This window comes from Allobosea thiooxidans (assembly GCF_900168195.1).
In the GTDB taxonomy this organism is placed as follows: domain Bacteria; phylum Pseudomonadota; class Alphaproteobacteria; order Rhizobiales; family Beijerinckiaceae; genus Allobosea; species Allobosea thiooxidans.
Window position 1 is genome coordinate 108795 of the sequence record NZ_FUYX01000010.1, and the last position, 85347, is coordinate 194141.

Genomic DNA, 85347 nt, shown 5'->3' on the forward strand with positions numbered 1-85347 from the left:
AGGCTCAGCGAGAAGAGCTTCATCGCCGGGCTGGGCCTGCCCGTCGCGCCCTTCCGCGCCGTCGACAGCCTCGCCGACCTCGAGGCTGCCGTCGCCGAGCTCGGCCGGCCCTCGGTGCTGAAGACCCGCCGCTTCGGCTATGACGGCAAGGGCCAGGTCAAGATCGCCGCCGGCAGCGACCTCGCCGAGGCGCATGAGGCGATCGGCCGGTTCCCGGCGATCCTCGAAGGCTTCGTACCCTTCGTCCGGGAAGTCTCGGTCGTCGCCGCGCGCGGGATCGACGGTGCCTTCGCCGCCTTCGACGTCTGCGAGAACGAGCACCGCGACCATATCCTCGCCTTCACCCACGTCCCGGCGAATCTGCCGGCAGCCGCCGCCGACGCCGCCATCGACGCCGCGCGGCAGATCGGCGAGGCGCTCGGTTATGTCGGTGTCTTCGCGGTCGAGATGTTCGTGCTGGAAGGCAAGAGCGGCACCAACGCGCGCATCGTCATCAACGAGATCGCCCCGCGCGTGCACAATTCCGGTCACTGGACCAGCGAAGGCGCGCTGACCTCCCAGTTCCACCAGCATGTCCGCGCCGTCTGCGGCTTCCCCCTCGGGGCCACCGCCCGGCGCGGCCGAATCGAGATGGAGAACCTGATCGGCGACGCCGCCCTGCGCTGGCGCGAGATCCTGGCCGAACCCGGCGCGCATCTGCATCTCTACGGCAAGCGCGACGCCCGCCCCGGCCGCAAGATGGGCCATGTCACGCGCCTCGTCGGCGAGGACAAATGAGCGTTTCGCGGAGGCAGGTGGAAAACCGCGCCGGGCCCCTGTTTTTCATGGCCTTGTGGCGTGGACAGCCGAAATGAATTCTGCTATCGGCACGAACCTTCGAGCGATGCGTCCTGCGCTATCGCCGGCCCTCAATTTTGGATCAACCCGCTAAGGACGGACGTTTCACGTGCAGGTTCTCGTTCGCGACAACAATGTCGACCAGGCTCTCCGCGCTCTCAAGAAGAAGATGCAGCGCGAAGGTATCTTCCGTGAGATGAAGCTCCGCGGTCATTACGAGAAGCCCTCCGAGAAGAAGGCGCGCGAGAAGGCCGAGGCCGTCCGCCGCGCCCGCAAGCTCGTGCGCAAGAAGCTGCAGCGCGAAGGCCTGCTGCCCGCGCCGGCGAAGGCCAAGCGCCCCTGATCCATGCCGGGCGGCCTCTGGGCCGCCCTGGATGGGGCCGATACCGAAAGGCGCCTGGAGTCCGCTCCGGGCGCTCTTGTTTTTCGGCGGCGTTAACCAAGTTTTGGCGGGTTTGAGGCGTTCTCTCGCGAGGCGCTGTCGGTTGGGGAGCGCGATCACGCCGCGGCCGGCCGCTCGGGCCGGAGCCTGCCCCCCGGGGACGGCGCGGCAGGCGAAGCACGAAACCAAAGAGGCAGAGCATGATCCGAGGCAGTAACTGGCTGGTCGCAGCCGGCATGGCATTGGCGCTCGCAGGCTGCGACACCGTCTCCAACCTCTCCTCCCAGCCAGCCGTCGCCGAACTCGACACCCGCGACCAGGCCGACGCCAGCGTCAACATCGCCTCGCTCAGCGACGTCGTCAGCCGCAATCCCAACGACCCGGGCGCCTACAATACGCGCGGCGCTGCCTATGCCCGCACCGGGCGCTTCTCGGACGCCATCGCCGATTTCACCAAGGCGGTCCAGCTCGATCCCAACCTGGCCTCGGCCTATACGAATCGCGGCCTGGCGCTGCGCCAGAGCGGCCGCAACGACTCCGCGCTCGCCGACTTCAACCGCGCCACCACGGCCAACGCGAACTACGCGCCGGCCTATATCGCCCGCGCCAACCTGCTGCGCCAGCAGGGCAACAGCCAGCAGGCGATCGCCGACCTCAACACCGCGATCCGCCTCAACCCCGAATCCGCCGAGGCCTTCCACGCCCGCGGGCTCGTCTACCAGAAGGAAGGCCAGCACCAGCACGCCGTCACCGATTTCGATTCGGTGATCGACCGGAACCCCTACACCGCCCCGCCCTACATCGCGCGCGGCCAGAGCCTGAATGCGCTCGGCAAATACGACGCCGCGCTGGAGGATTTCACCGCCGCGCTCAACGTCGACAACCGCAACGCCGATGCCTGGGCCGGCCGCGGCTTCGCCTTCGAGAAGCTCGGCAAGAAGACCGAGGCCTCGGAAGCCTATCAGCGTGCGCTGAGCCTCGACGGCAACAACGCCCAGGCCCGTTCCGGCCAGTCCCGGCTGGGCGGTGGTGGCGGCGGCCTGTTCCGCTGATCCCTCGGCCGGTCCGGCCGGTGAACGCTCCTGAGCGGAGCCTCCCTCTCCCGCTTTGAGGCAGATGAAAGCGGCGTCAGGGCGATGTGTCCGGCGCCGCGGCTCCAGCCGCCACGGCCCGGCTCTCGGCGCCGGTGAAGGTACCGGCCGAGACCTCCCGCAGGAAGCGCCTGACCTCGGCCAGCGAGCCGTATTGCGGCAGGTCCTCATGCCGTCCCTCGGGAAAGCGCACCAGTCGCTTGGGCGGGTTCGCGAGGCCGTAAAGGGCTTCGCCCTGCGCGAAGGGTATGATGTGGTCGCGCTCGCCATGCAGGACGAGCAACGGCACCTTCACCCGCCCGATGATCTCGTCGGAGCGGAACTGGTCCTTCATCAGCAGGCCCACCGGCACATAGGGATAGGCCTCCTGCGCCACCGCCGCGGTCGAGAGATAGGGCGCCTCCAGCACCACGGCCTGCAGCGGCGCCTCGACCGCCAGCTTGAGCACCACGCCGGTTCCAAGCGATTCGCCATAGCCGACCAGCCGCCCGGCGCCGAAGCGGTCGGCGGCCGCGCCATAGGCGGCGCGCGCGTCCTGCAGCAGCCCCAGCTCGGTGGGGCTGCCGGTCGAGCCGCCATAGCCGCGATAGCTGATCGCAAAGAGGCCGGTGCCGTCCTCCGTCAGGGCCCGGAAACGGCCGGTCCGGCCGGCTCGCGCGAGATTGCCGGCATTGCCGTGGAAATAGAGCAGGACGGGCTTGTCGGCCCGCGGCGGCACGATCCAGGCGACGAGCCGCTCGCCATCGGCGGTGACGACGGTCGCCTCCTGCGCCGCGACCAGGCCGGCAGTTGCGATATCGGCCTTCGCCGGATCGCGTGGATACATCAGGGCGCGCTGCCGCAGATAGAGCGCGCCGAGCATGCCGAGATAGCCGACGAGGCCGAGGACGACGAACAGCTTCAGAAGGCGCAGGATCATCACGGCGGCCGGCCCGGAAAGCGAAAGGGCCGGCGATCAAGCCGGCCCTTTGCAGCAATCCGATGACGATGGGTTCCGGAGCCTGTCCCTGGCGGAAGCGGAAGCGCTTCCGTGGGACGCCTCAGTGCGCCATCGCCTTGACGATCTCGTCGGTGACCTTCTTGGCGTCGCCGAACAGCATCATCGTGTTGGGCATGAAGAACAGCTCGTTCTCGACGCCGGCATAGCCCGAGCCCATGCCGCGCTTGATGAACAGCACGGTCTTGGCCTTCTCGACGTCGAGGATCGGCATGCCGTAGATCGGCGAGGCCGGATCGGTCTTGGCCGAGGGGTTGGTGACGTCGTTGGCGCCGATGACGAAGGCGACGTCGGCCTGGCCGAATTCCGAGTTGATGTCCTCGAGTTCGAAGACCTCGTCATAGGGCACGTTGGCCTCGGCCAGCAGCACGTTCATATGGCCCGGCATGCGGCCTGCGACCGGATGGATGGCGTACTTGACCTCGACGCCCTCCTTCTTGAGCAGGTCGGCCATCTCACGCAGGGCGTGCTGCGCCTGCGCCACCGCCATGCCGTAGCCCGGCACGATGATGACCTTGCCGGCGTTCTTCATGATGTAGGCGGCGTCGTCCGGCGAGCCCTGCTTCACCGGCCGCGCCTCGACCTCCCCGCCCCCGGCCGCGGCGGTTTCCCCGCCGAAGCCGCCGAGGATGACGGAGATGAAGGAGCGGTTCATGCCTTTGCACATGATGTAGGACAGGATCGCGCCCGAGGAGCCGACCAGCGCGCCGGTGATGATCAGCGCCATGTTGCCCAGCGTGAAGCCGATGCCTGCGGCGGCCCAGCCGGAATAGGAGTTCAGCATCGAGACGACGACCGGCATGTCGGCGCCGCCGATCGGAACGATCAGCAGCACGCCGAGCCCCAGCGAGACCAGCACGATCAGCCAGAAGACGGTGTGGCTCTCGCTCTTGATGAAGATCGCCAGCAGGACGAGGAGCGCGATGCCCAGGCCGATATTGATGCCATGGCGCTGCGGCAGCAGGATCGGCTTGCCGCTCATCCGCCCGTCGAGCTTGAGGAAGGCGATGATCGAGCCGGTGAAGGTGATCGCGCCGATGGCGACGCCGAGCGCCATCTCGAACAGGCTCGCGCCCTTGATCGAGCCGGCATGGCCGATGCCGAAGGCCTCTGGCGCGTAGAGCGCCGCCGCCGCCACCAGCACGGCGGCGAGGCCGACCAGCGAATGGAAGAAGGCGACGAGCTGCGGCATCTGCGTCATCTGCACGCGCTTGGCCATCACGGCGCCGATGCCGCCGCCGATGGCGATGCCGATGATGACCAGCAGCCAGCCGGAGAAGCCGGCAGGCGGGAAGAACACCACCGTCGTGACGATGGCGATCGCCATGCCGATCATGCCGTAGCGGTTGCCCTGTCGCGAGGTCGTGGGATGCGACAGGCCGCGCAGGGCCATGATGAAGAGGACGCCCGAGACGACGTAGAGCAGGGCTGAGAGGTTCGCGGCCATGCCGATCAGCCCTTCTTCTTGTACATCGCGAGCATCCGCTCGGTGACGAGGAAGCCGCCGAAGATGTTCACCGAGGCCAGGATGAGCGCGAGGAAGCCGAAGACCTTGGCCCAGATCGGCCCGTCGCCGAGCGCAGGCAGGGTTTCGACGCCGACCGCCAGCAGCGCGCCGACGACGATGACCGAGGAGATGGCGTTGGTGACCGACATCAGCGGCGTGTGCAGCGCCGGGGTCACCGACCAGACGACGTAGTAGCCGACGAAGACGGCGAGCACGAAGATGGCGAGGCGGAACACCGTCGGGTCGACGCCGCCGGTCGCGATGCTGGCCGCGGCCGCCGCTTGGTCGGCATAGCGCTCGGCGAGCTCGGCTGCCTGCTTGGCCAGCGCGGCGGCGTTGCGCGCCTGTTCCAGAGCCTGTTCGGGAGAGGGATTTGCCATGGTCGGAATTCCTTCGCTCAGGCCTTCGGCGCGAAATTCGGATGGATGACGGCACCGTCCTTCGTCAGGGCGGTCGCCTTGACCAGCTCGTCGTCCCAGTTCACCGCGAGCTTCTTCTCGGCCTTGTCGATCAGCGTCTCGACGAAGGCGTAGAGGTTCTTGGCGTAGAGGGAGGAGGAGGTCGCGGGCAGCCGGCCGGGCACGTTGAGATGGCCGACGATCTTGACGCCGTTATCGGTCGTCACGACCTCGCCCGCCTTGGCCAACTCGCAATTGCCGCCGCGTTCGACCGCGAGGTCGACGATGACGGAGCCGGGCTTCATGCTCTCGACCATCGCCGCCGAGATCAGCTTCGGCGCCGGGCGGCCCGGGATCAGGGCGGTGGTGATGACGATGTCCTGCTTGGCGATGTGGCTGGCGGTCAGCTCGGCCTGCTTCGCCTGGTATTCCTTGGACATCTCCTTGGCGTAGCCGCCGGCGGTCTGCGCCTGCTTGAACTCCTCGTCCTCGACGGCGAGGAATTTTGCGCCGAGCGATTCGACCTGCTCCTTGGTGGCGGGGCGCACATCGGTCGCGGTCACGATCGCGCCGAGGCGGCGCGCGGTCGCGATCGCCTGCAGGCCGGCGACGCCGACGCCCATCACGAAGATCTTGGCCGCCGGCACCGTGCCGGCCGCGGTCATCATCATCGGCAGCGCCCGGCCATACTCGGCCGCTGCGTCGATCACGGCGCGATAGCCGGCGAGGTTGGCCTGCGAGGAGAGCACGTCCATCACCTGCGCGCGGGTGATGCGCGGCATGAACTCCATGGCGAAGGCCGCGACATTGGCCTTCGCCAGCGCCTCGACCTGAGCCTCGTTGCCATAGGGGTCCATCGTCGCGACGACGAGGGCCCCGGCCGGCAGGCCGGCGATCTCGCCCTCGCCCGGGCGGCGCACCTTCAGCACGATCGCGGCACCGGCGAGCGCTTCCGCCGCGGTTTTCGCGATGGTCGCGCCTGCTCCCTCATACTCCGCATCGGTGATGCCGGAGGCTTTGCCGGCCCCCGTCTCGATCACGACCTCGGCGCCGAGGCCCTTGAACTTGCGGACGGTCTCCGGCGTCGCGGCGACGCGGGTTTCCGCCCCTTGCGTTTCGGCTGGGACAGCAATGCGCATGGCGGGGGCAGGCCTTTCCGGCGTTATGGGGAGACTGTCAGAGCAGCAGCAGGGCGAGCAGCATCAGGACGAGCGAAACGGCCGGCGCCCGCCAGGAGATCGAGGTCGAGGCGATGCCGACGCCGGTGCCGACGACGGCGAGCAGCGTGCCGATCAGCGCCGTGCCCCAGGCATGCTTGGTGCCGCCGACGGCGAGCGCCGCCACGATGGCGAGCGAAGCGACCGTCGCGACCTCGGCGAAATGCACGAAGCCGGTATAGGTCCGTTCATGCTCCTGATAGTCCATCGCGGGGGTATCGGCATGCTGGGCGTGGTCGGCCATGGTCTCGATCCTGAAAAAGACACAGTCTCTTTAAGCCTGTAGCGCACCGGCGAGGCACGGGCAACGCGGCAGCTTGCTGCAACCGTGGAGCGCAACGCCAAGACATCTCAGAGCCATTCCCTAGCCGGCGCGCGTCATCATTTCAATCGATTTAAAACAGGAAATATTCTCCTCCCTCCCGTCGTTCAGGAGGGCATTAACGTCGCCGGGCATCGATGGGAGCCGGCCCGGCAGATTCGGCTATTTTCAGCGCCGTCGCGAGGAAGCCTCCATGGATGACCGGATCAAGCGAGCCGCGAAGGACGATCTCCTGGATCTCGACCCTGCGCTGCGCGAGAAGGCCAAGCTCTGGTTCGCCGAAGCGCGCGAGCAGACGCGGCGCGACGACGAGGAGGTCGCAGCATGGCGCCGCGCGCCCGGCGGTGGGGATGGCGGAAGCGGCGGCTTCGCCGACGACGGAGGCGATTGCGGCGGAGGTGACTGACCCGGCGGGAGCTAGGCCTTCAGGCCCGCCCCGGCCAGCGCCGCAGCCTGCCGCTCAGCGACACCCTGCACCGAGAACCCGTCGATCTCCGCCTCGAACAGCCGGTGGAAGTTCAGCTCGGCGTCGAGATGCAGGAAGACGCCGCCGAGCCCGATGGCGGCACGGTCCATGAAGACGAATTCGCGCGGCACGGTGACCGGCCCCCGTTTCTTCAGCTCCTGATGCACCTGGAAGGCTTGCTTGCGGCCGTATTCTGACGGGCTGACACCCTCGGCGATGCGCCGGGTCCGATCTTCGAGCAGCGGCCCGTAGATGAAGCGCGCCCAGATGTTGAGCGTATCGACGAGATCCTTGGTCAGCCCCTTGAAGCCCCAGGTCTCGTAGGCATGGACGACGCGCGCCTCCTCGCCGTCGCGCAGGCCGCGATAGAGATCGACCACCCCGCCGACGAAGGAGGGCGGGAAGATGCGGATGCAGCCATAGTCGAGCAGGTTGATGCCCTGCGGCTCGCCTCCCTCCGAGAACACCGTGTAGTTGCCGAGATGCGGATCGCCATGGATGACGCCGTGATGGCTGAAGGGGCGCCACCAGGCCTTGAACATCGCGGTCGAGATGCGGTCGCGAGCCTCCTGCCCGTCCTGCTTGTAGGACAGGATCGGGGCGCCCTCGAGCCAGTGCATGGTCAGCAGGCGCCGGGTCGAGAGCCCCGCCTCCACGGCCGGCACGCGCACCTCCGGCGTATCCGCCAGGATGGCCTGATAGAGCGCGATGTGCCGGGCCTCGCGGCGATAGTCGAGTTCCTCGCGCACCCGTGCGCCGATCTCCTTGGCGATCTCGCTGGTGTCGATCACCGCGCCCATGCGCCGGTGCAGCGCGAACAGCACCTCGAGCTGAGCGATATCGGCCTCCACCGCCGATTCCATGTCGGGATATTGCAGCTTGCAGGCGAGCGGCGCGCCCTCCGGGGTCGTCGCGCGGTGCACCTGGCCGAGCGAGGCCGCCGCCGCCGGCTTGAGGTCGAATTCGCCGAAGCGCTCGCGCCAGCCCGCACCGAGCTCCGCCATCATACGCCGCTTGACGAAGGCCGCGCCCATCGGCGGCGCCTGCGACTGCAGCTTCTGCAGCTCGGCCGCATATTCGGGCGGCACGACATCGGGAATCGTGGCGATCAGCTGCGCCACCTTCATGATCGGCCCCTTCAGGCCGCCGAGCGCCCTGGCCAGCGCCTCGGCATTGGAGGCGTCGCGCCCCTCGACACCGAAGAGCCGCGCCCCGGCGATGCGGGCGGCAACACCGCCGACATTGGCACCGACGCGGGCATAGCGCGCCGCTCGGGCGGAGAATCGGTTGGCTTCGGTGTCGCGCTCGGACATGTCGCTCATGGCTGGATCGAAGGACCTGCCCCTCATGTAGGGCCGAACGCCCCTTTCTCCAACGCTGCCGCGTGTCGAGGCGCGCGCCCGCGCGCTCCCGAATCCGGCCTCAGGCCGGTTCGGCCGCACGCAGGCAGATCCGCCGCGCCACCTCATAGGCGGTCTCGAAGGCCGGAACCGGCAGGAACTCGAAGCGCGAGTGGAAATTGTGGGCGCCGGTGAAGAAGTTCGGCGTCGGCAGGCCCCGCGCCGAGAGCGCCGCGCCGTCGGTGCCGCCCCGCATCGGAATCACCTTCGGCGCGATCCGGAGCTCCGCCAGCGCCGTCATCAGCAGATCGACCGAGCGCCGGTCCTCGCCCAGGCTGTCGCTGATGTTGCCATAGACGTCGTTCACCTCCGACGTCACCTTGCCGGTCGGATAGCGGTGCGCGACCGCCGCGGCGACCTCGCCGATCTTGCGCTTGCGCGCCTCGAAGGAGGCGCGGTCGAAATCACGGATATTGGCCCTGAGCACCGCCTGCGAGGCATTCGCATCGAGGCCGACGAACCAGACATAGCCCTCCCGGCCCTCGGTGTTCTCCGGCGTCTCGGCCCGGTCGAAGGCCGCCATGAAGTCCTGCGCCATCAGCAGCGGGTTGACCAGCACACCCTTGGCCGACATCGGATGGGCGGTCACGCCGGTGAAGACGATCTCGGCCATGGCGGCGTTGAAGTTCTCCCAGACGACCTCGCCGACCTCGCAGCTGTCGATCGTGTAGGCGAAGTCGCAGGGGAAGCGGGCGAGGTCGAGCGCCTTGGCGCCGCGCAGGCCGATTTCCTCATCCGGCACGAAGGCGACATGAATGTCGCCATGCGCGTCCTTGGCCTTGAGCCGCGCCAGCAGCGTCATGACGATCGCGATCGCGGCCTTGTTGTCAGCGCCGAGCACGCTGGTGCCGTCGCCGAAGACGACATCGCTGCCCTTGTAGGGTGTGATCTCCGGATGCTCGGCGACGCGCAGCCAGATGTTCTGCTCGCTGTTGAGGCAGAGATCCTTGCCCTCGAAACGCAGCAGCTGCGGCTTGATGATGGGGGACAGGCCGACATCGACCGTGTCGAGATGGGCGATGAAGCCGATCCGCGGCGCGCCCGGCCGGGTGCCGCGCTTGAGAGCGGTCACGGTGGCGTGGTCGTCAATCACCACCTGCTCCAATCCGAGCTCGCGCAGCTCCGCGGCGAGCAGCTCCGCCAGGGCCTGCTGACCCGGCGTGCTCGGCAGCACCGTCGCCGCCATGTCGCTCTGGCTCTCCACCGCGACATAGCGGAAGAAGCGCTCGAGCAATTCTTCGCGCAGGCTCATCGAATATCCCCCTTGGCCGGCTGCGACAGCCGGCTCCTCACTTCGTCCGGGCTCGCGGGCCGGCAGCACAGACGCTCCTCGCCCCGCCCCTTGCGGCTTTGCGCAGACCGTAAGCCGCATCGCCCGGGCTTGTCAGCCCGCCCGGCCGCTGGGCAGGATCGGCCGGAACGCATGGAATAGCGGAGCGGACCCGTGCTCGAACGCGGCATCACCTATGACGACACGCTGCGCCGCTTCGCCTGGCGCATCCCCGAGCGCTTCAATATCGGCACCGCCTGCTCGGACGCCCATGCCGACGGCACCGGCCGCCCCGCCCTGATCTTCGAGGAGGAGGGCGGCCGGGTCGCCACGCTCTCCTTCGACGATCTCGCCCGCGCCTCGAACCGCTTCGCCAACCTGCTCGTCCATCACGGCATCGGGCCGGGCGAGCGCGTCGGCATCCTGCTGCCGCAATCGCCGCAGACCGCGATCGCCCATCTCGGCGCCTACAAGCTCGGCGCCATCGCCCTGCCGCTCTTTATCCAGTTCGGGCCCGAGGCTTTGGAGCATCGCCTCGGCCATAGCGGCGCCAGCGTGCTCGTCACCGATGCGGAGAACATCGGCAAGGTCGAGGCGATCCGCGATGCGCTGCCGAACCTTCGCAAGATCTTTGTCGTCGGCGGCGCCGGCCATCTCGATTTCGAGGCGGAGATGGCCAAGGCTTCCGACCGCTTCCAGGCCGCCGACACCCGCGCCGACGATCCGGCCGTGATCATCTACACCTCCGGAACCACCGGAAAGCCGAAGGGCGCGCTGCATGCGCACCGCGTCCTGCTAGGCCATCTGCCCGGCGTGCAGATGCCGCAGGAATTCTTCCCGCAGGCGCATGACCTGTTCTGGACACCAGCCGACTGGGCCTGGATCGGCGGCCTGCTCGACGTGCTCCTGCCCAGCCTCTATTGCGGCGTGCCGGTGCTGGCCTCGCGCGCCCGCAAATTCGACCCCGAGGCCGCCTTCGCGTTGATGGCGCGCCATAAGGTGCGCAACGCCTTCCTGCCGCCGACGGCACTCAAGCTGATGCGGCAGGTCGGCAATCCCCAGCGCTTCGGCTATGCGATGCGCTCGATCGGCACCGGCGGCGAGACGCTCGGCGCCGACATGCTCGACTGGAGCCGCGAGACCTTCGGCTTCCCGGTCAACGAGTTCTACGGCCAGACCGAGGCGAACCTGCTCGTCTCGAATTGCGCGGGCCTCTATCCCGTGAAGCCGGGCTCGATGGGCTGCGCCGTGCCGGGCCACCGCGTCGCGGTGATCTCGCCAGAGGGTCGCGAACTGCCGGATGGCGAGCAAGGGCTGATCGCGGTCGCGAGGCCCGATCCGGTGATGATGCTGGAATACTGGAACCAGCCCGAAGCCACGGCGGCAAAGTTCATCGGCGACTGGCTCGTCACCGGCGACAGCGGCGCGCGCGACGAGGAGGGCTATTTCTGGTTCCAGGGCCGCGACGACGACCTCATCTCCTCAGGCTCCTACCGCATCGGGCCGGGCGATATCGAGGACTGCATCATCCGCCATCCGGCGGTACTGATGGTCGCGGTCGTCGGCGTGCCCGACCCCGTCCGCACCGAGATCGTCAAGGCTTTCGTCCTGCCGAAACCCAATGTGACGCCAACGGCGGAGCTGGCGGCCGAGATCCAGGCCTTCGTGCGCGACCGTCTGGCGGCCTATCAGTATCCGCGCGAGGTCGAGTTCGTGACCGAGCTGCCTATGACAGCCACCGGCAAGATCATGCGCAAGGATCTGCGCACCCGGGAGATCGCGAAGCGGCGGGACGGTTGACGCCTGCCGTCATGCTCGGGCTTGGCCCGAGAATGACGAGGTGGTTAGCGCGCCTCCAGCACGAGCTCGAAGGTCATCAGCACCGGATTGTCGCCGCGCTTCAGCCGCCCGCTCGCCAACGCTCCGCTGTAGTCGACCAGAGCGACATCGATCGTCGCCTCAAGCCCACCGGCGCCGGCCACGATCCGCCCCTCCGTAATCGCAACCTCCGTCGCGAAGTTCTCGACAACCCCGCCGTCGACGAACCGCGCCCCGATGGTCGAGCCGACGCCGCCATGGATCACCGCCTCGCGGATACCGTGCTCGGCGCCGAACGCTTCGAGCACCCCGCAGAAATCGACATTCGGCTTCACCCTGAGCGCGAAGAACCGCCCCTCCTGCGCAGCCTTCGACGGCGCCGCCGGTTTCGGTCCGAACAGCTTGAAATTCGTCTCGCCATCCGGCTCGGCTGTGTAGATCGCACCATCGAGCCCGACCGCCTGCAGCGTGATCGTCTCGGCCACAGTCGTCTCGTCCGGCAGGATATGCCCGCCGCTGCGCTTGCCATCGCCCTCCGTCCACAGCGCATGAGCGTGGAAGAAAGGCGCACCGTCGCGCTCGCCGAAGGTCATCGCGCCGAGTTCGATCCGTGCCCCGCCCTCCGGCCGGAAGGTTTCGCTGTAGAAGGCGGCATGTTCCGGCGTCTTGGACAGCGCCGGCATCACATAGGCGAAGGGCGAAAGCTTCAGCCCGTCGAGCTTCACCACGCCGGAGCCGAACCCCTCCGCCGCAAATCCACTTCTGACCGCCTCCAGGAGCGGCTCCCCGGCCGGCAACGTCAGCGAGAAGGGCCGCCCGCCGCACTCCACCCACTGGATGCGCTCAGGGCTACCGGTGCCGGGCTGCTCGATGCGCCTCGAAGGAATGTCCATCATATCAGCCCTCATCCTGAGGAGCCGCGCAGCGGCGTCTCGAAGGATGTTCCAGATGGTTCCGGAGCCTCCTGAAACATCCTTCGAGACGCGGGCCATGCCCGCTCCTCAGGATGAGGGCTGCGGATCGGTTGAAAGGGCATGTCACGATGCCTTCCCCTTCAGGAAGTCGAGCTCGCCGCGCTTCTCCAGCTCGTCCTTGACGAGGCGCTTCGGCACCTTGCCATAGCCCGATTTCGGCAGCGCCTCCCAGAACAGGAAGCGCTTCGGCATCTTGTAGCGCGCGATCTTCGGGCCGAGGAAATCGGCGATCTCGGCCTCGGTCGCGTTCTGGCCCGGCCGGTTCACGCAGACCGCGATGCCGATCTCGCCCCAGACCGGATCGGGCACGCCGAGCACGGCAACCTCGGCGATCGCCGGATGGGTCAGGATCTTCTCCTCGATCTCGCGCGGATAGATGTTCGAACCGCCGGAGATGTACATGTCCGAGGCCCGGCCGGTGATGTAGACGAAGCCCTGCGCGTCCATATGGCCGAGATCGCCGGTGCGGAACCAGCCGTCGCGGAAGGACTTCGCGTTGGCTTCCGGGTTGTCGTAATAGCCCGCGAAGACGGCCGGGCCGATCACGCAGATCTCGCCCTGAACGCCCGGCTCGACTTCCTTGCCCTCGTCGTCCTGAATCTGCACCTGCATGCCCGTGCGCTCGAAGCCGCAGGTGCCGATGCGCGCCTGCGGGCCGTCCTCCGGCTCGTGCAGGGCCGGCGGCAGGACGGTGATGTTGCCGGTGACCTCGCCCAGCCCGAAATACTGCACGATCACCTTGCCGAGCTTTTTCAGCGCCGCCTTCTGGTCCTCGCGATACATCGGCGCGCCCGCATAGATGATGTAGCGCAGGCTGGAATGGTCGTGCTGGTCGGCGGCGGGATGCTCGACCAGCATCTTCAGGATCGTCGGCACGGTGAAGATGTTGGAGATGCGGTGCTTCGCGATCAGCCGGTAGGCCTCGTCGATGTCGAAGCGCTCGGTCGAGAGCAGGATCGAGGTCGCGCCGCGCGCCGACATCATCAGCTGGTGCACGCCCGCGCCATGCGAGAGCGGTGCGACCACCAGCGAAGCATCCTTCTCGGTCGAGCCGGGCACGAGATCGCAGAGATGGTTGGTGATGACGAAGCCCATCTGGCCATGGGTCAGCACCGCGGCCTTCGAGCGCCCGGTCGTGCCGGAGGTGAAGAAGAACCAGCAGGGGTCGTCATGCTCGACCGCGGCATTCTCGACCCTTTCGCCACGATGGCGCGCAATCACGGCCCCGACCTCGGCCTCGCCGAAGGCCCCCTCGCCGATCCGCCAGGTGAATTCCGGCGCCGGGGCGGCAGCCGCGACGGCCGCCGCATGCTCCGGGAAATCGCCATGGCAGAGGAAGCCCTTCGCACCTGAAGCCGTGGCGAGATAGGCGACCTCGTCCGGCAGCAGGCGGAAATTCGTCGGCACCCAGACGGCGCCAAGCCGGAAGGTCGCGAACATCGAGACGAACATCGCGTCGCAGTTCTTGGAATGGACGAGCACGCGGTCGCCCTTGCCGATGCCGCGCGCGCTCAGGCCCGCCGCCAGCGCCGAGACCTGAGTCTCCATCTCCGCCCAGTCGAGCGTCTTCTCGCCCCAGATGAAGGCGGGATGCGCCGGCAGCCGGCGCGCGTTCTGAGTCACGATATGGGCAAGGTTCATCACCCGCCGCGTCATCGGCACGACGCCCCCGGCCGGGGCTGCGGTTGCGGAGCTCATCTTGCGGCTCTCCCTGTCTCGATTGGTGCGGGCGCGGCAGCGGCCATGGCCTCTTTGCCTTGCTTCGATACGAACATCTGTGCCAGCAGCGCTTCCATCCGGGCGGCCTCGCGCGCCAGGAGCGCGGAGAGTTCCGCCTGACGCGCCGGCAGCATGCGGCTGTCGATCGCCGCGAGCGACAAGGCCCCCGCGACGCGCCCGTCCGGATAGCGGAACGCCCGACCGATGCCCCAGGAACTGGCGACCAGCCGGCCGGGATTGAGCGAGAAGCCGCGCTCGCGCGTGACGGCGATATCGGCGCGCATTGGCTCCGGCGCGAAACCGGGATAGCGCGCCAGCAGCACCGGCTCATTGGCGGCGATGATGCGGTCCACATCCTCGTCCGGCAGCGCCGCCATGATCGCGAGCGAGCCCGCACCGACTCCGAGCGGATGCTGGTCCCCGGTCTGCAACGCATGGGTCCGCACCGGATAGGTGCCCTCCTCGCGATGCAGGCAGATCGCGTAGTTCTCGCGTCGCACGGTGAGGAAGCTCGTATCCTGGGTCTGCGCCGAGAGTCGGCGCAGGCCGTCCATCGCCAGTTCGAGCAGGCCGTGGCGGCGCGCCGCCAGCACGCCCAGCACGAAGGCCTCCTCGCCCAGGCAATAGCGGCGCGTCTGCGGTTCCTGCTCGACCAGCCCGGCTCGCATCAGCGCCAGCAGCAGGCGCCGGGCCGTCGGCTTGTTGAGGCCGCTTCCCGAGACGATCTCGCCGAGCGGCAGCCCCTCGGCGGGCTCCCGCCCGATCAGCGAGAGCAGCCCCAGAGCGCGGTCGACGCTCTGCGAGCCGGACAGCCCGGCTCCCGGCACGGAATTTTGCGGCAAGCGCTCCTCCAAATGGTCCATGATATGGACCTTGTTCTTATGCCCCAACCGTAGATTGGCGCTTTCCGGATTGCAATGCCGTCCTCCTCGTGTAATCTGCCCGCCGCCCCGCTGTATGGCTATTCACAGTGTGGACCACAATCGACGCCGACCATCAGACAAGATCGGCGCGGAGGGAGGAACGGAACGATGGCCCTCGAGGCAACCTGCGTAGCGGGCGCGTCGCGCCCGTCGACCGGCGTCTGAGGTCGCCTATGGTCGATGTCGTCGATACGCTGCACATCCCGGAGAATCTGAGCGAGAACGAGGACGCCCGCCCCGGCTCGGCGATCATGCGACCGGTCGAGATCGTCGCCGCCGCGCTGGTCGCCTTCATCATCGGCGTGCTGCTGCTCGGCGTCGTCTCGCGCTATGTCTTCTCGCTGCCCTTCGTCTGGGTCGACGAGGTCGCATCGATCGCCTTCATCTGGCTCGCCATGCTCGGCGCCGCCATCGCCGTGGACCGCAACGAGCATCTGCGGCTGACGCTCTTCGTCGGCATGATGTCGGCCCGGCTGCGCGAATTCGTCGAAACGCTGGCTCTGCTCGCGGTCGCCGCCTTCCTGGGCGCGATGGTCGCCCCGGCCATCGAATACGCGGTGGAAGAGAGCTACGTCACCTCGGCCGCCCTCAACATCCCCGTCAGCTGGCGTGTCTCGGCGATCGCCGTCGGCATCGTGCTGATGCTGCTGCTCACCCTGCGCTATGTCTTCAAGACCGGGCGGCTCGTCGACATCGCCGCCGCGGCACTGGTCGTCGGCGGCCTCGGTCTCGCCTTCTGGCTGCTCGGGCCGACGCTGAAGGGGCTCGGCTACTACAACATCCTGATCTTTCTGATCGGGATCGTCGCCGTCTGCCTCGTCGCAGGCGTTCCCATCGCCTTCTGCTTCGGGCTCGGCACGCTCGCCTTCCTCGTCTTCTCGACCAGCGTGCCGACCGTGGTGATGATCGGGCGCATGGACGAGGGCATGTCGAGCCTCATCCTGCTCTCCGTGCCGATCTTCGTGCTGCTCGGCTGCATCCTCGACGCCACCGGAATGGGCAAGGCGATCGTCGATTTCCTCGCCTCCCTGCTTGGCCATGTCCGCGCCGGCATGTCCTATGTCCTGCTCGGCTCGCTCTACCTGGTCTCGGGCATCTCGGGCTCCAAGGTCTCGGACATGGCGACCGTCGCTCCGGCGCTCTTCCCGGAGATGAAACGGCGCGGCTACAAGCCCAAGGACCTGATCGCGCTGCTCTCCACCGGCGCAGCCATGGCCGACACCGTGCCGCCTTCGATCGTGCTGATCGTGCTCGGCTCGGTCGCCGGCGTCTCGATCGCGGGCCTGTTCAATGCGGGCTTCGTCATCGCCGGCGTGCTGCTCGTCGCGCTCGCGGGTCTCGCCCGCTGGAAGGCGGCAGCGGAGGACATGAAGGGCGTTCGCCGCGCCCCGCTCGCCGTGATCGGCAAGGTCGCGATCGTCGCGGCGCCGGCGCTGGTCCTGCCCTTCATCATTCGCGCGGCGGTGGGCGGCGGCGTCGCCACCGCGACCGAGGTCTCGACCATCGCGGTGCTCTATGCGCTCGTGATCGGCATCGTGCTCTATGGCGGCATCGGCCTGCGCAAATTCTACCAGATGCTGGTCGAGACGGCCGCGCTCTCCGGCGCGATCCTGGTGATCCTCGGCACCGCGCTCGCCATGGCCTGGGCCCTGACCCAGACCGGTTTCGCCCGCGATCTCGCCGTCTTCATGGCGAATCTGCCTGGCGGCTGGCTCACCTTCATGGCGGTGACCATCGTCGTCTTCATGATCCTCGGCTGCGTGCTGGAGGGGCTGCCGGCGATCGTGCTGATGGCGCCGCTGATGTTCCCGATCGCCAAGAATCTCGGCATCAACGACGTGCACTATTCGATGGTCGTCGTCACCGCGATGAACATCGGCCTGATGGCGCCGCCGATCGGCATCGGCTTCTACATCGCCTGCAAGATCGGCAACGTCTCGCCCGACGAGGCGATGGGCGCGATCTGGCCCTATCTCATCGCGCTGATCGTCGGCCTTGTCGTCATTGCCCTCGTCCCCGGCCTCTCGACCTGGGTGCTGTGAAGCTCAACGCCAACCACAAGAAACCAGCAAGAAAACAGACGCTCTCAAGGAGAAAACGCCCATGACCATCTCGCGCCGCACCCTGCTCCAGGCGACAGCCGCCGCCTCCGCAATCGGCACCTTCCATATCGGCCGCGCCAACGCCCAGGCCGCCGAGTTCACCTATAAATACGCCAACAACCTGCCCGTCGCGCACCCGATGAACACGCGCGCCAACGAGGCCGTGGCCAAGATCAAGGAAGAGACGAAGGGTCGGGTCGACATCCAGATCTTCCCGAACAACCAGCTCGGCTCCGACACCGACATGCTGAGCCAGGTCCGCTCCGGCGGCGTCGAGTTCTTCACGCTGTCGCCGCTGATCCTGTCGACGCTGGTCGCCAACGCCTCGCTCTCCGGCATCGGCTTCGCCTTCCCGAACTACGACGCCGTCTGGAAGGCGATGGACGGCGAGCTCGGCGCCTATGTCCGCGGCCAGATCAACAAGGCCAACCTCGTCGTCATGGACAAGATCTGGGACAACGGCTTCCGCCAGATCACCTCGTCCAGGGGCCCGGTCGCCACGCCCGACGACCTGAAGGGCTTCAAGATCCGCGTTCCGGTCTCGCCGCTCTGGACCTCGATGTTCACCGCCTTCCAGTCGGCCCCGGCCTCGATCAACTTCGCCGAGGTCTACACCGCGCTGCAGACCAAGATCGTCGACGGCCAGGAGAACCCGCTCGCCATCATCGCGACGGCCAAGCTCTTCGAGGTGCAGAAGTACCTCTCGCTGACCAACCACATGTGGGACGGCTTCTGGTTCCTGGCCAACCGCCGCGCCTGGGAGAAGCTGCCGGAGGACCTGCGCGCCATCGTCGCCAAGAACATCAACGCCGCCGCGGTGCTGGAGCGCGAGGACGTCGCCAAGCTCAATGCCGGCCTGCAGGGCGAGCTGGTCTCGAAGGGCATGGTCGTCAACGAGGCCAAGGCCGACGCCTTCCGCGACGCGCTGCGCAAGGCCGGCTTCTACGCCGAGTGGAAGAAGAAGTACGGCGACGAGGCCTGGGGCATCCTGGAAAAGGCGGTCGGCAGCTCGCTGAGCTGACAACGCCATAATTCCCTCAGCCCTCATCCTGAGGAGCGGGCACGAGCCCGCGTCTCGAAAGCTGTTTCAGCGTGCACTGGAGCATCCTTCGAGACGCCGCTTTGCGGCTCCTCAGGATGAGGGCTGAGGTTTTCTGTTCTGGTGATATCGGAGTTTCCCGCCATGGCCGACCGGCTGAAGGGCAAGACCGCCATCGTCTTCGGCGCCGGCTCCTCCGGCCCCGGCTGGGGCAACGGCAAGGCCGCGGCCGTGGCCTATGCCCGTGAGGGCGCGGGCGTCGCCTGCATCGACCTGAACCGGGCGGCCGCCGAGGAAACCGCCGCGATCATCGCCGGCGAGGGCGGCAAGGCACTGGCGCTCGCTGCCGACGTCACGAATCTCGCCTCGGTCGAGGCCTGCATCGCCGAGACCGCGGCGCATTTCGGCCGGCTCGACATCCTGCACAACAATGTCGGCGTCACCCATATGGGCGGGCCGGTCGAGCTCTCCGAGGCGCAGTTCGAGGCCTCGCTCCAGCTCAATCTCGGCTCGGTCTATCGCTGCGCCAAGGCCGCGATCCCGGAGATGCTGAAGGGCGGCGGCGGCGCCATCGTCAACATCTCCTCGCTCGCCGCCATCCGCTGGACCGGCTACCCCTATTTCGCTTACTACGCCACCAAGGCGGCGGTGAACCAGGCGACGGTCGCGCTCGCGATGCAATATGCGAAGGCCGGCATCCGCGCCAACTGCATCATGCCCGGCCTGATCGACACGCCGCTGATCTACAAGCAGATCTCGACGCAATACGCTTCCGTCGAGGAGATGGTCGCCGCCCGCGACGCGCAGGTGCCGATGGGCAAGATGGGCACGGCCTGGGACATCGCCAACGCCGCCGTCTTCCTGGCTTCCGACGAGGCCAAATTCATCACCGGCGTCTGCCTGCCCGTCGATGGCGGCCAGAGCTGCACCGCCAGCCTGCCAGGCTGAGCGCATCCGTCATTCTCGGGCGAAGCGAGGCGGAGACCCGAGAATCTCCGACAGGAGACGCGCCGGGAGCCTCCATCGGCATGAGATGCTCGGGTCAAGCCCGAGCATGACGCCTCTCCTCCATCATCGAGCGTTCATTCCTCCTTTGGAACGCTTGCTCCATTTCCGCTTCGCTGCCAGAACTGTCGCAACAGGGACGGCAACGGAAATCCAGAATGAGCGAAACCGCCGTTGCGGAGCTGCCGCGCGATTTCGATGGCCTGCGCGCCCTCATTCTCGGCCAGCGCGAGAGCTTGCCGAAGCGCATCGCCCAGATCGCGGCCTATGCGCTCGACAACCCCGACGAGATCGCCTTCGGCACGGCCGCGAGCATCGCCATCTCGGCCGGCGTCCAGCCCTCGACGCTGATCCGCTTCGCCCAGCATCTCGGCTTCGACGGCTTCACCAGCCTGCAAGGCGTGTTCCGCGAGCGCCTGCGCGAGCGCAATTCCAGCTATGAGGAACGACTCAACACCTTGCGGGCCGACGAGGGCACCGCCGGCAACCACCGCATCCTCGACGGCTTCCTCACCGCCTCGCGCAAATCGCTCGACGTGATGGGCCGCAGCCTGGACGAAGGCACGCTCGACCGCGCGATCGAGATGCTCGCCGGTGCCGAGACCCTCTACATCCTCGCCCGCCGCCGCTCCTATCCGGTGGCGAGCTATCTCGCCTATGCGCTGGGCAAGCTCGGCGTGCGCTACCAGCTCGTCGAATCGGCGGCCGGCCTCGACCCCGAGATGATCGCCTTCGCCACGCCGAAGGACGCAGCCCTGGTCATCAGCTTCTCGCCCTACGCGGCCGCGACGATCGAGGATGCACGAGGCCTGGCCGAGCGCGGCGTCCCCGTCATCGCCATCACCGACAGCGCCTTCTCGCCCCTGGCGAGCACCGCCAGGCTCTGGTTCGAGGTCGCGGAGGCCGATTTCGGCGGCTTCCGCACGCTCTCCTCGACCATGGCGCTCGCAATGGCGCTGGCCGTCGGCATCGGCGAGGCCCGACGGGCGCCGCGCGGGCGACGGCGCCGCTCGCGCGAATAGGAACAGGTATTCCGCATTGACGGAATAATGGAATTATTATTTCATAACCGCCGAGGCGGAGCCGTTCGGCCGACCGCACCTCACGAAAAGCGGCAGGGCCGGGAGGAGCATATGACGGAACCGCGCGGCAGCTCGGCGCAGGCGCTCGACGTCATCACCATCGGCCGGGCCTCGGTCGATCTCTACGGCCAGCAGATCGGCTCACGGCTCGAAGACGTCACCTCCTTCGCCAAATCGGTCGGCGGCTGCCCGGCCAATATCGCCATCGGCACGGCCCGTCTCGGCCTGCGCTCGGCCCTGCTGACCCGCGTCGGCAACGAGCAGTTCGGCCGTTTCCTGCGCGAGCAGCTCGCCCGCGAGGGGGTGAATCTCGACGGCCTCAAGACCGATCCGGAGCGGCTGACCGCGCTCGCCATCCTCTCGGTCGAGAGCGACAAGTCCTTCCCGCTGCTGTTCTACCGCGAGAACTGCGCCGACATGGCGCTGGAGGAAGGCGACATCGATCCCGCCTTCATCGCGAAGGCTCGCGCCGTCGTCGTCACCGGCACGCATTTCGCCCGCCCCGGCCCGGAGGCCGCACAGCGCAAGGCGATGAAGCTGATGCGCGCGAACTGCGGCAAGGTCGTGCTCGACATCGATTACCGCCCCAATCTCTGGGGTCTCGCCGGGCACGATGCCGGCGACAACCGCTACATCGCCTCGCAGGCTGTCTCCGAACGAATGAAGACGGTCCTGCCGGGCTGCGACCTGATCATCGGCACGGAAGAGGAAGTCCTGATCGCCTCGGGCGAAAGCGAATTGCTGCCGGCACTCAAGACGATCCGTTCGCTGACTCCCGCCACCATCGTCCTCAAGCGCGGCCCGATGGGTTGCATCGTCTACGAGGGCGCGATTCCCAACGATCTCGAGGACGGCATCGTCGGCAAGGGCTTCCCGATCGAGGTCTACAACGTGCTCGGCGCCGGCGACGCCTTCATGTCCGGCTTCCTGCGCGGCTGGCTCGGCGGCGAGAGTCTCGCCACCGCCGCGACCTGGGCCAATGCCTGCGGCGCCTTCGCCGTCTCGCGTCTGCTCTGCTCGCCGGAAAGCCCGACCTTCGAGGAGCTGCAATACTTCCTCAAGAGCGGCAGCCCGCACCGCGCCCTGCGCAAGGACGAGGCCATCAACCATATCCACTGGGCGACGACGCGCCGCCGCGACATCCCCTCGCTGATGGCGCTGGCCTGCGATCATCGCTCGCAATTGGAAGAGCTCGCTGCCAGGCTCGGCGCCGATCCGGCCCGCATCCGCGATTTCAAGGTGCTCGCCGTCAGGGCTGCCGCCCGCGTCGCCAATGGCCGGCCGGGCTACGGCATGCTGCTCGACGAGAAGCACGGCCGCGAGGCGATGTTCGAATTCGCCCGCCATCCCTTCGCCTGGCTCGGCCGCCCGGTCGAGCTGCCGGGCTCGCGCCCCCTGCGCTTCGAGACCAGCCAGGATATCGGCTCCCTCCTGCCGGAATGGCCGGTCGATCATTGCATCAAGTGCCTGTGCTTCTATCACCCGGACGATCCCGCAGCACTGAAACGCGAGCAGCAGGAGAAGCTGCGCGGCCTGTTCGAGGCGGCCCGCAAGGTCGGCCGCGAACTGCTGGTCGAGATCATCGCCTCCAAGAACGGCCCGCTCGGCCCCGACACGATCGCCTGCGCGCTGGAGGAGATCTACGCGCTCGGCATCAAGCCCGACTGGTGGAAGCTGGAGCCGCAATCCTCCCCCGCCGCCTGGGTAGCGATCGAAAAGACCATCGCGAAGCATGATCCCTGGTGCCGCGGCGTGCTGCTGCTCGGGCTCGATGCCCCCGCCGAGGAGCTGGAAGCCGGTTTCGCCGCGACCGCCGGCGCCCCCGTCGTCAAGGGCTTCGCCGTCGGCCGCACCATCTTCATGACGGCCGCAGAAGGCTGGCTTGCGGGCAAGCTCGACGACGAAGCGGCCATCGCCGACATGGCGCGACGTTTCGAGGCGCTGACCGGCCTCTGGCTTGCCACGCGCGGCCGCAAGGCGGCATAGCTTCCGTCTCGGAGACAGATCATGAGCACCGTCCGCCTCACCATGGCGCAGGCGCTGACGCGCTTCCTCAGCCGCCAGATGACCGAGATCGACGGAAAGCGCCTGCCGATCTTCGGCGGCGTCTGGGCGATCTTCGGCCATGGCAATGTCGCCGGCCTCGGCGAGGCGCTCTGGCACGAACGCGAGACCCTTCCGACCTTCCGCGCCCATAACGAGCAGGCCATGGCCCATGCCGCGATCGCCTATGCCAAGGCCAATATGCGCCGCCGCTTCATGGCCGCGACGACCTCGATCGGCCCCGGCGCGACCAATCTCGTCACCGCCGCGGCGCTCGCCCATGTCAACCGCCTGCCGGTGCTGCTGCTGCCGGGCGATGTCTTCGCCAACCGCATCCCCGATCCCGTCCTGCAGCAGGTCGAGGATTTCGGCGACGGCACTGTCTCCGCGAATGACTGCTTCCGGCCGGTCTCGCGCTATTTCGACCGCATCACCCGGCCCGAGCAGATCATCCCGGCTCTGACCCGCGCCATGCAGGTGCTGACCGACCCGGCCGAATGCGGGCCGGTCACGCTCGCGCTCTGTCAGGACGTGCAGGCCGAGGCCTACGACTATCCTGAGAGCTTCTTCGCTGAGCGGCTCTGGGCGCCGCGCCGTCCCCGCGCCGACCGCGACGAGCTCAAGGCCGCAGCCGCGGCGCTCAAGGCTGCGAGGAAGCCGCTGATCGTCGCCGGCGGCGGCGTGCTCTATTCCGGTGCCAGCGACGCGCTCGCCCGGTTCTCGGCCGCGACCGGCATCCCCGTTTGCGAGACGCAAGGCGGCAAATCCGCCCTGCCCGATGACGAGGCGCTCAACATGGCGGCCGTCGGCGTCACCGGCACGGCCGCGGCCAATCGCCTTGCCGCCGAGGCCGATCTCGTCCTGGCGGTGGGCACGCGCCTGCAGGATTTCACCACCGGTTCCTGGGCGCTGTTCGGCGCGGCCGGCAAGACGATCATCGGCCTCAACGTCCAGCCCTTCGACGCCGGCAAGCACCGCGCCTTGCCACTGGTTGCCGATGCCCGCGAGGGACTGGCCGAGCTGTCCGAGGCCATCGGCAGCTGGAAGGCACCGGAGAGCTGGACCGCCAATGCCAAGGCCGGCAAGGCCGATTGGCGCAAGGAAGCGGGCCAGGCCACCGCCGCCACCAACGCCGCCCTGCCCTCGGATGCGCAGGTCATCGGCGCGGTCCAGCGCACGCTGGGCTCGGATGTCATCCTGCTTCATGCGGCCGGCGGCCTGCCCGGCGAATTGCACAAGCTCTGGCAGGCCGGCGCGCCCGGCTCCTACCATGCCGAATACGGCTATTCCTGCATGGGCTACGAGATCGCCGGCGGGCTCGGCGCCAAGATGGCTCGGCCCGACAAGGAGGTCGTCGTCATGGTCGGCGACGGCTCCTATCTGATGCTCAATTCCGAGATCGCAACCTCGGTGATGCTGGGCCTGAAGCTCACCATCGTGCTGCTCGACAATCGCGGCTTCGGCTGCATCAACCGGCTGCAGAACGCGACCGGCGGCCAGAGCTTCAACAACCTGCTCAAGGACAGCAGGCACGAGACCCTGCCGGAGATCGACTTCGTGCAGCACGCCGCCAGCATGGGGGCGATCGCGACGAAGGCCGCCTCGATCGCCGAGCTGGAGACGGCGCTGGCTGAGGCGAAGACCAATGCCCGCACCACGGTCGTCGTCATCGACACCGACCCGCTGGTCTCGACCGGCGCCGGGGGCGCCTGGTGGGATGTCGCGGTGCCCGAGGTGAGCGCGCGCGAGCAGGTGCGCACGGCGCGGGCGAATTACGACGAACGACGCAAGCAGCAGCGCGTCGGTGAATAGAACCATGGCCGTCATTGCGAGGAGCGTGAGCTCCGAAGCTGCGCTCGCAATGACGGCAGAGGCCATCATCAGGAAAGACTCATATGATCCGCATCGGCGCGAACCCCATCGGCTGGTCGAATGACGACATGCTGGAGATCGGCGGCGACATCCCGCTCGAAACCTGCCTGAAGGAGGCGCGCGAGGCCGGCTTCACCGGCATGGAGCTCGGCAACAAGTTCCCGCGCGAGGCGAGCAAGCTGAAGCCGATCCTCGAAGCCCATGGCCATGCCCTGGTCTCGGGCTGGTACTCCACCGAACTCCTGGTCCGCGACGTTGCCGCCGAAATGGATGCGGTGAAGGCCCATGCGACGCTGCTGCGCGACATGGGCTGCTCGGTCCTGATCGCGGCCGAGACCTCGAACGCGATCCATTCGGACATCACCAAGCCGCTCTCGGCCCGGCCCGTCCTGCCGAAGAACCGCTGGGACGAATTCGGCGCGCGCTACACCAATTTCGCGGAAGCGGTGAAGGCGGAATACGGGCTGCAGCTCGTCTACCACCACCATATGGGTACGGTGGTGCAGACCGAGGCCGAGATCGACCGGTTCATGGGCGTCACCGGCGCCGCGGTCGGCCTGCTGCTCGACACCGGCCACGCCACCTGGGGCGGTGGCGACCCGGCCCGCATCGCCCGCCACTGGAAGGAGCGCATCCATCACGTCCACTGCAAGGACATCCGCGAGGTGGTGATGTGGCGCTCCAACCGCGAGGACTGGTCCTTCCTCGAATCCGTGCTCGCCGGGGTCTATACCGTGCCCGGCGACGGCCTGATCGACTATGTCCGGGTGCTCAGCGAACTGCAGGGCTATTCCGGCTGGATCGTGGTCGAGGCCGAGCAGGATCCGAAGAAGGCCGAACCCGCGCGCTACGCCAGGCTCGGACATGCCAATCTGTCGCGCTTCATCAAGGAAGCCGGGCTGATTTGATTGCTGCCGTCATTCTCGGGCGGAGCGGAGCTCCGACCCGGGAATCTCGATCGGGAGAGGTTCGGGTCAGGCCCGAACATGACGAGTCTACCAGGTAGGAACCCCTCGATGTCCCATCTCAAGGTCAAACCCGCCGGCAGCCATGGCCGCGTCACCCATGTCACGCCGGAAAGCGCCGGCTGGACCTATGTCGGCTTTGACCTGCACCGCCTGAAGCCGGGCGAAACCGTCTCGGCCAGGACCGGCGACCGCGAAGCCTGCCTCGTCTTCGTCACCGGCAAGGGCAAGACCGCGGCCGGCGGCGCGGCGCTGGGCGAGCTCGGGAGCCGCATGAGCCCCTTCGAGGGCAAGCCGTGGTCGGTCTATATCCCGCAGGGCTCGGACTGGTCCGTCACCGCCACCACCGAACTCGAGCTCGCCGTCTGCACGGCTCCCGGCCTCGGCGGCGGCCTGCCGGTGCGCGTCATCGAGCCCGATGATCTCGGCCAGGAGATTCGCGGCAAGGGCTCGAACACCCGCCACGTCACCAACATCCTGCCTGAGAGCGAGCCTGCGGATTCGCTGCTAGTCGTCGAGGTCATCACGCCGGCCGGCAACACCTCGAGCTACCCGCCGCACAAGCACGACCGGGACGACCTGCCGCGCGAATCCCATCTGGAAGAGACCTATTATCACCGTCTCAACCCGCCGCAGGGCTTCGGTTTCCAGCGCGTCTATACCGACGACCGCAGCCTCGATGAGGCAATGGCGATCGAAGACGGCGACGTCGTGCTGGTGCCGAAGGGCTATCACCCCTGCGCCACCTGCCACGGCTACGATCTCTATTATCTCAACGTCATGGCCGGCCCGAAGCGGACCTGGAAATTCCACAACGCCACCGAACACGAGTGGCTGTTGAAGGGCTGAAGCCCCGCGACGCAGGGCAGATCCCGGAATCCATCAGGGGCGCCGACGCTCCATGATGGTTCCGGGGCGGCCCCGGAATGACGGCGGCCTTCGTTGCGGGTGAGGAAGCCCTGCCCGGCTCAGGGGTTACATTTATAGATGGTGCCCTTGCTGTCGGGCCCCTTCCACTTGATGTCGGCAACGCTGGCGAGGACATGGGTGCCGCCCTGCTCGGCAGCGGCAATCTTCAGGCGCGTGATCACCGAATCGCGCGTCTTGTCGAGGGGCATGATCGCATGAGCCTGCGACTGGCCGTCGATTTCGCCGATCTTCTGGCAGTTCTCCACAACGCCCTTCGCGTCGGTGACCACGACGACGCTGCTGCGCGAGGTGTGATAGGCGCAGGCGCCGAGCAGAAGCGCAGGCAAAAGGATGAAAAAGCGCGTCATTGTCACGGTCCGGGCAGCCTTGATCGATCGAACTCCATGTTCCGCCGCTTTGCCGCAAAAGCAAGTCCGGGATGCAGGCGATCCGGCATCAACGACACCCGCCCCTGCGGAAATCGATCGATTAGCCGGTAATTTCGACGATTTCTCACGAATTTCCCCCGTGAACTTTACCGTAACGCCAGTGCCATTCTTGACCTCGGCCAAAGGCTGCTCTTAAGTCCCCGACGGGCCAATGGGAGGCTGAAAAAGGATAGATTATGCGTAGCATTTTGATCGTTGGGGCCATGGCGGCGCTGCTGGCCGGTTGCCAGACCGCCCAGGAATCGATGGCCGACGCCGAAGTCACCTGCGAGGCTCAGGGCTTCCGCCCCGGCACCCGCGCCTATCAGCAGTGCCGCTCGGCCAACTATGTCGAGAACCGTCGCGCCTCGAACGAGGCTGGCAGCGCTGTCGCCGCTGGCGTCGCGGCCGGCGTCGTCGGTGGCGCGATCGCCGCTGGCGCCAGCCGCCACTACTATGGCGGCTACTACGGCCCGCGCCGCTACTGGTGGTGAGCTAGCGGGGCCCACTCCCTCGGAAGGCCCCTCGAAACAACAAGCCCTGCGGCGCCTCACGCCGCAGGGCTTTTCGGCTGAAAGCCGTCAGCGTCGCGCCGCTCGCTTGCGCGGCGGCGAAGTCGCCGGCTGCTCCTTGGCCGAAGCCGAGGTCAGGAGCGAGCCGATGACATAGACGGCGAGCCCGAGCCCCACCAGCGCCGCCATCGGCTCCCGCTCCGCCCGCTTCGCCAGCATGCGCCCGCCCCGATCGGCATAGTCGCGGGCCAACGCCGCATAGTCGCCGGCGCGGTCGGCATAGTCCTCGGCGGCCTCGCGCCGGGCGCCGAGCCAGTTGCTGCCCATCTTGACGGCGCGCTGGCCGGCCTCCGCCGCCTCGGAGCCGTGATCGCTCAGCCAGCCGCGCAGGCGCCCGTAATCGGGCTGGTAGCGTTCCCAGCGCGAAGTCGGCCGGCTCCGCAGCGTGGCCCAGGCGATCAGCCCGACGCTCAGCGCGCCGAGCCCGAAGGCCATCAGCGGGTGCCGTTCGACAGAGCCCGCGACGGCCTGCCCGCCCTCGCGCACGGTCTCGAGCGGATCGGCCTCATCCCAGGCCTCCTTCGCCCGGCCATAACCCTCCTTCACCGTCTCGCTTGCCTTGTCGGCCATCTCCGCTGCCTTGCCGCGCAGGGTGCGCACCGTGCCGGCGGCACCGTCGCCGGTCGTCTCGGCATCCCCCGGCATGTCGGGCGGAAAGCTGTTGGTGATCGCCATAGCGGTCTCTCCGTTTCTGAAACTCACGCCCAGTCAACCGCGGAGGCCGGCCGGTGTTCCGGCGCAGAACCGAAAACGGATATGCGCAGCTGGGTCGGCTTTCTTCATCTGTCGGCCATGCCGCCGTCATGATTGCATGCGATCCACCGCGGAACAGGGGCAGTCAACGAGAAGGAGACGCGCATGCACGTTCAGCACCTCCAGATCGCTCATCCCTCGGTTCTCTCGGATCCCGAATGGATCGCGCTGGAAAGCATCGAAGAAGAGACCCGGCATTTCATCTTCGACGAGACGATGCTCTACGCCCTCAAGGATCGCGGCCTCGTCGAGTCGGACGGAGCCATCTGGCGTGTGACCCAGATCGGCCAGCGGCGGCTCAGCGAACGCGTCTGAGCCCGGCCGGTTGCCGGAAATACCTGTCATCATTGCCGAAATCACGCCCGCCGCATGGCGGGCTTTTCGACGGCGCTGGACAATCTCCGGCGCCGTCGCCATGTCGGGGCTTCGTTTCCGACATGCCGCCGAGGTGCCATGGCCAAGCCTGTTTCGATCACCATCTCACATGACCTCGGCCGCGACGGCGCACTGAACCGCCTGCGCAGCGGCCTCGACCGCATCCGCGACAAGCTCGGCATGGTCAGGATGCAGCTCGTCGAGGAGAACTGGCAGGGCGACAGCCTGCATTTCGGTGTGGCGGCGCTCGGCCACACCGTCCGCGGCCGGGTCGATGTCGAGGAGGCCCTGGTGCGGGTGGAGGTGACGCTGCCCTGGATGCTCGCCGTCTTCGCCGAGAAGCTCAAGATCGGCGTCGAGAAGCAGGGCCAGATCCTGCTGGAGAAGCCGAAGGCCTGAGAGCCCGCGCCGGTTCGGGGAAACGGAACTTGCCGCGGCGGCATCCCGCCGCCGGGCAGCGGCGCGAATTGCGGCAGCCCGCGCCCAAAAAGACGTACGTCCTTCGGTTGAAATCCCGCCCCCCAGTCCCCATGCTCCGAACGTTCCAGCATTTTCCATTGCCTGACGTTTCGGATTCGGGAGACCCATGCATCACGGCCCGCTGATCGCCATTATCGTCGCGGGCCTCGGCCTGGCTTTCGTCTTCGGGGCCATCGCCCAAAGACTGCGGATTTCTCCCCTCGTCGGCTATCTCGTCGCGGGCGTCGCCGTCGGCCCCTTCACGCCGGGATTCGTCGCCGACCAGGGCCTCGCCAACCAGCTGGCCGAGATCGGCGTCATCCTGCTGATGTTCGGCGTCGGCCTGCACTTCTCCCTGAAGGACCTCCTGTCGGTGAAGACGATCGCCGTGCCCGGCGCCGTCGTCCAGATCGGCATCGCGACCCTGCTCGGGCTCGGCCTCGGCACGCTGCTCGGCTGGAGCCCGTTCTCCGGCGCCGTCTTCGGCCTCGCCCTCTCCACCGCCTCCACCGTGGTGCTGCTGCGCGCCCTGCAGGAGCGGCGCCTGGTCCAGACCGAACGGGGCCGGATCGCCGTCGGCTGGCTGATCGTCGAGGACATCGCCATGGTGCTGGCGCTCGTCCTGCTGCCGGTCCTGGCCGAGGTGCTCAACGGCACGCCATCCGGTGGCAGCGCCCCGCTGGCGACCCGCTTCGACCTCGGCGTCTGGGGCGTGCTGGGGCTGACCTTCGCCAAGCTCGTCGGCTTCCTCGCCTTCATGCTCGTGGTCGGCCGGCGCGTCATCCCCTGGGTGCTGCACTGGGTCGCCCATACCGGCTCGCGCGAGCTCTTCCGCCTGGCGGTGCTCGCGGTCGCGCTGGGCGTCGCCTATTCGGCGGCAACCCTGTTCGGCGTCTCCTTCGCGCTCGGTGCCTTCTTCGCCGGCATGATCCTGTCCGAATCCCCGCTGTCCCAGCGCGCGGCGGAAGAGACGTTGCCGCTGCGCGATGCCTTCGCCGTGCTGTTCTTCGTTTCGGTCGGCATGCTGTTCGACCCGGGAATCCTTGTGCGGGCGCCATGGGCGCTCATCGGCACGCTCGCCATCATCCTGATCGGAAAATCCGTCGCGGCCTGGCTGATCGTGCGTGCCTTCGGCCGGTCGAACGCGGTGGCGCTGACGATCTCCGGCTCGCTCGCGCAGATCGGCGAATTCTCCTTCATCCTCGCCGGCCTCGGCACCGCGCTCGGCATCCTGCCGCCGCAGGGGCGCGACCTCATCCTGGCCGGCGCCATCCTCTCGATCCTGTTCAACCCGGTGATGTTCGCGCTCGTCGACCGCTTTGCGGCCGAGGCCCCGGCGGCGAAGCCCAAGCCGGCGGTGCCGGCCGCGGAAGCCGGAGACGCCGATGAGAGCCCGGCGCCCGAGCCTCAGCCGGACGCACCGCCCGAGCGCGACCTTACGCCGACCGCCCTCACCGACCACATCGTCGTCGTCGGCTATGGCCGCGTCGGCAGCCTGCTCGGCGCCGGCCTGCTCGCGCAGGGCACGAAGCTGCTGGTGATCGAGGACAATCCGAACGCCGTCGAGACGGCGAAGCGCGATGGCGCCGAGCTGCTCATCGGCAATGCCGCTGATCCGGAGGTACTCTCGGCAGCCGGCCTCGGCCGGGCGGTGAGGCTCTTCGTCGCCATTCCCGGCAGCTTCGAGGCCGGACAGGTCTGCGAGCAGGCCCGCCGCGAGAATCCGGCCCTGCCGATCATCGCCCGCGCCCATTCGGACCCCGAGGTCGCGCATCTGACCAAATGCGGCGCGACCCTGACCATCATGGGCGAGGCCGAGATCGCGCGGGCGATGCTGGGCCTGTGCCGGAACCTCGCCTGCACGGCGAAGCCGGAGGCGGAGACGGACGCAAAGCCGGAAACTGAGGTTGAGGCTGAGGCGGACGCTGAGGCCAAGCCGGAAGCGGCCACAGAAGCGACGGAGCCGGCGGCCAACCTGGAGGCGGGCGCTCCGGTCAAGCCCGGCGAGCCTCGCAGGCTGAAGCCGCGCACCTCCGCGCGGGGCCCCGCATCCGAGGACCCGCCGGCCGCGGCCTGAACGCGAAAGGGCGGGACGTCGCGCCCCGCCCTCGCCTTTCCGGCGTCGTGATCGAGCCGTTTGCGGCTCAGTCGACCAGATCGAAGCGGATGTCCTGCGCGCCCTCGTAGAGCGTCTTGCGGCCGAGCGTGTAGAGGTTCTCCAGCCCCGAGGTCAGGGTGATGAAGTGGTTGCCGGAGAGCACGCCCGCCTTGCTGGCGAACTGGACGCCGCCATAGGCGAGCAGGATCTCGGTCTCGCTCACGCCGCCCGGATAGAGGATGATATGGCCCGGCGCCGGATAGGCGGTATTGTTCTCGTAGCCGACGCCGAAATCGAGATCGCCAAGCGGCATCCAGACACCCTCGCCGCTCCAGCGCACATGCACGATCTTGCTGATGAACGGCATCTGCTTCTTGAAGGCGGCGCAGGTCTTCGGGGCGGCCTCCAGCTCGAACTTCGCGTCGAATTTGTAAGGGCCGGCGGTGACGATCAGCTTGCTCATGAAATCCCCGTCTTTCTTGAAATGGGCCTGGCCCCGGTGAATGGCACTGCGCCGCCCTGCCGCACAAGAGCGTTGCCGGAACAACTGCGGCGCCGGAACGTGAACGATCCCGGTGCGCCGCTCAGGAGATCGCGTCCTTCAGGTCGAGCGTGCTCGCCTTGCCGATCGCGGCATAGTTGCGCTTCAGCCAGCGCTTCGCTGCCGCCCGCCCCATGTCGCGCAACCTGAGCAGGAAGGACCACTCGGCATTCATCCGTGACGAGGAGGTCAGCTCCGCCAAGGGCGGGCCACCGTCGATCCGGTGCATCAGGACGCGCTTGTATTCGTCAACAGGCAGCTTGCCGGCGTCGATCAGCCGGTTGACGAAATCGATCGCGCGCAATTCGCGCAGGGTTGAGCCGTTGAAGGTGATCTCGTTGAGCCGATCCTGGATCTCGCGCGCCTTCATCGGCAGTTCCTTGCGCAGGATCGGATTGATCTGGACCAGCAGGATATCGTCGCAATTCGCCTGGTAGAACAACGGGAACAGGGCCGGATTGCCCATATAGCCGCCGTCCCAATAGGCCTCCCGGCCGATCTCGACCGCCTGGAACACCATCGGCAGGCAGGCCGATGCCATGACATGGTCGGGCGTCAGCTCGGCGCGCTCGAACACCGCGATCTTGCCGGTGCGGACATTGGTGGCGGCGATGAAGAGCTTCACCGCGTCACAGGCCCGGACCTTCTCGAAATCGATCAGATCGGCGATCACGCCGCGCAGCGGGTTGATGTTGAGCGGGTTGACGTCGTAGGGGCTCGCCACCTTCGAGAACATCTCGAAGAACAGCAGGCCGGGCGGCGTGCCGTTGCGCCCCCAGGCGCCGAGCATGGTGTCGAGCAGCGAGCGCTCCGAGCCGCCATATTTGCCGTCGACGCTGATCGCGCGCCAGAAGGCCTCGAGCTTGGTACGCGCCCCGTCGGCGCCGCCGTCGATCCAGCCCTCGGCCAGCACGACCGCATTCATCGCGCCGGCGCTGGTGCCCGTCAGCGCCTCGATGCCGAGGCGGCCGTCCTCGAGGATCACGTCGAGCACGCCCCAGGTGAAGGCGCCATGCGCGCCTCCGCCCTGCAGCGCCAGCGAGACCGTCTTCTCGGCCTTCGGTCCCAGCAATCCCTTGACCGGCTCGGCCTTGCGGGAAGGACGTCCGCTCACGCGGCGGTCCAGCCGCCATCCATCGGCAGCGTCGTCCCGGTGATCGACTTGGCCGAATCCGTGCACAGGAAGACGGCGAGCGCCGCGACCTGCTCGACGGTGACGAAGTCCTTGGTCGGCTGGGCGGCGAGCAGGACGTCGTTGATCACCTGCTCCTTGCTGAGCCCGCGCGCCTTCATCGTATCGGGGATCTGCTTCTCGACCAGCGGCGTCCAGACATAGCCGGGCGCGATGGCGTTGACGGTGATGCCCTTGGTCGCGACCTCGAGCGCCACCGTCTTGGTCAGCCCGGCAATGCCGTGCTTGGCGGCGACATAGGCCGACTTGAACGGCGAGGCGACGAAGGCATGGGCGGAAGCCGTGTTGATGATGCGGCCCCAGCCCTTCTCCTTCATCTTCGGCAGCGCCGCGCGGATGGTGTGGAAGGCCGAGGACAGGTTGATCGCGATGATCTGATCCCACTTCTCCAGCGGGAATTCGTCGATCGGCGCGACATGCTGGATGCCGGCATTGTTGATCAGGATATCGATGGCGCCGAAGGCTTTCTCGCCCTCGGCGATGAAACCGGCGATCTCGGCCGGCTTGGTCATGTCGGCGGCCGAAAACACCACCTTGACGCCGAATTCCTGCTCCAGATCGGTGCGCAGCTTCTCGGCGTCGGCCGGGGGCAGGATGCCGTTGATGACGAGGTTCGCGCCTTCCTTGGCCAGCGCGCGAGCATAGGCCAGGCCGATGCCCGAGGTCGAGCCGGTGATGGCGGCAGTACGGTCTTTGAGGAACATGAGCGTCAAGGCTCCTGACAATCGAGGAGAAAATGCTTAGGTTCGGCCCGAACGAGGCAATGCCGCAACGACAGGATACTGCACGTTGCCCGATGACCCTTCGCAACGCAACATGACGAAAATGCAGCCAGCCGCGCATCCGCATGACGACCATGTGCACCACACGCATGGTGAGGATTGTCGTCACGCCGAGGACCACCGCCGTCACGCCGCCGAGGCCCTCGCCCGCGCCGAGCGGATCTGCCGCGAGCGCGGCCTGCGCCTGACGCCGATCCGGCGCCAGGCGCTCGAGGCGCTCCACGCCGATCACCGCCCGGTCGGCGCCTATGACCTCGCGGACCGGATCTCGCCGGCCGGCGGCCGGCGCCTCGCCCCGATCTCGATCTATCGCGCGCTCGACTTCCTGGTCGAGCAGGGCTTCGTCCACCGCCTCTCCTCGAAGAACGCCTACATCGCCTGCCTGCACGGCCATGGCGCGAACGAGGTCGTCGCCTTCCTGATCTGCGAGGCCTGCGGCGGCGTCGACGAGGATTCCTCGCCCGCGATGAAGAAAGCGGTGGCGGCCATCGCCGAAAACCGGCAATTCTCGCCCTCGCACCAGATGGTCGAGATCGTCGGCCGCTGCGAGCATTGCCGGAGCGCCGGTTCGTGATAGAGCAGCCCGCATGAACGAGCGTGCCTTCTCCTACCTGACGCCCGAGCGGGCTGGCCCGCTGGGCCGTCAGCTCACCGTCCCGGTCAAGGTCGGCCACGTCACCGTCGGCGGCGGCGCCCCGATCGTCGTCCAGTCGATGACCAACACCGACACGGCCGATATCGGCGCAACCGTCGCGCAGGTGGCCGCGCTCGCCCGGCAGGGCTCGGAGCTCGTCCGCATCACCGTCGATCGTGACGAGGCGGCCGCCGCCGTGCCGAAGATCCGCGAGCGGCTCGACCGCATCGGCGTCGACGTGCCGCTGGTCGGGGACTTTCACTATATCGGCCACAAGCTGCTCGCCGATCATCCCGCCTGTGCCGAGGCGCTGGCGAAGTACCGGATCAATCCCGGCAATGTCGGCTTCAAGGACAAGAAGGACAAGCAGTTCAGCCAGATCATCGAGCTGGCGATCAAGCATCGCAAGCCGGTCCGCATCGGCGCCAACTGGGGCTCGCTCGACCAGGAGCTGCTGACGGCGCTGATGGACGAGAACGCCCGCGCCGTGCGCCCGCTCGACGCCCGCGCCATCATGCGCGAGGCCATGGTCCAGTCGGCCCTGCTCTCGGCCGAGCGTGCCGAGGAGCTCGGCCTCGCCCGCGAATACATCATCCTTTCCGCCAAGGTCTCGGGCGTGCAGGACCTGATCACGGTCTATCGCATGCTGGCGAGCCGGGCGGACTATGCCATCCATCTCGGCCTGACCGAGGCGGGCATGGGCTCCAAGGGCATCGTCGCCTCATCCGCAGCCCTCGGCATCCTGCTCCAGGAAGGCATCGGCGACACGATCCGCTATTCGCTGACGCCGGAGCCCGGTGGCGACCGCACGCTCGAGGTCCGGACGGCGCAGGAACTGCTCCAGACCATGGGCTTCCGCGCCTTCGTGCCGCTGGTCGCCGCCTGCCCCGGCTGCGGCCGCACCACCTCGACCGTGTTCCAGGAGCTGGCGCAGGATATCCAGGGCTGGATTTCCCGCTCCATGCCCGAATGGAAGACGCGCTATCCCGGCGTCGAGAATCTCAACGTCGCCGTGATGGGCTGCATCGTCAACGGTCCCGGCGAGTCGAAGCATGCCGATATCGGCATCTCGCTGCCCGGCACCGGCGAGGCGCCCACCGCCCCGGTCTTCGTCGACGGCAAGAAGGTCGCGACCCTGCGCGGCGCCGGCATCGCCGAGGAGTTCAAGGCCATGGTCGCAAGCTATGTCGAGCGACGCTTCGGCGCCGGGCTCGGCGCCGGCGGCTGACCCCTGCCTTTGCGCGCCGTTCGCATTATGCTAGAGGCCCCGGCCTTTCGCTGCGCCGCAGCATCCGCGGAGATCCCTGATGGGGCATGAGAACCCGAATCCTGCGACCATCCGGCCGGAGGATTCCCGTTTCGGGCTCGACGACGGCCACGGCCATGCCGGCGGCCAGAGCCACCCCAAGGCCGGCTATGCCGCATTGGCGCTGGGTGCGCTCGGCGTCGTCTATGGCGACATCGGCACGAGCCCGCTCTATGCGCTGCGCGAGACGATCCTCGCCGCGACCGGCGGCGAGGAGAACGCGACCGTCCCGCCAACCGTCGTCATCGGCGTGCTCTCGCTGATCCTCTGGTCGCTCGTCGTCGTGGTGACGCTGAAATATGTCGTGCTGCTGATGCGGGCCGACAACAACGGCGAAGGTGGCATCCTGACGCTCGTCGCGCTGGCCCAGCGCAGCCTCGGCCGGGCGCGCAGCCATGTCGCCCTGCTGCTCGGCATGATCGGCGCCGGCCTGTTCTACGGCGACACCGTCATCACCCCCGCGATCTCGGTGCTCTCGGCCATCGAGGGCGTGAAGCTGATCACGCCGGCGCTCAACGACTACATCCTGTGGATCGCCTCGGTAATCCTGATCGGCCTGTTCCTGATGCAGAGCCACGGCACCCACCGCGTCGCGACCTTTTTCGGGCCGGTCATGCTGGTCTGGTTCCTGACGCTGGCCGGGCTCGGCATCTATCACATCGCCGACGACCTCAGCGTCTTCCGCTCGATCAACCCGTATTATGCGCTGCTGTTCTTCCGCGACCATGCGGGCGTGGCGCTCGCCGTGCTCGGCTCGGTCTGTCTGGCCGTGACGGGCGCCGAGGCGCTCTATGCCGATATGGGCCATTTCGGCCGCGGGCCGATCCGCGGCGCCTGGCTCTACGTGGTCTTCCCGGCGCTGTGGCTCAACTATCTCGGCCAGGGCGCACTGATCCTCGCCGACCCGACGGCGATCGACAATCCGTTCTACCGGCTCGCCCCCGAGGGCCTGCTGCTGCCCTTCGTCATCATGGCGACGGTCGCGACCATCATCGCCAGCCAGTCCGTCATCACCGGCGCCTTCTCGCTCACCCGGCAGGCGATCCAGCTCGGCCTGCTGCCGCGCATGGAGATCCGCCACACCTCCGAGCAGACCTCGGGCCAGATCTACGTCCCGCGCGTCAACCTGCTGCTGCTCGTCGTCGTGCTGATCCTGGTCTGGTCCTTCCGCACCTCGTCGAGCCTGTCGCATGCCTATGGCATCTCGGTCTTCGGCACGATGGTGGTCTCCTCGCTGCTCGCCTCGATCGTCATCCGCCGCCACTGGGGCTGGAGCCTGCCGGCGACCGCCGCGATCATCCTGCCCTTCTTCCTGGTCGACGTGTCCTTCTTCTCCGCCAACATGCTGAAGCTCTTCCATGGCGGCTATGTCCCGGTGCTGCTCGCCATGGCGCTGACCCTGGTGATGTGGACCTGGATGCGCGGCACCAAGATCCTGTTCGACAAGACCCGCAAGACCGACGTGCCCCTGCTCGAACTGGTCAGCATGCTCTCGAAGAGCCCGCCCGCCCGGGTGAAGGGCATGGCCGTGTTCCTGACCAGCGACCCGGAGACCGCCCCGGCCTCGCTGCTGCACAACCTCAAGCACAACAAGGTCCTGCACGAGCGCAACGTCGTCCTGACCGTGCGTTCCGCCGACACGCCGCGCGTCCCCGAGGAGGAGCGCGTGCGCCTCGCCCGCATCACCGACGATTTCTGGCGGGTCGAGATGGTCTATGGCTACATGGAGAGCCCGAACGTGCCCAAGGGGCTGGCCATGCTGCGCAAGCAGGGCTTCAAGTTCGACATCATGTCGACCTCGTTCTTCCTGTCGCGCCGCTCGATCAAGCCCTCGCCGCAATCGGGCATGCCGGTCTGGCAGGACAATCTCTTCATCGGCCTGACCAAGAGCGCGACCGACGCGACGAACTTCTTCCAGATCCCGACCGGCCGCGTCGTCGAGGTCGGGACCCAGGTCACGGTCTAAAGAAGCCCGGCACCCGCAAGGGCGTCATGCTCGGGCTCGACCCGACGAGCATGACGCGCCTTCTGCCGGTTCAGTCCAGCCGCGCCGAGGCCGCTTCCTGCGGCACGTGCCGCACCCGCTCGCGATAGAGCAGGTAGAGCCCCGAGGCGATGACGATGCCGGCGCCGGCAAAGGTCCAGCGGTCCGGCAGCTGGCCGAAGACGAGCCAGCCGAGCAGCAGCATCCAGACGATCTGCGAATAGATGAAGGGCGCGAGCACCGTCGCCGGCGCCAGCCTATGGGCCAGGATCAGCAGCCAATGGCCGAAGCCGCCGAGCGCGCCGACCAGCAGCATCAGCACCCAGGACAGTGGCGTCTGCGGCGTCTCCCAGATCCAGGGCAGCAGCGGGATGGTGGCGAGCGTCCCCGCCGCCCCCGAATAGATCATCGTCGTCTCCGATGAATCATGGCCGGAGAGCACGCGCGTCGAGAGTGCATAGAAGGCGTAGCAGAAGCAGCCCAGCACGCTGAGCAGCGCCGCCGGATGCATGCCTCCGATGCCCGGCCGCGTCACCACCAGCACGCCGATGAAGCCGACACCGATCGCCGCCAGCCGGCGCGGCCCGGGCCATTCGCCGAGCAGAGGCCCGGAGGCAAGCGCCACCAGCAGCGGCGTGGCGAACATGATCGAAACCGACTCGGCAAGCTGGAGATAGCGCAGGGCGACGAAGTTGAGCGCCGTCGAGCCGAGCAGCAGCAGCGAACGCCCCCATTGCAGCCAGGGCCGCTTGGTCCGCAGCACGCCGGGGTGGCTCCACGGATTGATCAGCACAAGCACCAGGATCATGCTGCCGGCATAGCGCGCGAACACCACCTGCAGCGGGTTCATCGACTGGCCGAGCCATTTCGCGCTCGCATCCAGCATCGAGAACAGCAGCACGGCGGCGCACATCAATCCGATCGCAACGAGCCGCTTTCGCCCCGCCTCGGAAGACGCCTCGGTTGGGAGAGACACGTCCAGCTTCGCCATGCTCTGGAGGAATGACGAAGGCAGATTGAACCGATTTAAGAGCCTTCGCCAGTGCGCCTCTGCATGCGTTCCATGCAGAAATCAGGCGTCGCTATCGGCCTCGTCGAGATCCGCGTCGGCATCCGCATCATCCGTCTCGGCCCCCGCCTTGGAGAGACCCTTCGACGCTTTGCGCAGGAGCTTGCGCAGTTGCTTGCGTTCCTTGCCGTCGAGCTTGTCGAGAAGTTCCTCCTCGACATCGTTCCAGACTGCGTCGAGCTCGGCCGCGGTCTTGTGCCCGGCCTCGGTCAGCGCGACCTGAACCAGCCTGCCGTCGCGATTGCCGCCTTCGCGCGTCACCAGCCCCTGCAGCGAGAGCCGTCCGATCGTCTTCGAGACGGTCGGCGGCTTCACCCTGAGCAGGGCGGCGAGTTCGCCCATCGTCATCGGCGCCGGCTGCAGGGCCTTCAGCGCCTGCTCCTGGCCGGGGAACAGGCCGAGCCCGTTCAGCCTCTCACCCATCCGCGATCGATGGAGCCGGGCGGTGACGAGCAGGGCGCGCCCGACGCTTTTCTCGAGTGCCTTGGTCATGGGTCGATCCTTCGGGCCGATGCTTGGACGGATAAGGAAGACGCTTCGCCGGCTGCGTATTCGCGCGCGAACATGACAGACGCATGACAATCGGATGTCGGAGTTAAAAGACCGCGAGTTTTGTCTCGACTTTCTGCAGGAAGGCAGCTCGGCTCGCCGGTGTCGAGAGATTCATGTCGTAATGGGCGAGATAGGTCGTGCGGGCGAGCGGGTGGCAGACCGCCCGCAATGCCCGGCAGACGGCCTTGCGCGGCGGGTTCCCCATCAGGAAGGCGCGCCAGCGCGACCCGCCATAGCTCGTCACCGCGGCAAGCCGGCGAATATTATGCAGCGCCGGCTGAGCCTTGCCATCGACCATCTTGAACGACACGCCCGGCAGGAAGACCCGATCGAGGAAGCCTTTCAGGATCGCGGGATAGCCGAAATTCCAGACGGGGAAACAGAGCACCAGCGCTTCCGCCGCCTTCACCCGCTCGACGTAAGCAGCAACCGGCTGCGCATTGGCGTCGGTGTCGTGATAGCCGCGCCGCTCGTCCGGGCTCAGCACCGGATCGAAGCCTTCCGCATAGAGGTCGCAATCGTCGACCTCGTGCCCCGCCGCCTTCAGGCTGGCGACCACTGTCTCGTGGATGGCGGCTCCGAAGCTTTCCGGCACCGGATGGGCGTAGAGGACGAGAACGCGCATCGTCAGATCCTTAGCCGACCCCGGCTTCGGCCAGGCTGCGGAACAGGAAGGTCTTGCCCGAGCGGTAATCGTAGCTCGGATCCTCCCAGGCGATCATCTTGCCGGGATTGAGCAGGCCCTGCGGATCGGCCTCGCGCTTGAAGGCGAGCTGCGTCTCGTCGGTCTGCTTCATGCCGCCCTCCTCCAGCGTGTAGCGGTGGGGATTGAAGATCGGCGCGCCCATCTCCTCATGGATCGCCATGATCTCCTCCAGCCGCTCCTCGCTGGTGAAGCGCACCAGCGGCAGGCCGAAGCAGGTGATCTTGCCGTCGAAGCGGACGAATTCGAGATGGCAGGTCACCTCGTCGCCGAAGCGGGCATGGATCTTGTCGACCAGCTCGACCTGGTTCGGGAAGGGGTAGAGCACCTGCAGATAGGTGATCGACGGGTCGACGCGCAGCGCCCTGAGCGTGGTGTGGTTCCAGCCGAGCTCATAGGCCGGCGGCAGGCCCTTGGCATCCTCGGGCGCGAGCTTGTCGGTGCGCAGCAAGAGCTCCGCCCCCTTGAAGCGGCGCGCATAGGCGCAAAGCGCGTCGACGGCGAAATCGGCCGCCATGACGATGACGAGATGGCTGTCGCGCGGCAGGAACTTGCGGTGGCGCAGGAAGTAGTCGTGCGGTGCCGGCGCGGCGACGACGCAGAGGTTCTTGAGCGCGAGCCCATCCTGCTCGCCGACCGCATTGGCGAACTCGGTCGCCGCCCGCAGATCCTCGAAGCCGATGATGACGTCGGTCCAATTGTAGGCCGGCCCGAGCGGCATCTCGACTTCGGTGATGATCCCGTTGGTGCCGTAGGCATGGGCGACCTTGTGCAGGTCCTCGCCCGAGAATTCGAGGATGCGCGGGCTCTTCTCCATCGTCGCGACCTTGAGCCGGATGATGTTGCCCCAGTCGCGCAGGCCGCCCCATTTGATCGAGCCGACGCCGCCCGAACCGCCGGCGATGAAGCCGCCGACCGAGGCGGTCTGGTAGGTGGAGGGATGCAGCCGCAGCTCCTGCCGGGAATGCGCGCGCGTCTCGTCGTCGATGCGGGCCATGATCGCGCCCGGCTCGGCGACATAGCGGCCAGCGGCGATCTCCTTGACCTTGTTGAAGCCCGAGAGGTCAAGCAGCACGCCGCCCGAGAGCGGCATCGCCTGGCCGTAATTGCCCGTGCCCGTGCCGCGCGGCGTCACCGGAATGCCGAGCTCATGGCAGGCGGCGAGAACCTGCACGACCTCCGCCTCGCTCGTCGGCGAGACCACGATATCGGCCACGACATGATCGAGCTGGCGCTTCAGGATCGGCGAGTACCAGAAGAAGTCGCGGCTCTTCTGCTTCACCAGCGCCGGGTTCTCCTCGGTACGGATGCCGCCCAGGCGGGTCTTCAGCGTGGCGATGTCGTAGCGTGCGGTCATGATGCTCTGCCCATCAGATGGTCGAGTTCGCGGTAATCCGGCAATGTCCGGTCGATCGCCTTGCCGGAAACCAGCACGGTGCGGTCGGCCTGCGGCCGGGAGAAGAGTTCGGTCCAGTCGCGGGCCCGGGTCAGGACGAGGTCGGCCGGCGCGCCGGCGGCGATGGTGCCGGTGTCACGCAGCCCCATCGCGGCCGCTGGCGTACGCGCCACCGCACTGGCCCAGTCCGGGCCGGAATGATCGAGCTGGAGGATGCGCGCGCCCTCGCGCAGCACCTCGACGAGATCGAGGTCGCCATAGGCGTAGAACGGGTCGCGCGTGTTGTCGGAGGCGATCATCACCGGCACGCCGGCCGCCTTCAGCTCATGCAGGGCGGTGACGCCGCGCCAGCGCGGCGTGCGGCCCGGCTGCCGGTCCTGCAGGTACATGTTGCAGAGCGGCAGCGAGACGATGGCGATGCCGGCCTCGCGGACCTTGGCGATGATGCGCGCCTCGTCCTCCGGCGCCTGCAGGCTGAGCGAGCAGCAATGCCCGCACAGGATGCGCCCGGTGAAACGGTGGCGTAGCGCCGCATCGGCGATGTGCTCCAGCGAGCGCGCCGCCGGGTCGTTGGTCTCGTCGACATGGAAATCGAGGTCGAAGCCATGCTCGATCGCCGCCCGGAACAGGATGTCGAGCGCCCGGTCGAGCTCCGGGATCATGTAGGTGACGCAGCCGAGCAGGCGGTCGCCATGCGCCTTCACCGCCGCGACCACCGCCGCCATATGCGCCGGATCGAGCGCCGCATCAGCACCGAAGAGCGGCGAGGCCTGCAGCGCGATGCGCCCGGCCCATTCCGCCCGGATCTCGGCATAGACCGGCCAGGAGATGCCGATCTGCCGGCCGAGCGAGTCGATATGGGTGCGCAGCGCCGCCGTGCCATGCGCGAAGGCGGTGCGCAGCGAGAAATCCATCCGCGCCCGGACATCCGCAGCCGACCAGTTCGCCTCGCGGTCGGCGGCGACCGTCGTCAGGGCGCCGGGAAAGGTACCGTCCGGATTGGGGCTGCGCGGCCAGATATGGCCCTTGTCGATATGGGTGTGGCAGTCGACCAGCCGCGGCAGCACGATGCCGCCGTCGAGGCTGTAGCTCGGGACGGTCCCGGCAACGGCCGCCCCCGCCGGCTCGATCGCCGCGACGCGGCCCTCGGCGATGGCGAGGTCGACCCGCGCCAGCCCGTTGCGGTCGGCCGCGACATCATCGGCGACCAGGCAGGCGGGCACGCGCAGATTGGCAAGGCGGAAGGCCGGAGTATCGGGCAGGCGGGCAAAACCGGTCGTCACGTTGTCCTGGCCTCTCCTGCCGCGCCTGTCTCGGTCCGTCGATACCGGGCAGGCCGCGAGCCCGCAAGCCGCACCGCCCGCTCCTCCCCTGCGGATGGCGCCTGCGGCCATATCGGCGTCGCATTCGGGCTTGTCCGGGCCGGCCGGATCGCGCATGACGGCGCATCATCATCCAGCACGAGGGCGGACCATGGCCGGTGCAGCGCGCATCATCGACGGCAAGGCGACGGCAGCGGAGCTCAGGGCCGAGATCGGCCGCGAGGTCGCCGCGATCAAGGCCACGCGCGGGCTGGTGCCGGGCCTGCACGTCGTCCTCGTCGGCGACGATCCGGCGAGCAAGGTCTATGTCGCCTCGAAGGAGAAGCTCGCCGTCGAGGTCGGCATGAACTCGGTCGCCCACCGGCTGCCGGCCGAGACGACCGAGGCGGAGCTGCTCGCCAAGCTGGCCGAGCTCAACGCCGACGACGGCGTCGACGGCATCCTCGTCCAGCTGCCGCTGCCCAAGCATATCGACACCGGCCGCATCATCGACGCCATCGACCCGGCCAAGGATGTCGACGGGCTGCATCCGATCAATGCCGGCCTGCTCGCCGGCGGCAAGAACGGGCTGGTGCCCTGCACGCCGCTGGGCTGCATGCTGCTGCTGAAGCAGGCGTTGCCCTCGCTCTCCGGGCTGGACGCCGTCGTCGTCGGCCGCTCCGAGCTGGTCGGCCGCCCGGTCGCGCAGCTCCTGCTCCAGGCCGACTGCACCGTCACCATCGCCCATTCGCGCACGCGCGACCTGGCGGACGTCGTGCGCCGCGCCGACATCGTCGTCGCGGCCGTCGGCCGCCCGCGCATGGTCAAGGGCGAGTGGATCAAGCCGGGCGCCACCGTGATCGATGTCGGCATCAACCGCCTGCCCGACGGCAAGCTGACCGGCGACGTCGATTTTGCGGAAGCCGTGAAGGTCGCCGGCGCGATCACACCCGTTCCGGGCGGCGTCGGCCCGATGACCATCGCCTGCCTGCTCAAGAACACGCTGACGGCGTTCCACGCCCGGCGGGGGTGAGGCGAGAGATCGCTTCAAAGCAAAACGAGCCCTCATCCTGAGGAGCCGCGAAAGCGGCGTCTCGAAGGATGGTCCAGCACGCTCTGGAGCATCCCTCGAGACGCAAGCCTTCGGCTGCTCCTCAGGATGAGGGCTCGCATGTGAAGCGCGCTCCGCACGGGAGCGCGCTCCGGAAGCCGATCACATATGGATCGGGCGCTTGTCGACGGCGAGCGCGGCTTCCTTCACCGCCTCGGCCAGCGTCGGATGCGCGTGGCAGGTGCGGGCGAGATCCTCGGCCGAGCCGCCGAACTCCATCAGCACCGTGACCTCGGCGATCAGGTCGCCGGCATGCGGGCCGATGATGTGGCAGCCGAGCACGCGGTCGGTCTTGGCATCGGCGAGGACCTTCACGAAGCCGTCGGTGTGGCGCATGGCGCGGGCGCGGCCATTGGCCGTGAACGGGAACTTGCCGACCCGGTACTCGATGCCGGCCGCCTTCAGCTCCTCCTCGGTCTTGCCGATCGCGGCGACCTCGGGGGCGGTGTAGACGATGCCCGGAATGGCGTCGTAGTTCACATGGCCGTGCTTGCCGGCGATGATCTCGGCGACCGCAACGCCCTCGTCCTCGGCCTTGTGCGCCAGCATCGGCCCGCGCACCACGTCGCCGATCGCGTAGATGCCGGCGACATTGGTCTTGAAGTGATCGTCGATGACGACGCGGCCCTTCTCGGTGGCGACGCCGGCCTTGTCGAGGCCGAGGCCGTCGGTGTTCGGGCGGCGGCCGATCGCGACCAGCACGACGTCGGCGTTGAGCGTGCGGGCCTCGCCGCCGGCGGCGGGCTCGACGGTGACGGTCGCGCCGCCCTTCTTGGCCACGTCGACCTTGGTCACCTTGGAGCCGAGCTGGAAGCTAAAGCCCTGCTTCTCGAGCATGCGCTGGAACTGCTTGGCGACCTCGCCGTCCATGCCGGGCAGGATGCGGTCGAGGAACTCGACCACGGTCACCTTGGCGCCGAGCCGGCTCCAGACCGAGCCGATCTCGAGGCCGATCACGCCGGCGCCGACCACGACGAGCTCCTTCGGCACGGAGCCGATCTCGAGCGCGCCGGTCGAGGTCACGACCGTCTTCTCATCGGTCTCGACGCCCGGCAGCGGAGCCGATTCAGAACCCGTCGCGATGACGATGTTCTTCGTCTCCAGCTCCTGCGTCTTGCCGTCCTCGGCGGTGACGACGACCTTGCCGGCGGCCGGGATCGAGGCCGTGCCGTGGAAGGGGTCAATCTTGTTCTTCTTCAGCAGGAAGCCGACGCCATTGACGTTGGCGTCGATTGTCTCCTGCTTGTGGGCCATCATCGCCTTGAGGTCGAGCTTCGGCTTGCCGACGACGACGCCGAGCTTCTCGAAGGTGTGGCCGGCCTCCTCGAACATCTCGGAAGCGTGGAGCAGCGCCTTGGACGGAATGCACCCGACGTTCAGGCAGGTGCCGCCATGGGTCTTGCGCTTCTCGACGACGGCGACCTTGAGGCCGAGCTGGGCGGCGCGGATGGCGCAGACATAGCCGCCGGGGCCGGTTCCGATGACGACGAGATCGTAGGCCGCAGCCATGGTGACTTCCTTTCTTGTGTTCGGGTGCGGCGGCGCCTTCAGCGCCCGCCGGTCACGTTCAAGACGGTTCCGTTGGTGTAGGAGGCCTCATCCGAGAGCAGCCAGGCGATCGCCTGCGCCACCTCGCGCGCCGTGCCCTCGCGCTTCATCGGAAGCTGCTCGCGCAGCTGCGCGATGCGATCTGGCATGCCGCCGCTGGCATGGATCTCCGTATCGATGATGCCGGGCCGGACCGCATTGACCCGGATGCCCTCCGCCGCGACCTCGCGGGCGAGGCCGAGGGTGAAGATGTCGATGCCCGCCTTCGTGGCGGCGTAGTCGAGATACTGGCCGGCACCCGCAAGCACCGCCGCGGCCGAGGACAGGTTGACGATGCCGCCGCCCGACCCGCCATGGCGGGTGGACATCCGCTTCACCGCCTCGCGGGCGCAGAGGAAGCTGCCGGTCAGGTTGATCCGGAACATCCGTTCGAGCCGCGCGAGGCTCATCTCGTCGAGGCGTTCCGGGGCGTCGATCACCCCGGCATTGTTGACCAGCGCGGTCAGGCGCCCGAGCCGGTCGGCCGCCGCGAAGATCGCGGCGACGTCGGCCTCGCTGCCGACATCGCCCTGGACCGCCACGGCCTGCCTGCCCAGCCCTTGCACGGCTGCGACCGTCTCGGCCGCAGCCTGTGCATTGGCCTGGTAGTTGACGACGAGATCGTAGCCGCGCTCCGCGAGCAGGATCGCTGTCGCCCGGCCGATACCCCGGCTTCCGCCGGTGACGATCGCAACGCCTGCCACGAGGCTCTCTCCGGTCCGCTCGCTCAGAGGTCGAGGACGAGGCGCGCCGGGTCCTCCAGGCCTTCCTTGATGCGCACGAGGAAGGTCACGGCCTCCTTGCCGTCGATGATGCGGTGGTCGTAGCTGACCGCCAGATACATCATCGGGCGGATCTCGATCTTGCCGCCGACCACGACCGGGCGCTCCTGGATCTTGTGCATGCCCAGGATCGCCGACTGCGGAGCGTTCAGGATCGGGGTCGACATCAGCGAGCCGTAAACGCCGCCGTTCGAGATCGTGAAGGTACCGCCCTGCATCTCCTCGATGGAGAGCTTGCCGTCACGAGCCTTCCGGCCGAACTCGCCGATCTTCTTCTCGACGCCGGCGATGGAGAGCGCATCGGCATCGCGCACCACCGGAACCACCAGGCCCTTGTCGGTGCCGACCGCGACGCCGATGTGGTAGTAGTTCTTGTAGATGATGTCGGTGCCGTCGATCTCGGCATTGACCGCCGGGATCTCCTTCAGCGCCTGCACGCAGGCCTTCACGAAGAAGCCCATGAAGCCGAGCTTCACGCCGTGCTTCTTCTCGAAGACGTCCTTGTACTGGTTGCGCAGCGCCATGACGTTCGTCATGTCGACCTCGTTGAAGGTCGTCAGCATCGCGGCGTTGGACTGGGCTTCCTTGAGGCGGCGCGCGATGGTCTGGCGCAGCTTCGTCATCTTGACGCGCTCTTCGCGGGCGCCGTCATCCGGCGCCGACGGGGCGCGGACCGCGACCGGAGCAGGCGCCGCAGCCGGAGCGGCAGCGCCGCCGGTCGCGATCGCGGCGAGCATGTCGCCCTTGGTGACGCGGCCGTCTTTGCCCGAGGCCGGGACAGACGCGGCGTCGATGCCGCTCTCGGCGGCGAGACGGGCCACGGCCGGGCCGGAATCGGTGGCCTTGGTCGCGGCAGCCTTCGGCGCCTCGGCCGCAGCCGGAGCGGCGGCGGGCTTCGCCTCGGCCTTCGGTGCGGGCGCGGCTGCGGCGGCTGCGCCACCCTCGCTGATCGAACCGAGCAGCGCGTTGACGCCGACCGTCTCGCCTTCCTTGGCGACGATCTCGCCGAGCACGCCGGCTGCCGGGGCGTTGACCTCCAGCGTCACCTTGTCGGTCTCGAGCTCGACGAGGGGCTCGTCGGCCTTGACCGCCTCTCCCGGCTTCTTGAACCACTTGCCGATCGTGGCCTCGGAGACGGATTCGCCGAGGGTGGGTACGCGGATTTCGGTCGCCATGTCAGGCCTCTGTTGTGTCGTTCTCTGGCGGTCGGGACGGCATCGGCCTCCGAGACCGGCAACGGTCTTCGAAGACGCCGATACGGCATCAAAGTCCGGCGACACCGCGAGGATGCCGCCGGACGACTAAATCAGGCCGCGAAGGCCTCGTCGAGGAAGGCGGCGAGCTGCGCGGCGTGCTTCGACATCAGGCCGGTCGCGGTCGCGGCCGAAGCCGGACGGCCGACATAGCGCGGCCGCTTCGACTTCGAGCCGGCATGGCCCAGCACCCATTCGAGATAGGGCTCGACGAAGGTCCAGGAGCCCATGTTCTTCGGCTCCTCCTGGCACCAGACCACGTCCGCGGCCTTGAAGCGCGCCAGTTCCTGCGCGAGCGTCTTCAGCGGGAACGGATAGAGCTGCTCGACACGCATCAGGTAGACGTCGTCCACCCCGCGCTTCTCGCGCTCCTCCAGCAGGTCGAAATAGACCTTGCCCGAGCAGAGCACGACGCGGCGGATCTTCGAGTCCTTGACCAGCTTGGTGGTCGACTTGCCGCGCTCGGCGTCATCAGCCAGCACGCGGTGGAAGGTCGAGCCCTCGGCCAGCTCGCTGAGGTCGGAGACGCAGCGCTTGTGGCGCAGCAGCGACTTCGGCGTCATCAGGATCAACGGCTTGCGGAAGTCGCGCTTCAGCTGCCGGCGCAGGATGTGGAAGTAGCTCGCAGGCGTCGAGCAGTTCGCCACCTGCATGTTGTCCTCGGCGCACATCTGCAGGAAGCGCTCGAGGCGGGCGGAGGAGTGCTCCGGGCCCTGGCCCTCATAGCCATGCGGCAACAGGCAGACGAGGCCGGACATGCGCAGCCACTTGCGCTCGCCGGACGAGATGAACTGGTCGAACACGACCTGCGCGCCGTTGGCGAAGTCGCCGAACTGCGCCTCCCACATCGTCAGCGCGTTCGGCTCCGACAGCGAGTATCCATATTCGAAGCCGAGCACCGCCTCTTCCGAGAGCATCGAATTGATGACCTCGTAGCGGCCCTGCTCCTCGCGGATGTTGTTCAGCGAGGTGTGGCGCGCCTCGGTCTCCTGGTCGATCAGGACGGAGTGGCGCTGCGAGAAGGTGCCGCGCTCGCAATCCTGGCCGGAGAGACGGACCGGGTTGCCGTCGAGCAGCAGCGAGCCGAAGGCCAGCGCCTCGGCCGTCGCCCAGTCGATGCCCTCGCCCGCCTCGACCGCCTTCTTGCGGTTGTCGAGGAAGCGCTGGATCGTGCGGTGGACGTTGAAGCCGGCCGGGACAGAGGTGATCTTGTCGGTGATCTCCTTAAGCACCGCCTCCGGCACACCGGTGGCGCCGCGACGCGGATCGTCCTCGTCGGCACGGATCGCCTTCATGCCGGCCCAGCGGCCGTCGAGCCAATCGGCCTTGTTCGGCTTGAAAGCCTGGCCAGCGTCGAACTCGATCTCGAGCTTGGCCTTCCAGGCCGCGCGCGCCTCGTCGAGCTCGCCGGCGGCGAGCACGCCCTCGGCCTCGAGCTTGGCGGCATAGAGCTCCAGCGTCGTCTTGTGGCCGCGGATCTTGCGGTACATCAGCGGCTGGGTGAAGCCCGGCTCGTCGCCCTCGTTATGGCCGAAGCGGCGATAGCAGAACATGTCGATCACGACCGGCTTGTGGAACTTCTGCCGGAACTCGATCGCGACCTTGGCGGCGAAGACCACCGCTTCCGGATCGTCGCCGTTCACATGGAAGACCGGCGCCTCGACCATCTTCGCCACGTCGGACGGATAGGGCGAGGAGCGCGAATAGCGCGGATAGGTGGTGAAGCCGATCTGGTTGTTGATGATGAAGTGCAGCGAGCCGCCGGTGCGGTGGCCCTTCAACCCGGAAAGGCCGAGGCACTCCGCCACGACGCCCTGGCCGGCGAAGGCGGCATCGCCATGGATCAGCAGCGGCAGCACCTTCGAGCGCTCGACGATGTCGCCGAACTGGTCCTGCTTGGCGCGGACCTTGCCGAGCACGACGGGGTCGACGATCTCGAGATGCGAGGGGTTCGCGGTCAGCGAGATATGGACGTTGTTGCCGTCGAACTCGCGGTCGCTGGACGCACCGAGATGGTACTTCACGTCGCCCGAGCCTTCGACGTCGTCGGGCGCGAAGGAGCCGCCCTTGAACTCGTGGAACAGCGCGCGGTGCGGCTTGCCGAGCACCTGCGTCAGCACGTTGAGGCGGCCGCGATGGGCCATGCCGAAGACGATGTCGCGCACGCCGAGCGCGCCGCCGCGCTTGATGATCTGCTCCAGCGCCGGAACCAGCGCCTCGCCGCCATCGAGACCGAAGCGCTTGGTGCCGGTGTATTTCAGGTCGAGGAACTTCTCGAAGCCCTCGGCCTCGATGAGCTTGTTCAGGATGGCCTTCTTGCCTTCCTTGGTGAAGGCGATTTCCTTGTCCGGCCCCTCGATCCGCTCCTGCAGCCAGGCCTTCTGCTCCGGGTCGGAGATGTGCATGAACTCGATGCCGACGGTGCCGCAATAGGTCCGCTGCAGGATCGCGACCATCTCGCGGATCGTGGCGAACTCCATGCCGAGCACGTTGTCGATGAAGATCTTGCGGTCGAGATCGGCGTCGCCGAAGCCGAAGGCGGCCGGCGACAATTCCTCATGGTCGGTGCGGCTCTCGATGCCGAGCGGATCGAGCTTGGCGTGGAGATGGCCGCGCATCCGGTAGGCGCGGATCAGCATGATGGCGCGCACGGAATCGCGCGTCGCCTGCTGGACGTCGGAGGCGGAAAGCGCCGTGCCGGCAGCCTTGGCCTTGGCGCCGAGCTTGTCGGAAATCACCTTCTCGACCACGGCCCAGTTGCCGTCGAGCGCCGAGACCAGCTCGCCATTGGCGGCGACCGGCCAGTTCGGCTTCTTCCAGGAGGCGCCCTTGGCATTCTTCAGGACGGCTTCCTTGTCGTCCTTCAACGCTCCGAAGAAGCTCTGCCACTGCTCGTCCACCGACTTGGGGTCGGCCTCGTAGCGGGCATAGAGATCCTCGATATAGGCCGCGTTGCCGCCGTAGAGGAACCCGGTCTGCGCGAGAGCCTCGTTGATGTCCTGGCGAGCCATGATGCTCCTGCCTTCCTTCACCGCTTGCGTCATGCCCGAACCCTTGCCCGGACATCCTTTATGTTCCGTCATGTCCGGGATCGACCCGGACACGTCGTCGAATATGCCGCAGGTCGCGGCCGGCGCGGGCCGGCTGCGACCTGCTGCGAAGCTCAGCCCTTCAGGACCTCGACCAGGGTCTTGCCCAGGCGCGCCGGCGAGGGCGAGACCTTGATGCCGGCCGCTTCCATCGCCGCGATCTTGTCCTCGGCGCCGCCCTTGCCGCCCGAGATGATCGCGCCGGCATGGCCCATGCGACGGCCGGGAGGAGCCGTGCGGCCGGCGATGAAGCCGACCATCGGCTTCTTGCGGCCGCGCTTGGCCTCGTCCTTGATGAACTGGGCGGCGTCCTCTTCGGCCGAGCCGCCGATCTCGCCGATCATGACGATCGAGTGGGTCTTGTCGTCGGCCAGGAACATCTCGAGCATGTCGATGAACTCGGTGCCCTTGACCGGGTCGCCGCCGATGCCGACGGCCGTGGTCTGGCCGAGGCCCTCATTGGTGGTCTGGAACACCGCCTCATAGGTCAGCGTGCCCGACCGGGAGACGATGCCGACCGAACCCGGCTTGAAGATGTTGGCCGGCATGATGCCGATCTTCGACTCGCCGGCGGTGACGACGCCCGGGCAGTTCGGCCCGATCAGGCGGGTCTTGGAGCCGATCAGCGAGCGCTTGACGCGCACCATGTCGAGCACCGGGATGCCCTCGGTGATGCAGATCACCAGCGGGATCTCGGCGTCGATCGCCTCGCAGATCGCGTCCGCCGCGCCCGGAGGCGGCACGTAGACGACCGAAGCGGTGGCGCCGGTCTTGTCGCGGGCCTCGGCGACGGTGTCGAAGACGGGCAGGCCGAGATGGAGCGAGCCGCCCTTCCCCGGCGAGGTGCCGCCGACCATCTGCGTGCCATAGGCGATCGCCTGCTCGGAGTGGAAGGTGCCGTTCTTGCCGGTGAAGCCCTGGCAGATGACCTTGGTGTTCTTGTCGATCAGGATGGACATGACTGCTCCTCAGGCCTTCTTGACCGCGGCGACGATCTTCTGCGCCGCATCGTCGAGGTCGTCGGCGGGGATGACGTTGAGGCCGGATTCGCGGATGATCTGCTTGCCTTCCTCGACATTGGTGCCTTCGAGGCGCACCACCAGCGGAACCTTGAGGCCGACCGCCTTCACCGCCGCGATCACGCCGCGGGCGATGACGTCGCACTTCATGATGCCGCCGAAGATGTTGACGAGGATGCCCTTCACCTTCGGGTCGGCGGTGATGATCTTGAACGCCGCCGTCACCTTCTCTTCCGAGGCACCGCCGCCGACGTCCAGGAAGTTCGCCGGGCTTTCGCCGTAGAGCTGGATGATGTCGAGCGTCGCCATGGCGAGGCCGGCGCCGTTGACCATGCAGCCGATCGTGCCGTCGAGCGCGATATAGGCGAGGTCGTACTTCGAGGCCTCGATCTCCTTGGCGTCCTCCTCGGTCTCGTCGCGCAGGGCGACGACGTCCGGGTGCCGGTAGAGCGAGTTGGAGTCGAAGTTCACCTTGGCATCGAGGCACTTGATCTGACCCTGCGTGGTCACGATCAGCGGGTTGATCTCGAGCATCGCCATGTCCTTGGCGACGAAGGCGTTGTAGATCTGGGTCAGGACCGTGCCGGCCTGCTTGGCGAGGTCGCCGGTCAGGCCCAGCGCCTTGGCGACGGTGCGGCCGTGATGCGGCATGATGCCGGTCGCGGGATCGACCGAGAAGGTCAGGATCTTCTCGGGCGTGTCATGGGCGACGGCCTCGATGTCCATGCCGCCCTCGGTCGAGACGACGAAGGCGATGCGCGAGGTCTCGCGGTCGACCAGCGCCGAGAGGTAGAACTCCTTCTCGATGTCCGAGCCGTCCTCGATATAGAGGCGGTTGACCTGCTTGCCGGCCGGGCCGGTCTGCACGGTGACGAGGGTGTTGCCGAGCATCTCCTTGGCGAAGGCCTCGACCTCGGCCACCGACTTGGCAAGGCGAACGCCGCCCTTCGCGTCAGGGCCGAGTTCCTTGAACTTGCCCTTGCCGCGCCCGCCGGCGTGGATCTGCGACTTCACGACGTAAAGCGGCCCCGGCAGCTTCTTGGCGGCCTCGACCGCCTCCGCCACCGTCAGTGCCGGGAAACCGGCCGAAACGGGCGCGCCGAATTCCTTGAGGATGGCTTTGCCCTGGTATTCGTGGATGTTCATGTGCTCGGTTTCCCTGACAGCGACCGAAAATTGACGAAAGGGCGGCCGCGCCTGTCCGCGCCGCCGCCCTCGCTTAACTTACGCGAGTGACGAGTCGATGTTCTTGCAGGCGTCGATCAGGCCCTGCACCGAAGCCACCGACTTCGCCAGCATCTCCTTCTCCGCGCCGTTGAGGCGGATCTTGACGACGCGCTCGACGCCCTTGGCGCCGATCACCACCGGCACGCCGACGAACATGTCGCGCACGCCGTACTGGCCCTTGAGCGCGGCCGCCGCCGGCAGGACGCGCTTCTGATCCTTGAGATAGCTCTCGGCCATCGCGATGGCGGAAGCCGCCGGGGCGTAGAAGGCCGAGCCGGTCTTGAGCAGGTTGACGATCTCGCCGCCGCCCTTGCGGGTGCGCTCGACGATGGCGTCCAGCTTCTCCTGGGTGGTCCACTTCATCTTGACGAGGTCCGGCAGCGGAATGCCGGCGACGCCCGAATAGCGGACGAGCGGCACCATGTCGTCGCCATGGCCGCCGAGCACGAAGGCCGAGACGTCCTTGACCGAGACCTGGAACTCCTCGGCGAGGAAGTGGCGGAAGCGGGCGGAGTCGAGCACGCCGGCCATGCCGCAGATCATGTTGGGCTTCAGGCCCGAGAACTTCTGCAGCGCCCAGACCATCGCATCGAGCGGGTTGGTGATGCAGATCACGAAGGCCTTGGGGGCGTACTGCTTGATGCCCTCGCCGACCGACTTCATCACCTTGAGGTTGATGCCGATCAGGTCGTCGCGGCTCATGCCGGGCTTACGCGGCACGCCGGCGGTGACGATGATCACGTCGGCGCCCTTGATGTCCTCGTAGGAATTCGTGCCCTTGTAGCCGGCGTCGAAGCCGTCGACGGGAGCGGACTCGGCGATGTCGAGGCCCTTGCCCTGCGGGATGCCCTCGGCGATGTCGAACAGCACGACGTCACCGAGCTCTTTCAGGCCGGCGAGGTGGGCGAGGGTGCCGCCGATCTGGCCGGAGCCGATGAGGGCGATCTTCTTACGGGCCATTGCCTAGTCCTTTTGTCCTGGCGCTGCGAAATGCCGGCTCTCGATTCAGGAGTGAGGGCAGGACTGACGCGAAAAACCGGTTCCCACTTTTTCGCATCCTGCCCCAGCCGGCCAAACCGTGCGTTCCTTTGGCCCAAACCGGGCTTTTGCCGCAACCCTTGCCCGAAAAGCGGCTTTTCCGGGGCGCTCGCCCTGCCCTCGCGCGCAAGAGCGAGACAGGCCCAATTGTTTCAATGACTTGCGCGAACGACTTTCTGATACCCCGATCCGAGGGCGGTGGATTCAAGCAGTTACAACTTACAGATAATGTAATTAGTCACCGGATTTTTTACACGATGCCGCTGCCGAGCACGCGCAGGATCACCCGGATCAGCGTCGCGAGCCTCGTGTCCACGGAGGCCTGCGGCACGTCGGCCTCCAGCGCCAGCGAGGCCGGGTGGATGAAGCGGTTCGTGGCGTCGATGACGAAGGCGATCGCCCGGTCGCGGTCGCGCGGCTCGAACACCCCGGTCGCGATGCCCTCGTCGACCACGCGCTCGAACAGGGCGCGCACGCGGGTCCGGTTGCGCCGGCTGATGGCATGGCGCTTGGCCACCGCCAGCGACAGCGCCGCGAAGAGATGCGGATCCTCCTGCAGCAGGTCGCGATTGGCCTTGGCCAGCGCCAGGATCAGCCGCTCGAGCTTGTCGTCGGCCGGGTCTGGGCCGTCGGCGATGTCGGCGAGCCTGCGCTCGGTCGCCTTCAGCCAGACATCGACCACCGCATCGATCAGCGCCACCCGCGAGGGGAAGTAGCGATAGACATTGGCATGGGTCATGCCCGCCTCTTCCGCCACGGCGACGACGGTGAAGCGCTTCAGCCCGAACTTGCGCAGATGCTCGGAGGCGACCGTGAGGATGCGGGTCTCGCTCGGCTCGCGCTGGGGCATGGGTCAGCGGCTCCCCACCTCGGATGGCACCGCCGTCGTTCCGGGGCGCCCCGCAAGGGCGAGCCCGGAACCCAGAACCGATGCCCTCCCCGTCATGGTCGGGCTTGTCCCGGCCATCCACGTCTTCGCTGGTCGAAGGTCGTGGTCAAGACCTGGATGCCCGCCACAACGGCGAGCATGACGGCTCTGGAATACCCGCATCGTTTCTGGGTTCCGGGCTCGCCCCTGCGGGGCGCCCCGGAATGACGGGGTGAGGTTCCGGCGGCCAGTCGTCATCACGTCTCCACCAGCCCCGTCGTGTCGCCGCTCGCCGCCGAATCCGGCCGTCCATGCGGCAGGGCGAGATAATCCTCCGAGCGCATCTCGATCAGCCGCGAGACGGTGCGGTCGAACTCGAAGGCCTCGCGCCCCTTCTTCGCATGGTAGAGTTCATGCGGCTCCGCCGCCGCCGAGGCGACGAGCTTGACGTGGTGCTCGTAGAGCGTGTCGATCAGGATGATGAAGCGCTTGGCCTCGTTGCGGTGGTCGAAATCGAGGATCGGGATGCCGTCGAGCACCAGCGTGTGGAAGCGCTGCGCCAGCGCGATGTAGTCCGAAGCGCCATAGGCCTGGGCGCAGAGATCGGCGAAGCCGGCCCGCGCCACGCCACCCGCTGCCTGCGGCACGACGAGGTCGTGCCCCTGCACTTTGAGCGCGAGGCGCTGCCCCTGCGCCGTGCCGGAGAGGGCCTTGAACGCCGCATCGAGCGCAGCCTTCGCCCGCTCGTCGGCCGGGACGTGATAGACCGGCGCGCCGCCGAGCTTTTCGAGCCGGAAGTCGGTGCGGGCATCGAGCCTGAGCACCTCTACCTTGGTCTGCAGCAATGCGACGAAGGGCAGGAACAGCGCCCGGTTGAGCCCGCCCTCGTAGAGCCGCGAGGGCTCGACATTCGAGGTCGCGACCACGACCACGCCGGCGGCGAACAACGCCGTGAACAGCCGCCCGAGGATCATCGCATCGGCGATGTCTGTGACCGTGAACTCGTCGAAGCAGAGCAGATAGGCGTCTTCCGCCAGCGCGGCGGCGACGGGCCCGATCGGATCCGGCTCCTTGACCTCGCCGGCCTTCAGCTTCTGGCGATAGGCGTTGATGCGGCCGTGGACGTCGGCGAGGAACTCGTGGAAATGCACCCGGCGCTTGCGCTTCACCGGCGCGGCCTCGAAGAACATGTCCATCAGCATGGTCTTGCCGCGGCCGACCGAGCCCCAGATGTAGAGCCCCTTCGGCGCCTGGGCGGTATCCGGCTTCTTGCCGAAGAGCCAGCCGAGGGCGCTGCCCTTGCGGGCGAGGCGGCGGGCGGCCAACGTCGCGGTCAGCGCCTCGAGCTTCTTCACCACGGCGACCTGCGCCGGGTCGCGCTCGATGGCGCCCGCCTCGACGAGTGCGGCATAACGGTCGGTGATCGAGGCTGACATGGCGGCGGGCGTTGGCAATCCGAAGAAGACCCGACCGGGTTACGGCAGCGCGACCGCCCCGGCAAGCCCACCCCATGCCGCCCCGGATGAGCCGGCAGCTCCCCGGATACGCGAATCCCGGCACAGGCGGGGCCTGGCCGGGATGGCGGTCGTCGTGACGATGGCCGGGCGGCGGCGCGCCCAGCCCTGAGCCAGGGCTTACTTGCCCTGGTTGATGGTGATCGGCTTGATCGCGTTGTTGGCGAGGCCGTACTTCTGGATCAGTGCGTCATAGGTGCCGTTCGCCTGCAGGCGGTCGAGCGCGCCCTTGACGGCATCGCGCAGCTGCGTGCCTTCCGCCGTCTTGGCGAAGGGGATGCCGGCGAGCGAGTTGGTGAAGGGCTTGCCGAGCGCGATGTAGGTGTTCGGCTCGAGCTTCTGGAAGTGGCTCATCGTCTCGCTGCCCTGGACGCCGCCCTGCAGGCGCTGCGTCTTGAGCTGGGTGCGGGCGTCGACCGAGCCTTCGGTGCCGACCACGTTGATCGCCGGCTTGCCCTTGGCGACGCAATTCGCCTCGCTCCACTCGCCGATCTGGCGCGGCCAGTTGGTCGAGCGGCTGGCGCCAACGCTCTTGCCGCAGAGGTCCTCGGGGGTCTTGATCGTGTCCTTGAAGGCCGTGACCGTGTAGAACTGCGCGCCCGAGTCCATGTAGTTGACGAAGTCGGCGGTCTCGCGCCGCGCCGGCAGGTCGCTCATGCCGGCCATCACCGCATCGACGCGGCCGGTCTGCAGCGAGGGCAGCATCTGGGCGAAGGCGGTCTCCTGCCACTCGACCTTGACGCCGAGTTCCTTGGCGATGGCCTCGCCCAGCTCGATGTCGAAGCCGGCGAGCTGGTTGGTCGCCACGTCCTTGAACGCGATCGGCGGATAGTTCGGCTGGGTCGCGATCACGATCTTGCCGGCGGTCTTGATGCGGTCCGGCAGGGCCTGGGCCTGCGCGGCGAGCGCAGTGCCGGCGAGCAGCGCCGCGGCGATGGTCAAACGAAGCATGGGTCTCTCCCTGTTATGAACTTGAAGCATTGCGCGAGAAAATGGGATCCGGTTTTTCGCGCAAGCAATGCGTTGAATTCCAAGAATGTCGCCGTCGTCACTTCAGGACGGCGGCGATGAAGTCGCGCGTGCGCGCCTGCTTCGGCGCGACGAGGACGGTCTGCGGCGGGCCCTGCTCGACGAGCTCGCCCTTGTCCATGAAGACGACGTCGCCGGCCACCTCGCGGGCGAAGCCGAGTTCGTGCGTGACCACGATCATGGTCATGCCGGAGGCGGCGAGGTCGCGCATGACGTTGAGCACCTCGCCGACGAGCTCGGGGTCGAGCGCCGAGGTCGGCTCGTCGAACAGCATCAGCTTGGGCTTCATCGCCAGCGCGCGGGCGATCGCGATGCGCTGCTGCTGCCCGCCCGAGAGCTCGCTCGGATAGGAGTCGCGCTTCTCGGCGAGGCCGACGCGCTCGAGCAGCGCCATCGCCTCGGCGACGATCTCCTTGCGCGGCCGCTTCAGCACGGTGAGCGGCCCTTCGATGATGTTCTGCAACGCCGTCATGTGGTTGAACAGGTTGAAGCGCTGGAAGACCATGCCGGTGACCAGGCGCTGGCGCGCGACCTCCGGATCGGTCAGTTCGTGCAGTTCGTCGCCGACGCGGCGGTAGCCGATCAGCTCACCATCGACGCGGATCGCGCCCTGGTCGATCTTCTCGAGCTGGTTGATGCAGCGCAGCAGCGTCGACTTGCCGGAGCCGGACGGCCCGATGATGCACTGGACGGTGCCGGGCTCGATCGCCAGCGAGACGTTGTTCAGCGCCTTCAGCGGCCCGAAGAACTTGCTGACATTCGCGATCGTGACGATCGCATGATCGGCCTTCGCCGTGGTTTCCACCGCGCTCATGCCGCTTCCTCCTGAACCGCGGCGCGCTTGGCGCGCCGCCCTCCCCGCCCCTTCGAGAAGTGGCGTTCGAGGAAATATTGTCCGATCTGCAGCAGCGTCACCACGAGCAGGTACCAGCCGGCGGCGACGATCAGCAGCTCGATCACGCGGGCATTGGCATAGTAGATCGTCTGCGCGTTGCGCAGGATCTCGGCATACTGGATCACGCTCGCCACCGAGGTCAGCTTGACCATGCTGATCACCTCGTTCCCGACCGGCGGGATGATGACGCGCATCGCCTGCGGCAGCACGATCCGGCGCAGCGTCGTCAGCCGCGTCATGCCGATCGCCTTGGCGGCCTCGGTCTGGCCGGCATCGACGGAGAGGATGCCGCCGCGCACCACCTCGGCGGTGTAGGCGCCCTGGTTCATGCCTAGCCCGAGCAGCGTCGCCATGAACGGGCCGATGATGTCGATCGTGCGCCAGGAGAACACGCCGGGAATGCCGATGGTCGGGAAGACCAGCGCCAGGTTGAACCAGATCAGCAGCTGCAGCAGCAGCGGCGTGCCACGGAAGAACCAGATGTAGAACAGCGCGACGCCGCGCAGCACCGGGTTCGGCGACATGTACATGATGGCGAAGATCACGCCGAGCACGATGCCGAGCGTCATCGCGCAGACGGTCATGATTAGCGTGTTGCCGAGGCCGGAAAGGATCGCCGGCGCCGTGAAGAACTGCCCGACCACAGGCCAGGCGATGTCGCCCTCGACGAAGGCCATCACCAGCCAGGCGAGAATGGCGAGGATCGCGGCCACCGCGACCCAGCGCCCGTAGAAGCGCCGCGGCACGATTCTGAGATTGGCGACAGCGGCGAGGTCGCGGCTGCTGATCGGCGAGGTGGCGTCGCTCATCGCGCGGTCTCCCGGCTCCAGGCTTCGAGGGCGGCGAGCTTGCCGCGGAAGCGGGCGATCTGCTCGCGCACCCGCTCGGGCGCCGTGCCGCCATGGCCGCTGCGGGCCGCGACGGCGGCGTCCAGCGTCAGATGGTCGAGCACGCCGGCATCGAGCCGCGGATCGACCGCCCGGAGATCGACCCCGTCGAGCGTCTCCAGCTCACGCCCCATTTCCTCGCAATAGCGCACCAGCGCCCCCGTGATCTCATGCGCCTCGGCGAAAGGCACGCCCTTGCGGGCGAGATGATCCGCCACCTCGGTCGCCAGCGCGAAGCCGGTGCCCGCCTGGGCGCGCATCGTCTCGACATCGGCGGTCATGCTGGCGATCAGCCCGCCGAAGGCCGGCAGCACCTCTTCCAGCACGTCGACGGCGTCGAAGGCGGCGCGCTTGTCCTCGGCGAGGTCGCGGTTATAGGAAAGCGGCAGCCCCTTCAATGCCCCGAGCATGGCGACGAGGTCGCCGGTCAGCCGCGACGCCCGCCCGCGCGAGATTTCCGCGATATCCGGGTTCTTCTTCTGCGGCATGATCGAGGAGCCGGTGGCGAAGGCGTCGTCCAGCGTCACCCAGGCGAATTGCCTGGAAGCCCAGAGCGTCACCTCCTCGGCGAGCCGCGACAGATTGGTCGTCAGCATGGCCGCGACGAACAGGAATTCCGCGACATGGTCGCGCGCGCCGACCGCATCGACCGAGTTCTCGAACGGCTCGTCATAGCCGAGCGCCTTGGCGCTGAGGCCGGGGTTGAGCGCGATCGCCGAGCCGGCCAGCGCCGCCGCGCCGAGCGGGGACTGGCCCGAGCGCTTCTCCCAGTCGGCGAGGCGCGAGGCATCACGCATCAGCACCTGGCCATGCGCCATCAGCCAATGGCCGAAGGTGACCGGCTGCGCGCTCTGGAGATGAGTGAAGCCGGGGCAGACGGAAGCGGCATGCGTCTCTGCCTGGTCGGCGATCGCCGTCAGCAGCTCCGCCAGCATCGCCGCCAGCGAGCGCGACTTCGCGCGCAGATAGAGCTTGAGGTTGTTGGCGGCCTGGTCGTTGCGCGAGCGCCCGGCCCTGAGCTTGGCGCCGGTCGAGCCGATCCGCTCGGTCAGGACGCGCTCGATGAAGGTGTGGACATCCTCATCCTGCGGGCCCGGGGCAACGCGCCCCTCCGCCGTGTCGCGCACGATCGCGTCGAGCGCGGCCAGGATGGTGTCGAGTTCCTGGGCCGTCAGCAGCCCGGCCCGCGCGAGCTCCGCCGCATGGGCCTTGCCGCCCGCCACGTCCTGCGGCACCAGCCGGGCATGCTCGCCGGCCGCGCTCGAGAGCTTCATCAGCCGCGGATCCGGCGGCTTGCGGAAGCGTCCGCCCCACAGGCGGGTCGTCTGGTTCATGATGGTCGTTCCTCCCGTAGGGGAAGAATGGCCTCTTGACCGAGACGCCAGCAAACGAAACGATCTCCGCCACGATAGTCCGAAAAGGAATACCCCATGGCCGCCGGCCGGCCGCCTCCCTCATCGACCGCGCTGCGGGCCTTCACCACCGTGGCGCGGCTGGGCTCGACCGCCCGCGCCGCCCAGGCCGTCAACCTCACCCAGAGCGCCGTCTCCAAGCAGATCCTCTCGCTGGAGCACCATCTCGGCAGCGTGCTGTTCGAGCGCAGCCCGCTCGGCCTGAAGCTGACCGAGGCCGGCGCGATCTACCTGCCCTATGCCGAAGCGGCGCTGGAGCAGATGGAGCGCGGCGCCATGCGGCTCGCCGAGCGCGGGGCGATCGCGCGGCCGATCCGGCTGCACATGGTCGCGATCGTCGGCGAGCGCTGGCTGATGGCGCGCTTTCCGGCCTTTGCCGAGGCGCATCCCGGCGTCGACGTCCAGTTCACCAACTATGTCAGCGAGAGCGAGACCGAGGAGCCGGACATCGAGATCAACCACGGCATCCCGCCCTGGCCCGGCAAGGAGGCTCACTATCTGTTCGGCCGCGACGTCGCGCTCGTCGCCGCGCCGAGCCTGCTGGAGCGCATGGGCGGCTTCCGCCGCGCCGCCGACATCCAGAAGATGACCCTGCTCCAGCATTTCCAGATGCCGACCTTCTGGGCCGAGTTCACCGAGGCTCACGGCCTGCGCGGCGCCGTGCCCGAGCATACCGTCCGCTACGGCTATTACTCCGTCATCATCAGCGCCGCCCTCGCCGGGCTCGGCGTCGCGCTGACGCCGCGCTGCTACGTCGCCGAGGAGCTGGCGTCAGGCGAATTGGTCAATCCGCTCGGGCTCGGCTTCACCAGCGCGACAGGCTGCTGGCTCACCCGCCCGCTCGGCCAGCCGCAGCGCCCCGGCCTCGATGAATTCGTCACCTGGCTGCGGGCCGAGGCGGAGCGCTTCGACGCCGCGACCCGGGCTCCATCGGCCGCGGCCTGAGCGGCTGGCGAAACCTCCGCCGCAGCCGCGCGTTGTCTCCGGCAAGGAGGAGCCATGCTCACCATTCTGCCCGCCCCGGACCATGTCGGCGCCTATCGGCTGTCGCAGACGCTGACGGCCGAGGACCTCGACCGGATCATGGCCGATATCGATGCCAAGCTCGCCCGCCACGAGAAGATCGGCATCCTGGCCGATCTCACCGACTTCACCGACATGACGCTGGCCGCCGCCTGGAAGGATGCGCGCTACAGCCTCGGCAAGCTCTGGGAGCTGCGCCGCTTCCCGCGCGAGGCGGTGATCACCGACAAGGGCTGGCTCACCGCCTTCGTCGACCTGCTCAACCCGGCACTGCCCTTCGTCACCGTGCGCACCTTCAAGCCGCAGGACTACGAGGCCGCGCTGACCTGGGCCGGCGATATCGAAGGCGGCCCGAACGCCTGATCGCAGGGGAGAAGGCCATGCCCACCCGCAAGCATCGCTGGTCGGCGCAGGTGACCCGCGGGAGCGACGCGCTCGACCTCGAAAGCGAGATCTTCAAGCAGGACGATCCGCGCCGGATCGCCCGCTCCCTGAAGCGCTCCGCCGAACGCAGCCGCCGGCGCAAGGCGAGCCCCTATCGCTCGGCGATGTCGATGCTGACCTTCTACATCAACCGTGCCGGCAGCAATCTTCCGGCTGGAAGGCGCCATGTCCTGGAAAGCGCCAAGCACAGCCTGCGCCGCCTCTTCCATCGCGAGGCGTGACGCCGGCGCGCGCCGGCGTCACCAGAAACATCACGCCTCGCGGCCACCCTTGCGGGCAGGATCATGCGCGTGATGGCTGTCGCGTTCGCCGCCGCCGCCGGAGATGTGCGAACGGTGGCGCGCATCCTCGTCGGGCTGCGGCTTGCGGATCTCCAGCGGCTTCTTGGCATTCTCGTGGGCCGATCCGGGACCGCCGTGCCGGATGGTCTGCGGAGCCTTCCTGGAGGTGGACATCGCAGCCTCCTCAACGGTCCTGCTGGAGACCCTGATGGGTCGTATTGATGCGGGTATTGCCCTGCTGTCCCTGCTGGTCGGGATGGCTCGGGCGGCGCTCGCCCTGCTGGGCGCGCCTGACGTCATGCGCGGCATGGTCCGGCTCGCCCGGGCCCTTGTCGCTGCGATTGGCGGGTGGGAGCGGCGGCATCTTGCTCACGGTGGCCTCCTCTCGCTGGCTGCCTTGGGAGTCAACGCCGGCAAGCGCGGAAGGTTCGTGAGGAAAAGCCGGGCGCTCAGCTGCGCGCGAAAGTCTCGTCGAAGGCGTAGCCGGCGCCGCGCACCGTCCGGAGCGGATCCTTGGCATTGGCCGGGGTGATCGCCTTGCGCAAGCGCCCGACATGGACGTCGACGGTGCGCTCGTCGATATAGACGTCGCGGCCCCAGACGGCGTCGAGCAGCTGCGCGCGGGAATAGACCCGGCCCGGCGCCTGCATCAGGAATTCGAGCAGACGGAACTCGGTCGGCCCGAGATGCAGCTCGCTGCCGGCGCGGCGGACGCGCCGCGTCGTGCGGTCGAGCTCGAGGTCGCCGGCCGAGAGCAGCCCGGCGACGTGACCGGGCTTCGCCCGGCGCAGGAGCGCCTGGATGCGCGCGATCAGCTCCGGCAGGGAGAAGGGCTTCACCACATAGTCGTCGGCGCCGGTGGCGAGCCCGCGCACGCGCTCGGTCTCCTCGCCGCGCGCCGTCAGCATGATGATCGGCACCCGCTCCGTGTCGCGGCGCGAGCGCAGCCGGCGGCAGAGCTCGATGCCCGAGAGACCCGGCAACATCCAGTCGAGCAGCACGAGATCGGGGGTGTGATCGCGCAGGTGCAGCTCCGCATCGTCCCCGCGCGCGACGCTGTCGACCTCAAAGCCCTCGGCTTCGAGATTATAGCGCAGCAGCAGGGTGAGCGGCTCCTCGTCCTCGACGATCAGGATGCGTGCGGCCATGCTTCTTTTTCCGTCCGTCATTCGAGCCCGCCGCCATGCTCGCCCTTGTGGCGAGCATCCACGTCTTGAACAGCGCCTGAAGAGGCGAAGACGTGGATGGTCGGGACAAGCCCGACCATGACGGAAAGGCTACGGCACTTCTTGTTCGTTCAGTTCCCGGTCACCGCTTCGACCTCGATATTGGTCGTGTCGAGCTTCGGCCGGTTCACGTCGAGGGAATCGCCGGTGACGAGATAGTGGATCGTCTCGGCGATGTTGGTGGTGTGGTCGCCGATGCGCTCGATGTTCTTCGCGCAGAACAGCAGATGCGTGCAGAAGGTGATGTTGCGCGGATCTTCCATCATGTAGGTCAGGAGTTCGCGGAACAGCGAGGTGTAGAGCGCGTCGATCTCGTCGTCGCGGCGCCAGACCTCGAGCGCCTTCTGCTCGTTGGTCGCGGCATAGGCGTCGAGCACGTCCTTGAGCTGGGCCTGGACGAGACGGCTGATGTGCTCCAGCCCGACGACGGCGCGGTGCGGCGGCTGGAACTGGCCGGCGATGGCGACGGCGCGCTTGGCGATGTTCTTGGCGAGATCGCCGACGCGCTCGATGTCGGAGGCGAGCCGGATCGCCGAGATCAGCTCCCGCAGATCCTGCGCCAGCGGCTGGCGGCGGGCGATGGTCAGCACCGCCTTCTCCTCGACCTCGCGCTGGAGGTTGTCGAGGCGCTGGTCGGCGGTGATCACCTTCTGGGCGAGCCCGGTGTCGCGGCGTACCAGCGCCACGGTCGAATCGCCCAGCATGCGCTCGGCCATCCCGCCCATCTCGGCGAGGCTGCGGCGGATGCCTTCGAGGTCGGCGTCGTAGGAACGGACGATGTGGTCGGTCATGGCGTTGTCCTCTGCCCCGGCTTCGTTCAGCCGAAGCGGCCGGTGACGTAATCCTGCGTCTGCTTCTTGGCGGGGTTCATGAAGATCGTGTTCGTCGGCGCGAACTCGATGACCTCGCCGAGATACATGAAGGCGGTGTACTGCGAGATGCGCGCCGCCTGCTGCATGTTGTGAGTGACGATGGCGATGGTGAAGTCGCTCTTGAGCTGCTCCAGCAGGTCCTCGATCTTGCCGGTCGAGATCGGGTCGAGCGCCGAGGTCGGCTCGTCGAACAGGATCACTTCCGGGTGCTGCGCGATGGTGCGCGCGATGCACAGGCGCTGCTGCTGGCCGCCCGAAAGGCCCATGCCGGAGCTCTTGAGCTTGTCCTTGACCTCGTCCCAGAGCGCGGCGCGGCGCAGCGCGCCTTCGACGCGGTCGTCGAGCTCAGACTTCGGCGGCTTCTCGTAGAGGCGGATGCCGAAGGCGACATTGTCGTAGATCGACATCGGGAATGGCGTCGGCTTCTGGAAGACCATGCCGACCCGCGAGCGCAGCTCGTTCACATCGACGTCCTTGCCGATGATGTTGCGCCCGTCGAGCAGGATCTCGCCCTCGGCGCGCTGCTCCGGATAGAGCGAGTAGATGCGGTTGAAGATGCGCAGCAGGGTCGACTTGCCGCAGCCCGAGGGGCCGATCAGCGCCGTGACGTGGCGGTCGCGGAAGTCGAGATTGACGTTCTTCAGCGCCTTGTGCTCGCCGTAGTAGAAATCGAGGTTCTTCACCGCGATCCGGACGGGCGCCTCGGCATCGAGCGTCTGCGGGGAGAGTTCAAGGGTCGAAAGCATCGACATGGTCCTCAAGGTCGCGAGCGACCGGGTTGGATTCAAGCCTATTTGCCGCCGCTAACGACGCGCCGGGCGATGATCGAGAGCAGCAGGATCGAAATCGTGATGATCAGCGAACCGGCCCAGGCGAGCTGCTGCCAGTTCTCGTAGGGCGCCGAGGCGAACTGGTAGATCGTCACCGGCAGGTTCGAGACGCCGCCGACGAGGCTCGGCGAGAACCAGAAATTGTTGTTGAGCGCAGTGAAGAGCAGCGGCGCCGTCTCGCCGGCGATGCGCGCCAGCGCCAGCAGGATGCCGGTCACCATGCCGGCCTTGGCCGCGCGCCAGGTCACGCTTGTGATGACGACCGAGGGCGGCGCGCCGAGCGCCGCGCCGGCCTCGCGCAGCGCGCCGGGCACCAGGTTCAGCATGTCCTCGGTGGTGCGCACGATGACCGGGATCGCGATGATGCCGAGCGCGACGCCGCCGGCCCAGCCGGAATAGCCGCGGAACGGCTCGACCAGGATGACGTAGACGAACAGGCCGATCAGGATCGACGGTGCCGAGAGCAGGATGTCGTTGATGAAGCGGATCAGGTTGGCGAGCTTGGAGCCGCGGCCATATTCGGCGAGCCAGGTGCCGGCGAGCACGCCGATCGGGGTCGCGATCGCGATGCCGAGGAAGGTCAGCACGAAGGAGCCGACGATGGCGTTGGCGAGGCCGCCGCCCTCGGTGCCCGGCCCGGGGGTCACCGCCGTGAAGGTGGCGAGCGAGAGCCCGCCGATGCCCTTCACCAGCAGCATGCCGAGGATCCAGAACAGCACGAAGATGGCGCAGAAGGTGAAGCCGGCGGCGATGATCTTCATCGCGCGATCGGCGGTGCGGCGGGACTTGCGGACGCGCCCCCAAGGGGCGTGGGGCAATTCGCGAGGCGTGGTCGTCATGGTCATGGCCCGGGACCTCAGTAGCGCTTCACGCGCGAGACCAGCAGGCGCGCGATGACGAGGACGACGAAGGTGACGAAGAACAGGATGCAGCCGAGCGCGATCAGCGCGTTGAGCTGCAGGCCCAGCGCCTCGTTGAACTCGTTGGCGATGCGCGAGGCGATGGTCGAGCCGGGGTCGAGCAGCGAGGGCGAAAGCCGGTTGGCGTTGCCGACGACGAAGGTCACCGCCATCGTCTCGCCGAGCGCGCGGCCCAGGCCCAGCATGATCGCCCCGATGATCGAGACGCCCGCCTGCGGCACCAGCACATGGCGCACGACCTCCCAGGTCGTCGCCCCGATGCCATAGGCGCTCTCGCGCAGCACCGACGGGATCTGCTCCAGCATGTCGCGGGTGATCGAGGCGATGAAGGGGATGATCATGAAGGCCAGGATGAAGCCGGCCGTGAAGATGCCGAGCCCCGAGGGCGAGCGGGCATAGAGCACCGTGCCAACGATCGGCATGCCCTCGACGAGGTTCGAGAGCGGGATCTGCACATAGGCCGCGAAGAGGGGCACGAAGACGAACAGGCCCCACATGCCGTAGATGATCGAGGGCACGGCGGCGAGCAGCTCGATCGCGGTGCCGACCGGCTTCTTGAACCAGGGCGGCGCGAGCTGGGTCAGGTAGACCGCGATGCCGAGCGAGAGCGGCACGCCGATCACCAGCGCGATCAAGGCGGTTGCCAGCGTGCCGACGATCGCCGGCCAGGCACCGTACTGCTCGTTCTGGGTGTCCCAGACGCTGGAGGTGATGAAGCCGAGGCCGAATTCGCGGAAAGCCGGCCAGCCGCCGATGACCATCGAGATCATGATCCCGGCGAGCAGCACCAGCACGAACAGCGCCGCCGCGAAGCTGGCGTTGCGGAAGGCGAGGTCGAACCCCGCCTTCGGCGTCTTGCGGGCGGCAGGCGCCGCGCCGGGAATTCTGGTCATGTCGGTCGCTGCGGTCATCCGCGGAGGCTCCGGTCGTATCTCGGGCGAGGCAGCTCCAAACCACCTGCGCGGCCTGGAGTCCACCTCAGCCCTCATCCTCAGGAGCGCATCTCACAGGATGCTCTGCTGCGCTCGGGATCGTCCTTCGGGACGCCGCCTTCCGCGGCTCCTCAGGATGAGGGCTTTAAGCATAGGGCGAGGCGGGACAGGCCCGCCTCGCCTACGTCGGCTGGCAGCGATCAGAAGATCGGCTTGCCGGCGTTGTCGGTCACGCCCTTCCAGGCGTTGCGGACCTGGTCCTTCACGTTCGCCGGCAGGGCGACGTAGTCGAGGTCGCTCGCCAGCTTGTCGCCGCCCTTATAGGCCCAGTCGAAGAACTTCAGCGCGGCCTGCACCTCTTCCGGCTTCTCCGGCTTGGCATGGACGAGGATGAAGGTCGCCGAGGTGATCGGCCAGGCTTCCGCGCCCTTCTGGTTGTTCAGCGAGATGCCGAAGCCCGGCTGCTCGCTCCAGTTGGCGTTGGCGGCGGCGGCCTGGAAGGCCTTCTCCTCGGGAGCCGGGAAGTTGCCGTCGGCATTCTTCACCAGGGCGTGCGAGAGCTTGTTCTGCTTGGCATAAGCGTATTCGACATAGCCGATCGAGTTGGCGACCTGCTTGACCGAGGCGGAGACGCCCTCATTGCCCTTGCCGCCGATGCCGACCGGCCACTGCACGGCGGTGTTGGCGCCGATCTTCGACTTCCAGTCGGCCGAGACCTTGGAGAGGTAGTCGGTGAAGACGAAGGTCGTGCCCGAGCCGTCCGAGCGATAGACCGGGTTGATGTTGGCGTCGGGCAGGGTCAGGCCGGCATTCAGCGCCGCGATCTTCGGGTCGTTCCACTTCTTGATGTCGCCCAGATAGATCTGCGCGATGATCTCGCCCGAGAGCTTGAGCTTGCCCGGCTCGACGCCGGCGATGTTCACGGCCGGAACGACGCCGCCCATCACGGTCGGGAACTGGATCAGGCCGTCCTTGCTGAGGTCCTCGCCCTTGAGCGGAGCGTCGGTCGCGCCGAAGGCGACGGTCTTCGCCTTGATCTGGCGGATGCCGCCGCCGGAGCCGATCGACTGATAGTTGAGCCCGACGCCCGCCTCCTTCTTGTAGGCCTCGGCCCACTTCGAATAGATCGGGAAGGGGAAGGTCGCGCCGGCGCCGGTGATGTCGGCGGCCTGGGCGGAACCGGCGATCCCGGCGGCAACGGCCGCGAGAACGAGAATCTTGCGCATTGAGATGTCCTCTCTGGGTCGCTGTTTGCAGCGGCCCTGTCAGAACACCCTCTATATGACAGCCAAATGACACTCCGTCATGAAAACTGTCATGAACTCTCAGGCTGCGCTAACATTGGCACCACAAGCGAGGGCATGGCACCTAGAGGCGCAAAGTTTGGCAGCAGAGGGATTACCTTGGCCTTCAATTCCCGTACTGCGCAAGCAACGTTTTGGGACTTGTCGCATTTGCGCTGACCGCCGTTACACAACCGGGCCGCGCCGCCCGACTGCCAAGCCGGTGAAAAGAGAGGCATAACGTTGCCTCGATTCTAGGAAAAATTCCGCAATCTGACCTGCGCCGCCGGGCCATCAAGCCGGGCGGCGCTTTGCTTTTCAGCCGATCAAGACGCGGGCACTCGGAACGGCTGGCACTCCAAACGCCCCGGAACGCCACGCGTCAGCCAGTATCCGTCAGGCCGGAATTAAATACGCTTGTCGAAGGGGCAGCGGGCTTCGTCACAGACCCGTTGACTGGTAGCTCTCGCCCCGTCCTCAGGCGCTCGGAAGGGCTGCTTACGGCCATTTGTTTTGCGGCTTGCCCGCACCCCCAACTAGGCGGCCAGGTTTAAGCCCGCCTCAAAACCTCACCGCGAGCACACCCTTGAAGGCGTGGTCCTGGGCGTCCTGCGCGAGCTGGCCGGCATAGGAGGCGCCGAGGGTGACGCCGGTGGCGAGCCCGAGGTCGAGCCTGGCCTCGACCAAAGCGGCGTCGCGCGCGATCGGCAGACCGGCGATGGCGAACGGATTGCTGCCGGCGAAAGCCAGCGTCGTCTTCGGATCGACGTTACCGAAGGTATGGCGCCAACCGAGCCCGCCGCGCAAGGTCAGGTCCATGCCCAACAGGCGGGTCGTCGTCGCCGCGCGCAGGCCGAGCGTCGCATAGCCGAGACTGGTCTCGTCATTGTTCCCAGACAGCGCTGCAGCCGCGCCGCGCTCGGTGAACCGGTCGCTGTGCAAGACGACATAGGCCAGGCCCGCGAAGGGTTCGAGCGCGATCTGGCCCAGAGCAGTCTGGCCGAGGTCGATGCGATAGCCGAGTTCGCCGAAGGCCTGCGCCGTGCCGGCATCGTAGTCGGCCCGCAAAGTATCGCCGAGCCCGGCCGAGACGACGCTGCGGCGGGTCGAGAGGTCGTGCCAAGTGTAGCTCAGGCCGGTGCGCAGGCTGAGCGCCCCCCACTCCCCGCCGCCATAGAGGCCGAGATGGTAGTTGTCGCTCTCGCCCGAAGAGAGCCGGCCGTTCACGTCGAACCGGCTGCGGCCGTAGCCGGCGAGCAGGCCGAAGCGCAGCGTGTCGAACACGGCCGCATCGACGCCGATCAGAAAGCCGCCGGTCGAGCGCGTCAGCTTGGCGGCATTGCCGTCCGCATCGCTCCTGCCCCAGGCGCCATAGCCCTGGCCCCAGACCGCGAAGCGGTCGGACCTGAGCGTTGGTATCGGCCCCGTCACGCCCGGAGCGAGATCGGCGCTGAAACCGTAGTTCAGCGTTGCCATCGGCGCCGCGCCGACGCTGCCCGAGGCCGAGCGCAGGCGGTCGTTCATCGCGCCGCGCAACAGCCAACTTTCTTCGACGAGCGCGCTCTTGGCCGAGGCATGGATCTCGCCCGAGAGCGCATCGAAGGCCTGGCGCGCCGCGCCTGGGCTCGCCTGCTGGGCCACGGCGTCATAGAGGGTGTTGCCCTGTCCCAGCCCCTCGACCGCAGTGCCCGTCGCGATCTGGTTGCGGGTCAGGCCAACGGACGCGAAGGAGACCTGATTGCGGGCGATGTCGAGATAGACATTGCCTGGATCATAACTCAGGCCGAGCGCGATGAAGGGCAGGTTCTGTGTCAGGCCGGCAAAGGTGCCGCTCACCCCGCCCGCGGCCGTCAGGATCGTATAGCGTGTGCCGGGCACATAGGAGCCCGGCGCCTTCTCGACCATCACGGTACCGCCCGTCAGCGTCGCAGTGCCGCTCGCTGCGATGCGGTCGCTCGCACCAGCCGGGTCGATCTCGACCCGATAGGCCGAGCCGGCGGCGAAGGAGACGTTGCCGGCGACGTTCAAGGTGCCGATCGAATTGCCCGGCGCGAGCGTGCCGCCGGATGCGGCGATCAGCCCACCGACCGTGCCGATGCCGCCGAGCGTGCCGCCGGCATTGACAGTGACGGTACTGGCGAGGCTCGCGCCCGCATGCCCGGCGCCGCCGACCACCAGCGTGCCGGCCGCCACCGTCGTCGCGCCGGTATAGGTGTTCCGGCCATTGAGGGTCAGCGTTCCCGTCCCATTCTTGACGAGCGAGACCGGGCCGGTGCCGCCATTCAGGATGACGCCCTCGAACGTGCCGCCTCCTGCGACCGTCAAGGTGACCGGAGCGGAGCTGGAGCTGCCGATCCGGCCGCTGGCCGCGCCCGACAGCGAGCGCAAGGTGGCGTCGAAGCCGCCGGAATCGAGAATGCCGTCGACGGCATAGTCGCTGTTCGGCGACAGGGCGGTCGGCGACAGCGCCAGCAGGATGCCGTCGGCGGTGATGCGGGTCGGCCCGCCATAGCGGTTGTCGCCGCTGAAAGCGGCATAGCCGCCCAGCGGGCCGCCGGCGCCGGTGATCGTCAAGGCGCCGCCGCCGCGGATGTTGCCACCGATCTCCAGCACGCCTTCGCCGGCATCCAGGGTGCCGCCGGCGGCGCCGATGGCAAAGGCGTTCGACAGAGCGGCGCTTCCGCAGCCGCAATCTGCCATCCGCAGCGTGCCGCCGTTCAGGGTCACCGTCCCGGTGCCGAGCGGCTGGATGCCTTCGATCGCGAGCGTGCCCTGCGAGATCTTCGTGCCGCCGGAATAGGTATTGAAGCCGGTCAGGGTCAGCGTGCCGCCGCCGACCTTCTCGATGCTTGTACCGCCGCCATCGGCGATGGTGGACGCGATGCTGGCCGAGACCCCGGCATCGACATTGAAGGTGCCGAACGTGCCGCTGGCCGGCGCGATCCCGAGCGTGCCGCCGCTCAGCTCATAGCCGTTGGCGGAGAATTGCAGCGTGTCGAAGCGTTGTGCGCCGGAGACGGCCACCGTGCCTCCGGCGCTGCCGGCGAAGACGCCGACCGAGCCGCCCCAGCCCATATTGGCGCTGCCGGTGCTGGTGGTCCAGTTGGTGCCGAACGAAGTCCAGGTTCCGGCGCCGCCATTGACGCCGCCGGAGGCGGTGGTGTTCGCCCCGTCCCAGAACTGCATGGTCTGGCCGACACCCAACACCGCGAGATTGACCTGGCCGGCGACGCCGGTCTCCACCCCCGCGCTGGCAACGGTAAGGCCCGCTCTGGTGGATGTCGCGCTCTGGCTGGCGAAGCTGCCGGCGAGCGTGCCACCATAATCGAACAACCGGTAGTAGCCGGCCGCCGCGACACGCGCATCGAGCCTGCCGCCGAGCGTCAGATCGCCCGTGACCTTGATCAAATCGTTCCCGGTAACGGGATCGCTGCCGCCGATGCCGCCGGGCCTGTTGAGCTCGAACACCGAGGTCGCTCCGCTATTGAGCACCAGCGATCCGACGGTGAGGGTGCCCGGGCTATGACCAGCCGACAGCGTGCCGCCCACCGTCACAGGGCCGGCGATCGTCCCGGTGCCTGACAGCGTGCCCAGCCTGGCGACGGTCACCGCGCCGGATCCGAGGGAGCCGTCGACGCGCAACTCGCCGCCCGATATCAAAGTGCCGCCGGCATGGCTGTTGACCCCGGACAAGACCAGCTTGCCGGTCGTGAACTTGTTCAGTGTCCCGGCACCGGTGATCGAGCCGCCGAAATCGCCGCTGTCCACAACGAGCAATCCGCCCGTCGCCACCATGCCTGCGCCCTGCAGGTTCTTGATGGAACCGCCGCCGGCGGTGAGGTCGAGCGTCGCGCCGGTGCTAACGGTGGTCGACGAAGCAAGGCCGGTCAGGCCACCGAGAACACCGCCGCCGTCCTTGAGTGTGCCACCCGCGACCTCAAGGGAAAACGCCGACGGCGCGAAGTTGGAAAAACTGGACCATACCACCGTGCCGGTTTCGCTCGCGCTGCCGAACACGAGTGCAGAACCGGCCTGGATGGTCTGTCGGCCGGAAAGGGTCAGGGGGCGGCCTGCCGCGGCAGCCACTGTGCTGGTTTGGCTAGCGGCATATGTCATACTGTTGGTTAGCGTCAGATCGCCGATGCTGCGGAGCTTGCCGCCATTGAGCGTCACGCCGGCCGTCCCGAGTGCCTGGGCGTTGCCGACAGCGAGCGTACCGGCATTGATCGTCGTACCGCCAGCATAGGTGCTGGCGCCAGCGAGGGTCAGCATGCCGGCGCCGGTCTTGGTCAGGCTGCCCGAGCCTGAGATCGTACCGCCGAAGCTGAAATCGTCGAGCCGATTAAAGATCAGCGAGCCATTGTTGGTAACAGTGCCGGAGATCGAACCCGAGGTGCCGCCATTTCCGATCTGCAAGGTCCCGGCGCTAATCGTCGTGCCGCCGCTATAGCTATTGGCACGGCTTAGCATGGCCACGTCCGAGGTACTCTTGGTCAGGGCGCCAGTGCCGGCCAATGTCGCATCGACGGTTCCGCTTTCGATGGCGAAAGAGCCGGAGGACGTGAAGGTCCCGTTCCCGATCCAGCCTCTTTTCAGGGTCAACCCGCCATTCTGGACTTGGTTCGTCCCGCCAAGATCAAGAGCGCCGCCTAAATTGATCGTCGTGCTTCCCGAGCTGGCGCCGAGCGTACCGGCTCCGGAAAGGACAAGAGGGGCATTGAGAGTCGTGCCGCCGGAATACGTATTGGCCCCCGTCAAATACATCCGGACTCCGCCGATCGTCAGCGATCCAGGTCCGGATATGACGTCGTTGAATGTGAAGACATTTGCCGCGGCCGTGAAATCGCCCTCCAAACGGACAGGCTGATTGATGGTTACGTTAGCCAGGTCCGCGAAAAAAGTGGATCTTCCTTGAAAGACAAGAGAGCTGTTTCCTGTTTGATTGAAATCAATCTGAGAGCTGTAGTACGGTGGGGTAATTCTGATGTTGCTTAGAATGAATGGACCACGATCGTTGACTGCTTGAACGCTACCATGCAGAGCACCGCTTGGTGCAAAAAGCAGGTTCGTTCCCGCGACAGAGGGCGGTAACGATCCACCGCTCCAGTTTGCAGTATTGGACCATAATGAGCCGGACGCGCCAGTGAAAGTACCGACGAAGGTATAGTCGCCCGCGAGCGCCGGCGGGCCGGCAAGACCAGCAATCACCGTCGACGAAAGAAGTGTCGCGCGCAGCGCCAGGCGCCGGCGGAGATGCGAATACGTCTTACGGCCGTGGGACAGCTGAACTTGCGCGAAATCGCCCAGCTTCCGTCGCTCGACGGCGGAGCCCATTCTGCACAGCCCGTTCATGAAATCCCCTCCGCATTGGAGATCTGCATTGCTGTCGCAGAGCCGCCAAGGCGGGAGACTACGAGGGAGGCGGCGTCCAAAAAATACGGCACCTGTCGTATTTCGACAGGACCGGCACCGGAATCCCGATCGGGTTCAGCCGCCGAAGCAGCGAGCTCGCCTCAGGCAGGGCTGGCCGGCGCCGCTTCGTCGAGAACGGTCTCGCGGATCGCCGCCTGCAGGCGCTCCGGCGCGACCGGCTTGTGCAACACGCGGTGCCCGGTCGCGGTCAATTCGCGCAGGCGCTCCGGCGAGGTGTCGCCAGTGATGATCAGGGCTGGAACCGGATAGCCCAGGTAAAGCTCGAGACGCGCGATCGCCTCGCTTCCGGTCAAGTCACGTTCAAGCCGGTAGTCGGCGATGATCAGATCGACCGGCCGGGCGCCGGCCGCCTGATGGCGTCGGCAGAGCTCCTCCACATCCGCCCCACAGAAGGAATCGTAGCCCCAAGCGGCGAGCAGGGTCGCGAGGCCGGCGAGCACCTGGGTGTCGTCATCCACCACCATGATCCTGAGGCGGCCGGTGGTTTCGCTCCGTCGAGGTGACGCGTGCGTCAGAGCAGGCGGCGCAATCATGGGCAGTCGCACGGAGAAAGCCGATCCCTTGCCGGGCGCGGAGCGCAGCCCGATGGGGTGGCCGAGCAGACCGGCGAGGCGCCGGACGATGGCGAGCCCGAGGCCCAGGCCCTGTTCCCGGTCGCGCTGCGGATTGTCGAGCTGAACAAATTCCTCGAATACGGCCTGATGCTGCCCGTACGGAATGCCCGGCCCAGTATCGACGACCAGGATCTCGATCGCGCTGCCGCGGCGCCGGCAGCCGATCAGCACCCGGCCGTCTGGCGCGTGGCGGAGCGCGTTGGACAGGAAATTGTCGAGAATCCGCTTTAGCAGGACAGGATCGCTGTCGGCCCAGACATCGAGGGGCACGACGCGCAGCGCGATGCCACGCTGCAACGCCTGCGGCATGAATTCCTCTCGCAAGTCGCACAGCATTTGCGCGAGCGAGATTGGTCTCCGCCGGACTGGGACGAGCCCGGCATCGAGCCGCGACACGTCGATCAGGCCATGCAGCAGCCCGCCAAGCGAGCTGATCACCGCCTCCAGCCTGTCGGCGATGCCTTTCGCTTCGACATCCCTGATATCGCCGCGCCGCGCCAGCGCAGCGAGGCTCGCCGTGAATAGGGAGGCGGCATGGATAGGCTGGCGCAGATCGTGGCTGGCGGCGGCGAGGAAACGCGTCTTGGCCCGGTCGGCCGCCGTCGCTCGATCACGTTCGCGCTCGAGGCGCTCCACCAGCGCCTGGTTCTCGAAGCGCAGCGATACGGTTTCCTTCAGCGAGCGATAGGCGTTCAGGCTGTAGTAGAGATAGACGCAGACCAGACACAGCAGGAAGGCCAGATAGACCGAATAGATCGAGCCCTCCTGCGCGAGGCAGCGTAGCGCGAAGGGGAGCTGCATGGCGATCAGGAGACCGGCGTAGGCCGGCGGGTAGGCTGAGAGCGCCGGCAGCGCACCACCGGACATGCCGGTCAGCACGATGCAGACGAAGGCGATAAGGTGCGGTTCGGACGGGACGAAGCCGATCCAGCCGACCCCGCCCCAGAGCAGGCTGGACAGCACCGAGAGGATCGTGAAGCGTCGGGCCCAGGTTTCCGGTTCGGCATCTTCCTCACCGCGCCGGAAATACTGCCGGGAGAGCAGTAGTCGGGCAGCGGTCAGAACGTAGATCGCGCCGATCCAGATGAGAAGCTGCCGGCCCGGCACGGCCTCGCGCAGCACATAGGCGACGGGCCAGGGAATGACGAGATTGGCGAGCAGGACTGCACGCGACTGGCGATAGAGCAGATCGACCAGCACAGCGTGCAGGCGCTCCACCGGTTTTTCAGGGCTCGGCGCGGTCGTCACGAGCAGTTTTCCACTCGAAGGCAGGCGTCAACCGTGGAGGTGCGATGCCGCGCGACGGCTACCCTGTGGGATGGGACTGAACGACAATCCAGCCCATGATTCGCCGCCGCCCCTCCGAGGTGCCGGGCTCTTCGACCAGCAGCCCCGTGCTTCGTATCGTCCTCGCCGACGATCATGCTCTGATCCGCGAGGGGCTTAAGCTCCTGATCTCGACAAGCGGCGCCTACGAAATCGTGGGCGAGGCTTCCGACGGCCCTGGTTTGATGCAGTTGCTGGCCGGGGCGTCGGCGGACATCGTGGTGCTCGATCTGGGCATGCCGGGTCTGATGGGGTTGGCTTACATTCGGGAGCTGCTTCGTGCGCATCCGCAGGTGAAGGTCCTGGTCCTGACCGCGAACAGCGAGCCGCGCACAGTGGAAGCGGCTCTGGAAGCGGGTGCTGCCGGCTACCTCGTTAAGGGCGGCGATCTCGGCGAGCTCTTCGAGGCGCTCTCTGCCTTGCAGCACGGCCAGACCTATCTCAGCCCGCCGCTGAGAGCCGTTATGGCGCAGGGCAGCCAGAATACCACACCGGGCCGCCTGCCTTTCGAAGCGATCAGTCACGTTGCGCTCACGAGGCGGGAGCGCGAACTGCTCAGCCTAACCGCCGGAGGCGCCACCGCCCGCGATGTTGCCGCGCGCCTTGGCATCAGCCCGCTCACTGCCCGCAAGCATCGCGAAAATCTCATGCGCAAGCTCGACCTCCATAGCGCCGCTGAACTTGCTGCCTTCGCGGTCCGTATTGGTTTACCGATTGAATGAGGCAACCGGGCTGCGCGGGCCACTGTCGCAAGCCGGGGTGTCGGGACGCAATACGACAAGTGCCGTAGTTCGTGAGCTGGCGCGAGATTGAGCCGACCGACAGGAGGCGCGCGAATTCACTGGCTTTCGAATGACGATCGACGGTCCGGTCAGTTGGATGGCGACGGTGCAGATCAGAGGCGCTTCCGACATGGCAGTTCTCCGACTGGAGCACCGGCGATCCAGCAGATGGTCTCAGATCACAGGTCACGGTCAGGTCAGCTTGAGCTTGGTTCGCAGAGCGAATGCCCGCCTTTCGGCGGGCATTTTGCATTGCGGATTCGCGCAAGTTGATCGGCTTGTGATCGGCGCCCGAACGGGCGGGATACGACCTTCGAGAATTCGCGTTTAAAGGATTATCGCCAGCTTCGAGTCTACTCCGAGACGAAGGGAGACGAGATGTTTTGCGCTGCGCTGGTCGTGTCGCTGCGCTCGGTGGCGGCCTGTATCATCGACTAGACCTACTGGCCAACGCTCAAACCCTCCCACCCACATATGTACCGAGCCACCAAACGTTACCGAAGGCGTCTCGTATTCCCGCGGACCGATCACAATAGTCGTAAGTACGTGGTTCGCTGAGGGGCTTTGCACCCAGCGCCACGCACTTGCGATAGGTCTCGTCGACATCCGGGACATACAGATGAGTTGAATTCTGAAATGTTACCTTCCGTGAGCCGACCATCACAACCGAGTCGTCGATCGCCACAGCGGCGTGCCTCACGGTTCCATCCGTCTCCTCGATCCTTGAAATTTCTCGGCCGCCGAAGGCCTGTTTGAGAAAAGCAATCAGGCCCGCTGCATCCGAAACAAGAAGATAGGGCGACACGGCAGCTTGGCCCGTGGGACGGTAAGGAACTGTCATGCTTTTCACCTATTCGAAAGTGTCGTTTCAACTGCGGCGCGGAAACGATCTAAAAAGCGCAAAACTGCCGGATCGACTTCGTGACCCAACGCAGCCGAAACTGCTGTCGTCCAGCGCTCCCGCTCGCTTCTGATCGTCTCCAGAGCCGCTCTGCCTTGGGATGTCAGGCAGATGAGCGGATACCGGCGATGTTTCGGGTTCTCATTAGTCGTCGTGGCCCCGTCGGCAACAAGCTCGTTGACTATCCTTTGGACGCCCTGCCGTGTGCCGTTCTTGAGCCGGGCAATTTCGGCGACCGTTTTCGGGCCATCGTCCAGTGCGTTCAGCACTTGCCATCGCGCTCCGGTCTGGCCTGCTGGCTCGGATATCCGATTAGCGGCCGCCTTCAGTGCGTCGTCGAGCCGAAAAATCCTAAGGACCAGGCCTTGAATCGCGTCGTTGATTTCTGCAGTCATTGATGACAGCATGTTGTCATGAAAGCAGATTGTCAAGAGAAGCGAGGCGAGACACCGTCGAGCCCATGGCAGACATCTGCCATTGCTGAGGAAATAACCTAGCGCTTTATGTCTTGGTCGGATCAGGATGACCGTGTTCGTCGATGAGACGCCATCAACCCGCGAATCTATTCGCGCCCGATCAGAAAACATTCTATCCTATTGAATGAAGCAACTACTAGAAGGCGCGGAGTAAAATAAGATGCGAAATGAGCGGTATATTGCCCGCTATTTTTGTAGCATCGACAATCCAGATGACGTTCGGACATGGTTTGTCTTCGATCGTCAAACCGGTGTGCCATTGAGCAATGAAGATGGAATCCGAATGTTTACTGGACAAGAAATCCGGGAATTTCTGCGCGCTTCTGCGAGCGCGCAGTTTGTTTATGACGATGCCGCGTCAAACGAGTTGTCCGATTGATCTCGATTGGCCCTGTCTGGATTTGATCCGATTTCGTGGGCGCGCCTGAAATTATTTACTAGCTCGTCCTCCGATCAAGTTGGAGCGTATCCCGCGGCTTTGAAGTAGTTGGCGCACTCGTCTGGGTGGAAGAATCGATGACGTTCCGATGGCTGATCAGAGAGCGTCGAGGGTTCGCCCCGAGGCTTTGCGCAGCAACGCCTGGAGCTTGGCGAAGGCCATCTCGATGGGGTTGAAGTGGGGGCTGTAGGGCGGGAGGTAGCACAAATCGACGCCGGCTGACTCGATCATCTGGCGGACCTTCGACCTTTTGTGGCTGGAGAGATTGTCCATCACCACGGTATCGCCGGGGCGCAGTTCCGGTACGAGCACCTTCTCGAGGAGGGTCTCGTACGCGTCGCGATAAATCGGACCATCGAGAACCCAGGGTGCGATGAAGTCACGCAGGCTCAGCGCGCCGACGAAGGTCGTTGTCTTCCAGCATCCATGCGGCACGCCATTCGCAGGCGCTCGCCGCGCGGGAGCGTGATGTCGCGGTTACCGGCCAGCACGCCGGAGCCACTGACGCTGGTCGGTGAGGCGATACTGCCCATCACCGAGAGGAAACCGCTCTCGATCCGCGTCGCACCGACGTAGCTGCTGTTACCGGTCAGCACGAGCTCTCCCGCCCCGCGCTTCACCAGACCGCCGGCGCCGACGATATCGTTCCCGAAGAATGCGATGCCGCCAGGCTGCTCGACGACGAAGTCGCCCCAGTCGAAGCGGCCGGGACCACACACCGCCTTGCCTTCCCGGATGATCGTCCCGCCTGCCACCATCACGCAGACACTCGTCGCCTTTACCGAAACGTCCAAGCCGACAAAGCACTCCATCGCTCTTCTCCCTGATCCGCTGGGCTGGATCGGTGGAGCCTAGAACGCATCGGCCACCGCCGCATCGCATCCGCGACGCGAGCCCAATGGCCCAACCTTTTTCGTTGACAGCAGCCCTGTCCAGCCATGTCGAATTACGGCAGATGCCGTATTTTCCCATTTCGCCCATGCCCTAGAGTCCCGCGCGCATGAGGAGCGGCGGCACGCCCGCAATGCGCGGGTGGTCCTGGAGGATGAGCAATGGCAAAGATGCGGCTACGCAACTGGTTTGAGGCGTCCTGCCGCCGGCACGATCGAGCGCAGCTGCACCGTCTGACCCTGCTCCGGTCGACGGCTCTGGTGACGGTCGGTCTCGCCTTCTCTCAACCTGCCTGGGCGCAGTTATTCACCTACATCGGCCCCGACGGCGGGACCTGGTCCGCAGGGCCTTGGTCCACCCCATTGGTCGGCGGCGCCACCACCGAATTGATCTTCGAGCCGGGCATGGTGGCGAGATCCACCACCACCAACGACCTGGGCGCGTTCACCCTCAACCGCGTCACCTCCAACAGCCCTTTTTATAACGCCGTATTAACGATCAACGCGATGGGCGGAAGCCGTCTGATCTTCGATGGCGTCAATCCAGGAGCGTCGACTGTCGGCTCGCTCGAGTTCAACACCCCCCTTCAACTCAACAGTTCGACGCTCTTTTCGGCCGGATACAGAATTGCCTTTAACGGGAGGATTTCCGGACCAGGTCAGCTTACCATTCTTGGATCCGGCTATCTGCTAGCTGATGCGGCTCACACCGGCGGGACCCGTGTGTTCTCTGCGCTCACGATCGGTGATGGCGGAACGGTCGGGTCCCTCTCGGGCGATACGGAACTCTTCGATGGCGCGCTGGCGTTCGACCGGTCCGATGCCGTTATCCATTCCGGGGCCGTGTCCGGCACCGGCTGGCTGGATCAGGTGGGCAGCGGCACCCTGACGCTGACCGGCAACAGCACCTTCACGGGAACGACTGCGGTAGAGTCCGGAACGCTCCAGATCGGTAATGGCGGAACAACTGGTGCTCTCAGCAGCGACATCCTCAATCTGAGCCGGCTGATCTTCAACCGCTCCGATGACGTCACCTATGGCGGCGGGATCTCCGGTACCGGCCAGGTGAGCAAGCTCGGCGCAGGCACCCTGACGCTCACCGGAGCCAACACCCATTCCGGTGGAACGACGATCGTCGCCGGGACGCTCGCGATCGGGAATGGCGGGACGACGGGGTCGATCGCCGGGGATATCACCAACAACGCCGCCCTGGTCTTCAACCGATCCGACGACCTCACCTATAGCGGCGAGATCTCCGGCATCGGCTCCCTGACCAAGCTGGGAGCCGGAACGCTGGCGCTTGCCGGCGCCAATGCCTACTCCGGCGGAACGAGGGTCGATGCCGGCGTCATCCGGATCTCGCACAATACGGCCCTCGGCACGGGCCCGGTTGACCTCTTGGCGGGTACGGGCCTGCAGACCGCCTCGAACATCACCATGGCCAACGCCATCGCCACCGGCGGCGCAAGGATCGACACCGTCAGTGACATGCTGACGCTGAACGGGCTGATCTCGGGTGCTGGCTGGCTCGAGAAGACGGGCTCGGGGACCTTGCTGCTGCCCGGTAGCAACTTCTACGCCGGCGGGACGCGATTGAACGCCGGCACCCTCGCCATCCAGCATGCGAATGCGCTGGGCACGGGCGCGCTGGAGATGGCGGGCGGGGCGATGCTCGACGCTCGCGGCAGCTTTACGCTGTCCAACCCGGTGACCCTGTCGAACGGTACCGCCTTTGTCGATACGGGGGCGAACAATTTCGGCCTGGCCGGGGCAATCAGCGGCGCCGGCACGCTCTCCAAGACCGGAACAGGCACGCTGACGCTCTCGGGCGCCAACAGCTATACCGGCGCGACCTGGATCCAGGAAGGCACGCTTCGCACGAGCTGGTTCGGTGCGCTGTCGAACCAGACCGCGGTGCAGATTTCGGCCGGGGCAACCTTAGACCTCAACGGCTTCGGCCAGACCGTAGGCTCGCTGTCCGGGACCGGCAACGTGCTGCTGGGCGGCGCGGTCCTGCATGCCGGCGGAAACAACACCAGCACGACTTTCGGTGGCACGATCTCGGGCGCGGGCTCGCTATTCAAGTCCGGCACCGGCACGCTGACACTGAACGGGACGAACACCCACACCGGCGTGACCCATGTGTTCGGCGGCCGGCTCGTCGTCGACGGCTCCGTCATGACGCCGGTTGCCGTGATGCCCGGCGCCACGTTAGGTGGTTCCGGTTCGGTCGGGGCAACGGCGATCCTCTCGGGTGGCACGCTCTCGCCGGGCAACTCGCCCGGCACGCTGACGGTCAACGGCAACCTGACGCTTGATCCCGGCGCAACCTATGTCGCCGAACTGCAGGGCGCGCTTGCCGATCGGGTCAACGTCACCGGCACGGCCTCGCTCGCCGGCACGCTGCGGATCGTGCCGCTCGGCGGCGCCTATCTGTTCAAAAGCCCCTACACCTTGCTCTCGGCCACGGGGGGGATCGCGGGAGCCTTCAGCCCGGTCGATGCCACCGGATCCTTCGGCGACGGCGTCACCACGACAGTTGACTACACCGCCAACGACGTGCGGCTGACGCTTACGCCAAAGCCGCTGGTTCCCATCGTCGTGCCGCCCACATCGTCGGCGCGCCTCGGCGTTACCGCGCCGGCCAATGCCCATGCGGTGGCTTCTGCGATCGACGGTGCCGTGGCGCGCGGGGCCGATGCTTCGCCGCTGTTCAACCTTTACAACCAGCCCGCGGCCGCGATACCCGCGGCGGTCAACCAGCTCTCGGGCGAGGCTCATACGGCTGTGCCAGCACTCGGCTTCCAGGCAGCGAACCAGTTCCTCGGTGCCATGCTCGACCTCAACGGCCGCGGCCGTCTGGCCGGTGCGCCGGGCGGGCCGAATGGCGCGGCCGGCTTCACCGCCGACCTGCCCTCGAAGCGGAGCGATGCCGGGCCCGCGACCCTCGACCCGGCGCATGTCTCGCTCTGGGGCGCAACCTTCGGCTCGCGCGGCCGCACCGAAGGCGAGCACGGCGTCGGCTCGGCCAACCGCACGCGCGACGACGCGCATCTGGCGGTCGGCGCCGATGTGCTGCTCGCACCGGGCACGGTCGCCGGCCTCGCGGTCGCCGGCGGCAAGGCACGCGCCTCGCTCTCGGGCGGGCTCGGCAAGATCGAGAGCGATGTCTTCCAGGCCGGACTCTACGGTCAGACCAGGCTCGGCCCGGTCAACCTCGCCGCAGCCGCTGGCTATGCCAGGCTCGACAACGACGTCCACCGCGCCGTACCGGTCCTCGGCAACGGGCTGAGCTCCTCCTATGCCAGCACGGCCTGGAGCGGGCGGCTGCAGGCGAGCGGGCAGCTCGCGAGCTGGAACGGATTCAGCCTCTCGCCGCTGGCAGCGCTGCAGGCGGTGCAAGTGCATAGCCCAGCCTTCGTGGAACGGGCCGGGCTAGGCGGCAATGCCGGCACGCTCAGCGTCACCAGCCGCAACGACGTCACCAGCCGCTCCGAGCTTGGCGTCCAGCTCGACGGACAGACGAGCATGGGCGCCGTGCCGGTCACCGGCTTCGTACGGGCGAGCTGGGCGCATTATTTCGAGCACGACGCCAGCCTCACCGCCAGCCTGATCGCGCTGCCCGGCACGAGCTTCAGCGCCGCAGGCGCCCGGCCAGACCGCAATGCCGGGCTGATCGCCGCAGGCCTCGATGCCAGGCTCACCGACCGCATCTCGCTCGGCGCTCGCCTCGACAGCGAACTCTCCGGCAACACCAGAAGCCTCGGCGGAACTGCGAGGATCGCCGTCAGCTTCTAGAGGTTTTGATCGCCTTGACCGCGTCATCGAGGCCCGGCAGCTTCAGCCACGTCCGCCGGATGGCTTCAAGCCGCCTGAGCGGACCGAGGTGCCGACACACGCGAACATCCGCAAGGGGTGGCGAGCGGACGTTGCGTCCGCCGCGGAAGCCGAGTGTCAAAAGGGCTAGACGAAGGCCGGCTCCGGGTGCCCAGCCGGACCGCCCTAACTTACTGAGATGAGGATTCTGGCCAAGTCATCCGGCGCGTCGATCATGATGTCGTGGTGACCTGAGACCCATTTCTCCTCCGGTCTGAGGGAGAGTCCTAGGTTTCGTTGATCTGAGACCAGTTGCTGGACCGCCGGACGGTAGAGTTTCCGGCCTTCGATCACGGCGGAGGGCTGGGTGTTCCGCCGGGATTTTGCAGCAGGATCGGAGGCTTGTTGCCGATGGCCCCGTGCAGCAGATCCTCGTTGTAGTATCTGAGCCAAGCCTCCATCTTTTCGGCCGCATCCGCAAGCGTCAGGAACCAGTGCGTGTTCAGGCATTCGCTGCGGAAGCGCCCGTTGAACGCCTCGATGAAGGCATTGTCGGTCGGCTTGCCTGGCCGCGAGAAGTCCAGGGTGACGCCCTTGGCATAGGCCCACAGCTCGAGGTCGCGGCTGACGAACTCGGAGCCCTGATCGACCCGTGTCGTCTTCGGATAGCCCAGCTTCGCGCAGACCCGTTCCAGCGTGGCGACGACGTCCGCGGCCCGGTAGCTGAAGCGGGGATCGACGGCCGGCGAGAAGCGCGAGAAGGTGTCGACCACCGTCAGAACCCGGATCTTGCGGCCCGTGGCGAGCTGGTCGTGGACGAAGTCCATCGCCCAGACATCGTTCGGCCGCATCGCCGGCGCACGATCCTCGCGCAGCTTCGCCTTGACCCGGCGCTTGGGTGTCTTGTTCCTCAGTTGCAAGCCTAACTCATTGTAGATCCTTCGAATCCGCTTCTGATTGACATGCCAGCCCTCGTGCCGCAGCAGCACGTCGACGCGACGATAGCCATAGCGAACGCGGGTCTCGCAGATCGCCTTGATCCGGGCTGCCAGGGGGGCCTGGTCGGGCCGGCACGATTTGTAGTGATAGCTTGAGGTGTCGAATTCCAGGACCGGACAGGCCCGCCGGATCGACACCTGCCCTTCGCCACACATCACGCCGACGAGCTCGCGCTTGCGACCAGGCCTCAGAGCGTTCGGCGAATGACGTCCTGCAACATCTCGCGGTCCAGCGCGAGATCAGCGACGAGCTTGCGCAGCTTCGCGTTCTCATCCTCGAGCTGCTTCAGCCGGCGCATCTCGGCCGGCCGCAGCCCCTCGTACTTCTTCTTCCAATTGAAATAGGTCGCCTGGCTGATGCCGGCACGCCGGCAGATCTCCGCTACCGGAAGCCCGTCGGCGCCCTGCTTCAGGATGAACGCCTTCTGGGCGTCCGAGAACTTCGAATCCTTCATCGTCTTCCGCTCTTCCCAGCCCAAGGGAAACGACGCGGAAAACTCTAACCCAAAGCGATCCAATTTTAAGGGCTCAGATCATTGCCTTTTTCGCAGCAAGAACGCCGGATGCATCCCAGCATCGCCCGCAGTCCAAGCTCCGTTTGTTTATTCTGTCGTTTTGCCGTCGAAATGCTGTTCCGAGGCCTCGGCTTCGGCTTTGGTCGAATGCACGGTGCCGTCGCGATGTTCTGGCGGAGCATAGAGCGTATAGAGTCGCAAAGGCTCGTCGCCGGTGTTCATAATGTTGTGGCGGGCGCCGGCCGGGACAATGATTGCGTCATCGCTCTTAATTTTTGAACGGTTGCCGTCGATCAGCACCTCGCCCTTACCTTTTTCGATACGGAAGAATTGGTCGTGCCCTCCATGCACCTCTTCGCCGATCTCTCCACCAGGCTCGATCGACATCAAAACAAGCTGGAGGTTCTTGCCAGTGTAGAGCACACGGCGAAAGTCGCCGTTCTCCTCGGTCAGTTCTTCAATATCTGCAACGAAGCCCTTCATGCCGTTCCTCTCCTTACACTGGCAACCGTGGGGGATAAGCTTTACGTGTCCATTGGCTTCTTGCTTCACCACGTCACCTTGACGCCCAGCCTCCCATCATAAGCGTGGGAACGGCCGTCGAAGCCAACCGAGTAGCCGGCGGAGGCGTAGAGCGCGGCGTTGCGGGCGATCTGGGAATCGACTCCGACCCTGACTTCGCCCCAGGCCCCACCGAGATCCGAGCGGAACGGGATCATGCCGGAGGCGGAAGAGAACGAGGTCTTGGGATCGCCGAGGAACTCGTTCCACAGGCTCGCCTTCAGCCAGGCGGTCAGCATGCGCGGGCGCGGTCCTTCGTCGAGCGCCCAGCCCTTGGCGAGGCGCGCGCCGATCCGGCCGGCGAGCGACTCGACATCGGAAAAGCGCACCAGCGCCGCCCCGTCATGGCCGGAGCCGTTGACCAGCGTCTGGTAGATCAGCTGCGCCTGCGGCTCGATGGTCCAGCCATTGCCGAGCGCAATCGGATAACCGCCTTCCAGCGAGGCGGCGAAGCCAAAGCCGTCGCGGTTGAGTTTGAACTGGCGCTTGGAGTCGGCCTCGGCGTCGAACCAGGTGCCCTGCACGACGCCGTCGAGATACCAGCCCGAGGCGCCAAAATGGGTCCAGTAGGCGCCGATCGAATAGCCGTCG

74 protein-coding genes and 2 pseudogenes (1 of these 76 cut by a window edge) are annotated in these 85347 nt (G+C 67.0%); 26 read left to right on the forward strand and 50 right to left on the reverse strand.

Going from position 1 to position 85347, the window contains the following annotated elements; translation table 11 throughout:
• The 3 genes from B5Y19_RS17845 to B5Y19_RS17855 form a co-directional block, all read left to right on the forward strand.
• Positions 1 to 777, forward strand: the 3' portion of a protein-coding gene (locus B5Y19_RS17845; RefSeq protein ID WP_055728073.1) for a 5-(carboxyamino)imidazole ribonucleotide synthase. It extends 330 nt beyond the left edge of the window; 777 of the gene's 1107 nt are visible here — the last part of the coding sequence; its start codon lies off the left edge, out of view; it ends in the stop codon at positions 775 to 777.
• A 169-nt stretch (positions 778 to 946) separates the two neighbouring features.
• Positions 947 to 1180, forward strand: a complete 234-nt coding sequence (gene rpsU, locus B5Y19_RS17850) for a 30S ribosomal protein S21 (RefSeq protein WP_055728074.1) — start codon at positions 947 to 949, stop codon at positions 1178 to 1180.
• A gap of 239 nt (positions 1181 to 1419) precedes the next feature.
• Entirely contained in the window at positions 1420 to 2271 is an 852-nt protein-coding gene (locus tag B5Y19_RS17855) for a tetratricopeptide repeat protein (protein ID WP_055728075.1), read from the forward strand.
• A 76-nt stretch (positions 2272 to 2347) separates the two neighbouring features.
• On the opposite strand, the gene B5Y19_RS17860 is transcribed toward B5Y19_RS17855, so the two are convergent.
• From B5Y19_RS17860 to B5Y19_RS17880, 5 genes are all read right to left on the reverse strand, one after another.
• Positions 2348 to 3229 carry an alpha/beta hydrolase gene (locus B5Y19_RS17860; RefSeq protein WP_055728076.1) on the reverse strand — a complete coding sequence of 294 codons (882 nt, stop codon included), beginning with the start codon at positions 3227 to 3229 and terminating at the stop codon, positions 2348 to 2350.
• 121 nt (positions 3230 to 3350) lie between these two features.
• Complete coding sequence (locus B5Y19_RS17865; protein WP_055728077.1) at positions 3351 to 4754, reverse strand: NAD(P)(+) transhydrogenase (Re/Si-specific) subunit beta; 1404 nt, start codon at positions 4752 to 4754, stop codon at positions 3351 to 3353.
• Positions 4755 to 4759: 5 nt separating this feature from the next.
• Complete coding sequence (locus B5Y19_RS17870) at positions 4760 to 5194, reverse strand: NAD(P) transhydrogenase subunit alpha part 2 (protein ID WP_055728078.1); 435 nt, start codon at positions 5192 to 5194, stop codon at positions 4760 to 4762.
• A gap of 17 nt (positions 5195 to 5211) precedes the next feature.
• Complete coding sequence (locus tag B5Y19_RS17875) at positions 5212 to 6351, reverse strand: Re/Si-specific NAD(P)(+) transhydrogenase subunit alpha (RefSeq protein ID WP_055728079.1); 1140 nt, start codon at positions 6349 to 6351, stop codon at positions 5212 to 5214.
• Between the two features lie 37 nt (positions 6352 to 6388).
• Positions 6389 to 6673 (reverse strand): aa3-type cytochrome c oxidase subunit IV, encoded by a 285-nt coding sequence (locus B5Y19_RS17880; RefSeq protein ID WP_055728080.1) that lies wholly within the window; start codon positions 6671 to 6673, stop codon positions 6389 to 6391.
• A 271-nt stretch (positions 6674 to 6944) separates the two neighbouring features.
• Between B5Y19_RS17880 and B5Y19_RS17885 the strand changes: the two genes are divergently transcribed.
• On the forward strand, positions 6945 to 7157 hold the full coding sequence (locus B5Y19_RS17885) for a hypothetical protein (protein WP_055728081.1): 213 nt from the start codon (positions 6945 to 6947) through the stop codon (positions 7155 to 7157).
• Positions 7158 to 7168: 11 nt separating this feature from the next.
• Here the strand turns inward: B5Y19_RS17885 and B5Y19_RS17890 are convergent, their stop codons facing one another.
• Complete coding sequence (locus B5Y19_RS17890) at positions 7169 to 8530, reverse strand: ABC1 kinase family protein (RefSeq protein WP_055728189.1); 1362 nt, start codon at positions 8528 to 8530, stop codon at positions 7169 to 7171.
• Between the two features lie 109 nt (positions 8531 to 8639).
• Entirely contained in the window at positions 8640 to 9869 is a 1230-nt protein-coding gene (gene pepT, locus B5Y19_RS17895; protein WP_079591876.1) for a peptidase T, read from the reverse strand.
• 192 nt (positions 9870 to 10061) lie between these two features.
• Here pepT and B5Y19_RS17900 point away from each other — a divergent pair, with 192 nt between their 5' ends.
• Entirely contained in the window at positions 10062 to 11687 is a 1626-nt protein-coding gene (locus B5Y19_RS17900; protein WP_055728083.1) for an acyl-CoA synthetase, read from the forward strand.
• Positions 11688 to 11731: 44 nt separating this feature from the next.
• Here B5Y19_RS17900 and B5Y19_RS17905 read toward each other — a convergent pair whose 3' ends face one another.
• From B5Y19_RS17905 to B5Y19_RS17915, 3 genes are all read right to left on the reverse strand, one after another.
• A complete protein-coding gene (locus tag B5Y19_RS17905; RefSeq protein WP_055728190.1) occupies positions 11732 to 12598 on the reverse strand; it encodes a PCC domain-containing protein in 867 nt (288 codons plus the stop codon).
• 144 nt (positions 12599 to 12742) lie between these two features.
• The gene (locus B5Y19_RS17910; protein WP_079591895.1) at positions 12743 to 14377 is read right to left on the reverse strand and encodes an acyl-CoA synthetase; all 1635 of its coding nucleotides are present in this window, start codon (positions 14375 to 14377) and stop codon (positions 12743 to 12745) included.
• On the reverse strand, positions 14374 to 15240 hold the full coding sequence (locus B5Y19_RS17915) for an IclR family transcriptional regulator (protein WP_244555630.1): 867 nt from the start codon (positions 15238 to 15240) through the stop codon (positions 14374 to 14376). Before B5Y19_RS17915 ends, B5Y19_RS17910 begins: the two co-directional genes overlap by 4 nt.
• A 254-nt stretch (positions 15241 to 15494) precedes the next feature.
• On the opposite strand from B5Y19_RS17915, the gene B5Y19_RS17920 reads away from it, so the two are divergent.
• The 8 genes from B5Y19_RS17920 (at position 15495) to iolB (ending at position 26278) form a co-directional block, all read left to right on the forward strand.
• Positions 15495 to 17363 carry a TRAP transporter large permease gene (locus B5Y19_RS17920; protein ID WP_055728084.1) on the forward strand — a complete coding sequence of 623 codons (1869 nt, stop codon included), beginning with the start codon at positions 15495 to 15497 and terminating at the stop codon, positions 17361 to 17363.
• Positions 17364 to 17424: 61 nt separating this feature from the next.
• Positions 17425 to 18444, forward strand: a complete 1020-nt coding sequence (locus B5Y19_RS17925; RefSeq protein ID WP_055728085.1) for a TRAP transporter substrate-binding protein — start codon at positions 17425 to 17427, stop codon at positions 18442 to 18444.
• A 162-nt stretch (positions 18445 to 18606) separates the two neighbouring features.
• Positions 18607 to 19410 carry an SDR family NAD(P)-dependent oxidoreductase gene (locus B5Y19_RS17930; RefSeq protein WP_055728086.1) on the forward strand — a complete coding sequence of 268 codons (804 nt, stop codon included), beginning with the start codon at positions 18607 to 18609 and terminating at the stop codon, positions 19408 to 19410.
• Positions 19411 to 19625: 215 nt separating this feature from the next.
• The gene (locus tag B5Y19_RS17935; protein ID WP_055728087.1) at positions 19626 to 20489 is read left to right on the forward strand and encodes a MurR/RpiR family transcriptional regulator; all 864 of its coding nucleotides are present in this window, start codon (positions 19626 to 19628) and stop codon (positions 20487 to 20489) included.
• Between the two features lie 111 nt (positions 20490 to 20600).
• The gene (locus tag B5Y19_RS17940; RefSeq protein WP_055728088.1) at positions 20601 to 22535 is read left to right on the forward strand and encodes a bifunctional 5-dehydro-2-deoxygluconokinase/5-dehydro-2-deoxyphosphogluconate aldolase; all 1935 of its coding nucleotides are present in this window, start codon (positions 20601 to 20603) and stop codon (positions 22533 to 22535) included.
• Between the two features lie 18 nt (positions 22536 to 22553).
• On the forward strand, positions 22554 to 24404 hold the full coding sequence (iolD, locus tag B5Y19_RS17945) for a 3D-(3,5/4)-trihydroxycyclohexane-1,2-dione acylhydrolase (decyclizing) (RefSeq protein WP_139384450.1): 1851 nt from the start codon (positions 22554 to 22556) through the stop codon (positions 24402 to 24404).
• 83 nt (positions 24405 to 24487) lie between these two features.
• Positions 24488 to 25372, forward strand: a complete 885-nt coding sequence (gene iolE / locus B5Y19_RS17950; RefSeq protein WP_055728090.1) for a myo-inosose-2 dehydratase — start codon at positions 24488 to 24490, stop codon at positions 25370 to 25372.
• 108 nt (positions 25373 to 25480) lie between these two features.
• The gene (gene iolB, locus B5Y19_RS17955) at positions 25481 to 26278 is read left to right on the forward strand and encodes a 5-deoxy-glucuronate isomerase (RefSeq protein WP_055728091.1); all 798 of its coding nucleotides are present in this window, start codon (positions 25481 to 25483) and stop codon (positions 26276 to 26278) included.
• 119 nt (positions 26279 to 26397) lie between these two features.
• Here the strand turns inward: iolB and B5Y19_RS25770 are convergent, their stop codons facing one another.
• Entirely contained in the window at positions 26398 to 26910 is a 513-nt protein-coding gene (locus tag B5Y19_RS25770; RefSeq protein ID WP_139384451.1) for a hypothetical protein, read from the reverse strand.
• A 53-nt stretch (positions 26911 to 26963) separates the two neighbouring features.
• Between B5Y19_RS25770 and B5Y19_RS17965 the strand changes: the two genes are divergently transcribed.
• Positions 26964 to 27260 (forward strand): hypothetical protein, encoded by a 297-nt coding sequence (locus B5Y19_RS17965; protein WP_055728093.1) that lies wholly within the window; start codon positions 26964 to 26966, stop codon positions 27258 to 27260.
• 87 nt (positions 27261 to 27347) lie between these two features.
• Here the strand turns inward: B5Y19_RS17965 and B5Y19_RS17970 are convergent, their stop codons facing one another.
• Positions 27348 to 28013, reverse strand: coding sequence for a hypothetical protein (locus B5Y19_RS17970; RefSeq protein WP_055728094.1), 666 nt, complete (start codon positions 28011 to 28013; stop codon positions 27348 to 27350).
• Between the two features lie 183 nt (positions 28014 to 28196).
• Between B5Y19_RS17970 and B5Y19_RS17975 the strand changes: the two genes are divergently transcribed.
• The 3 genes from B5Y19_RS17975 (at position 28197) to B5Y19_RS17985 (ending at position 31002) form a co-directional block, all read left to right on the forward strand.
• On the forward strand, positions 28197 to 28406 hold the full coding sequence (locus tag B5Y19_RS17975; RefSeq protein WP_055728095.1) for a hypothetical protein: 210 nt from the start codon (positions 28197 to 28199) through the stop codon (positions 28404 to 28406).
• Between the two features lie 138 nt (positions 28407 to 28544).
• The gene (locus B5Y19_RS17980) at positions 28545 to 28865 is read left to right on the forward strand and encodes a polyhydroxyalkanoic acid system family protein (protein WP_055728096.1); all 321 of its coding nucleotides are present in this window, start codon (positions 28545 to 28547) and stop codon (positions 28863 to 28865) included.
• A 187-nt stretch (positions 28866 to 29052) separates the two neighbouring features.
• On the forward strand, positions 29053 to 31002 hold the full coding sequence (locus B5Y19_RS17985; RefSeq protein WP_079591878.1) for a cation:proton antiporter domain-containing protein: 1950 nt from the start codon (positions 29053 to 29055) through the stop codon (positions 31000 to 31002).
• A 67-nt stretch (positions 31003 to 31069) separates the two neighbouring features.
• Here B5Y19_RS17985 and B5Y19_RS17990 read toward each other — a convergent pair whose 3' ends face one another.
• From B5Y19_RS17990 to B5Y19_RS18000, 3 genes are all read right to left on the reverse strand, one after another.
• Positions 31070 to 31486 carry a DUF3830 family protein gene (locus B5Y19_RS17990; RefSeq protein WP_055728097.1) on the reverse strand — a complete coding sequence of 139 codons (417 nt, stop codon included), beginning with the start codon at positions 31484 to 31486 and terminating at the stop codon, positions 31070 to 31072.
• A gap of 121 nt (positions 31487 to 31607) precedes the next feature.
• Positions 31608 to 32678: a patatin-like phospholipase family protein gene (locus B5Y19_RS17995; RefSeq protein WP_079591879.1), complete on the reverse strand. Its 1071-nt coding sequence runs from the start codon at positions 32676 to 32678 to the stop codon at positions 31608 to 31610.
• Positions 32675 to 33460 carry a 3-hydroxybutyrate dehydrogenase gene (locus B5Y19_RS18000; protein WP_055728098.1) on the reverse strand — a complete coding sequence of 262 codons (786 nt, stop codon included), beginning with the start codon at positions 33458 to 33460 and terminating at the stop codon, positions 32675 to 32677. The genes B5Y19_RS17995 and B5Y19_RS18000 overlap by 4 nt, the downstream gene beginning before the upstream one ends.
• Before the next feature lie 112 nt (positions 33461 to 33572).
• Here B5Y19_RS18000 and B5Y19_RS18005 point away from each other — a divergent pair, with 112 nt between their 5' ends.
• From B5Y19_RS18005 to B5Y19_RS18015, 3 genes are all read left to right on the forward strand, one after another.
• Complete coding sequence (locus B5Y19_RS18005) at positions 33573 to 34112, forward strand: Fur family transcriptional regulator (protein ID WP_244555631.1); 540 nt, start codon at positions 33573 to 33575, stop codon at positions 34110 to 34112.
• Between the two features lie 13 nt (positions 34113 to 34125).
• On the forward strand, positions 34126 to 35400 hold the full coding sequence (ispG, locus tag B5Y19_RS18010; protein WP_055728099.1) for a flavodoxin-dependent (E)-4-hydroxy-3-methylbut-2-enyl-diphosphate synthase: 1275 nt from the start codon (positions 34126 to 34128) through the stop codon (positions 35398 to 35400).
• A 79-nt stretch (positions 35401 to 35479) separates the two neighbouring features.
• Complete coding sequence (locus B5Y19_RS18015; RefSeq protein ID WP_079591881.1) at positions 35480 to 37444, forward strand: potassium transporter Kup; 1965 nt, start codon at positions 35480 to 35482, stop codon at positions 37442 to 37444.
• A 70-nt stretch (positions 37445 to 37514) separates the two neighbouring features.
• Here the strand turns inward: B5Y19_RS18015 and B5Y19_RS18020 are convergent, their stop codons facing one another.
• The 5 genes from B5Y19_RS18020 to B5Y19_RS18040 form a co-directional block, all read right to left on the reverse strand.
• Positions 37515 to 38438: a DMT family transporter gene (locus tag B5Y19_RS18020; protein WP_244555632.1), complete on the reverse strand. Its 924-nt coding sequence runs from the start codon at positions 38436 to 38438 to the stop codon at positions 37515 to 37517.
• A 96-nt stretch (positions 38439 to 38534) separates the two neighbouring features.
• Entirely contained in the window at positions 38535 to 39023 is a 489-nt protein-coding gene (locus B5Y19_RS18025) for a MarR family winged helix-turn-helix transcriptional regulator (RefSeq protein WP_055728101.1), read from the reverse strand.
• Between the two features lie 103 nt (positions 39024 to 39126).
• Complete coding sequence (locus B5Y19_RS18030) at positions 39127 to 39708, reverse strand: NAD(P)H-dependent oxidoreductase (RefSeq protein WP_055728102.1); 582 nt, start codon at positions 39706 to 39708, stop codon at positions 39127 to 39129.
• A 10-nt stretch (positions 39709 to 39718) separates the two neighbouring features.
• On the reverse strand, positions 39719 to 41143 hold the full coding sequence (locus B5Y19_RS18035) for an FAD-binding oxidoreductase (RefSeq protein WP_055728103.1): 1425 nt from the start codon (positions 41141 to 41143) through the stop codon (positions 39719 to 39721).
• Positions 41140 to 42465 carry a cytosine deaminase gene (locus tag B5Y19_RS18040; RefSeq protein ID WP_055728104.1) on the reverse strand — a complete coding sequence of 442 codons (1326 nt, stop codon included), beginning with the start codon at positions 42463 to 42465 and terminating at the stop codon, positions 41140 to 41142. Before B5Y19_RS18040 ends, B5Y19_RS18035 begins: the two co-directional genes overlap by 4 nt.
• Before the next feature lie 190 nt (positions 42466 to 42655).
• Between B5Y19_RS18040 and folD the strand changes: the two genes are divergently transcribed.
• Entirely contained in the window at positions 42656 to 43516 is an 861-nt protein-coding gene (folD, locus tag B5Y19_RS18045; protein WP_055728105.1) for a bifunctional methylenetetrahydrofolate dehydrogenase/methenyltetrahydrofolate cyclohydrolase FolD, read from the forward strand.
• Between the two features lie 180 nt (positions 43517 to 43696).
• Here the strand turns inward: folD and lpdA are convergent, their stop codons facing one another.
• From lpdA to argH, 13 genes are all read right to left on the reverse strand, one after another.
• Positions 43697 to 45103 (reverse strand): dihydrolipoyl dehydrogenase, encoded by a 1407-nt coding sequence (lpdA, locus tag B5Y19_RS18050; RefSeq protein WP_055728106.1) that lies wholly within the window; start codon positions 45101 to 45103, stop codon positions 43697 to 43699.
• A 38-nt stretch (positions 45104 to 45141) separates the two neighbouring features.
• Positions 45142 to 45885, reverse strand: coding sequence for an SDR family oxidoreductase (locus B5Y19_RS18055; protein WP_055728107.1), 744 nt, complete (start codon positions 45883 to 45885; stop codon positions 45142 to 45144).
• 23 nt (positions 45886 to 45908) lie between these two features.
• Positions 45909 to 47138, reverse strand: a complete 1230-nt coding sequence (odhB, locus tag B5Y19_RS18060; protein ID WP_079591882.1) for a 2-oxoglutarate dehydrogenase complex dihydrolipoyllysine-residue succinyltransferase — start codon at positions 47136 to 47138, stop codon at positions 45909 to 45911.
• Between the two features lie 131 nt (positions 47139 to 47269).
• Entirely contained in the window at positions 47270 to 50227 is a 2958-nt protein-coding gene (locus B5Y19_RS18065) for a 2-oxoglutarate dehydrogenase E1 component (RefSeq protein WP_055728195.1), read from the reverse strand.
• A 152-nt stretch (positions 50228 to 50379) separates the two neighbouring features.
• Entirely contained in the window at positions 50380 to 51264 is an 885-nt protein-coding gene (sucD, locus tag B5Y19_RS18070) for a succinate--CoA ligase subunit alpha (protein ID WP_055728109.1), read from the reverse strand.
• 9 nt (positions 51265 to 51273) lie between these two features.
• Positions 51274 to 52470, reverse strand: coding sequence for an ADP-forming succinate--CoA ligase subunit beta (gene sucC / locus B5Y19_RS18075; protein WP_055728110.1), 1197 nt, complete (start codon positions 52468 to 52470; stop codon positions 51274 to 51276).
• Between the two features lie 78 nt (positions 52471 to 52548).
• A complete protein-coding gene (gene mdh / locus B5Y19_RS18080; RefSeq protein WP_055728111.1) occupies positions 52549 to 53511 on the reverse strand; it encodes a malate dehydrogenase in 963 nt (320 codons plus the stop codon).
• A 328-nt stretch (positions 53512 to 53839) separates the two neighbouring features.
• Complete coding sequence (locus B5Y19_RS18085; protein WP_055728112.1) at positions 53840 to 54439, reverse strand: TetR/AcrR family transcriptional regulator; 600 nt, start codon at positions 54437 to 54439, stop codon at positions 53840 to 53842.
• A gap of 275 nt (positions 54440 to 54714) precedes the next feature.
• Positions 54715 to 55893, reverse strand: coding sequence for a cell division protein ZapE (zapE, locus tag B5Y19_RS18090; RefSeq protein WP_055728113.1), 1179 nt, complete (start codon positions 55891 to 55893; stop codon positions 54715 to 54717).
• A 198-nt stretch (positions 55894 to 56091) separates the two neighbouring features.
• The gene (locus B5Y19_RS18095; RefSeq protein ID WP_055728114.1) at positions 56092 to 56922 is read right to left on the reverse strand and encodes an ABC transporter substrate-binding protein; all 831 of its coding nucleotides are present in this window, start codon (positions 56920 to 56922) and stop codon (positions 56092 to 56094) included.
• 97 nt (positions 56923 to 57019) lie between these two features.
• Entirely contained in the window at positions 57020 to 57814 is a 795-nt protein-coding gene (locus tag B5Y19_RS18100) for an amino acid ABC transporter ATP-binding protein (RefSeq protein ID WP_055728115.1), read from the reverse strand.
• The gene (locus B5Y19_RS18105; RefSeq protein ID WP_055728116.1) at positions 57811 to 58704 is read right to left on the reverse strand and encodes an amino acid ABC transporter permease; all 894 of its coding nucleotides are present in this window, start codon (positions 58702 to 58704) and stop codon (positions 57811 to 57813) included. The genes B5Y19_RS18100 and B5Y19_RS18105 overlap by 4 nt, the downstream gene beginning before the upstream one ends.
• Positions 58701 to 60116: an argininosuccinate lyase gene (gene argH / locus B5Y19_RS18110; RefSeq protein WP_055728117.1), complete on the reverse strand. Its 1416-nt coding sequence runs from the start codon at positions 60114 to 60116 to the stop codon at positions 58701 to 58703. The genes B5Y19_RS18105 and argH overlap by 4 nt, the downstream gene beginning before the upstream one ends.
• A gap of 96 nt (positions 60117 to 60212) precedes the next feature.
• Here argH and B5Y19_RS18115 point away from each other — a divergent pair, with 96 nt between their 5' ends.
• From B5Y19_RS18115 to B5Y19_RS18125, 3 genes are read left to right on the forward strand one after another with little or no spacing between them, the layout of a single operon-like run.
• Positions 60213 to 61139, forward strand: a complete 927-nt coding sequence (locus B5Y19_RS18115; protein WP_055728118.1) for a LysR substrate-binding domain-containing protein — start codon at positions 60213 to 60215, stop codon at positions 61137 to 61139.
• Between the two features lie 54 nt (positions 61140 to 61193).
• Complete coding sequence (locus B5Y19_RS18120; protein ID WP_055728119.1) at positions 61194 to 61580, forward strand: SpoIIAA family protein; 387 nt, start codon at positions 61194 to 61196, stop codon at positions 61578 to 61580.
• A gap of 17 nt (positions 61581 to 61597) precedes the next feature.
• Positions 61598 to 61882, forward strand: coding sequence for a DUF3175 domain-containing protein (locus B5Y19_RS18125; RefSeq protein WP_079591883.1), 285 nt, complete (start codon positions 61598 to 61600; stop codon positions 61880 to 61882).
• Positions 61883 to 61912: 30 nt separating this feature from the next.
• Here B5Y19_RS18125 and B5Y19_RS18130 read toward each other — a convergent pair whose 3' ends face one another.
• The 10 genes from B5Y19_RS18130 to B5Y19_RS18175 form a co-directional block, all read right to left on the reverse strand.
• Positions 61913 to 62116 (reverse strand): hypothetical protein, encoded by a 204-nt coding sequence (locus tag B5Y19_RS18130; protein WP_055728120.1) that lies wholly within the window; start codon positions 62114 to 62116, stop codon positions 61913 to 61915.
• Positions 62117 to 62126: 10 nt separating this feature from the next.
• Positions 62127 to 62306, reverse strand: a complete 180-nt coding sequence (locus B5Y19_RS18135; protein ID WP_079591897.1) for a hypothetical protein — start codon at positions 62304 to 62306, stop codon at positions 62127 to 62129.
• An 85-nt stretch (positions 62307 to 62391) separates the two neighbouring features.
• Positions 62392 to 63090, reverse strand: coding sequence for a phosphate regulon transcriptional regulator PhoB (phoB, locus tag B5Y19_RS18140; RefSeq protein ID WP_055728121.1), 699 nt, complete (start codon positions 63088 to 63090; stop codon positions 62392 to 62394).
• 149 nt (positions 63091 to 63239) lie between these two features.
• Positions 63240 to 63959, reverse strand: coding sequence for a phosphate signaling complex protein PhoU (gene phoU, locus B5Y19_RS18145; protein ID WP_055728122.1), 720 nt, complete (start codon positions 63957 to 63959; stop codon positions 63240 to 63242).
• A gap of 26 nt (positions 63960 to 63985) precedes the next feature.
• Positions 63986 to 64792 carry a phosphate ABC transporter ATP-binding protein PstB gene (pstB, locus tag B5Y19_RS18150; protein WP_055728123.1) on the reverse strand — a complete coding sequence of 269 codons (807 nt, stop codon included), beginning with the start codon at positions 64790 to 64792 and terminating at the stop codon, positions 63986 to 63988.
• A 38-nt stretch (positions 64793 to 64830) separates the two neighbouring features.
• Positions 64831 to 65715, reverse strand: coding sequence for a phosphate ABC transporter permease PstA (gene pstA / locus B5Y19_RS18155; protein ID WP_055728124.1), 885 nt, complete (start codon positions 65713 to 65715; stop codon positions 64831 to 64833).
• Between the two features lie 11 nt (positions 65716 to 65726).
• The gene (pstC, locus tag B5Y19_RS18160; RefSeq protein WP_055728125.1) at positions 65727 to 66701 is read right to left on the reverse strand and encodes a phosphate ABC transporter permease subunit PstC; all 975 of its coding nucleotides are present in this window, start codon (positions 66699 to 66701) and stop codon (positions 65727 to 65729) included.
• Between the two features lie 221 nt (positions 66702 to 66922).
• Positions 66923 to 67948: a phosphate ABC transporter substrate-binding protein PstS gene (pstS, locus tag B5Y19_RS18165; RefSeq protein ID WP_055728126.1), complete on the reverse strand. Its 1026-nt coding sequence runs from the start codon at positions 67946 to 67948 to the stop codon at positions 66923 to 66925.
• A gap of 618 nt (positions 67949 to 68566) precedes the next feature.
• Positions 68567 to 73357 carry an autotransporter domain-containing protein gene (locus B5Y19_RS26610; protein WP_079591884.1) on the reverse strand — a complete coding sequence of 1597 codons (4791 nt, stop codon included), beginning with the start codon at positions 73355 to 73357 and terminating at the stop codon, positions 68567 to 68569.
• Between the two features lie 161 nt (positions 73358 to 73518).
• Positions 73519 to 75174, reverse strand: a complete 1656-nt coding sequence (locus B5Y19_RS18175; RefSeq protein WP_244555633.1) for a hybrid sensor histidine kinase/response regulator — start codon at positions 75172 to 75174, stop codon at positions 73519 to 73521.
• 221 nt (positions 75175 to 75395) lie between these two features.
• Between B5Y19_RS18175 and B5Y19_RS18180 the strand changes: the two genes are divergently transcribed.
• Entirely contained in the window at positions 75396 to 76100 is a 705-nt protein-coding gene (locus B5Y19_RS18180) for a response regulator (RefSeq protein ID WP_079591885.1), read from the forward strand.
• A gap of 514 nt (positions 76101 to 76614) precedes the next feature.
• Here the strand turns inward: B5Y19_RS18180 and B5Y19_RS25775 are convergent.
• The 4 genes and pseudogenes from B5Y19_RS25775 to B5Y19_RS26750 all read right to left on the reverse strand — a co-directional run.
• Positions 76615 to 77001 (reverse strand): VOC family protein, encoded by a 387-nt coding sequence (locus B5Y19_RS25775; RefSeq protein ID WP_139384452.1) that lies wholly within the window; start codon positions 76999 to 77001, stop codon positions 76615 to 76617.
• A 5-nt stretch (positions 77002 to 77006) separates the two neighbouring features.
• The gene (locus B5Y19_RS18185; protein ID WP_176168655.1) at positions 77007 to 77456 is read right to left on the reverse strand and encodes a MarR family winged helix-turn-helix transcriptional regulator; all 450 of its coding nucleotides are present in this window, start codon (positions 77454 to 77456) and stop codon (positions 77007 to 77009) included.
• 534 nt (positions 77457 to 77990) lie between these two features.
• Positions 77991 to 78431: pseudogene (locus B5Y19_RS18190) on the reverse strand (transposase); the annotation flags it as partial.
• Positions 78432 to 78521: 90 nt separating this feature from the next.
• A pseudogene (locus B5Y19_RS26750) lies at positions 78522 to 78788 on the reverse strand (autotransporter-associated beta strand repeat-containing protein); the annotation flags it as partial.
• A 240-nt stretch (positions 78789 to 79028) separates the two neighbouring features.
• Here B5Y19_RS26750 and B5Y19_RS18200 point away from each other — a divergent pair.
• Positions 79029 to 82664, forward strand: coding sequence for an autotransporter-associated beta strand repeat-containing protein (locus tag B5Y19_RS18200; protein WP_079591889.1), 3636 nt, complete (start codon positions 79029 to 79031; stop codon positions 82662 to 82664).
• Between the two features lie 368 nt (positions 82665 to 83032).
• On the opposite strand, the gene B5Y19_RS18205 is transcribed toward B5Y19_RS18200, so the two are convergent.
• The 3 genes from B5Y19_RS18205 to B5Y19_RS18220 all read right to left on the reverse strand — a co-directional run.
• A protein-coding gene (locus B5Y19_RS18205; protein ID WP_139384453.1) for an IS3 family transposase occupies positions 83033 to 84135 on the reverse strand; the annotation gives its coding sequence in 2 pieces (ribosomal slippage) (positions 83033 to 83877 and positions 83877 to 84135; 1104 coding nt in all).
• A 147-nt stretch (positions 84136 to 84282) separates the two neighbouring features.
• Complete coding sequence (locus B5Y19_RS18215; RefSeq protein ID WP_055728131.1) at positions 84283 to 84678, reverse strand: cupin domain-containing protein; 396 nt, start codon at positions 84676 to 84678, stop codon at positions 84283 to 84285.
• Between the two features lie 65 nt (positions 84679 to 84743).
• A partial coding sequence (locus tag B5Y19_RS18220) for an autotransporter domain-containing protein (RefSeq protein WP_139384454.1) occupies positions 84744 to 85347 on the reverse strand: 604 nt, incomplete at its 5' end.

What these genes read in the sequence shown, in the direction of transcription:
- B5Y19_RS17880 (WP_055728080.1), bottom strand. Translation starts at nt 6,673, where the DNA reads ATGGCCGACCACGCCCAGCATGCCGATACCCCCGCGATGGACTATCAG.
- zapE (WP_055728113.1), bottom strand. Translation starts at nt 55,893, where the DNA reads ATGTCAGCCTCGATCACCGACCGTTATGCCGCACTCGTCGAGGCGGGC.
- odhB (WP_079591882.1), bottom strand. Translation starts at nt 47,138, where the DNA reads ATGGCGACCGAAATCCGCGTACCCACCCTCGGCGAATCCGTCTCCGAG.
- B5Y19_RS17910 (WP_079591895.1), bottom strand. Translation starts at nt 14,377, where the DNA reads ATGAGCTCCGCAACCGCAGCCCCGGCCGGGGGCGTCGTGCCGATGACG.
- sucD (WP_055728109.1), bottom strand. Translation starts at nt 51,264, where the DNA reads ATGTCCATCCTGATCGACAAGAACACCAAGGTCATCTGCCAGGGCTTC.
- B5Y19_RS17905 (WP_055728190.1), bottom strand. Translation starts at nt 12,598, where the DNA reads ATGGACATTCCTTCGAGGCGCATCGAGCAGCCCGGCACCGGTAGCCCT.
- lpdA (WP_055728106.1), bottom strand. Translation starts at nt 45,103, where the DNA reads ATGGCTGCGGCCTACGATCTCGTCGTCATCGGAACCGGCCCCGGCGGC.
- phoU (WP_055728122.1), bottom strand. Translation starts at nt 63,959, where the DNA reads ATGACCGACCACATCGTCCGTTCCTACGACGCCGACCTCGAAGGCATC.
- B5Y19_RS18115 (WP_055728118.1), top strand. Translation starts at nt 60,213, where the DNA reads ATGGCCGCCGGCCGGCCGCCTCCCTCATCGACCGCGCTGCGGGCCTTC.
- B5Y19_RS17860 (WP_055728076.1), bottom strand. Translation starts at nt 3,229, where the DNA reads ATGATCCTGCGCCTTCTGAAGCTGTTCGTCGTCCTCGGCCTCGTCGGC.
- sucC (WP_055728110.1), bottom strand. Translation starts at nt 52,470, where the DNA reads ATGAACATCCACGAATACCAGGGCAAAGCCATCCTCAAGGAATTCGGC.
- pstS (WP_055728126.1), bottom strand. Translation starts at nt 67,948, where the DNA reads ATGCGCAAGATTCTCGTTCTCGCGGCCGTTGCCGCCGGGATCGCCGGT.
- B5Y19_RS17930 (WP_055728086.1), top strand. Translation starts at nt 18,607, where the DNA reads ATGGCCGACCGGCTGAAGGGCAAGACCGCCATCGTCTTCGGCGCCGGC.
- B5Y19_RS18125 (WP_079591883.1), top strand. Translation starts at nt 61,598, where the DNA reads ATGCCCACCCGCAAGCATCGCTGGTCGGCGCAGGTGACCCGCGGGAGC.
- B5Y19_RS18120 (WP_055728119.1), top strand. Translation starts at nt 61,194, where the DNA reads ATGCTCACCATTCTGCCCGCCCCGGACCATGTCGGCGCCTATCGGCTG.
- B5Y19_RS18215 (WP_055728131.1), bottom strand. Translation starts at nt 84,678, where the DNA reads ATGAAGGGCTTCGTTGCAGATATTGAAGAACTGACCGAGGAGAACGGC.
- B5Y19_RS17975 (WP_055728095.1), top strand. Translation starts at nt 28,197, where the DNA reads ATGCACGTTCAGCACCTCCAGATCGCTCATCCCTCGGTTCTCTCGGAT.
- B5Y19_RS17870 (WP_055728078.1), bottom strand. Translation starts at nt 5,194, where the DNA reads ATGGCAAATCCCTCTCCCGAACAGGCTCTGGAACAGGCGCGCAACGCC.
- mdh (WP_055728111.1), bottom strand. Translation starts at nt 53,511, where the DNA reads ATGGCCCGTAAGAAGATCGCCCTCATCGGCTCCGGCCAGATCGGCGGC.
- B5Y19_RS17925 (WP_055728085.1), top strand. Translation starts at nt 17,425, where the DNA reads ATGACCATCTCGCGCCGCACCCTGCTCCAGGCGACAGCCGCCGCCTCC.
- pstA (WP_055728124.1), bottom strand. Translation starts at nt 65,715, where the DNA reads ATGACCATGACGACCACGCCTCGCGAATTGCCCCACGCCCCTTGGGGG.
- B5Y19_RS18185 (WP_176168655.1), bottom strand. Translation starts at nt 77,456, where the DNA reads ATGACTGCAGAAATCAACGACGCGATTCAAGGCCTGGTCCTTAGGATT.
- B5Y19_RS17970 (WP_055728094.1), bottom strand. Translation starts at nt 28,013, where the DNA reads ATGGCGATCACCAACAGCTTTCCGCCCGACATGCCGGGGGATGCCGAG.
- B5Y19_RS17875 (WP_055728079.1), bottom strand. Translation starts at nt 6,351, where the DNA reads ATGCGCATTGCTGTCCCAGCCGAAACGCAAGGGGCGGAAACCCGCGTC.
- B5Y19_RS18085 (WP_055728112.1), bottom strand. Translation starts at nt 54,439, where the DNA reads ATGCCCCAGCGCGAGCCGAGCGAGACCCGCATCCTCACGGTCGCCTCC.
- B5Y19_RS18180 (WP_079591885.1), top strand. Translation starts at nt 75,396, where the DNA reads ATGATTCGCCGCCGCCCCTCCGAGGTGCCGGGCTCTTCGACCAGCAGC.
- B5Y19_RS18025 (WP_055728101.1), bottom strand. Translation starts at nt 39,023, where the DNA reads ATGACCAAGGCACTCGAGAAAAGCGTCGGGCGCGCCCTGCTCGTCACC.
- B5Y19_RS17990 (WP_055728097.1), bottom strand. Translation starts at nt 31,486, where the DNA reads ATGAGCAAGCTGATCGTCACCGCCGGCCCTTACAAATTCGACGCGAAG.
- folD (WP_055728105.1), top strand. Translation starts at nt 42,656, where the DNA reads ATGGCCGGTGCAGCGCGCATCATCGACGGCAAGGCGACGGCAGCGGAG.
- B5Y19_RS18135 (WP_079591897.1), bottom strand. Translation starts at nt 62,306, where the DNA reads ATGCCGCCGCTCCCACCCGCCAATCGCAGCGACAAGGGCCCGGGCGAG.
- B5Y19_RS18065 (WP_055728195.1), bottom strand. Translation starts at nt 50,227, where the DNA reads ATGGCTCGCCAGGACATCAACGAGGCTCTCGCGCAGACCGGGTTCCTC.
- B5Y19_RS17885 (WP_055728081.1), top strand. Translation starts at nt 6,945, where the DNA reads ATGGATGACCGGATCAAGCGAGCCGCGAAGGACGATCTCCTGGATCTC.
- pstC (WP_055728125.1), bottom strand. Translation starts at nt 66,701, where the DNA reads ATGACCGCAGCGACCGACATGACCAGAATTCCCGGCGCGGCGCCTGCC.
- B5Y19_RS17985 (WP_079591878.1), top strand. Translation starts at nt 29,053, where the DNA reads ATGCATCACGGCCCGCTGATCGCCATTATCGTCGCGGGCCTCGGCCTG.
- B5Y19_RS17865 (WP_055728077.1), bottom strand. Translation starts at nt 4,754, where the DNA reads ATGGCCGCGAACCTCTCAGCCCTGCTCTACGTCGTCTCGGGCGTCCTC.
- B5Y19_RS17920 (WP_055728084.1), top strand. Translation starts at nt 15,495, where the DNA reads ATGGTCGATGTCGTCGATACGCTGCACATCCCGGAGAATCTGAGCGAG.
- B5Y19_RS18200 (WP_079591889.1), top strand. Translation starts at nt 79,029, where the DNA reads ATGGCAAAGATGCGGCTACGCAACTGGTTTGAGGCGTCCTGCCGCCGG.
- B5Y19_RS18130 (WP_055728120.1), bottom strand. Translation starts at nt 62,116, where the DNA reads ATGTCCACCTCCAGGAAGGCTCCGCAGACCATCCGGCACGGCGGTCCC.
- pepT (WP_079591876.1), bottom strand. Translation starts at nt 9,869, where the DNA reads ATGAGCCTGCGCGAAGAATTGCTCGAGCGCTTCTTCCGCTATGTCGCG.
- B5Y19_RS17965 (WP_055728093.1), top strand. Translation starts at nt 26,964, where the DNA reads ATGCGTAGCATTTTGATCGTTGGGGCCATGGCGGCGCTGCTGGCCGGT.
- pstB (WP_055728123.1), bottom strand. Translation starts at nt 64,792, where the DNA reads ATGTCGATGCTTTCGACCCTTGAACTCTCCCCGCAGACGCTCGATGCC.
- B5Y19_RS18095 (WP_055728114.1), bottom strand. Translation starts at nt 56,922, where the DNA reads ATGCTTCGTTTGACCATCGCCGCGGCGCTGCTCGCCGGCACTGCGCTC.
- B5Y19_RS25775 (WP_139384452.1), bottom strand. Translation starts at nt 77,001, where the DNA reads ATGACAGTTCCTTACCGTCCCACGGGCCAAGCTGCCGTGTCGCCCTAT.
- B5Y19_RS17935 (WP_055728087.1), top strand. Translation starts at nt 19,626, where the DNA reads ATGAGCGAAACCGCCGTTGCGGAGCTGCCGCGCGATTTCGATGGCCTG.
- B5Y19_RS18105 (WP_055728116.1), bottom strand. Translation starts at nt 58,704, where the DNA reads ATGAGCGACGCCACCTCGCCGATCAGCAGCCGCGACCTCGCCGCTGTC.
- B5Y19_RS18015 (WP_079591881.1), top strand. Translation starts at nt 35,480, where the DNA reads ATGGGGCATGAGAACCCGAATCCTGCGACCATCCGGCCGGAGGATTCC.
- iolE (WP_055728090.1), top strand. Translation starts at nt 24,488, where the DNA reads ATGATCCGCATCGGCGCGAACCCCATCGGCTGGTCGAATGACGACATG.
- iolB (WP_055728091.1), top strand. Translation starts at nt 25,481, where the DNA reads ATGTCCCATCTCAAGGTCAAACCCGCCGGCAGCCATGGCCGCGTCACC.
- B5Y19_RS26610 (WP_079591884.1), bottom strand. Translation starts at nt 73,357, where the DNA reads ATGAACGGGCTGTGCAGAATGGGCTCCGCCGTCGAGCGACGGAAGCTG.
- ispG (WP_055728099.1), top strand. Translation starts at nt 34,126, where the DNA reads ATGAACGAGCGTGCCTTCTCCTACCTGACGCCCGAGCGGGCTGGCCCG.
- B5Y19_RS18005 (WP_244555631.1), top strand. Translation starts at nt 33,573, where the DNA reads ATGACGAAAATGCAGCCAGCCGCGCATCCGCATGACGACCATGTGCAC.
- B5Y19_RS18030 (WP_055728102.1), bottom strand. Translation starts at nt 39,708, where the DNA reads ATGCGCGTTCTCGTCCTCTACGCCCATCCGGTGCCGGAAAGCTTCGGA.
- B5Y19_RS18000 (WP_055728098.1), bottom strand. Translation starts at nt 33,460, where the DNA reads ATGTTCCTCAAAGACCGTACTGCCGCCATCACCGGCTCGACCTCGGGC.
- B5Y19_RS18035 (WP_055728103.1), bottom strand. Translation starts at nt 41,143, where the DNA reads ATGACCGCACGCTACGACATCGCCACGCTGAAGACCCGCCTGGGCGGC.
- B5Y19_RS17890 (WP_055728189.1), bottom strand. Translation starts at nt 8,530, where the DNA reads ATGTCCGAGCGCGACACCGAAGCCAACCGATTCTCCGCCCGAGCGGCG.
- B5Y19_RS17855 (WP_055728075.1), top strand. Translation starts at nt 1,420, where the DNA reads ATGATCCGAGGCAGTAACTGGCTGGTCGCAGCCGGCATGGCATTGGCG.
- B5Y19_RS17940 (WP_055728088.1), top strand. Translation starts at nt 20,601, where the DNA reads ATGACGGAACCGCGCGGCAGCTCGGCGCAGGCGCTCGACGTCATCACC.
- B5Y19_RS17980 (WP_055728096.1), top strand. Translation starts at nt 28,545, where the DNA reads ATGGCCAAGCCTGTTTCGATCACCATCTCACATGACCTCGGCCGCGAC.
- argH (WP_055728117.1), bottom strand. Translation starts at nt 60,116, where the DNA reads ATGAACCAGACGACCCGCCTGTGGGGCGGACGCTTCCGCAAGCCGCCG.
- phoB (WP_055728121.1), bottom strand. Translation starts at nt 63,090, where the DNA reads ATGGCCGCACGCATCCTGATCGTCGAGGACGAGGAGCCGCTCACCCTG.
- B5Y19_RS18100 (WP_055728115.1), bottom strand. Translation starts at nt 57,814, where the DNA reads ATGAGCGCGGTGGAAACCACGGCGAAGGCCGATCATGCGATCGTCACG.